The sequence below is a fragment of the Rhodococcus sp. NPDC059969 genome (assembly GCF_042738325.1).
Taxonomy (GTDB): domain Bacteria; phylum Actinomycetota; class Actinomycetes; order Mycobacteriales; family Mycobacteriaceae; genus Rhodococcus_F.
The window spans coordinates 990,230-1,103,910 of the sequence record NZ_JBHWUF010000001.1; the positions used below are offsets into that span (position 1 = coordinate 990,230).

At 61.9% G+C, this 113,681-nt stretch carries 103 protein-coding genes and 2 pseudogenes (2 of these 105 running past the window's edge); 50 read left to right on the forward strand and 55 right to left on the reverse strand.

The features are described 5' to 3' along the window. Positions 1-234, forward strand: the 3' end of a protein-coding gene (locus tag ACFWAD_RS04475) for a TetR/AcrR family transcriptional regulator (protein ID WP_378541686.1). The gene continues 423 nt to the left of window position 1, outside the view; the window shows 234 of its 657 coding nt (coding positions 424-657); its start codon lies beyond the left edge, outside the window; the stop codon is at positions 232-234. A gap of 3 nt (positions 235-237) precedes the next feature. Here ACFWAD_RS04475 and ACFWAD_RS04480 read toward each other — a convergent pair whose 3' ends face one another. Together ACFWAD_RS04480 and ACFWAD_RS04485 are read right to left on the reverse strand one after the other, a co-directional pair. Beyond that, complete coding sequence (locus ACFWAD_RS04480; protein WP_378541688.1) at positions 238-810, reverse strand: TetR/AcrR family transcriptional regulator; 573 nt, start codon at positions 808-810, stop codon at positions 238-240. A gap of 36 nt (positions 811-846) precedes the next feature. Then, positions 847-1,962 (reverse strand): agmatine/peptidylarginine deiminase, encoded by a 1,116-nt coding sequence (locus tag ACFWAD_RS04485; protein WP_378541690.1) that lies wholly within the window; start codon positions 1,960-1,962, stop codon positions 847-849. A 174-nt stretch (positions 1,963-2,136) separates the two neighbouring features. Here ACFWAD_RS04485 and ACFWAD_RS04490 point away from each other — a divergent pair, with 174 nt between their 5' ends. Further along, positions 2,137-2,451, forward strand: a complete 315-nt coding sequence (locus ACFWAD_RS04490) for a hypothetical protein (protein WP_378448288.1) — start codon at positions 2,137-2,139, stop codon at positions 2,449-2,451. 31 nt (positions 2,452-2,482) lie between these two features. On the opposite strand, the gene ACFWAD_RS04495 is transcribed toward ACFWAD_RS04490, so the two are convergent. Next, complete coding sequence (locus tag ACFWAD_RS04495; protein ID WP_378541692.1) at positions 2,483-4,069, reverse strand: helix-turn-helix domain-containing protein; 1,587 nt, start codon at positions 4,067-4,069, stop codon at positions 2,483-2,485. A gap of 257 nt (positions 4,070-4,326) precedes the next feature. Between ACFWAD_RS04495 and ACFWAD_RS04500 the strand changes: the two are divergent. The 4 genes and pseudogenes from ACFWAD_RS04500 to ACFWAD_RS04515 all read left to right on the forward strand — a co-directional run. Next, positions 4,327-4,785: pseudogene (locus ACFWAD_RS04500) on the forward strand (siderophore-interacting protein); the annotation flags it as partial. A 59-nt stretch (positions 4,786-4,844) separates the two neighbouring features. Continuing rightward, positions 4,845-5,069, forward strand: a complete 225-nt coding sequence (locus ACFWAD_RS04505) for a siderophore-interacting protein (RefSeq protein WP_378542908.1) — start codon at positions 4,845-4,847, stop codon at positions 5,067-5,069. Positions 5,070-5,143: 74 nt separating this feature from the next. Beyond that, positions 5,144-6,229 carry an ABC transporter substrate-binding protein gene (locus ACFWAD_RS04510; RefSeq protein ID WP_378541694.1) on the forward strand — a complete coding sequence of 362 codons (1,086 nt, stop codon included), beginning with the start codon at positions 5,144-5,146 and terminating at the stop codon, positions 6,227-6,229. A gap of 223 nt (positions 6,230-6,452) precedes the next feature. Next, positions 6,453-6,914, forward strand: a complete 462-nt coding sequence (locus ACFWAD_RS04515) for a hypothetical protein (RefSeq protein ID WP_378541696.1) — start codon at positions 6,453-6,455, stop codon at positions 6,912-6,914. Between the two features lie 88 nt (positions 6,915-7,002). Here the strand turns inward: ACFWAD_RS04515 and ACFWAD_RS04520 are convergent, their stop codons facing one another. The 10 genes from ACFWAD_RS04520 to ACFWAD_RS04565 all read right to left on the reverse strand — a co-directional run bounded on the left by ACFWAD_RS04520 (position 7,003) and on the right by ACFWAD_RS04565 (position 22,555). Further along, the gene (locus ACFWAD_RS04520; RefSeq protein WP_378541698.1) at positions 7,003-8,550 is read right to left on the reverse strand and encodes an ATP-binding cassette domain-containing protein; all 1,548 of its coding nucleotides are present in this window, start codon (positions 8,548-8,550) and stop codon (positions 7,003-7,005) included. After that, a complete protein-coding gene (locus ACFWAD_RS04525) occupies positions 8,550-10,181 on the reverse strand; it encodes an ATP-binding cassette domain-containing protein (RefSeq protein WP_378541700.1) in 1,632 nt (543 codons plus the stop codon). The genes ACFWAD_RS04520 and ACFWAD_RS04525 overlap by 1 nt, the downstream gene beginning before the upstream one ends. A gap of 129 nt (positions 10,182-10,310) precedes the next feature. Beyond that, positions 10,311-11,204, reverse strand: coding sequence for a hypothetical protein (locus ACFWAD_RS04530; RefSeq protein WP_378541702.1), 894 nt, complete (start codon positions 11,202-11,204; stop codon positions 10,311-10,313). Positions 11,205-11,250: 46 nt separating this feature from the next. Continuing rightward, complete coding sequence (locus tag ACFWAD_RS04535; RefSeq protein ID WP_378541704.1) at positions 11,251-13,023, reverse strand: sulfite reductase subunit alpha; 1,773 nt, start codon at positions 13,021-13,023, stop codon at positions 11,251-11,253. A gap of 34 nt (positions 13,024-13,057) precedes the next feature. Continuing rightward, the gene (locus tag ACFWAD_RS04540; RefSeq protein WP_378541706.1) at positions 13,058-18,526 is read right to left on the reverse strand and encodes a glutamate synthase-related protein; all 5,469 of its coding nucleotides are present in this window, start codon (positions 18,524-18,526) and stop codon (positions 13,058-13,060) included. A 182-nt stretch (positions 18,527-18,708) separates the two neighbouring features. After that, positions 18,709-19,752, reverse strand: a complete 1,044-nt coding sequence (locus ACFWAD_RS04545) for a ParB/Srx family N-terminal domain-containing protein (RefSeq protein ID WP_378541708.1) — start codon at positions 19,750-19,752, stop codon at positions 18,709-18,711. A gap of 168 nt (positions 19,753-19,920) precedes the next feature. Further along, positions 19,921-20,781, reverse strand: coding sequence for a 3-hydroxyacyl-CoA dehydrogenase (locus ACFWAD_RS04550; protein ID WP_378530552.1), 861 nt, complete (start codon positions 20,779-20,781; stop codon positions 19,921-19,923). A gap of 18 nt (positions 20,782-20,799) precedes the next feature. Beyond that, positions 20,800-21,411, reverse strand: a complete 612-nt coding sequence (locus ACFWAD_RS04555; RefSeq protein ID WP_378541712.1) for a TetR/AcrR family transcriptional regulator — start codon at positions 21,409-21,411, stop codon at positions 20,800-20,802. 84 nt (positions 21,412-21,495) lie between these two features. Then, positions 21,496-22,092 (reverse strand): hypothetical protein, encoded by a 597-nt coding sequence (locus tag ACFWAD_RS04560; protein WP_378530556.1) that lies wholly within the window; start codon positions 22,090-22,092, stop codon positions 21,496-21,498. 4 nt (positions 22,093-22,096) lie between these two features. Further along, on the reverse strand, positions 22,097-22,555 hold the full coding sequence (locus tag ACFWAD_RS04565; protein ID WP_058038394.1) for a hypothetical protein: 459 nt from the start codon (positions 22,553-22,555) through the stop codon (positions 22,097-22,099). Between the two features lie 101 nt (positions 22,556-22,656). Between ACFWAD_RS04565 and pip the strand changes: the two genes are divergently transcribed. After that, the gene (pip, locus tag ACFWAD_RS04570; RefSeq protein WP_378447586.1) at positions 22,657-23,616 is read left to right on the forward strand and encodes a prolyl aminopeptidase; all 960 of its coding nucleotides are present in this window, start codon (positions 22,657-22,659) and stop codon (positions 23,614-23,616) included. Here the strand turns inward: pip and ACFWAD_RS04575 are convergent. After that, entirely contained in the window at positions 23,604-24,206 is a 603-nt protein-coding gene (locus ACFWAD_RS04575; protein ID WP_378541714.1) for a TetR/AcrR family transcriptional regulator, read from the reverse strand. The genes pip and ACFWAD_RS04575 overlap by 13 nt on opposite strands. A gap of 106 nt (positions 24,207-24,312) precedes the next feature. Here ACFWAD_RS04575 and ACFWAD_RS04580 point away from each other — a divergent pair, with 106 nt between their 5' ends. Then, complete coding sequence (locus tag ACFWAD_RS04580; protein ID WP_378541716.1) at positions 24,313-25,392, forward strand: alpha/beta fold hydrolase; 1,080 nt, start codon at positions 24,313-24,315, stop codon at positions 25,390-25,392. Here ACFWAD_RS04580 and ACFWAD_RS04585 read toward each other — a convergent pair. After that, entirely contained in the window at positions 25,363-26,484 is a 1,122-nt protein-coding gene (locus ACFWAD_RS04585) for an endonuclease/exonuclease/phosphatase family protein (protein ID WP_378530564.1), read from the reverse strand. The genes ACFWAD_RS04580 and ACFWAD_RS04585 overlap by 30 nt on opposite strands. Before the next feature lie 132 nt (positions 26,485-26,616). On the opposite strand from ACFWAD_RS04585, the gene ACFWAD_RS04590 reads away from it, so the two are divergent. Further along, positions 26,617-27,909: an MFS transporter gene (locus ACFWAD_RS04590; protein ID WP_378541718.1), complete on the forward strand. Its 1,293-nt coding sequence runs from the start codon at positions 26,617-26,619 to the stop codon at positions 27,907-27,909. On the opposite strand, the gene ACFWAD_RS04595 is transcribed toward ACFWAD_RS04590, so the two are convergent. After that, on the reverse strand, positions 27,884-28,897 hold the full coding sequence (locus ACFWAD_RS04595; protein ID WP_378541720.1) for an ABC transporter substrate-binding protein: 1,014 nt from the start codon (positions 28,895-28,897) through the stop codon (positions 27,884-27,886). The two genes, ACFWAD_RS04590 and ACFWAD_RS04595, sit on opposite strands and share 26 nt — an antisense overlap. Before the next feature lie 88 nt (positions 28,898-28,985). Here ACFWAD_RS04595 and ACFWAD_RS04600 point away from each other — a divergent pair, with 88 nt between their 5' ends. Continuing rightward, entirely contained in the window at positions 28,986-29,813 is an 828-nt protein-coding gene (locus tag ACFWAD_RS04600) for a transglutaminase domain-containing protein (RefSeq protein ID WP_378541722.1), read from the forward strand. Between the two features lie 13 nt (positions 29,814-29,826). Continuing rightward, on the forward strand, positions 29,827-30,621 hold the full coding sequence (locus ACFWAD_RS04605) for a 2-phosphosulfolactate phosphatase (RefSeq protein ID WP_378541723.1): 795 nt from the start codon (positions 29,827-29,829) through the stop codon (positions 30,619-30,621). Here the strand turns inward: ACFWAD_RS04605 and ACFWAD_RS04610 are convergent. From ACFWAD_RS04610 to ACFWAD_RS04625, 4 genes are all read right to left on the reverse strand, one after another. Continuing rightward, positions 30,576-31,367, reverse strand: a complete 792-nt coding sequence (locus tag ACFWAD_RS04610; RefSeq protein ID WP_378541725.1) for an ABC transporter permease — start codon at positions 31,365-31,367, stop codon at positions 30,576-30,578. The two genes, ACFWAD_RS04605 and ACFWAD_RS04610, sit on opposite strands and share 46 nt — an antisense overlap. Next, positions 31,364-32,305, reverse strand: a complete 942-nt coding sequence (locus ACFWAD_RS04615) for an ATP-binding cassette domain-containing protein (RefSeq protein WP_378541727.1) — start codon at positions 32,303-32,305, stop codon at positions 31,364-31,366. Before ACFWAD_RS04615 ends, ACFWAD_RS04610 begins: the two co-directional genes overlap by 4 nt. A 14-nt stretch (positions 32,306-32,319) precedes the next feature. Continuing rightward, on the reverse strand, positions 32,320-33,195 hold the full coding sequence (locus tag ACFWAD_RS04620; RefSeq protein ID WP_378541729.1) for a DUF4097 domain-containing protein: 876 nt from the start codon (positions 33,193-33,195) through the stop codon (positions 32,320-32,322). Between the two features lie 65 nt (positions 33,196-33,260). Next, entirely contained in the window at positions 33,261-33,776 is a 516-nt protein-coding gene (locus ACFWAD_RS04625; RefSeq protein ID WP_378530576.1) for a toxin-antitoxin system HicB family antitoxin, read from the reverse strand. Positions 33,777-33,907: 131 nt separating this feature from the next. Here ACFWAD_RS04625 and ACFWAD_RS04630 point away from each other — a divergent pair, with 131 nt between their 5' ends. Beyond that, entirely contained in the window at positions 33,908-34,504 is a 597-nt protein-coding gene (locus ACFWAD_RS04630; RefSeq protein WP_378530578.1) for a CHAP domain-containing protein, read from the forward strand. On the opposite strand, the gene ACFWAD_RS04635 is transcribed toward ACFWAD_RS04630, so the two are convergent. Then, complete coding sequence (locus ACFWAD_RS04635; protein WP_378541731.1) at positions 34,495-35,343, reverse strand: acyl-[acyl-carrier-protein] thioesterase; 849 nt, start codon at positions 35,341-35,343, stop codon at positions 34,495-34,497. The two genes, ACFWAD_RS04630 and ACFWAD_RS04635, sit on opposite strands and share 10 nt — an antisense overlap. Before the next feature lie 48 nt (positions 35,344-35,391). Between ACFWAD_RS04635 and ACFWAD_RS04640 the strand changes: the two genes are divergently transcribed. The 3 genes from ACFWAD_RS04640 to ACFWAD_RS04650 all read left to right on the forward strand — a co-directional run bounded on the left by ACFWAD_RS04640 (position 35,392) and on the right by ACFWAD_RS04650 (position 37,197). Next, the gene (locus tag ACFWAD_RS04640; RefSeq protein ID WP_378541733.1) at positions 35,392-35,736 is read left to right on the forward strand and encodes an ArsR/SmtB family transcription factor; all 345 of its coding nucleotides are present in this window, start codon (positions 35,392-35,394) and stop codon (positions 35,734-35,736) included. Next, positions 35,736-36,407, forward strand: coding sequence for a cation transporter (locus ACFWAD_RS04645; protein ID WP_378541735.1), 672 nt, complete (start codon positions 35,736-35,738; stop codon positions 36,405-36,407). The genes ACFWAD_RS04640 and ACFWAD_RS04645 overlap by 1 nt, the downstream gene beginning before the upstream one ends. A 373-nt stretch (positions 36,408-36,780) precedes the next feature. Beyond that, complete coding sequence (locus ACFWAD_RS04650) at positions 36,781-37,197, forward strand: hypothetical protein (protein WP_378530586.1); 417 nt, start codon at positions 36,781-36,783, stop codon at positions 37,195-37,197. Positions 37,198-37,291: 94 nt separating this feature from the next. Here the strand turns inward: ACFWAD_RS04650 and ACFWAD_RS04655 are convergent, their stop codons facing one another. Beyond that, positions 37,292-37,504: a hypothetical protein gene (locus ACFWAD_RS04655; protein ID WP_003943015.1), complete on the reverse strand. Its 213-nt coding sequence runs from the start codon at positions 37,502-37,504 to the stop codon at positions 37,292-37,294. A 258-nt stretch (positions 37,505-37,762) separates the two neighbouring features. On the opposite strand from ACFWAD_RS04655, the gene ACFWAD_RS04660 reads away from it, so the two are divergent. The 3 genes from ACFWAD_RS04660 to ACFWAD_RS04670 are packed head-to-tail and all read left to right on the forward strand — an operon-like array spanning position 37,763 to position 40,848. Further along, on the forward strand, positions 37,763-38,422 hold the full coding sequence (locus ACFWAD_RS04660; RefSeq protein WP_378447568.1) for a GAP family protein: 660 nt from the start codon (positions 37,763-37,765) through the stop codon (positions 38,420-38,422). A gap of 15 nt (positions 38,423-38,437) precedes the next feature. Continuing rightward, the gene (locus ACFWAD_RS04665; protein ID WP_378541737.1) at positions 38,438-39,151 is read left to right on the forward strand and encodes a GAP family protein; all 714 of its coding nucleotides are present in this window, start codon (positions 38,438-38,440) and stop codon (positions 39,149-39,151) included. Further along, a complete protein-coding gene (locus ACFWAD_RS04670; protein WP_378541739.1) occupies positions 39,148-40,848 on the forward strand; it encodes a SulP family inorganic anion transporter in 1,701 nt (566 codons plus the stop codon). Before ACFWAD_RS04665 ends, ACFWAD_RS04670 begins: the two co-directional genes overlap by 4 nt. Here ACFWAD_RS04670 and ACFWAD_RS04675 read toward each other — a convergent pair. The 3 genes from ACFWAD_RS04675 to ACFWAD_RS04685 form a co-directional block, all read right to left on the reverse strand. After that, the gene (locus ACFWAD_RS04675) at positions 40,840-41,661 is read right to left on the reverse strand and encodes a hypothetical protein (protein WP_378541741.1); all 822 of its coding nucleotides are present in this window, start codon (positions 41,659-41,661) and stop codon (positions 40,840-40,842) included. The two genes, ACFWAD_RS04670 and ACFWAD_RS04675, sit on opposite strands and share 9 nt — an antisense overlap. 14 nt (positions 41,662-41,675) lie before the next feature. Continuing rightward, a complete protein-coding gene (locus ACFWAD_RS04680) occupies positions 41,676-44,390 on the reverse strand; it encodes a LuxR C-terminal-related transcriptional regulator (protein WP_378541743.1) in 2,715 nt (904 codons plus the stop codon). Between the two features lie 187 nt (positions 44,391-44,577). Beyond that, the gene (locus ACFWAD_RS04685) at positions 44,578-45,216 is read right to left on the reverse strand and encodes a TetR/AcrR family transcriptional regulator (RefSeq protein ID WP_378541745.1); all 639 of its coding nucleotides are present in this window, start codon (positions 45,214-45,216) and stop codon (positions 44,578-44,580) included. Between the two features lie 88 nt (positions 45,217-45,304). Here ACFWAD_RS04685 and ACFWAD_RS04690 point away from each other — a divergent pair, with 88 nt between their 5' ends. From ACFWAD_RS04690 to ACFWAD_RS04705, 4 genes are read left to right on the forward strand one after another with little or no spacing between them, the layout of a single operon-like run. Then, positions 45,305-46,087, forward strand: a complete 783-nt coding sequence (locus ACFWAD_RS04690) for an SDR family oxidoreductase (RefSeq protein WP_378541747.1) — start codon at positions 45,305-45,307, stop codon at positions 46,085-46,087. A gap of 49 nt (positions 46,088-46,136) precedes the next feature. After that, the gene (locus ACFWAD_RS04695) at positions 46,137-47,204 is read left to right on the forward strand and encodes a dihydrodipicolinate reductase (protein ID WP_378541749.1); all 1,068 of its coding nucleotides are present in this window, start codon (positions 46,137-46,139) and stop codon (positions 47,202-47,204) included. Continuing rightward, positions 47,201-48,136: an NAD-dependent epimerase/dehydratase family protein gene (locus ACFWAD_RS04700; RefSeq protein WP_378541751.1), complete on the forward strand. Its 936-nt coding sequence runs from the start codon at positions 47,201-47,203 to the stop codon at positions 48,134-48,136. Before ACFWAD_RS04695 ends, ACFWAD_RS04700 begins: the two co-directional genes overlap by 4 nt. A 38-nt stretch (positions 48,137-48,174) precedes the next feature. Beyond that, positions 48,175-48,924, forward strand: a complete 750-nt coding sequence (locus ACFWAD_RS04705) for an ankyrin repeat domain-containing protein (protein WP_378541754.1) — start codon at positions 48,175-48,177, stop codon at positions 48,922-48,924. On the opposite strand, the gene ACFWAD_RS04710 is transcribed toward ACFWAD_RS04705, so the two are convergent. Beyond that, on the reverse strand, positions 48,885-49,925 hold the full coding sequence (locus ACFWAD_RS04710; protein WP_378541756.1) for a helix-turn-helix domain-containing protein: 1,041 nt from the start codon (positions 49,923-49,925) through the stop codon (positions 48,885-48,887). The two genes, ACFWAD_RS04705 and ACFWAD_RS04710, sit on opposite strands and share 40 nt — an antisense overlap. 99 nt (positions 49,926-50,024) lie before the next feature. On the opposite strand from ACFWAD_RS04710, the gene ACFWAD_RS04715 reads away from it, so the two are divergent. Continuing rightward, positions 50,025-50,831: an alpha/beta fold hydrolase gene (locus ACFWAD_RS04715; RefSeq protein ID WP_378541758.1), complete on the forward strand. Its 807-nt coding sequence runs from the start codon at positions 50,025-50,027 to the stop codon at positions 50,829-50,831. A 30-nt stretch (positions 50,832-50,861) separates the two neighbouring features. Here the strand turns inward: ACFWAD_RS04715 and ACFWAD_RS04720 are convergent, their stop codons facing one another. The 4 genes from ACFWAD_RS04720 to ACFWAD_RS04735 form a co-directional block, all read right to left on the reverse strand. Further along, the gene (locus ACFWAD_RS04720) at positions 50,862-52,052 is read right to left on the reverse strand and encodes a lipid-transfer protein (RefSeq protein ID WP_378530612.1); all 1,191 of its coding nucleotides are present in this window, start codon (positions 52,050-52,052) and stop codon (positions 50,862-50,864) included. Next, entirely contained in the window at positions 52,049-52,522 is a 474-nt protein-coding gene (locus ACFWAD_RS04725) for a Zn-ribbon domain-containing OB-fold protein (protein WP_378447555.1), read from the reverse strand. The genes ACFWAD_RS04720 and ACFWAD_RS04725 overlap by 4 nt, the downstream gene beginning before the upstream one ends. A gap of 211 nt (positions 52,523-52,733) precedes the next feature. Continuing rightward, positions 52,734-54,461 carry an FAD-dependent oxidoreductase gene (locus tag ACFWAD_RS04730; protein ID WP_378541760.1) on the reverse strand — a complete coding sequence of 576 codons (1,728 nt, stop codon included), beginning with the start codon at positions 54,459-54,461 and terminating at the stop codon, positions 52,734-52,736. 33 nt (positions 54,462-54,494) lie between these two features. Continuing rightward, positions 54,495-55,502 (reverse strand): diiron oxygenase, encoded by a 1,008-nt coding sequence (locus ACFWAD_RS04735; protein WP_378541762.1) that lies wholly within the window; start codon positions 55,500-55,502, stop codon positions 54,495-54,497. Between the two features lie 277 nt (positions 55,503-55,779). Between ACFWAD_RS04735 and ACFWAD_RS04740 the strand changes: the two are divergent. Next, positions 55,780-56,621, forward strand: a pseudogene (locus ACFWAD_RS04740) (SDR family oxidoreductase). Between the two features lie 66 nt (positions 56,622-56,687). On the opposite strand, the gene ACFWAD_RS04745 reads toward ACFWAD_RS04740, so the two are convergent. The 3 genes from ACFWAD_RS04745 to lanKC all read right to left on the reverse strand — a co-directional run bounded on the left by ACFWAD_RS04745 (position 56,688) and on the right by lanKC (position 61,985). Further along, positions 56,688-57,926 (reverse strand): DUF222 domain-containing protein, encoded by a 1,239-nt coding sequence (locus ACFWAD_RS04745; RefSeq protein ID WP_378541764.1) that lies wholly within the window; start codon positions 57,924-57,926, stop codon positions 56,688-56,690. 62 nt (positions 57,927-57,988) lie between these two features. Then, positions 57,989-58,981 (reverse strand): hypothetical protein, encoded by a 993-nt coding sequence (locus ACFWAD_RS04750; RefSeq protein WP_378541766.1) that lies wholly within the window; start codon positions 58,979-58,981, stop codon positions 57,989-57,991. Positions 58,982-59,402: 421 nt separating this feature from the next. Beyond that, positions 59,403-61,985, reverse strand: coding sequence for a class III lanthionine synthetase LanKC (gene lanKC / locus ACFWAD_RS04755; RefSeq protein WP_378541768.1), 2,583 nt, complete (start codon positions 61,983-61,985; stop codon positions 59,403-59,405). Positions 61,986-62,356: 371 nt separating this feature from the next. Between lanKC and ACFWAD_RS04760 the strand changes: the two genes are divergently transcribed. From ACFWAD_RS04760 to ACFWAD_RS04770, 3 genes are read left to right on the forward strand one after another with little or no spacing between them, the layout of a single operon-like run. Continuing rightward, positions 62,357-63,550 (forward strand): thiolase family protein, encoded by a 1,194-nt coding sequence (locus ACFWAD_RS04760; protein WP_378541770.1) that lies wholly within the window; start codon positions 62,357-62,359, stop codon positions 63,548-63,550. A 28-nt stretch (positions 63,551-63,578) separates the two neighbouring features. After that, a complete protein-coding gene (locus ACFWAD_RS04765; protein ID WP_003942978.1) occupies positions 63,579-64,340 on the forward strand; it encodes a 3-hydroxyacyl-CoA dehydrogenase in 762 nt (253 codons plus the stop codon). Positions 64,341-64,353: 13 nt separating this feature from the next. Further along, positions 64,354-64,980 carry a TetR/AcrR family transcriptional regulator gene (locus tag ACFWAD_RS04770; protein ID WP_378541772.1) on the forward strand — a complete coding sequence of 209 codons (627 nt, stop codon included), beginning with the start codon at positions 64,354-64,356 and terminating at the stop codon, positions 64,978-64,980. Between the two features lie 72 nt (positions 64,981-65,052). Here ACFWAD_RS04770 and ACFWAD_RS04775 read toward each other — a convergent pair whose 3' ends face one another. Next, positions 65,053-66,675, reverse strand: a complete 1,623-nt coding sequence (locus tag ACFWAD_RS04775; RefSeq protein WP_230815985.1) for a long-chain fatty acid--CoA ligase — start codon at positions 66,673-66,675, stop codon at positions 65,053-65,055. A gap of 101 nt (positions 66,676-66,776) precedes the next feature. Continuing rightward, entirely contained in the window at positions 66,777-68,462 is a 1,686-nt protein-coding gene (gene dhaL, locus ACFWAD_RS04780) for a dihydroxyacetone kinase subunit DhaL (RefSeq protein ID WP_378541775.1), read from the reverse strand. Positions 68,463-68,516: 54 nt separating this feature from the next. Between dhaL and ACFWAD_RS04785 the strand changes: the two genes are divergently transcribed. Beyond that, on the forward strand, positions 68,517-69,380 hold the full coding sequence (locus tag ACFWAD_RS04785) for a patatin-like phospholipase family protein (RefSeq protein ID WP_378541777.1): 864 nt from the start codon (positions 68,517-68,519) through the stop codon (positions 69,378-69,380). Beyond that, positions 69,377-70,231, forward strand: coding sequence for an LLM class flavin-dependent oxidoreductase (locus ACFWAD_RS04790; RefSeq protein ID WP_378541779.1), 855 nt, complete (start codon positions 69,377-69,379; stop codon positions 70,229-70,231). Before ACFWAD_RS04785 ends, ACFWAD_RS04790 begins: the two co-directional genes overlap by 4 nt. Position 70,232: 1 nt before the next feature. Here the strand turns inward: ACFWAD_RS04790 and ACFWAD_RS04795 are convergent, their stop codons facing one another. Next, entirely contained in the window at positions 70,233-71,243 is a 1,011-nt protein-coding gene (locus ACFWAD_RS04795) for a threonine aldolase family protein (protein WP_378447542.1), read from the reverse strand. Positions 71,244-71,578: 335 nt separating this feature from the next. Between ACFWAD_RS04795 and ACFWAD_RS04800 the strand changes: the two genes are divergently transcribed. Beyond that, complete coding sequence (locus ACFWAD_RS04800) at positions 71,579-72,115, forward strand: HNH endonuclease (RefSeq protein ID WP_378541781.1); 537 nt, start codon at positions 71,579-71,581, stop codon at positions 72,113-72,115. 19 nt (positions 72,116-72,134) lie between these two features. After that, positions 72,135-72,392, forward strand: coding sequence for a WhiB family transcriptional regulator (locus ACFWAD_RS04805; RefSeq protein WP_378530640.1), 258 nt, complete (start codon positions 72,135-72,137; stop codon positions 72,390-72,392). Between the two features lie 4 nt (positions 72,393-72,396). Here the strand turns inward: ACFWAD_RS04805 and ACFWAD_RS04810 are convergent, their stop codons facing one another. The 7 genes from ACFWAD_RS04810 to ACFWAD_RS04840 form a co-directional block, all read right to left on the reverse strand. Beyond that, entirely contained in the window at positions 72,397-73,818 is a 1,422-nt protein-coding gene (locus tag ACFWAD_RS04810) for a DUF2252 domain-containing protein (RefSeq protein WP_378541783.1), read from the reverse strand. 80 nt (positions 73,819-73,898) lie between these two features. Then, positions 73,899-74,222, reverse strand: coding sequence for a DUF6292 family protein (locus tag ACFWAD_RS04815; protein WP_283306201.1), 324 nt, complete (start codon positions 74,220-74,222; stop codon positions 73,899-73,901). 69 nt (positions 74,223-74,291) lie between these two features. Next, on the reverse strand, positions 74,292-75,572 hold the full coding sequence (locus tag ACFWAD_RS04820; protein ID WP_378541785.1) for an NAD(P)/FAD-dependent oxidoreductase: 1,281 nt from the start codon (positions 75,570-75,572) through the stop codon (positions 74,292-74,294). Positions 75,573-75,619: 47 nt separating this feature from the next. Then, entirely contained in the window at positions 75,620-76,102 is a 483-nt protein-coding gene (locus ACFWAD_RS04825) for an acyl-CoA thioesterase (RefSeq protein WP_372472416.1), read from the reverse strand. Between the two features lie 125 nt (positions 76,103-76,227). Continuing rightward, positions 76,228-77,031: a class I SAM-dependent methyltransferase gene (locus tag ACFWAD_RS04830; RefSeq protein ID WP_378541787.1), complete on the reverse strand. Its 804-nt coding sequence runs from the start codon at positions 77,029-77,031 to the stop codon at positions 76,228-76,230. Beyond that, the gene (locus ACFWAD_RS04835) at positions 77,028-77,687 is read right to left on the reverse strand and encodes a FadR/GntR family transcriptional regulator (RefSeq protein WP_378541789.1); all 660 of its coding nucleotides are present in this window, start codon (positions 77,685-77,687) and stop codon (positions 77,028-77,030) included. The genes ACFWAD_RS04830 and ACFWAD_RS04835 overlap by 4 nt, the downstream gene beginning before the upstream one ends. Before the next feature lie 78 nt (positions 77,688-77,765). Further along, a complete protein-coding gene (locus tag ACFWAD_RS04840; protein WP_378541790.1) occupies positions 77,766-78,668 on the reverse strand; it encodes an Lrp/AsnC family transcriptional regulator in 903 nt (300 codons plus the stop codon). Positions 78,669-78,892: 224 nt separating this feature from the next. Here ACFWAD_RS04840 and ACFWAD_RS04845 point away from each other — a divergent pair, with 224 nt between their 5' ends. Together ACFWAD_RS04845 and ACFWAD_RS04850 are read left to right on the forward strand one after the other, a co-directional pair. Then, on the forward strand, positions 78,893-80,608 hold the full coding sequence (locus ACFWAD_RS04845; protein ID WP_378541792.1) for an amidohydrolase: 1,716 nt from the start codon (positions 78,893-78,895) through the stop codon (positions 80,606-80,608). Then, positions 80,608-81,942, forward strand: coding sequence for an MFS transporter (locus ACFWAD_RS04850; protein WP_378530652.1), 1,335 nt, complete (start codon positions 80,608-80,610; stop codon positions 81,940-81,942). Before ACFWAD_RS04845 ends, ACFWAD_RS04850 begins: the two co-directional genes overlap by 1 nt. 177 nt (positions 81,943-82,119) lie before the next feature. Here ACFWAD_RS04850 and ACFWAD_RS04855 read toward each other — a convergent pair whose 3' ends face one another. The 3 genes from ACFWAD_RS04855 to ACFWAD_RS04865 all read right to left on the reverse strand — a co-directional run bounded on the left by ACFWAD_RS04855 (position 82,120) and on the right by ACFWAD_RS04865 (position 84,825). Next, positions 82,120-82,485 carry an antar domain protein gene (locus tag ACFWAD_RS04855; protein WP_378541794.1) on the reverse strand — a complete coding sequence of 122 codons (366 nt, stop codon included), beginning with the start codon at positions 82,483-82,485 and terminating at the stop codon, positions 82,120-82,122. A gap of 336 nt (positions 82,486-82,821) precedes the next feature. After that, entirely contained in the window at positions 82,822-83,688 is an 867-nt protein-coding gene (locus ACFWAD_RS04860; protein ID WP_378541796.1) for an alpha/beta hydrolase family protein, read from the reverse strand. A 90-nt stretch (positions 83,689-83,778) separates the two neighbouring features. Beyond that, the gene (locus tag ACFWAD_RS04865) at positions 83,779-84,825 is read right to left on the reverse strand and encodes a LacI family DNA-binding transcriptional regulator (protein WP_378541797.1); all 1,047 of its coding nucleotides are present in this window, start codon (positions 84,823-84,825) and stop codon (positions 83,779-83,781) included. A 249-nt stretch (positions 84,826-85,074) separates the two neighbouring features. Here ACFWAD_RS04865 and ACFWAD_RS04870 point away from each other — a divergent pair, with 249 nt between their 5' ends. The 6 genes from ACFWAD_RS04870 to ACFWAD_RS04895 all read left to right on the forward strand — a co-directional run bounded on the left by ACFWAD_RS04870 (position 85,075) and on the right by ACFWAD_RS04895 (position 92,103). Then, positions 85,075-86,529: an APC family permease gene (locus ACFWAD_RS04870; RefSeq protein ID WP_378541799.1), complete on the forward strand. Its 1,455-nt coding sequence runs from the start codon at positions 85,075-85,077 to the stop codon at positions 86,527-86,529. Then, complete coding sequence (locus tag ACFWAD_RS04875) at positions 86,526-88,130, forward strand: N,N-dimethylformamidase beta subunit family domain-containing protein (RefSeq protein ID WP_378541801.1); 1,605 nt, start codon at positions 86,526-86,528, stop codon at positions 88,128-88,130. The genes ACFWAD_RS04870 and ACFWAD_RS04875 overlap by 4 nt, the downstream gene beginning before the upstream one ends. Position 88,131: 1 nt before the next feature. After that, positions 88,132-88,494: a cupin domain-containing protein gene (locus tag ACFWAD_RS04880; protein ID WP_378541803.1), complete on the forward strand. Its 363-nt coding sequence runs from the start codon at positions 88,132-88,134 to the stop codon at positions 88,492-88,494. Between the two features lie 14 nt (positions 88,495-88,508). Then, entirely contained in the window at positions 88,509-89,945 is a 1,437-nt protein-coding gene (locus ACFWAD_RS04885; RefSeq protein ID WP_378542910.1) for an aminobutyraldehyde dehydrogenase, read from the forward strand. Positions 89,946-90,247: 302 nt separating this feature from the next. Next, a complete protein-coding gene (locus tag ACFWAD_RS04890) occupies positions 90,248-90,505 on the forward strand; it encodes a hypothetical protein (RefSeq protein ID WP_378541805.1) in 258 nt (85 codons plus the stop codon). Continuing rightward, positions 90,502-92,103: a N,N-dimethylformamidase beta subunit family domain-containing protein gene (locus ACFWAD_RS04895; protein WP_378541807.1), complete on the forward strand. Its 1,602-nt coding sequence runs from the start codon at positions 90,502-90,504 to the stop codon at positions 92,101-92,103. The genes ACFWAD_RS04890 and ACFWAD_RS04895 overlap by 4 nt, the downstream gene beginning before the upstream one ends. A gap of 83 nt (positions 92,104-92,186) precedes the next feature. Here ACFWAD_RS04895 and ACFWAD_RS04900 read toward each other — a convergent pair whose 3' ends face one another. Then, positions 92,187-92,873 carry a nucleoside/nucleotide kinase family protein gene (locus ACFWAD_RS04900; RefSeq protein WP_378541809.1) on the reverse strand — a complete coding sequence of 229 codons (687 nt, stop codon included), beginning with the start codon at positions 92,871-92,873 and terminating at the stop codon, positions 92,187-92,189. 124 nt (positions 92,874-92,997) lie between these two features. Here ACFWAD_RS04900 and ACFWAD_RS04905 point away from each other — a divergent pair, with 124 nt between their 5' ends. From ACFWAD_RS04905 to ACFWAD_RS04925, 5 genes are all read left to right on the forward strand, one after another. Continuing rightward, entirely contained in the window at positions 92,998-93,591 is a 594-nt protein-coding gene (locus ACFWAD_RS04905) for a TetR/AcrR family transcriptional regulator (RefSeq protein WP_378541811.1), read from the forward strand. 45 nt (positions 93,592-93,636) lie between these two features. Beyond that, the gene (locus ACFWAD_RS04910; RefSeq protein ID WP_378541813.1) at positions 93,637-94,515 is read left to right on the forward strand and encodes a crotonase/enoyl-CoA hydratase family protein; all 879 of its coding nucleotides are present in this window, start codon (positions 93,637-93,639) and stop codon (positions 94,513-94,515) included. A gap of 14 nt (positions 94,516-94,529) precedes the next feature. Continuing rightward, positions 94,530-96,173, forward strand: coding sequence for an AMP-binding protein (locus ACFWAD_RS04915; protein WP_378541815.1), 1,644 nt, complete (start codon positions 94,530-94,532; stop codon positions 96,171-96,173). Positions 96,174-96,272: 99 nt separating this feature from the next. Further along, complete coding sequence (locus tag ACFWAD_RS04920) at positions 96,273-97,826, forward strand: acetyl-CoA hydrolase/transferase family protein (RefSeq protein WP_378541817.1); 1,554 nt, start codon at positions 96,273-96,275, stop codon at positions 97,824-97,826. Between the two features lie 37 nt (positions 97,827-97,863). Beyond that, positions 97,864-99,087, forward strand: a complete 1,224-nt coding sequence (locus tag ACFWAD_RS04925) for a PucR family transcriptional regulator (protein WP_378530679.1) — start codon at positions 97,864-97,866, stop codon at positions 99,085-99,087. On the opposite strand, the gene ACFWAD_RS04930 is transcribed toward ACFWAD_RS04925, so the two are convergent. Continuing rightward, the gene (locus tag ACFWAD_RS04930) at positions 99,088-99,915 is read right to left on the reverse strand and encodes an SDR family oxidoreductase (RefSeq protein ID WP_378541819.1); all 828 of its coding nucleotides are present in this window, start codon (positions 99,913-99,915) and stop codon (positions 99,088-99,090) included. Positions 99,916-100,098: 183 nt separating this feature from the next. Between ACFWAD_RS04930 and ACFWAD_RS04935 the strand changes: the two genes are divergently transcribed. Next, positions 100,099-101,331, forward strand: coding sequence for a PucR family transcriptional regulator (locus ACFWAD_RS04935; protein WP_378541821.1), 1,233 nt, complete (start codon positions 100,099-100,101; stop codon positions 101,329-101,331). A 4-nt stretch (positions 101,332-101,335) separates the two neighbouring features. On the opposite strand, the gene ACFWAD_RS04940 is transcribed toward ACFWAD_RS04935, so the two are convergent. Continuing rightward, positions 101,336-101,683: a hypothetical protein gene (locus ACFWAD_RS04940; protein WP_182261544.1), complete on the reverse strand. Its 348-nt coding sequence runs from the start codon at positions 101,681-101,683 to the stop codon at positions 101,336-101,338. A 225-nt stretch (positions 101,684-101,908) separates the two neighbouring features. On the opposite strand from ACFWAD_RS04940, the gene ACFWAD_RS04945 reads away from it, so the two are divergent. Beyond that, entirely contained in the window at positions 101,909-102,994 is a 1,086-nt protein-coding gene (locus ACFWAD_RS04945) for a TerC family protein (RefSeq protein ID WP_378541823.1), read from the forward strand. A gap of 175 nt (positions 102,995-103,169) precedes the next feature. Next, positions 103,170-104,099: an alpha/beta hydrolase gene (locus ACFWAD_RS04950; RefSeq protein WP_378541825.1), complete on the forward strand. Its 930-nt coding sequence runs from the start codon at positions 103,170-103,172 to the stop codon at positions 104,097-104,099. Here the strand turns inward: ACFWAD_RS04950 and ACFWAD_RS04955 are convergent. From ACFWAD_RS04955 to ACFWAD_RS04975, 5 genes are all read right to left on the reverse strand, one after another. After that, positions 104,082-104,735, reverse strand: a complete 654-nt coding sequence (locus tag ACFWAD_RS04955) for a Dabb family protein (RefSeq protein ID WP_378541827.1) — start codon at positions 104,733-104,735, stop codon at positions 104,082-104,084. The two genes, ACFWAD_RS04950 and ACFWAD_RS04955, sit on opposite strands and share 18 nt — an antisense overlap. Positions 104,736-104,745: 10 nt before the next feature. Then, the gene (locus ACFWAD_RS04960) at positions 104,746-105,093 is read right to left on the reverse strand and encodes a hypothetical protein (RefSeq protein WP_378541829.1); all 348 of its coding nucleotides are present in this window, start codon (positions 105,091-105,093) and stop codon (positions 104,746-104,748) included. 60 nt (positions 105,094-105,153) lie between these two features. Next, positions 105,154-106,632, reverse strand: coding sequence for an MFS transporter (locus ACFWAD_RS04965; RefSeq protein WP_378541831.1), 1,479 nt, complete (start codon positions 106,630-106,632; stop codon positions 105,154-105,156). A 166-nt stretch (positions 106,633-106,798) separates the two neighbouring features. Further along, a complete protein-coding gene (locus tag ACFWAD_RS04970; protein ID WP_378541833.1) occupies positions 106,799-108,262 on the reverse strand; it encodes a benzaldehyde dehydrogenase in 1,464 nt (487 codons plus the stop codon). Positions 108,263-108,353: 91 nt separating this feature from the next. Further along, positions 108,354-109,244, reverse strand: a complete 891-nt coding sequence (locus ACFWAD_RS04975; protein ID WP_230816016.1) for a LysR family transcriptional regulator — start codon at positions 109,242-109,244, stop codon at positions 108,354-108,356. A gap of 124 nt (positions 109,245-109,368) precedes the next feature. On the opposite strand from ACFWAD_RS04975, the gene ACFWAD_RS04980 reads away from it, so the two are divergent. The 3 genes from ACFWAD_RS04980 (at position 109,369) to ACFWAD_RS04990 (ending at position 112,873) form a co-directional block, all read left to right on the forward strand. Next, positions 109,369-110,736: an NAD(P)/FAD-dependent oxidoreductase gene (locus ACFWAD_RS04980; protein WP_317826081.1), complete on the forward strand. Its 1,368-nt coding sequence runs from the start codon at positions 109,369-109,371 to the stop codon at positions 110,734-110,736. A 100-nt stretch (positions 110,737-110,836) separates the two neighbouring features. Beyond that, positions 110,837-111,586: an IclR family transcriptional regulator gene (locus tag ACFWAD_RS04985; protein WP_378541836.1), complete on the forward strand. Its 750-nt coding sequence runs from the start codon at positions 110,837-110,839 to the stop codon at positions 111,584-111,586. A 99-nt stretch (positions 111,587-111,685) separates the two neighbouring features. Further along, positions 111,686-112,873: a 4-hydroxybenzoate 3-monooxygenase gene (locus ACFWAD_RS04990; protein ID WP_378541838.1), complete on the forward strand. Its 1,188-nt coding sequence runs from the start codon at positions 111,686-111,688 to the stop codon at positions 112,871-112,873. Positions 112,874-112,904: 31 nt separating this feature from the next. On the opposite strand, the gene ACFWAD_RS04995 is transcribed toward ACFWAD_RS04990, so the two are convergent. Next, on the reverse strand, positions 112,905-113,681 hold the 3' portion of the coding sequence (locus tag ACFWAD_RS04995; protein ID WP_378541840.1) for an SDR family NAD(P)-dependent oxidoreductase. It continues 48 nt past the right edge of the window; 777 of the gene's 825 nt are visible here — the last part of the coding sequence; its start codon lies beyond the right edge, outside the window; its stop codon occupies positions 112,905-112,907.

Consider the following 113,681-nt stretch of genomic DNA (forward strand, 5'->3'; position numbering starts at 1 on the left):
GGTATGACCCAACTACCGAATGCCATGCCCAAGTACCTGGGTCGGTGGCCGGCGGAACAGCACGACGAGGCGAGGTTGCGCGTCGAACTGCTCGTGAGTCAGTTGGAGCGATTCTTCACACGCTGGGCCGTGCAGGGGACGATCGACGTGACACGGGTTCAGGCCGCCGAGGTTCTGACCGACATTTGGTTCCCGGCTCTGTCGCCGGAATCTAAGGGCGTCGACGAGCGGTAGAGCCTAGTTCGGATCGATCTCCACGCCGATCGCACCGGTGAGCAGTTCTCGGGCTCGTTCGATGGGGATCGAGCCGCTCAGCCAGCGTTCGCTCAGACCCTCGACCAGGGCAGTGAGTCGCTCGGCGGCGTCGGCCGGGCTTGCCTTCGGATCGGCGAGCCCGGCGTCCTGCGCTTGGCGGATCAAAGATTCGACGTCGTCTGCCCACTCCTGCGTCGTGGTGCGTAGCGGTTCGCGCAGCTCGTCGGCGAAAACTGCGCTTGCTCGGAGTTCACCCCAGGCGATGCTGTTCTCTCGAATCTTCGGGGCATCCTGAAACTCCAGCAGAAGCATCTGCTCGAGCTGCGCACGAGGGTCTGTCTCCGTGAAGGCGCTTTCGGTGTACAGCTCGGCGCGATCGTTGATGTGATCGAGGGCCCGGCGCAGCACACCTGCGCGATTCTGGAAGTGGTAGTAGATGAGTGCCGTCGACACTCCGGCCTCGGCAGCGAGCGTCTCCACCCTCAGCCCGCGTACGCCGTGTTGGGCAATGACGCGGACTGCTGCTTCCAAGATTTGCGTTTGACGGTTCGACACGAGTCCGAATTCTACGAGGGTGGTCGGGACGGGTTTCTAGTCCGCGGGTTCCTGCTGGGTGGTGCAGTGAATGCCGCCACCACCGGCGGCGATGGCGTCGATGTTGATCTGCACGACGCGGCGGTCGGGGAAGAGGCGCTCCAATTCACTTCTGGCGGCCTGGTCGGCCTCGGGGTCACCGAACTCGGGTGCGATGACCGCCCCGTTGCACACGTAGAAGTTGATGTATCCGGCTGCGAAATCATCCGATTCGAAGTCGGGCCTGATCGCGACCGGCGCCTCGAGGACAACCACTTCGAGCTTCCGCCCCTGTGCGTCGGTCGCGTTCTGGAGAATCTCGAGGTGACGTGCGGTCACGTCGTGGTCGAACGACTCCGGGTCTGTGTCGAGGCCTGCGACCACGACACCTGGGCGTGCGAAACGGGCGTAGAAGTCCGTGTGGCCGTCCGTGATGTCCTTGCCGGCGATTCCCGGTAGCCAGATGATCTTGTCGAGACCGAGCAGGGGGCCGAGTTCGGCTTCGACGTCCGACTTCGACCATCCCGGGTTGCGGTTCTTGTTGAGTACACAGCTTTCGGTGATGATGGCTGTGCCTTCGCCGTCGACCTCGATGCCGCCGCCTTCGAGGATCAGGTCGGTAGGCAATGATTCGACTCCCGCACGGGCGGCAACGAAGGCTGCGACCTGGCCGTCCTGATCAAAATCCTGCTTTTCGCCCCAGCCGTTGAAGTTGAAATCGATACCCGCTTTGGTCCCGTTGCCTTTCACGAATACGGGGCCGGTATCGCGCATCCAGAGGTCGTCGAGAGGCGCGGTGATCAGTTCGACGGATGGGCCGACGAGGGTGCGAGCCAAGTCCAGTTCCTCGGAACGAACAAGCATCGAGACGGGCTCGAACTGCGCGATGGTCTGCGCGATCGTTGCGAGGTTGCGCTGGACCTCGGGCAGGAGAGCCGCTCCCCAGATCGCTTCACTGGCGCCGAATGCCATCCAGGTGCGCTTGTGTGGATCCCCCTCTTCCGGCATCACCCACTCGCGTGGATCGTCTTCGCCATTGCTCCCGCCCGAGGCGGAATCGGAATCGCTGCAACCTGCCAAGAAGAGGCCACTGAGCGCTGCTGCGCCTGCCTGAATGAACCGACGTCTTTGCATTGCGGTGACTCCTTCTGCTCTTCGCGTGCTCGCTTGGTCTTCGAGGAATCTGTTCATCGCGCGCGAGCGGGGCAACATCCAGCTACTGTTCGATCGCGCCAGATTTCTCCGGCGCCGACTTACTTGCACAGAGAATAGCTCCTGACTGAAAATTTAGTCAAGAAAGTAGTGATCATGAACGACGACATTCGGGATACCCGTCAGCCGATGGTGACTTCGCTCGGCATCATCTTGGGGTTCTTGCTGAACTTTCTGGCTCAGTGGGCAATTCGCGACGACGGCAAAGCGCCGGTGGAAACCACGACGGACTGGGTCATCGTGGTCACACTGTTCACAGCCGTCGCTCTGATGCTCGTAGTTCTCTTCCGGACTCTGAGTAGTTCGTACGAAGTGGAGCAGGCTCGCGAGAGGTATCGCGGCATTCTGCGTCTCTACTTGTTTGCCATCTCGCTCGTTTTTGCCGGAATGGCCGCCGCGTTGTTCGTGTAGTGGGGTCTGTCGGAACTACTCCGACGGAAGGTCACGAGTCGATGAGTCCTTCGGTCGCGCCTCGCCACCCACGGCGCTGGTAGTCCCGCGGCGACATACCGTGGGTAGCGACGAAGACCTTGGTGAAGCCGGAGGCGTGCGCGTAGCCGAGCCGGCGGGCAGTCTCTCCGGCCGAAAGGCCCTCCTCGAGATGGGCGCGGGCAAGGGTCATGCGCAACTGAGCACGCCAGTGCGGGTAGCTCTGGCCGGTGGCCGCTACGAAGCGTTTGTGGAGCATGTTCTTGTCGACGCCGAGTCGAGCGCTCCACTCCGACAGCGTGCGCGAATCTTTGGGGTCCGCTCGGAGCGCGGCCAGCATCCGCTCGACGGGATCGGTCTGACGGCCGGCGGGTGGACGCACCGCCGCGACACTTCGGACCTGCCTCGCGATCTGCGCCGGATCGTGGATCTCGGGGCGTAGGTGGGTGTAATTCGCGACCACCGTGTGCAACAGATACGCCTCCGCTTCGCGAGCGAAGTGCAGCACTCGTGGCGGCGGTGCGGTGACGGGAGAGGCGCCTGGCTGGGATCCGAGCGGAAGTAACAGTGAACCCTCCCCGATCTCGACGCTGTTGCGTACTCCCGCGGGAAGCCACATCGCGTCGCCCCGCCTCAGATTCCAGGTTCGGTCGCCGAAAGTGACCCGGGCGGAACCTCGGTAGATCCAGATGACGACGTGAAAGTCGTTGACCCTTGCCCACGTTCCGCTTGCGGCGATGGTCGGGGGTGCCGGTGCAGAGTCCGACTGGGCGCCTTCCTCCGACAACAGTGCGACGCCCTGTGCCAGAGTCTCGTTCTCCTGGATCGGCGTCGGGTGACGGTGGGCCCGCGCGTAGTCGCTGGGTGTCATGCCAGTGTGTTCACGGAACGCTCGGGTGAAGCCCGCGGGCGTCGCGAATCCCACCTGCATACCCGTCCAACCGATTTCGCGTCCGGCGTCCAGGTAAACGGTCGCCGCCGCGATCCGTGCCGTGGTGCGCCAGCGCACGAATGACAATCCCGTTTCCTCGGTGAACCTGCGCTGCAGAGTGCGGACACCGATCTTGAGTCGCGGGGCGAACTGGGCAAGGTCGGTGTCGTCGGCAGGCGTTCGTAGAAGCGTGCGAGCGATCTCGAGGGCCTCGGCCGAGCGTGGCAACTTCGGTGGGGCGTACGACACCGAAGCGTCGGCGTCGTGGGAATGGGCTCCCGCGACAAGCTCGAGTAGTCCGGCTCCCACAGCCGTCCCACCGCGCAGAAATCCCAAGTTGTGCGCGAATTGGTGGACGAGCCAGTCCTGCCAGGCTGCCGGGATCTCGAAGTCGATGATCCGGTTCAACGTGGGCGGCAGGTCGGCAGCGGGCATCGGAATGGGAAACGCGACCGCTCCCGGGTCGACCTTGATGCTGTATGCGATTCCCGCCGGTACCCACACTGCCGCCCCCACGGTCAGGCTGCGGACGCGGTCGCCGATCTGTAGTTCCGCGCGTCCGGTGCGGACCCAGAACAGCAGCGGTTCACGTTCATTCGCGATCGAGGCGAGTCGAGCAGCGGGGATCTCGGGTACTTCGCCCGCGGAGAACACCAACCGTGGTCCCACGATGCCCTCCTGATGTAGATGCCTTCTCGCGTAGGCGGCCGATGAGTGTAAGAAGTCGGCACGCACGGATAACCGTAGCCGATTAGGGCAGGCTAGCTTTATTTATGAGCCCTCCCGCCGTGATCGAACGTGGGCCGAACCCCCGTCTGTGCGCTTCCGAGGAGTCTTCCGTGCCCCGAAACACCCGTCCGACAACGGCGTATCCCGTCACCTTGCGCGAACTCGAGGTACGTCGCGTGACAGACGTGTCGCCGGGAATGCGAAGGGTGACGCTCACCGGAGCGCAGCTCGACGCCTTCACCAACGCGGACGGTCACGTCGAGCCTGCCTTCGCCAGCACAGGCTTCGACGACGACATCCGGTTGTTGTTCGCCTACCCTGGCGAAACCGATCCGGTCCTGCCGGTGATAGTCGATGGCAGTGTGACTTTTGCAGCGGGACGCCGTCCACTCGCCCGTGCGTACACCGTGCGACGCTACGACCCGCGAACAAGGGAACTCGACGTCGATTTTGTCGTTCACGGCGGTGGAGTGGCTACCACTTGGGCGCGCGACGCCAGCCCGGGCGGCCGGATACATATCGCGGGTCCCTCGGTATCACAGGGACTTCCGCATGATTACGAGCATCTGTTGGTCGTCGGTGACGAGACGGCGCTGCCTGCGATCGCACGTCTGCTCGAGGAATTGCCCGCCGACGCCAGGGGGCAGGTGTTCGTCGAAATTGCGGACTCGGTTCACATTCAATCGGTGCGCGAGTTGCCCGGGGTCAGCATCACGTGGTTGCCACGCGAGGAGGCCAACCCGGCACTACTTCTTTGTTGCTCGATGCGGTCCGTGCTGCCGAATGGTCTGACGGACGCGTATTCGCTTGGCTTGCCGGAGAACAGGCGACGGTTCGATCGCTCCGTCGATACCTCATCCGTGATCGGGGGATCGCGAAGACCGACATCGACTTCACCGGCTATTGGAAGCGCGGGGACACCGTGCGCGCAGATTCCTGACCTGGATCCATCACTCGGTAACACCCAAGGCGCTCAATAACACCGAAAGTGTTCGATAACACCGAAAGGCAGAAATGACAGTCCTGCGCACCAGACGATCACGGATCACCGGACTGATCGGGGCCGCGCTCGCCGCAGCGCTCCTCGTAACCGGGTGCTCGGCCTCGGCCGAAGACTCGAAAACGGCATCCTCTCCCGGTTCGGAAGGGAGTGCCCTTCCTGCGGCGGAAGGAACAACCACCTACCCGCTCACCTTGGAATCGCCCTACGGTACAAGCATTCTCGAGAAGCGGCCGGAGCGGATCGCCGCCATCGTGCCCAACGCCGTCGACACGGAAATGCTCCTCGCCCTCGGCGTCAAACCCGTCCTCTCTTCGTCGATGGTCAAGGAGTCGGCTTCCAAGTCGTACTTGGTGCCTTACGACGCAGAGGAACTCGACACCTTCGAGTTCGCGATGGGCGGCACACTTCCCGTCGAAGCGATCGCCGCGAGCGAACCTGACCTCATCGTCGCCGTCGGCTGGGCCGACGGCCTGGGTGGTTTGTCGATGGGCGATTACTACGAACGTTTGTCCTCCATCGCACCGGTGGTGACGAGCCCCGACACGAAGTCACGGATGCTGGTTCCGTGGAAGGAGTCGATCCGCGTACTAGGCGAGACACTCGACCTCTCGAAGGCTGCCGAAAAGATCGTGACCGACCACGATCAGTATTTTGCGAAGGTGCGTCAGGAGAACCCCAAACTCACGGGCCTCAACGCAACGTGGGCGATCTTCTACGGCACCGGCAATGGGCTGCAATATCTTTCAGCTCCTGGTTCAGCTCCGGCAGTCTTCTTGGGTGAGCTCGGTTTCGCCGAGAACCCGCGCGCACAAGGGTTCGTCACCCAAAGCACTGTCGGCGAGGAACTTCTCGAGAACATCGATGCGGACTTCCTGCTGATCGGCCGCAGTGCCGCCGGCAGCGAGGAAGATTTCGACAAGCTGACCGGCGGGAAGCTGTTCCAAGCACTTGGAGCGGTGTCCTCCGGTCATTGGGTTGGCCTGCCTCCTCGCACCGCCGACGGAGGGGATGTTCTGTGGGCAATCACGAGCGGAGGCCCGATCGGAACGATGTGGGCGGCTGAACATATCGTGCCGCTCATCAGCGCGAAGCTGTAGGTACACAACTGCAGATCGGAAAGCACTCACCCGTCGCCACATGATTATGTGGCGGCGGTTGTTCGTGTTGCGGCGATGACTGTGGGCATCCGCGCCGAGCCTCATTGTCGATGGCTTCGTTCACTGCGACGTGAAATACTTCACAATTCGGGCAGGCGTGAATGATCCGACCGGTCGTTCGCTTATGGTTCGCTGGTCGAGTTCGCGAGTAGTGGGAGAATCAGTGAAGGACAAGTTGGTCGGGGCACTGTTGTGCGCCACGGCATCTACAGGTTTGATTTTCGTGGGTGGCGGTGTCGCAAACGCAGGCACCTACATTCCCGCCGGTACCGATGGCACCTACCGAGTCGGCAGTGGCGAAGGCCAGATGCTGCCTGGTCTGTGGAGTACGTCTGGCGGCCGGTCTTGCTACTGGGAACGGACAGGTTACGGCCGGGACATCATCGCCAACAACTTCGGCGGTGGGCCGGAAACAGTGGAAATCATGTGGGGCGACACTAGTTTCACTTCCGACAGATGTGGTGCTTGGGAGCGCCACGCGCCCGTTCCCAACCCTATCCCCGGACTTCCGCCCATCGAAGCCGTTGATTACCGAAACATGATGTCGGCGCTGATTCCCCTGGGCGTTGGGTCGGCCGTCGTCGGCTCGTCAATGCTCCCAGCGTTGGTGCTCACGGGGAGCTGATTTACAGGTCCGTTCGCTGTGCGGGTCGAACGCTTTCATTGTGTTCGCCATGCCCGTCCATGCAGACCTCGCCTTAGGGCAAATGACATCAGAGAGTGATCCTGCGGGTGGGCTCCCAGATGGCAGGGTCGCGGTGGGTGACGACGAAGACGGTTGCCGCCAATTCCCGCACGGCGTAGGCGATGCGGCGTTCGGTGCCCTCGTCGAGAGCCGAGGTCGCCTCATCGAGCACCAGGACGGGAGCGTCTTTGAGGAAGGCGCGAGCGATCGCCACCCGCTGACGTTCGCCACCGGAGAGAGCGGCACCCTGGTGTCCGATATCCTGATGGATTCCTAGCGTCGAGCGATCGAGAACGGCACCGAGGGCAGCACGCCTGGCGGCGTCCTCGATCTCGGTTTCGGAAGCGCCCGGTCTTCCGAGTCCGATGTTCTCACCGAGAGTGCCCGAGAACACGAGTGGATCCTGGGGGACGTAGCCGATGTGCGCCGCCAGGTCGTCGTAGGGCAAGTCGCGCAATGAAACTCCGCCGAGAGTGACGCTGCCTTGGTCCGGGTCGTCGAAGCGCATGAGTAGCCCGAGAAGTGTGCTCTTGCCCGTACCGGAGCGCCCTGCGACGAGAACACGCTCACCAGCGGGGATCTCCGCGTTGATGCCATGCAGAACCGGAGCGTGGTCCACCACGACGACCTTGATGTCCGTTCCAACAGGGCGCGCGGCGTCCTGGGGTGCGGGCTCAGGCAGTGCGGGAGCCGAAGTCGCGGCGCGGTAGTCGCGAACCGTTGCGCGCAGTTCGTTGACTCCGATTCCGGCCAGGGCGAGTTCGTCGAGCGGCGCAGCGGCGCGAGCGGTGAGGATGACGAGGGCGAGAGCGGCTGCGGGATCGTCGAATCCGGTGGCGGCGAGGAAAATCACTGCGCCTGCCAGCGGCACAATGGTGGCGATCGCCGAGATGAATGTCGCTGGTGCCGCGGCGAGATTTGTCCGTGCGAGCGCAGCTTCCTGATCCCGCCAGCTTCGCTCGATGCGATCGACTGCACGCGTGGGACCGGCTGCCGTACGCAGTAATTCGAGATGGTCGGTGAGCTCGAGTGTCGACTGCGTTGCTGCGAGTTCGGCTTCGTGTCGGCGCTCGTCCGCTCGGCTGAGCGCGCGTTGGGCCAGCGTCTGAGCGGCGAGCGACACGGCGAGCAGTCCGCCGACGAGCAGCATGACGCCGGGTCCCGCAACGACCGCGATTCCAGGAAGCAGGAGCAGCGGGATCAGTGGTGCAACGAGGAAGGTCTGAAGTTGGTGCGCGGGAACGCTCATCAGTGACGGGATTCCGCGGCCGGCGACGGTGGCGAGCAGTGCCCGGTTGTCGTCGGTGAACCAGGACAGCTTCGCGCGGGCGAACGCGCCACCAAGAGTGTCGTAGAGATCGCCGACGAGTCGGGCGCCGGTGAAGTATCCGGCTCGCGAGACGAGCACGGTCACGAAGAGCGCGATCGCCGCCGTGGACAGGACGAGAACCGGCGACCGGTGATCGGCGATCGAGAGCGCGAGGGTGGTGTACGCGATCGCTTCGAGGACGGCAACGGACACCCAGCCGAATCCGATAGTGATCAAGCGTCGGCGGGCCGCATTGGCGCTGTTCATTATTCGGCTCCAGTCAGGGCTGCATTGTGCGAGGTGGCATCGTGCACATTTCGACCGCCGAGGTCGAGTCGATCGTCGGCATCATCTGCGAGAGCGGGGTCGTGGGTGACGATCACAATCGTTTTTCCTTCGTCATGTGCGAGGTGTCGCAATTCCTTCAGCAGTTCGGCGGCCGTGCGATCGTCAAGTGCACTGGTCGGCTCGTCGAGCAGCAGTACTGCTGCGGGCGAGAGGAATACACGAGCAAGCCCGACGCGCTGGCGTTCTCCTCCCGAGAGTGATGTGGCGTCGGCATCGAGGCTGACGTCGATCTGTGCCCGGCGTAGTGCAGCGGTGTATTCCGCGTCCGTTGCATCGGGTGCGGCCAATGCGATGTTCTCGCGCACCGTGGCAGGCAACACGTCTGCGCCCTGGGGTGTGAGCAGAATGGACTGTGGCCGCAGGTTCTCGTCGATCGCGGTGATGCAACGACCTGCGTAGCGGACGGTACCCAGTTCCGGGACTTCGAAGCCGGCCAATGCTTTCAGGAGCGTCGTCTTGCCCGCTCCACTCGGTCCCGTGATCGCAGTGATCGTGGCTGGGCGGAATGCATGCGTGACGTCGTCGATGACTCTGCGGTCCGCGATCGTGACAGTCAGGTTGACGATCTCCAGTCGATCGGAGGGACTCGAGGCCGGAACGGTTGGCGCTTCACCGGCAGGGAGGGTGGGTTCGTCCAGGGCTGCTGCGAGCCGGACTGCAGCAGAGCGTCCCGCCGTGACGTAGTCGAGGCCGTGCCCGAGCCGCAGGGCCGGTGTCACGATTGCGAGGCTGAAGAGGATGGTTGCGGCTAACGTCGGTGCATCCCAGCGAAATCCGACGGCATAGGCGATCGCGAACGTCGCCGTCGCCTGCATGAGGGAAACTGCGACGGCCGCGGGGGTAGCCACGAGTCGAACGCGCTCCTGCATTCCGCGAGTGAACCGTGCCGTCGATGCTGCATAGTCGGCGGCAGCGCCGGTCTGCGCGCCGTAGATCCGGCAGACGCGGATGCCGCGAGCATAGTCATCCACGGAGGTCACGATGTCGCCCATGACATCCGCGCTTTCAGCGCTGTGGCGCGCGGCCATTCGGGGGATCACGATCAGGTAGAACAGTGCGGCAACGATGCCGGGGACCAGAGCGAGAAGCGCCACGGGGCCGGCTGAGATGACCAGCACCGTGATCGTGACCGCGGGGACCACGATCAGCGTCGCGAATTCGGCCGGTAGGTGCGCAGTCATATGGTGCAGCGCCGAGATGTCGTCCGAGACGAGCCTTCTCAGTGCGTCGCCGCTGTAGCGGGACAGCGCACTTGCCGGCAGACGAACGAGGTGGGCTGCGAGCTGGCGTCGGAGCCTGGCCTCGAAGAGCGACTCGGCGTGGTGCGAGAGCCACGACGACGTGGCCGCGAGAGTTACGCCGACGAACCAGAGCGCACATGCCCATCCAGCCCAGCTCATCGACGGTTCACCGATGAGCTGCACGACGCACCAGAGCGCACCGAGCATCGCGATTCCCGACGCCGCCGCCGAGACCACCCCGGCTGCCAATGCAGGCAGCGCCGGGCGCAAGGCCGGGACCAGCGACGGTTCGACGAGAGGGCGGGGCATGGATAACTCCTTGAATCAGCGTCAGGATGCAGGCACGACAAGTGGCCGAAACCCAAGGCTAGGCTTCGGCCATCCTGTTTGGTTATCGCGGTACGCCGATTTCTTACACTCGATCAGCAGCTGTCGGTGTCAGGACGCGGCCGAAATCGAACTCATGACGTCTTCCCACACACCCATGACCGCGGATTCGGTTGGGCCAGTCTGAGTGAACACGGCTACGCACTTGCGGCGGAAGTCGTACACCTCGATCGAACTGGTCAGTCCGTGAACGCCGTGGGCACGGGTCAGCCAGCACTCCGAGACGCCGTTCAGATCGATCATCGTCCGGCAGGTGTCCGACGCCAAAGTCAACGTCCCCCCGAACATCGCTGCGGCGTCGAGATCGCCACGGTGGATCTGCAGGCAGCCGTTGCCTGCGACGACGGTCGTGACGGGCAGTTGGTGGTAGGACAGGTGCTCCATCCCGGCAGCCATGAGGTGTGGATCGATTCGCCGGTAACCGAGGGCGCCCAGAGCGACCAATCCGCTGCGGCGTTCGCTGCCGCCGTCCGCGAGGATGAAGTCGAGTTGTGTCAGTTGATCGGCTTCGGCCCAGAAAGCGGGTGTATTCGCTGACTGGACGGGAGGGCTTGTCTCCCTTGTAGTCTCCGGTGCGGCTCGCATCGCCTCGAAGGCGAGACGATCTGACGTCGGGGTCAAATAGGTGGTGTGTGAACTGGATCCGTGGGCATCGAACATCCGAAGTGTTGGCGGGAGGTACTGCTCTGCGTCAGTGGTCACCACCGAACCGAGGGCGGAAGGGTTCAAACGCAGAGAGACAAGTCCGGGCGTGCAGACCAGTGGATCACCGGGAAACGTGGGACCGGCGTACTTGCCCGAGTTGTTGACAGCCACCGGCCCCGCAACGGTGATGGCGACGACGTCGCCTAAGAGTGGCAGCAATTCGCCGACTATCGCGGGTGCAGTGTCGATCAGACCACCGCGGAATCCTGGACGCGCAAGCAGCACGTCCAGGTCCGACATGCGCGCCAAAGCTGCACAACGACATTCGCCACGGTGCGGGCACATCTCAGTAGACATCCCGTAGGTACCGCTTCGATCGTTTGAGGTTGTTGACGTAGTCCTCAGCGGCATTCGCATCCAATCCGCCGTGCTCGGCGACCACCTCGTGCAACGCGTCGTCGACGTCCTTCGCCATCCGCGTGGCGTCGCCGCACACGTACACGTGCGCGCCCTTTTCGAGCCAGGCGAACAACTCCCGGCCCTTCTCGCGCATGCGGGTCTGGACATAGATCTTCTCGGATTGATCACGCGAGAAGGCCAGATCGAGACGCGTCAGGACGCCGTCACGGGTCAGCCCGGTCAACTCGTCCTCGTAGATGAAGTCGCTCGACTGATGCTGATCACCGAAGAAGAGCCAATTCTGCCCCGACGCTTTGCGTGCGCGACGCTCGTGCAGGAAAGCACGGAAGGGAGCGATTCCGGTTCCCGGGCCGATCATCACGACGGGAGCAGTATCATCCGCGGGTAGGCGGAACGAATTATTCTTGGAGACAAAAACTCCGACCCGATCGCCCTCGGAGACACGATCTGCCAAATAGGTCGAGCAGACGCCACCGCGATCCCGCTCGCCGGAGCGGTAGCGCACACTCGCTACCGTCAGATGCACGGTGCCGTCGTGGGCCAGCGGACTGGACGAGATCGAGTAGACCCGATGCTGAAGCGGACGCAGGAGAGCAAGAAACTCTTCGGGATTCATCCGAACGCTGCTGTCCAACCGCAGGAGATCGAGAACGTCCTTGCCCCACAGCCACGCGTCGAGCGCTTCCCGATCTTCGGTGTCGAGAATGTGTTGCAGTTCGGCGTCTCCGCTGCGTCGGGCGATGTCGTCGATCAAATCGCGCGAGGGAATCGAGATCTCGTAATCGCTGGTCAACGCCTGGTCCAACGCTGCGGAAGAGCCGTCTTTCGCGGTGACGACGTAGTCACTGCTGACACCGAGCTGATGGATGATCGCCTCGACGAGAGCGGGGTCGTTGATCGGGCGGATGCCCAATCCATCTCCGGCCTCGTAATCCAGACCGTCCTCGCCGAGTGCAAAGGTGACGTGGCGGACTTCCTTGGCGGAGTCCTCGCCGGACAACAGTCGGTTGTCGAGGACTGTTGCAGGATACGGGTTCTTGCGTGTCCATTGGGACTTGGTCTTCGTCGGAGCAGGCGCAACCGGCGAGACAGCCGCCCCCGCATCACCGTCGACGCCGGCCACCGCAGCGACTGCACGAACGATCCACTCGGCAGCGGCATCCTCGTAGTCGACGTCGCAATCGGTGCGGTCGACAACCCTGGTCCCGCCGAGCGCTTCGAAGCGGGCGTCGATGTTCTTGCCCGACTGGCAGTAGCCGTCGTAGCTGGTGTCACCGAGCGCGAGCACGCCGAAGTAGAGACCGTCCAATCTGGGTGCACTCTCGGATTCGACTGCTTCCCAGAACAGTTGCGCGTTGTCAGGCATTTCGCCCTCGCCGTACGTTGAGGTGATCACCAGTACCCGGCGCATCGCCGAGAGGTCGCCTATGTCCACGGTATCGAGGCCGGCGACGAGCGGTTCCAAACCGTGGGCACGGGCAGAAGCGGCCACGTCCTCGGCGACGGACTCCGCATTACCGGTCTGGCTTCCGAAGAGGATGTGCACGGCTGCGCCGGCAGTTCTCTCCACTGTTGCTGTTGCAGTATCGGTTTGACCGGGCATGACGGTTCGTGAGTGTAGGCCGGCCAGGAATCCGGAAAGCCACGCGCGCTGGTCGCCGGTGAAGGGTGCGTATTCGGGGATGTACGGAATTTCCATGATATGAAGCTCACCTACGTTCGGGGGGATGAGGTCAGGAGACCAGGTCGGGGATCGCACGCGAGGCGAACAACTCGTCGAAGTTCGGCAGCGATCCGAGCTTGTCCCGGTTCTTGTTGTCTTGAAACAGAATCCACCCGTACGTCGCTGGGCTGTCCATCGCCAGCACGTTGCGCAGACTCAACGCCTGCTTGTAGTCGTCGACCCGCTTGGCTGCAATCAGCGCTGCCAATTGTTCGTCGTCGTAGCCGGCCAGAATCTCTTTCGAGTACTTGACCAGGTGCTGGACGAGTGCAAAGTCCTCGGTCAGCACCAGGTTGCGGGCAGCTTTCTGCAGCGTCGGATCGTCGGGTCCGGACGCGCCCGGCGTGCGGGCGGCGGCGAGTTGTTGCGCAAAGTGAAGCACGGTGTACTCACTGAGCAGCGCATACATCGTCGCAGTATCGGTCTCGCCGTAGCCGGGGACCGCACCGCCCAGTGCAGGGCGCCCGTCGCGCACAGCGAGTTTGAACGTGCGAACCTGACGTGCTGCGATGGCGGACGCCAATTCTTCGAGAAGTTCCTTGTGCGTTTTGGCAGCCAGGATGGCGTCGCTGTCCTGGTAGAGCATCAGCGCCTTGGGCATCGCGTAGACAAACGAGTGCTGTTCGACTTCCCAGTTCTCGAGCAGCCGGGTTCCGAGCGCGGATCCCGTTGCCTCCACATGCAGTTCGAGCAAGAGTTGCACTGCGTGGTTGTGGACGGCGGCAAGAGGGTCGGTCGCAGCGGTGATCGAACCCAGTAGTACGGAATCGGTACTTGCTCGCAGTGCCAGTTCGCCGCGAGGGTCGTACTGATAGAAGAACCCGCCACTCATGCCGTTGCCGACGCCTTTGCCGAACTCGCCGAGATTCACGACAGCACCGTTTGTCATGTATTCGCCGGCGAAGTCGCCGACACCTTCGACGACAGCACTGGCGCCAGAATTGCGGACCGCAAAGCGATCGCCTGCTTCACCTTCGACGAACACTCGTCCACCGGTGGCGCCGAAGAGCGCGAAGTTGCCGATCAACACGTTGCCGCCGGCGTCACTGGAGCCGCCGCCTGGGCTGCGCACGGCAATCACTCCGCCGCTCATGCTCTTTCCCACACCGTCGTTGCACGTCCCGGTGTGCTCCAGGTGCATGCCGTCATTGCAGAATGCGCCGAACGAGAGGCCCGCAGATCCAGTCGTCAGGACGCGCACGCTGCCTGGAGCCAGATACCGTCGCCCGCGCTCGTCGGTGAGTACTCCCGGAGCGAGAAGTCCGGCCGCTCCGTAGTTGAGTTCACGTTCGAGGTCGACCGCCAATTGCCCGCCGACACTCTTGTTCCGGTTACCCAGGTGCAGTGCACCTTCGGCGAATTCGGTTCCGGACACGGTGACCGAGGCCTCGCCGCGGTCGAAGAGCACCGCGCGAACCTCGCCCATGATCTTTTCGTCGAGCGCGTACTCACGCTCGAGGTACACGGGATTGGCGATAGTGATGTCCGGCGCCGACGCTAACATCGCGTCCAGGTTCAGATTTCCGACGATCGAGGGGTGATCGATCAGATGCAGGAGGTCGGTTCGGCCTCGCGCTTCCTGAAGGGATCGCATTCCCAGATTTGCCAACAGTTCCCGAGTTTCGTGGGCGATGTTGAGTAGGTACTGCGCCATGGCGCGGGGATCGCCGTCGAACAGTTCCGGGTTGGTGGTCAGTCCTGCCGGGCACTTGATGTTGCAGTTCTTGGCCATGACGCAGCCCATCATCATCAGCGCCGACGTACCGAACTCGAAGCTGTCCGCGCCGAGTAGTGCAGAGGTGATGATGTCGCTACCGGTCTGATGCGCGCCTGAGCATCGCAGAACAACCTTCTGGCGAAGGCCGTTGGCGCACAGAGCTTGATGGACCTCGGCGATACCGACCTCCGCCGCACGGCCCGCGTACTTGAGGCTCGTGACCGAGGCAGCACCGGTGCCACCGGTGTTTCCGGCGACATTGATGACGTCCGCGCCGGCCTTGGCAACGCCGACGGCGATGGTGCCGATTCCTTCCGAGGACACCAACTTCACGATCACTCGGATCCGCGCTGCTTTGCAGTCGTGGATGAGCTGAGCGAGGTCCTCGATGGAGTACGTGTCATGGTGGGGCGGTGGAGAAACCAGTTCTACGCCGGGCGTTCCGCCGCGGGCCGCTGCGATGTCGACGGTGACCTTGGCGGCGGGAAGCTGGCCGCCCTCACCGGGTTTTGCACCCTGGCCGAGTTTGATCTCGATCTCTTCGAGCATGGGGTCGGCGAGGTATCCCGCCCAGATTCCGAAGCGACCGGACGCAAACTGCTTGATACGCGAAGCTCGAATCGTGTTGTAACGAGACAGGTGTTCACCGCCCTCGCCGCTGTTGGACATCGCGCCGACCATGTTCGTGCCATGTGCGACGGCTTCGTGTGCCGGAGCATTGAGAGCGCCGTGACTCATGGCTCCCGACGCCAACTTCGGGGTGATGTCGCTGGCACTCTGTACTTCGGAGAGTGGCACGCCTGCCGGTGCGACCCTCAGCTTGGACAGGAACTCTGCCGCAACCCCGGTTGCCTTCAGCACCAGATCCGGCGCGGTGGCTTCGATGGTGACGTCGTCGGCAAAGGCGGCGGAGAGAGCATCGCCGAGTGCTACCACCCGAGCGGCGTCGTCGGCCAGGGGACCGTCCAGGCCAAGCGTGTACCGGTCGTCTGCGTCGGATTCGCACTGGATTCCGCGCATCACGATCGTCTTATTGCCGCGCACCGAGAATCGACTGATCTGGTCGGTGAACTCGGCTGTCGTCACCGCAAACGTGACATCACCGGGCACGGAGATGACATCGCGCAACGCGGCGGGACGACGCGATCGTTCCGCAGCCATCACAGTGGAAAAGTCCCGGTACCCGGCGGTGATGTCGAAGTCGTCGATCTGCTCGGTGGTCAGCCGGTCGAAGCTCGTCGCCCGGTATGCCCCGGCGTCGAGGCGGAAGGCGTCGTCGAGCCGTCCGAGGGGAAGGAGACGCAGAGCCTCGAATTGTTCTGTTCCCGAGGGGCTGTCGAACGCGATCTTCTCCTCGGTGAGCTCGACGTACTTGCGGACCGCGGTGGTACCGAACGAATGCCCTGCGCCGTCTGCACGCTCCTTGAACAGGCCGAGCAGTGGTAGGTCCTTCTCACCCCCGACTTCACTCGCACGCTCGTGCCACTGCTTCGAGGTCACCGCAACCGTCTCGAATCCGACGCCGCCCACCGGTGACTTCATGTTGGGGAACCACTGGCGCAGAACAGGGTCGGACGTATCGAGGAAGTTGGGTTCGAAGAATTCGCCGCCGATGTAGCTCTCGACGGTGCACAGGCCGACGCGTCCCATCGTCTTCATGAGGGATTTTTCGGCAGCTTTCGCGAAGCGCCGGAACGCGGCATCCGGGTCGGCCGCGAACTTCTCCTCAGCCCGTAACTGAACGGAGAGCGGGTAGACGGCGGAAGCGCCGAATCCGAGTGCAGCCGCAACGTGGTGCGAAGACTCGATCTGGCCGCTCTCTACGATGAGCGAGACACGCAATCGCAGGCCTGCGTCGATGAGGCGCTGGTTCAGTGCTCCGACGACCATGATCGCGGGAAGTGCTGCACGCTCGTGAGATACGTGGCGGTCGGTCAGGACTGCGATTCCGCCCTGCTCGGCCGCGAAAGCCGCAACTGCGTCGCCGAGTGCGGTCATCGCGTCGACCATCACCTGCGCGTCACCCTCGGCGGGGTAGAGCATTTCGAAACGGCGGTGCGGCGTGTGGTTCTGCTCGCGGATCTTGAGCATGTCCAGATGCCCGAGGATCGGTGACGAGATGACGATCTGCTTGCCTTGTCCGGCCGTCATCTTCGCTCCCAATGCGACCCGGAGAGTCATGCCGTCCGCCTCACGGATGCTGTCCAGCGGAGGGTTGGTGACCTGGGCGAATCGTTGCGAGAAGTACCGTGCCACACCGCCTTCACGGTCGCTGAACGCGTTGATGGCGTTGCCGTACCCCATGGCCGATACCTTCTCGGCTCCGTGCGTGAGCATCGGATCCATCAGGAATTTGAAACTCTCCTGATCCAGGGAGTACGCCATGTAACGCTGATGAACCTCGAAAGTGCCGTTGTAGCGCGTCGGAGAGCTCACCTTCTCCGCAGGTACGGCGGGAATGTCTTCGATCAGGATTCGCGAGTGCGCGAGCAGCGACTGGTAGTCACGCTGCGCGGCAATCTTCTCCAGAGCTTCACGAGCGGTGTAGGTATGGCGATCTCGATGATCGAAGTAGAGCATTCCGCCGGCTTCGACGCGGCCACGGTGGATCACCGTCTCGGGTGGGAATGCGATCTGACCGGCTTCGGAGAATGCGCATACGTAGTCGTGTGTCTCGATCGTGCGCAGTGGACGCAGACCGAGGCGATCCAGGCGCGCACCGATGATGGTGCCGTCGCCGAACACCAGCGCTGCCGGTCCGTCGTTCTTCTCCTCGTACAGCGAGAAGTACTCGAACATCGCCCGCACTGCGGGGGAGAGGGTGGTGTCGTTCTCCCAGGCCGGCGGCATCATCGAGACCACAGCCGTCACCAGGTCGACGCTGTCCTCGATGACGCGAGCTTCCAGAGTCTGATCGAGTCGGCAACTGTCGGACTGGCCGGGCGGACGAACGATCGCACGTCGTTTTGCGCTGGCGACTGCAGCTTCGGAGAGCCGATTCTTCTTGTCGGTGTTCAGTTCTCCGTTGTGAGCCATGAAGCGGAACGGCTGCGCCATCGTGGGATGCGGGTCCGTGTTGGTCGAAAATCGCGTGTGGAAGTACATCGTGTGCACCGCGTGATCGGGGTCGACCAGGTCGCGGAAGTACGGGATCACTTCGTCGGAGTTCAAGCGGCCCTTGAGAACCTGAGTTCTCGCGCTGAGCGAGAGTGGGTACAACCCGCGCAGCGCAGGCGTGTTGTACGCGATGGCTTCGATGGCGAGCAGAGCTTCGTGCACGAGGCGATCGACGACGGCAGGTTCGGGACGCGGAGTGGGGACCTCGAAGATCCACTGCCGGATCGGAAGCTGATGTGCGATCGCGGCCGGCCGAATCGCCGAGTTGTCGACCGGAACGTCGCGCACTGCGAGGGTGGTGAAGCCTCGGTCGAGTAGTTCGCGTTCCACCAGTGCGGCTGCGCGAGCATGCTGAGCGTCGTCGTCGGGAAGGAAGAAGTTGCCGACGCAGAAGCGTCCGGCACGTAGGTCGGAGCGCCCGGTGACCTTGCGGAAGAACCGGAGGGAGAGGTCCACCGAGACGCCGCCGCCGTCGCCGACGCCCTCGGAGGACATACCGCCGCGGTGCGGAACCGAGCAAAGAGCTTCGCTGCCCTTGATCAGGACATCGTGGGTCTGCACGCCGTCCTTGCGCGTGATGAACCCGACCCCGCAACTGCTCTTGTCATCTGCGGGGTCGTACAAACCGACGATGGACGCGCTCACTGCAGCAACCTTCTCCCTGTCCTGGTTGCCCGGAGATTGTTCGACCGGGCAGATACGACGGCATGTATTCCGTCAGGGCAGGGCGTCGCTGCTTCGATGAAGCGGCACCCGAATGGGATCAGACTACTGAGTAGAGGCTTACCTTAGTCAAGTCTGTTGGGTGTGACTTGGATCCGAGCAGGTCAGAGGGTTGCTTTGTAGGCAAGTGCGTAAGCGATCTTGCCCGGCTTGTCGTCGGTGTACGGCTTCGACAGCTTTGCGAACTCTCCCTTGGACTCGGCTTTGCCGTCGTTCCAGGCCGACAGGACGCCAAGATCGGTGGCCGTGAATCCGCTGTCGACGACGGCATCGCCCGTCAACGCAGTCTGTGCTTTGGTCACCGACTTCACGGTGCTCAGGTAGCTGGAGAGATCGTCGCGATTCCAGTTGGTGAGGTCGACGGGCGCGGTGTCGCGGACCCACGCACCCCAGTAGAACTCCTGGAAGGGGATCGAGCCTGCGGCAAATCCGATGTCGCGGGAGAAGTACATCAAGCTGCGGTACTTGTCGTCGGCGAAGTTCGCCAGGCCGACGCTCTTCGGCAGGGACTGGACCGGCACCTGGTTTCCGTCGACGTCACGCGACCAGACCCACTTGTTCTTCTCCATCTCGGTCCAGAAGGCACCTTCACTCAGGCCGCTGAGGTTGCCGAGAACTCGAAGTCGCACGTGAAGGTCGGGACCCCCGTCTGCCGTCTCGATGAAGGACGTGAGGGTGTGGTGGCCGTCGGTCAGGTAGAGATCGCCGCGGGGGCCGACGACCACGGTCTTCATGGGTGCGATGCTCTCGGCGGTTTCCTGACCGACCGGGAGCTGGCAGGTGAAGGACGACGGGTCCTTCAGCGTCGACGCCGCAGTGGCGGTCGCGGCCTGGATCTGGCCGTTCGCCTCACACCAGTCGTCGAACTTCTTGTTGATCGTGTCTTTTCCGAGCGTGTATCGCCCGAGCTTGTAGTACACCTCGTCGTAGCCGAGGGAAGGTTGCGTCGCGTGAACGTCGCCGATGCGCACGTCCAGGAGATCACCTTCCTTGGCGCACAGGTACTCCGAGCCACCGGCGGAACCTGAGAACGAACCGGTGGAGATGCCGCCACACGCGAGGGGAGCGGCGACGGCGGGTGTGCCGGCCAGTGTTCCGGCACCGAGCAGTGCCAGTGTTGTGAGTGCCGAGATGACGGAACGACGCATGTGGGGATCTCTCCTGAGAATGGGTTCGCACGTGAAGAAGCTTGCGTCACAATCGCTCAGGGTGGTTTCGGACTTACTGACAACAGACGTCCGCGCGGTGGCTACCACGTGAATTCACGTCGTAGCCACCGCGCGGTGAGCCGGTAAGTCGGTCAGCCCTGCAGTCGGTCAGCCCTTGTAGTTGTAGAAGCCCTCGCCGACAGCAACGCCGAGCTTGCCTTCGTCGATGTAGTTCTTCTTGATGTAGTCGGCGAATTCGCGCTGCTTCTCGCCGCCCTGGGAGGAGATGTTGTAGACGGTGGTCAACCCGACGACATCCATGATCTGGAAGGGGCCGAACGGGGCTCCGGTGCCGATGCGCCAGGTCTTGTCGACCATGTCGGGATCAGCGATGCCGTCGATCAGCAAGTCGGAGGCCGCGTTGAGGAGCGGGACCAGGAGCGAGTTGAGTACGTAGCCCGCCTTCTCCTTCTTGAGTTCGATCGGCACCATGCCGATGTTCTTCGCGAACTCGACGACCTCGCGGTACACGGCGGGGTCGGTGGACTCGGTGCCCATGACCTCGGCAGTGTTGTTGACCCACACGTGATTTGCGAAGTGCAGTGCGAGGAACTTCTCGGGGCGGCCGGTGAACTCCTTGAGGTCGCTCGGAAGAAGCGTCGAGGAGTTGGTTGCGAACACGGTGTGCTCAGGGGCTACTGTGGCGAGCTTCTCGTAGGTGTCGCGCTTGATGGCGATGTCCTCGGGAATTGCCTCGATGATCAGATCGGCCTTGGCGACGGCTTCGGCGAGATCGTACGAGTACGTAATCCGTTGCAGCGCTTCGTCGGCCTTGCCGTCCTTGGCGCCCTCGACGTTCTCGGCCTTGTAGGCCGCGGCCAACGAATCGAACCGAGTCTTGGCCTTCTCGATGACCTCCGCATTGATGTCGTACGCGACGACGTCGAAGCCGTGGTAGGCGGTCTGATAGGCGATCTGCGAGCCGAGAACTCCGGTACCCAGAACGGTGATCTGCTTCAGTTCAGTCATTTTCGATCCTCAATCCTTTTAGGTGGGTAGTCCGGCAAGGGTCAATCGGACCTGTGCGGCAACGATGTTCGTGAGCTCGTCTGCCGTGATCCGGTCCAATGCCGCGCGGGCTATTTCGAAGTGCAGCACGTTGGAAATCGTTCGCGCTGCAGTGGTGGTTCGGGTGGAGTGGTGGGGGTGACCCTCGTGCAGGATTTGTGCAATCCGCGTTTGCAGGCGTTGCGAGAGTTCGAGGCCTTCGGCCCGGAAACATTCGCTGGGCTCGCCGAACAGCACTTCGCGTTGGTAGATGCCGGTGTTCTCGTCGTTTCGGCGACTTGCGATCAGCAGGGGTGAAACAAGCTCGAGCACACGGTCTTCTGTGCCCGTCGACTTGGCCTCACGCTCTTCTCCCAGTTCGATCTGCTTGCGGTACTCCGCGTTGTACACCATGAGAAGTAACTCGGCTTTGCTTGCGGCGTAACGAAAGAGTGTTCCGCCGGCTACATCGGCGCGGTCGGCGATTTCTTGAGTTGTGACCGCGCTGTAGCCCTTTTCCGCGAACAGTTCGGCCGCGGCGTCGAAGATGCGTGTCTGCTTCTCGAGCTTGTTGCGTTCGCGACGGCCCAACTCCTGGTCCGGCTTCGTCATCCCGCTCACCTCGCTTCATTTTGGATCACGCTCATAAATGAGTCTACTCCGAAATGTGGGTGGGGTGGAGTCTCCTCCGTCACATCACCGCAGTCCGCTGACCCAACCGGCGAACACGTCGGAGAAGACGTCCGCTTCGCACGCATGCGCCGATTGGGGGTAGGCGCACTCCGGGTATCCGGCGACGACGGTGGCAAGTTCGACGTTGCAACACTGTGCCAAGAGGCCACGCAGGAGATCTGCAGCCGACCAACCGGCAACGGATACCGCAGGGATCCCCTCTTCCTCGTAGACCTTCACCAGATCGGCGTGTCTCCAGGACAATTCCTCGGCTACCAGTGCATCAGGGTTGAAAGACATGGCGCGGTCGAGTGATCCGCGCAAAAGTGAGTGTGGATCGTCCTCGCCGCGAAGCCTGGTCGCGAGATCGGCCGGCGCCTTCTGCATGACGAACATCCAGGGTTTGCCGTCGGGAAAGACTCCGCCGAAGCCTGCCACGTTGAACGGTAGGTGGCTACTGAGAAAATCGGTCTCCACGTCGACGTGCTGATCGTCGCCCAGATGAATGAAGTGACCGGACGCAATCTCCTCGCCCATTGCCGGCTCGGCCCATGTGTTGTTCCACAGATCGGTCATCCGACTGCCTTCAGGAAAATCGAGTACCTCGAAGAGAAAACCCATGTCTCTACAACTCCCCGTCGAAGTGGGTGGTTACTCCACCGGTCAATCGAGAAACCGTCTGCGCCGAGGTCGCGAGGACGACTCGGCTTGTCTCGAAAGTCATCTCGTCGCGTTCGGTGTCCTCCGATTCGGGATCCTCGGCCAGTGAGAAGTCGAGTTCCACCTCTCGATCAGTGCTGGAACAGACCGAGATCATCAGCCCGAGTCGTTCGTCGGTGAACGACGGGAGCGAATTCTCGGGATGGAAGTCTGCGGCCGCGTGAAAGAAGAACGCCGCCAGTCGTTCGACAAACCCCTCGTCCGTGTGCCGGCTGAGGTACTGATTGAACCGATCGGGGCTGAGCAGTCCGACGTCGAAAACAAGTGTGGGCACGTCGGATTCGAAGACAGTGGCGGGAACCGCATGACTGCGAAGGAAGACCGCGGCGCCGCCGTACCCCGGCAACCTGAACCCGTCACGCATCTGGTGTACTCCCGTCGCAGAGGTGTCCTGTCCACGCTAGGCCATTGCCCGGCTGCGTGCTGCCTACTCGAGTACGGGGCTTGATGGAAGAATCACCGCCTATGAGTGCTGTCCTGTACCCGCCTGTCGAACCGTACGAGTCCGGTCTGTTGGAAGTGGCGGATGGTCAGAGCCTCTACTGGGAGACCGTCGGGAATCCGACGGGTATTCCTGTTCTCTATCTCCACGGCGGTCCAGGTTCGGGATGCACCGTCGGTGCCAGGCGCTTCTTCGATCCCGAAGCCTTCCGCGCAGTTCTGTTCGATCAGCGGGGCTGTGGGCGCAGTCTTCCGCTTGCGAGCAGTCCGGACGTCGATCTGACCGTGAACACCACGGCGCACATCCTCGACGATATCGAGCGTCTTCGTGAGCATCTCGGTATCGAGCGATGGATCGTCACGGGACTTTCCTGGGGCGTCAGTTTGGGTCTGGTGTACGCCCAGGCGTTTCCCGAGCGGGTGATCGCGATGGCCTTGGGCGCGATCACTGGCGGGACGAGGGTCGAAATCGAGTGGATCACCCGAGCTATGGGCAGAGTATTTCCGCGCGAGTGGGAAGAGTTCGTCGCGCCGCTGCCGGTGGACGAGCGTGACGGAAACCTCCCCGCTGCATACGCGCGACTGCTCGCTGATCCGGATCCTGTTGTGCGGGAGAATGCTGCGTTGCAGTGGTGCCGTTGGGAAGACGTGCACGTGTCGCTGATGCCGGGGTGGACTCCGAGTGTTCGATACCAGAATCCGGACTTCCGCCGCGTGATGACCAGGCTGGTCACGCACTACTGGGGTAACGACTGCTTCCTGGCGCCGAATCAGATATTGGACGGAATGGACCGTCTCGCTGAGATTCCCGCGATTCTCGTGCACGGACGGTATGACATTTCCGGTCCACTGGATACTGCCTGGGCGATCCACCAGCGGTGGCCGGGTAGTCAGTTGGTGGTGCTAGATGACGCCGGGCATGGCGGTGGCGGATTCAACGAGGCAATCGTGGAAGCTCTGAATTCACTGGCTCATTCGGTCTGATCGAGTGCCCCGGCGCGGGCCGCGGCGAGCGCGCCGGCAGCAGCACGATCGGCAACCAACTGGTCGACGGGTAGATCGGCGACCAGCAGGCGATAGTAGATGGGGGCGGCGACGGCCGCCAGAAGATCAGCGGCTGAGACCTTCTCGGAGATCTCCCCGCGTTCGACCGCCCTGCGGACTACGATGTCTGCCAGTTCGTAACGTGCGGAATAGAACTCGCGCTTGAGTGTCGCCACCTCGGGCGTGCGGACGGCGTCCGAGAACAGTGCAGCCACCAATGCGCCGCCCGACTCGCTGGTCACCAGTGCGACTATCGATCTGGCCATCTCGCGTAGGTCGGATTCGATGGAACCGGTATCCGGGATGGGAACGGTGGTTGCCGACACCTCGACGGCAGTGTCGGCCACCAATTGGGCGAGCGTGCTCCACCGCCGGTAGATCGTGGTCTTGTGGACTCCGGAACGGGTGGCTATGTCCTCGATGGTCATCGCAGCGAATCCGCGTTCGGACAATTCGGCCGCGGTGGCTGCCAGGACGGCCTCGCGCACCCTGGCGCTACGCCCTCCGGGCCGCTGTGGTGTCGAGGTCATGGGCCAACCTTATCGCAACAAGGCGTTGTGTTAGTTCCAGTCACGTGGTTCACTGAGCTAATGCAACTGATCGTTGCATTAGAGATGAATTGAGGGGTGTTTTCCCATGTCATACGAATTTCCTGTCGATCACCGAGGCCTCTTCGAAGAGCGAACAGGTCAGTTCCTGAGCTTCGGGCTCCCCGTCTCGGATCTCGAGGAATTGCGCGCGTCCATCGACTCGACCTGGGCCGACGCTCCGGGTGGTTGGTCGTACGAGTGGTCTGTGCTGGCGGCAAAGTATTCCGCCGAGGGCAATCATTCACTCGCGGCGATGATCTACGGAATTGCCAAGTTCCCAGTGTTGGCCAACGATTCGCGGCGCCGGGCCCTGCAGAATCAGGTGGACGAATACGTCAAGGCAGCACCAGGATTCGGGCTCGAGTTCGAGCGTCGAATCCTGTCCCTGCCTTACCGATCCGGCGAGATCGAGCTACCGGTACACATTCTCTCTGCGGACGGAAGGTACGAAGACGCACCCGTCCTGTTGTTCAGCGGTGGCGTCGACGGCTGGAAGATGGACATGCATCCGTTGGTCAGTGCATTCGCGAAGAACGCCGGCGTGACTGTTGTTGCCTTCGATCAGCCTGGAACTGGTGAATCACCGGTTCCTCTCGATGCATTCGGTGACGAGGTGATCGACGGATTGGTGGCGACGGCTCGCACTCTCGGCAATGGCCAGGTGGCGCACCTGGGTGTCTCTTTCGGTGGCAACTTCGCCGTGCGGTCGGGGCTGACCGGCGCCGTCGATGCGGTGATCAACATCGGCGCCCCGGTCAAGGGTGCATTCGAGACCGCGAACGCGGAACGCCTGGTCTACGGCATGGGTGACATCGTCGGAAACGCACTGGGTTTCGATGCACCGGCAACCAAAGAGGCACTGGTACAGGGTCTTCGCGCCTTCGATCGCAGTGCCTTGATGACCACAGACGACGGCCGGACCCCGATGCTTGTGGTCAACGGGGCCGACGACGTTCACATTCCGCTCTCGGACACCACTCTCTTCGAGGAGCGTCCGAACACGCAGGTACACGTCATCCCGGATGCGGGGCACTGCGCAGTGACCAAGCTGCCCGAGTTGACGCCGATGATGATCGACTGGCTACGAGATGCCCTGTCAGGAACCGCTCCACGAACCGGTCGATGATCCGCCGCCGAAGCTGGCAAAACGATACGTCGCAAGAACGGCCTTGTGATCGGTCGGCCACGGCGTCGGCGAAGCGATGAAGTTGTCTTGGGAGTTCTCTTCCACTCTTTTGTTGTGCACGATCGTCTTTCGCGGACCGATGATTCCGACAGATCCCAGCTTCAGATCGGAAGCGCGGTCGGCGAAGATGTAGTCGATCCGATCGCGTTCGTCCGCCTCGGGTGCCCAGGTGAGCTGTGAGGTGTCGACGTCGGGATTGTCGGACGGCCAGGTGAAGCCCGGGTGTGTGGCCGGGTTCGGATACTTACTGCGGTAAGCGTCGACGAATCCGGCTTGGTCGAGCAGACGAGTGGATTCCCAAGGAATGACGACACCGTTGTGGTCGAACAGATTTCGCGTGCCGTCGGTCCAATCCAGGGCCGACGGTTCGTTGAAATCGCCTCCGAGGATGACGGATCTTCCCTGGGCCCGTTCTTTGGCCGCATCGTCGATGAACGTCGAAATTGCCTTGGGTCGTCCCGAATTGACGTTCACACGCTGAACCGTCTCGGGGTCCGTGACCGGACCGGACGGCATCTTGTTCCAGCCGAACTCGGAGAACTCTCCAGGCTTGGGAACGCCCGCGCCGTATCCGCGCGGTAGATACGTCGCGTAGGACGTGTAGGCCAGATGTGCCGAGTAAGCAGCGATTTGTTTGCCGTCGACCGTCACGACTGCCTTGATCATCGAGTTCAGGTCGGCTGTTTCCTCGATCGGAAACTTGGAGAGAATCCCCACGTCGGAGGACGCTGCTCCGTAGAAGGTGGTTCCTGATTTGGTCAGCATGTCGGCCAATACAGTTGTCGCAGTGCCGGCTTCCGACAGGAGAACTATCGACGCCTGTGTCGAGATGATCATGTCGGCGATCAGCTGCAGGCCACCGTTGATCTTGGTTCCGCCGTGCCAGGTATTGAGGGAGAGCACTTTGATCTCCTGTGCGGGGTTCGCCCCCGCGACGGAGGTATTGGCACCCAATGTAAATGCGCTCGCGGTGACTGTGCCCGCGGCTACCGCCATCGCCTTGACCATCTGGCGGCGCGTCAATCCATTCATCAAATCCCGGCTCTCGTTGTCGTGTGCTCGAACCCCCGGAAGATGATTACCATCGCTACCTAAACGGACAGTTAACCAATTGCAAAATGGCAAATTTCCGCAGAACGCCGTGCGGGCAATAGTCTTCTGATCGTGGTACTCAGTGAGCGTTTCCCCGGTAACAAGACCTTCGCGAAGGTTCGTGTCCTGCCGCCGGTGGTGAAGTTGCTCCTCCTCTCGATGGTGCTGTTCAACATCGGGTTCTATCTGGTTGTCCCCTTTCTGGCGGTGCACCTTTCGGAGGACCTCGGATTTGCGGCCTGGATTGTCGGCCTGGTCCTCGGGCTTCGGATGTTCAGTCAGCAGGGCATGTTCTTCATCGGTGGAAGCCTCGCCGACAGGTTCGGCAAGCGTCCGATCATCCTCCTGGGCATAGCCGTTCGTGTGGTCGGTTTCCTGATGCTCGGTCTGGCCGAAAGCATGACCGCCGTGATCGTCGGCGTGCTCCTGGTCGGCTTCGCTGCCGCGCTCTTCGCACCCGCAGTGGAGTCGGCCAACGCGGAATACGGACGCGAACTCGAGTCCGCCGGAGTTATGCGCCGTACCGATTTGTTTGCAGTGGAACAGATGTGCAGCCGCCTGGGAACCGTGATCGGTCCCGCGCTGGGAGCTGCTCTCCTGATGTTTCCGTTCTCGTGGACGGCGTCGAGCGCCGCGTTGCTCTTCGCGATCATGTGGGTCGGGTTCTTCATCTGGTTCCCCCGACCGGGCGATGCACACGACGGCCCGGTGTCGACCTATACGCTGCGCGACGTCTGGCGAAGCGTCCTGACCAACAACAACTTTCTGCTCTTCGCGACGCTCTGCAGTTTTCAGCTGGTTGCGTACAGCCAGCTGTACCTGATGCTTCCGGAACAGCTCGAGCGCGGAGTCGGTTCGCAGGCGGCGCTGGGATGGTTCTACGTGGGCGCGGCGGTGTTGGTGATCGTCGGGCAGGGACCGACGGTCGCGGTGGCCCACCGCATCGGGCATCGGCGCGCGATCACCTTCGGGCTTGTACTCATTTCGGTGTCGTTCCTGGTTCCGCTGGTCACCGGCGTCAGCGCCGCAGCTTCGGCGTCGACGCAGATAGTTGGTCTGGCGGTGTGGATCGGCCTGCTGCACCTGGGACAGATGTTGATGGTGCCGCCGATGCGAGACACCATCGCGATTCTCGGTCGTGAAAGCAACCTCGGAGCGCACTTCGGCATGCTCAACACGATCGGCGGTCTGCTCGCGCTCCTGGGAACGGTGGGAGTCGGATTCGTGTACGACCTCGTCGACAACGGCCACGCAGCGCCGGCGTCACCGTGGGTGATGGTTGCGCTCTGCGTGGCCGTGTCGGCTGTGGTGTTGTGGGTGTGGTCCGGCCGAACGAAGGTTATCGACCCGCGATCGTCTGATTGATCTTTGCTACGAAATCTTCCAGCACAAACGGAATGGTGAGCGGGTTCGGCATGGACACCGCGTCGCTGACGATGGGGTCCAAGCTGATCAGGCCGCCGGTCTTGACCACGTTCAGATTGGTGAACGCCGGCTGCGACTCCATCTCGGGACGAGCCTTCTCGTAGTTGTCGAAGAGCAGGTAGTCGCACTCGAGAAGGTCGTAGTTCTCCGCGGAGATCTCGTAGTTCAGCTTGCCCGCGAACCGATCCTTCAGTGCGGCAGGCGCCGTGAACCCCAGTTGCGTGAGCAGCTGAGCGCGGGCTGCCTCGGGGCTGAACGCTCGAAGATTTCCGTCACTCCAGCGAATGACGAGAGCTGCTGTCTTGCCCTCGAACTGGGGGTTTTCCGTGCGGGTACGGACGATGAGGTCCTCCACTTCCCGGACCTCCTGCTTCGCCTGCGCGGGTACGCCGACAGCGGTGCCGATGCGGGTCGTGACCTCTTGCCAGGGCAGAACCCAATCCGTCTGATCGGCGGCGTGCAGCACTGTCGGCGCGATGGCGCTGAGCTGCTTGTACAGATCCTCGTCGATCGCGTTGTTGACGGCGATGATCAGGTCAGGCGATGCGGCGACGATCGTTTCGATGTCGAAATCGGTGGTGGCGTTGGCCAATGGCGTCGGCTCGGCGCCCTGGGCGGCCGAGTCGGCCCAGACGCCGATTCCGTCGTCGGTCGATCCCTTCCACACCGGGACCAGGACGGGAGTCAGTCCGAGGGAGAGCAGTACGTCTGCGTCGCCGATGCCGACCGCTGCGATGCGGCTGGGAGCTTGCCCGATGGTGGTGGAGCCGAACTTGTGGTCGATGGTCACCGGGAAGGCATTCGCCTCGGCGTGACCACCTTCGGTGCCGGGAGTGGATTCGTCTTTTGCACTGTCGCCGCAGGCAGCAAGGGCGAAACCTGCTGCCGTGGCGAAGGTGACGGACAGCATGGCACGGCGACTCAACATAGGGTTCACGGCAACCTCGGGTTTCATGGTTATGGGACCCTAACCATAGTGGAGTGGCTGTGTCGGCAGTGTTTGTTAACCTCCGCCAATGACGGCGGTTCTCGACTACACATCAGCAGGACCGTTCACCCGCATCGACAAGGTGGACCTGCTCGCCCTCGAGTCGATCTCCACCGACCCCGTGAAAATATGCCGGGTAGTGCCGTACCTGGTGGTCCAACCCGCCGATGCTCAGTCGCTGAATCTGCCTGCCGACCGATTCGACGAAAACCAGATCCGGCCGGTAAGCGTTCTGCTCCAACGCCTGCTTGCGCTCGATCCGGCACCGGTGACCGCCGCCCGGGAACCCGACAAGCGGGTCGTCGGAACCTGTCGGCACTTTGCAGTTTTGAGTTGTGCGTTTCTGCGCTACCGCGGTTTTGCCGCCCGGGTCCGTTGTGGTTTTGCCACCTACTTTCAACCGGGACAGGGCGTGGACCACTGGATCACCGAGTACTGGGACGACGCGGGCAAGCGGTGGATCCGCATCGATTCCGAGATCCTCGGACAGAACGTCCTTCCTCACGCCCATGATCTGCAGCCGGGAGAATTCCTCAGTGGTGGCGAGGCGTGGCTGGCGTATCGACGCGGCGAGATCGACGCGTCCCAGTTCGGGGTGTACGGAACCCAGAACTGGGGAGCAGCCGAGATCCGCGGCAATGCTGTGAAAGATCTTGCCGCGGTGAACAAAGTCGAAACTCTGCCGTGGGACGAGTGGGGCCGCATGACCGATGCCTACGACGGAAAGACAGGAGAGGAGTACGACGCACTGCTCGACGACCTCGCCGCCGTGTGCGCCGCCGACGATTCCGCTGCCGTGCGAGCAATGTACGAGCACGAGGATTTACGCGTGCCGGAGAAGCTGCTTACTTTCTGAGAGACTTGCCCACATGAATCAGGAGCACCGCCAACTCGAGTACGGACTTCGATTCGACTGGGGCCTGCGCGGCGCCGAGGCGATCGCGGCGGGCGTCGATATAGCGGTCGTGGTCGACGTCCTCTCGTTCACGACCACGCTGAGCGTCGCCGCCGACGCGGGAATCGACGTGCTTCCCTATTCCTGGTACGACGAGAGTGCGTTCGACTACGCGCGTGATGCCGGTGCGGTTCTGGCAGTGCGGCGAAGTGTGGCCACTGCCGGGCAGATCAGCTTGTCTCCCAGGACGATTCGCGAGACCGAGGTGCCAAGTCGGCTGGTACTGCCGTCGCCGAACGGGTCGACTATCGCGTTTGCGTTGGCGTCCGAGGTTGCGGTGTGTGTCGGCGCTTCGTTGAGGAACGCGTCCGCCGTCGCGGATTGGATTGTGCACGAACATGGTCCGGGATCGCGAGTGGCGATCGTCGCATCCGGGGAGAAGTGGCCCGGTGGAGAGTTGCGCCCGGCGGTGGAGGATTTGTGGGGTGCCGGTGCGGTTGTGACGGCGCTGACCGCTGCTGGTTGGAAGGGCCACAGATCGCCCGAGGCGCGGATGGCGGCGGATGCGTGGGCGGCGGTGTCGGATTCATACGAGGACCGCCTGCGGGACTGTGCCTCCGGACGCGAGTTGATCGTCATGGGGTTTCCACACGACGTCGCCATCGCCTCGGAACTCGACGACAGCGACACCGTACCTGTTCTCGAAGATCGTGTGTTTCGAGGTCAGCGCACCGGGCGTCGGTTGAACAAACTGCGTGCCCAGAGGTAGGAGAGGAAGGTGATGGCGACGCACCATCCGATCGCGAGTAGTGCGTTGTTCCCGATGGCTTCGCCGAGAAGCAGTCCTCGAAGCGTCTCGATGATCGGAGTGAACGGTTGATACTCGGCGAACCATCGCAACACGGTCGGCATCGAGTCGGTGGGGACAAATCCACTTCCCAGGAAAGGTAAGAGAATCAACACCATCGGGAGATTGCTGGCCGTCTCGACGCTCTTGCTGACGAGGCCGAAGGCAACCGACAACCAGATCATGGCGATGGAGACCAGGATGAGGAGTGCAAACGCCGCGGCCCACTCCACGAAGCCTGCAGTAGGCCGGAAACCGACGGCGATCGCCACGGCGATGACAACAACCAGACTCACAATCGTCTGAAGGAGACTGCCGAGAACATGGCCGGTCAGGACGGACGTGCGCGTGATCGCCATCGTGCGGAATCGTGCAATGATCCCCGCGGTCATATCGGTTGCGACGGAGATGGCAGTACCTTGTGCCGCTGATGCCACGGTCATCAGAATGATCGCCGGTGCAACGTAATTGACGTACTCGGCTCGGCCGCCTCCGCCGGGGCCGAGGCCGTTACCGAGCGTCCCACCGAGCACGTAGACGAACAGCAGCAGGAAGACGACTGGCATCCCGACAAGCATCACCGTCATCGACGGATATCGAAGAATGTGTCGAATACTGCGACGCAGCATGGTTTTCGAGTCCTGATAGGCAAGCGTCATGGTGGTCATCGCGCGTCGGTCCTTTCGGTGGCGGTCAGAGTCAGGAACACGTCGTCCAGGTCCGGTGTGTGCACGGAGAGTTCCTTGACGTCGATCGAGTGGGCGTCGAGTTGGTCGAGAAGAGAACGCAGCGAGCGGACACCCCCGTCGCTGGGGACCTGGAGGACATAGGCGGCATCGTCACGCGATGATTCGTCAAAAACAGCTGCAGCAGAATCGAGCTGATCTCGGTCGAAGAAATGGAGTCGAATGTGGCCGCCGGGGATGTGCCGCTTGAGTTCCGCCGCCGTACCTTGGGCGACTATCCGTCCCTGGTCGAGGACGGCGATGTGGTCGGCCAGTTGATCAGCTTCTTCGAGGTACTGCGTCGTGAGGAAGATGGTGACACCGTCCTTGACCAACTCCCGGATGATCTGCCACATGGTGCGTCGACTCCGGGGGTCGAGACCGGTGGTGGGTTCGTCCAGGAAGATGATCTCCGGCCGTCCGATCAACGTCATTGCCAGGTCGAGCCGTCGGCGCATTCCGCCCGAGTAGCTCGAGGCCAGCTTGTCTGCGGAGTCGACCAGATCGAACTTCTTCAGGAGTTCGTCAGTGCGAGTTCGGCGTTCGTCTTTACCGAGATGATGTAGGTCGGCCATGAGGAGAAGGTTTTCCTCACCGGACAGATAGTCGTCGACCGCCGAGAACTGCCCGGTGACGCCGATGCGCGAACGCACCGCGTCGGGATCGTCGGAAGGGTTGTACCCGGCGATGCGGATGTCGCCGCCGTCTGCCGGAACGAGGGTCGAGAGAATTTCCACGATGGTGGTCTTGCCGGCGCCGTTGGGACCGAGGAGCGCAAAGACGGTTCCGCGGTCGACGGAGATGTCGATTCCGTCCAGTACCGTCTTGTCGTCGTAGGCCTTCTTCAGGCCCGTCGCGGTGATGGCTGGTTTACGGGACATCAGCGTTCCTTTCGCTAGATCTTCTTGTTGGATTCTTCTCGAGGCTCCGAACGTCGAATGACGATGTCGCCGTAGCTGGTGTGCGCCCGGACGTCTACTCGGCGTTCGGTCGAAGCCGGTCCGTGCGTGGCATTCATCTGGTTGTCGACGCGACCGAAGGACGTATGAGCGTCGAATCGCGCGGCGGTTCCGGATCGAACGCCGATATGGATTCGCCCGGCAGCCGTCTTTGCAGATACGACTCCGCTCTCGATGGTCTCGAAACGTATGTCGCCGTTGGCGGTTGCGGCCGTTGCGTCGGACTCGGCGTGCTCCACGGCGACACTGCCGTTGGCGGTCTTTGCCTTCAGCGCGCCTGTGATCGTGCCGATGTTGATGTCGCCGTTGGAATTCTTGACCTCCGCGTTGCCGTCGACGCGGCCGATGCGGATGCTTCCGGACCCGGTGCTCGTGTCGATGTCACCGGCTACATGCTCGACGGTGATCGCGCCGGCCCCGGTGCTGACGTTGAGCGATCCCGTGGTGTCCAGTGTGCAATCGCCGGCCGAGACCTTCACGCGTGATCGTCCGAGAGTGCCGTCGGCGCGGAGGCTGGCAACTGCGGCAGTGCCTTCGAGTTCCGAGGCGGACGGAAGTTGAACGGAGATGTCGACAGATCCTGTCTTCCCGAAAATGCCGAGGCCGCGCTGCTTCGGAGTCTTGATCTGCAGCCGGCCACCGGCGAATTCGACGCGCGTTTGTTCGGCGACTCGAACGTCGACCTCGCGAGACGAGTTGTTGGGCAGCACTTCCACGACAGTGTCGTTGCGGTCGCTCGCAGCGATCCGGATGTGCCCGACTGCCACGTCGAAGGTCAAGGTGATGGGGTCAGGTGTGCTGAATGTAGGCATGGTGATACTCCCGATGAGGTTGTCTCGGTTGGTGAAAGAGGGTGGTGCGAAAAAGTGCGCCGGTGTCAGTGCACCCAGCCGGTGAAGCTTTCGGAACCTTGGGACGTGCGCTGTCTCGGAATGCTTCTGTTCATGCCGCCTTCCAGAGCCGTTGCAGCCGAGCGAACCAGCCACGCGTTGACGGAGATCCCGGCTTCCCGGGCCGCCGCCTCGATCCGGTCTTTGAGGTCTTGCCCCAGACGCAGGTTGATTCGAGTCATCGAGGCGTCGTCGGACTCCGTGACAGGACGCGGTGCCGGAGTCGGTTCCTCTTCGATGGGGGCTGGAGCCGGTTCACTGATGGCCGGTGCCACCACGAATTCGGGTTCGCGTCCCCGCAGGCGCAGGTCCACCGAACCCGGGGCGAGGTCACGCGTGATCTCGGCAGCTGCCGCAGACAATGCGTCGAGAAGGGTGAGTCGCACTGCTGATTCCAGCGGTGCGGTCAAACGATCGGCGAGTGCCTTTGCGTCGTCTCCTCCTGCTTCGGCTGCCACCGCGAGTTCGTGGCGAAGGTTGTCGACGTACGGTGTCAAGTCCATGGCATCACTATGGCATCACTTTGGTGCCATAGCAATAGTTTGATGGCACATTCGTGTGGGTTTGGTGAGAAGTGCCAGGTCATGGAGATGGTTGGCGCTTTGATTCTCGGCTGACTGGCACACTCGTAAGGGTGAGTCCTGCCGAACCCAATCGTCGCCGCCGTATCTTGCTCTGGATTGCCGGAGTGCTCGGCGTCGTCATCGTGGTTGGTGCGGTGGCCGTCGTGGTCGCGCCATCGCGATATCTGCCCTGGGATACCGCCGAGTTCCCGACGGTCGACGCCAGTTCGGTGACTTCGGACCAGGCTCGTGTGCTCGAACTACTCCGATCCGAGCACGAGCAGGATCGTCCGGGCACCTTCTATTCCGACGGTATCGACGAAGAGTGGTGCGCCGATTTTGTCAGCTGGATCATGAGGGAAGCGGGTCGGCAGTTGTCGAACCCGAACTCCGGCAGCTGGCGCATCCCGGGGGTGTACACCTTGCAGGAGTACTACCAGGGGATCGGCGCATACGCCGAGAACGGCAGCGGATACACCCCGAACGTGGGTGATGTGGTGATCTACGACAGTTCGAGATGGGTCGGTCAGCACACCAACATCGTGGTGGCAGTGGACGGCGATACAGCGATCACGGTTGGCGGCAACGAGTTCGGCAAGGTGAGGGTGCACGATCTGGACTGGCAATCCGACTCTGCCGTTGTGGGATTCGGAAAACTTCACCCCTGATCGCTGCTCTTCGGAGTCAAGGCGAACCACCGCGCCGACGCACGCGCTTCACCGCCGGCGTCGATGTGCAGGGTGCTCGTGCCCCCTCGCGCAGTCACCTGCTCACCTCTTTTGATGGGCTGCGTGTACTCGAGGATCGCCCGAAAGGGTCCGCGCCTCAGGTCGTCGGTCAGCGCGTCTTCCACAGGCTGCCAGTAGATCGCATTGTTCACGTGATCGAAGGGGTCGAAATCGCTCGAGCGCAATGGGAATGGCGTATCCGTTGACGGCGTCGCGTCAGGGGCCGGGTCGATCCACCGACGCCAATGGAGATGCTGGTCGATTGCGGTCGACGCCAGCGCGGCAGTGAACTTTTCACTGATGGTTGCGGGCATTCCCGTCTTCGGGTCGATGTTGATCCAGAACGCCTCGGTTTCGATCAACCCACCTGCATCGGACCTGATGCGAACCCGCATCGAACACCACTTGCTCGACAGCCCGGAACACCAGCGCTGCAAGTGAACTCGATCCGGCCAGACGACGGGTTCGAGTACGTCGATCACCGTCCTCCGCACCATCCACAGTGGATGGGTCTCCATGGCGCCGCGGTCGACAAGATTGTCGAAGCCCGCGTCTTGGAGGTATCGCGCGATCGCGTCGAGGCGCAGGCTTTTGTCGGTGTGAATGTCCCCTGTTCGCACCGGCCAGGAGGCATGAAAGATGCTGCCGGTGGTCGGAAGTTCTGGCATCGCTATGTGATCGTCGATTTTTGTGCGGTTCATCTGATGCGGGCTCCCGCTGGTCGAAGTCTGGTCGAGCGTTCCAGGCTTGCGGTACCCGATGACTAAATCTTGAACCATTGAAGTTCACTGTTTTCTGAATACAGATTTCGATGTACTGTCGTTCGCATGGATGTCGAGGGCATGAATGTGGAGACCAACGTGGCGGTGCTTGCGAGGTTTGGGCATGCTCTGTCCGACGAGACTCGAACACGGATACTGCTCGAGCTGAAGACCTCGCCCCGGAATCCGTCCGACCTCGCCGAAACATTGGCTGTGACCAGGCAAAAGCTGTCCAACCATCTGGCCTGTCTGCGTGGCTGCGGCTTGGTCGTGGCTGTCCCCGAAGGACGCCGGACCAGATACGAACTCGCCGACGCACATATCGGTCAGGCTCTCGACGACCTGCTCGGGGTCGTTCTCGCGGTGGATCCGTCGTACTGCCCGGACAGCGAAGTAGAGGGGTGCTGCTGATGGTTGCGCCGCTCGATCACGTCGGTCAGTCGGCTGCCCGACGAGCGCTCTTGTCGAGAAGAATTCGCATCTTTGTGGCGATCACGATCAGCTACAACGTCGTCGAGGCGATCATTGCGTTGACGGAGGGGACGCGAGTGTCTTCCGCGGCCCTGTTCGGGTTCGGTCTTGATTCGGTGATCGAAGTGTCCTCGGCGGCAGCGGTCGCCTGGCAGTTTTCGGCTCCGGATCCGGCGAGTCGTGAGAAGACGGCACTGCGAGTGATTGCCTTCTCGTTCTTCGGGCTCGCTGCGTATGTGTCGTTCGACGCGATCCGGTCACTGTTCGGTCTGGGCGAAGCGCAGCACACAACTGTCGGAATAGTCTTGGCTGCAGTGAGTTTGGCGATCATGCCGGCCCTGTCCTATGCGCAGCGCCGAGCCGGTCGGGAGTTGGGTTCGCTCTCGGCGGTCGCGGACTCGAAGCAGACGCTGCTTTGCACTTACCTCTCGGCGGTGTTGCTTGTCGGTTTGCTGCTCAACTCGCTGCTCGGCTGGTCGTGGGCGGATCCGATTGCGGCACTGGTCATCGCCGTCATCGCGGTGAAAGAAGGCATCAACGCGTGGAAGGGCGATCCGTGCTGCCGGGTTGTGGCTGTGCCCGAGAGCGATGACCAGTGCGACTGCTGCTGAGTAGGCACTGGTTTTATCGAGTGAGCACTCTCTGCAGGGCGCCAGAGAGGGTGCTCACTCGATGAAAGGGGTGTCGGCTTCTGCACGGTTCTTAATGTGCGCGGCCCGTTGCTCGGCTGAATTTCGGAAACGTGTCGGAGAGCGATGACCAGTGCGACTGCTGCTGAGCGAGCACAGATTCAGTTGAGTGAACACCCTTACAAGTACGCCACAGCCTGTGTTCAGTCGAGGAAAAGGGTGTCAGGTCTGGTTTGCGACGCCCACAAGCGGGTACGGGGCGGTGACCTGCGGTTCATCCGCGACGGGTGATGTTTTCGCTTTCCAGCCCCTCGAGACTGAGTAGGGGAAGTGCATTCTGTCGAAAGGAACGCTGATGACTGCTCCACCGCGGGAACCCGCGAATCACCCTGTCCGGCAGGGTTTCGCGGTCGGTACGACGTTTGCAGCAGCAATTCTGCTGCTCACCGCAGGCATTGTCGCTCTGCTTCAGGGCATCGCGGCCGTCGCCGACAACAATCTGTTTGTCGTGGGTATCAACTACACGTACAAGTTCGACATCACGACGTGGGGTTGGATCCACATCATCTTGGGCATCATCGGAATCTTGGTGGCCCTCGGCCTCTTCACCGGTGCAGTGTGGGCCAGGGCGGCGGCAATCGTCATTGCGTCGCTCTCGATCATCGCCAACTTCTTGTGGATGCCGTATTACCCACTGTGGTCGATCCTGGTCATCGCGCTCGATGTCGTGGTGATCTGGGCCGTCGCGACCTGGGATGGAGACAGAGTCTAGGCGCGGAACAACTCGAGAGCAGTTGGTCCCGACCGAATCGACTCGGTCGGGACCATCGCTCGTGCGCGGGCAATCCGTCGGATGGCGGCTCGGATCAGTCTGGGAGCCGACGCATTTCGGCGACGGTCAAGCCGAGGGAATCGAGACGGGCCATGATGCTTCGCATAGCAGTGTGGTCCGCGACGGGTCCGTACAAACTGGTGAATCCACCGGCCGCACTGGCAACGCTGAGTTCGGGAAACGCAGCCTTGACACGGTCCGACACTTCGCCGTCGATGAGGAATTGATACCGAGTGGGAGCATTCATCAGTGTCCGCTCCATTTCGTAGGGCCATGAGGTCCGGGACGGCACCGCTCCGAGCCTCGAAATCACGTGTCGTCAAATGTAATCGGCGTCGCTGCCCGATCCAGGACTCCGCATCCGTGAGATCCAGTCTTACTCCCGCACGCTTCCGAGGCGTCATCCCCAACGGGTGAAAGTCGTCGCGGTTCCGTTCATCCCTTTTGTGTGAGGCTCCACAGAGCCGTCACCCCTAGTGTCGACCGGGAGAGAGAAGAGGTCGGCATGGGATCTGTCATCGGGGATCTGTTACCCCTCGCGGTCGGCGTTGCGGTATCGCCGATCCCGATCATCGCGGCAATCTTGATGTTGTTGTCCAAGCGTGCCGGCAGTACCAGCGTCGGATTCGCCTTGGGCTGGATACTCGGAATCATCGTCGCCACTGTGATCTTCGTGCTCCTGTCCAGCAAGCTCGGCGACTCCGAGGGCGATCCGTCAGCGACGGTGTCGTGGATCAAGCTGGCGTTGGGTGTGCTGCTACTTGCGTTCGGAGCCAAGCAATGGCGCGGCCGCGGAGGTGAGCACGAAACCCCGAAGTGGATGCAAGCCATCGACGACATGACTGCTGCCAAGGGCCTGGGCTTGGGCTTCGCTCTGGCCGCGATCAATCCGAAGAATCTCATGATGTGTATCGCGGCCGGAATCTCGATCGGATCCGCCTCGCTTGGATCCGGAGAAGTGATTGTCGCTGTTGTGGTCTTCACGATCATCGCCGCCTCCACGGTATGCGTACCCGTGATCGGCTATCTCGTTGCCGCGGAGCGGCTGCGCAGTCCGTTGGCGAAGCTGAAGGTGTGGTTGCAGGACAACAATGCCACCGTGATGAGCGTGCTGATCCTGGTCATCGGCGTCGTTCTCATCGGCAAGGGCATCGGCGGTCTCTGATAACTGGAGGTGGTTATGGGATCGCTGCTACTGCAACAGATCCCGCTGGCACTCGGGATCATCATGAGCCCGCTGGCGGTTGTCGCCGTTGTCGCCGTGCTCTTTTCCGAACGAGCGCGTGTCAACAGCATTGCGTACCTGATCGGGTGGTATCTCGGAATAGTTGTCGCGCTGGCCGGTTCGTACATCATCTTGACCGCACTGCAAGTTCACCAGCGCACACACCCGCCGCTGTGGGTCCCCATCCTCCATCTCGTTCTCGGGGCGACGCTGCTGGCGGGAGCTTGGTTCGTCTACTCGCGCAGCCGCCGCGGCGTCCAGGCGATGGCGGCTGCAGTTGCCCCTGGCGACGTTGTGGCTGCGGCCCCTCAGCTGCCGAAGATGCTGCAATCGGTTGAGCACTTCCAACCAATGCGATCCGGTGTGCTCGGTTTCGCGCTGTTCGTTCTCAACCCCATCGACATGTCGTGTGCCATCGCAGCAGCGATGAACCTTCGTCTCAGCACCGTGGCGCCCACGTCGCAGATCGTCTCGGCCGTGATCTTCTCGCTGGTGTCCGTGACCTCGGTTGCGGTGCCCGTCGCCCTCCTACTGATCAAGAAAGAGGAGGCAACCGAACCGTTGCAGAAGATCCGCAGCTGGATAGCCACCAACACGCACTTGCTGAACGTCGGGCTCCTCGTCCTGATCGCGGCGATGCAGATCAGTAAAGGGGTGCAAGGACTATGAGTGCTCCGCATACACGGACGTGGTGGGTTTTCGGATCGCTGTCCGACTACCAACGCGCTTGGCTTCGCCCCGACATCATTGCGGGCCTTACGGTGTGGGCTGTCCTTGTCCCGGAAGCGCTCGCCTACGCCACCATCGCCGGAGTTCCACCGGTGGTCGGACTTTATGCTGCGGTGCCGTCGCTGATTCTGTATGCAGCGGCCGGCAGTTCGCGCCATCTGATCGTCGGGCCGATGTCGGCGACCGCAGCGTTGTCCGCGGCGATGATCGCACCATTGGCTTCAGGAAACGACGGACGATTCATTGCGCTGTCTGCGGCTTTGGCGATAGTGACCGGGCTCGTCGGGCTTTTGGCGGGATTCATGCGTCTCGGATTCATCGCCTCCTTCATCTCCGAACCGGTTCTGAAGGGGTTCATCGTCGGTCTGGCGCTCACGATCATCATCGGTCAGGTGCCCAAACTTCTGGGCGTGGACAAAGGTGAGGGAAACTTCTTCGTCCAGGCGTGGACAGTGGTGAAGGAACTGGGCGAGGTCGACGGACCGACCGTGATCATCGGATTGCTCAGCCTGGCAATGGTCCTGGGCGTCAAGAGATGGCTTCCGCTCGTACCGGGTTCGCTCCTCGTCGTGCTGCTGGGCATTACCGCAGTAGCGTTGTTCGGCCTCGACGATCGTGGCATCGACATTGTCGGACACATAGACTCGGGCCTGCCGTCGATGGGTCTGCCGAGCGGTGTGGGAGCTGAGGACTACCTCGATCTGGTCGGACCGGCTGTGGGCGTTCTTCTCATCGGATTTGCGGAAGGTCTGGGCGCTGCAAAGACATACGCGGCCAAGGCCGGTTACACAATCGACGCCAATCGTGAACTGGCTGGACTGGGTGCGGCAAACCTGGGATCGGGCCTCTGCTCGGGAATGGTGGTCAACGGCAGCCTTTCGAAGACTGCTGTCAACGGGGGAGCGGGGGCCAAATCTCAGGTCAGTGGATTGGTGGTTGCAGCACTGACTCTGGTCACACTGCTGTTTCTCACCGGCTTGTTCGAGAAGTTGCCAGAGGCGACGCTCTCGGCGGTGGTCATCGCAGCGGTGATCGAACTGGTCGATTTCTCTTCTCTCGCAGCGCTGTACCGGGTGTGGACGAAGCGGTTGGGCAGCATCTACGGGCACGCCGCGCGGGCCGATTTCGCCGCGGCGATCGCGGCGATGTTCGGAGTCCTGCTGTTCGACACCTTGCCCGGATTGATCATCGGAATCGCCGTCTCGATGTTGCTGCTCCTGTATCGAGTCTCCAAACCGCATGTGGCCGCTCTGGCCAAGGACGGCACGCGGTGGGTCGACACCAGCAGTCATCCTGATCTGAAGACACTCGACGGCGTCGTAGTGGTCAGGGTTGAAGCGGGGATGTTCTTCGCCAATGCCGACCACGTGCGTGATCAGATCACCGGCTTGGTGACTGCCGGCACCACCATGGTCGTCCTCGACGCCGAGACGTCACCGTTCATCGATGTCAGCGCGGCCCAGATGCTGGCTCAGCTTCGAGATTCGTTGGCTCGCAAGAATGTGAGTTTCCGTGTGGCACGCGACATCGGACAATTCCGCGACGTTCTGTCCGGCGCCGACCAGGGCGCGCTGAAGGTCGACGTCTACCCGACTGTCTCGCAAGCGCTTGCAGGTCGGGACAACACCTCAGCGTGAGGTTCGCAGCCAGATTCCCAGCGGACCGGAATCTTTGGCCACTGATCCGACGATCGACGACGCGACAACCACGATGGCCGAGAAGATGAACAGCCAGCCGATGACGGTGAACATCACGCCCAGGAGACCGAACTCGTCCTGAGACGTCTTGGTCATCCGCGGCAGGAAAAGAGTGCCGGCCACGTGCAGGCCGGTCAGACCCGTCGCGGTGAGCAGTCCGGACCCGACGCACATGCGAGTGGTCATGCGATTTGCCGTCAGTAGCATGGGCACGGCGGTCCAGACGAGTGCCCACACCACATAGACCGCAAAAAATTCCAGGAGATTGCCCACTCCCGGAACGCTGTTCAGTTCTCGGCACAGGGCCGCGCCGACCACCGACCCGGCCACGACGAAGACGACAGCGATCCATCGCCACGCCTGACGAAGCGTCGCGGTCGGCACGCTCCAGATACGCCCGTACATGCGGCCGAGAGCGCGCGCGTAGGACGTGGAACTGATCAGCAGCATGAGCAAGCCGACGATCCCGAAAGCCGCAGCAGTGGAGGTGCTGGTGATTTCGGCGTTGGGGAGTTGGACGCCGAGGTCATCCTTGGCGGCATCGGCCAACGGCTTGAGCTGCTCCAGAGTGGACGCCGCGATCATGACCGGCAGCAAGGACGTGAAGGCCTGGGCCGCCAACGTCATGGCGCTGTCCACGAGTCCGACTTCGAAGACCCCGATGGTTGCATCGGTCGCCAACCGTCGACTCGGTGTGCCTCTAGCCCACACGGTCAGTCGATCGCGCGTATCGGAATACAGCTTCGGGGGCATGAAGGCAGTCTTGCTCAGATGAGTCCGCCGCGTCGCGCAGCCTTGAGTGCGTCGCGTCGGTTGCTCACTTCCAACTTGCGATAGATCCCACGAAGATGCGTCTTGATGGTGTTGACGGACAGGAACAGCGTGTCGGCAATCGACTCGGTGGTGTCTCCCGAAGCGAGTTCACGCAGCACGGTGTATTCGCCCGGGGTGAGGATCGGTGCACTCACCAATTCTTGTGGACGTATGCGGTTGCGTACCTGTTCGGCGAATGTTTCCTGATCACCGAAATGCCCACTGAACTCGTCGAACACCGGCCGCAGGGATGGGCCATAGTCGAGGAAGGGACGCAGCAAGTTACCGGCTTCCGCGGCGCGTAGAGCTTTGTGAAGGGAACGAAACGACTTGCGCTCGTGACCTGTTGCAGCGTGGATCCCGGCTTCGAGTGTCCAGACGTAGACGTGATGTGCGAGCAGCGGGATTTCGGAGGACCCGAGAGCTTCGGAAACTTCGGCGAGTGCTTCCGCGAACTTGTTGGACGAGAAGGCGACGGCACCCCGCGCGAGATGTATCTCCGCGGTCTCGCCGAACCGATCGGCCGCATCCCGTACGAGTCGGGCTGCCCATTCCACTTCGCCGACGGAAAGGCACGCGTTGACGACGGGCGGTAGAAGAGCCAAGGTCGCGAACGCGAAAGTACGTAATTCGATCGCGCTGAGCATCGCGTCGCGGACATCGGCGGCGGTCGAGCGTCGGTCGGTCGAGCGTCGGTCGGTCGAGCCGTCGAGACTGTGAAGGCCGAAGGTTACGACGGAGTGCCACCCGAATGCCGGCGCGCTGGCGCCGAGAACGTCTGTGCTCCGGTAGTTTCCGATCGTCGGGATGCGGTACGGAAGCTCACTCGAAGCGCAGAGATATGCAGCAAAGGCGGCCACCGACGCGGACAACTCGTACTCCGCAGTCGTCGTGATGCGATGTTCGACCGCGTAGTCCAGAGCGTAGATGGAGTGAGCCCTCATGGCCCCGATGTCGCCGCTGAGGGAAGCGACGTAGCCCAGTCCGGTCAGCGACTTCAAGACGAATCGCGCCCTGCCCCGCAGCGTCCCGAGTGCGACGGCTTGAGTGTATTCGACAGTCGCCCTTTCGAACTCACGTCGAAGTAAGTGCGCAGTCGCCAACTCCATGTGTGCGTAGGCTTCGACGTCGGAGTGCGTGCTGTTCTGACGCTGCTCCAGACGTGACGCCAGCGGCTCGCTGTCGGAAGTTACCGTAACGCAGGATATTTCCAGGCTCATTGCCTGAAACAGTGGGTCGTCTGCAATCGGTGGATGAGTGGCTTCGAGAAGATCGAGGCACGTCGTCGCCGAGGTGACGTCACCGGAATGGAGGGCGGCCGCCGCCAGCACCAGCCGGGTGATCGGGGCTTCAGAGACCTGCGTCGACACGGATTCGAGGACTCGCACGACGTCTCCACAGTGCCCGTCGAGTACGAGGCCCAGCCCGCAGCGTTCGAGAAACGCGATAATGCGGACTGGTTCGCCGATCGACACCTCGAGTTCGAGCGCTTCGAGTTCGAGGTGATTGCTTTCGAACCAGGACGCGGCTCGCAGGTGTGCGCGGTTTCTCTCGTCGTGATCGACGCGACGGAACTCTGCCCGAAGATGTTCGCGCAACAGCGGGTGATAACTGAACCACGTTGTGTGATCGGCCGAATCGGTGCGGGTCACAGGGAAGTTGAACTGAATCAGCGAGTCGATCTCGGATCGCGCGTTCGAGTCGGTCAGAGTTTCCGCCAGTTGGGCGGAGAAAGAATCGACTACCGATGTCCGCAACATGAACGAGGTGACATGTTCGGGCAAGGACGTCAGTACCTCGTCGACGAGGAAGTCTGCGATCGGGCGGGGTGTGTGCGTGAACTCGTCGAGCGCATCGCCGATGTCGCTGCGGCCCGCCAGAAACGCTGCGGTGAGGCGAACGACGGCGCCCCACCCCTTGGTGAAGTTCTCGACGATTGCAAGCTCGTCGTCGCCCAGCGTGATGTTGTACTCACCGAATATCGCGGTGATCTCGGAGCGATCGAAAGCAAGATCGGTGGATGCGAAGCGGGTGAGTCGGCCGTCGAGAGCCAGGCGATGCCACGTGAGCGGTGGTTCGTAGCGGGCGGCGACGACGATCGACAGGTTGCCAGGCGTCTGGATGAGTATTCGATCGAGCAGACTGATCGACATCGGATCGTGGAGGGTGTGAACGTCGTCGAGGATCAACGTTGTTCGGCGCTCATGCGTTTCGAGGGTTTCCGCGAAATGCGCGAGCCATTGATCGACAGGTGGCCTGGATCCCGTCTGCGCGGGAAGCCTCTGGCCTGACGTGTCGACGGATGTCGCGATCGCCTCGGCGAGGGATTCACACAGTATCGACACGTTGTTGTCGCGCTCGGCCAGTGTCAGCCAGGCCAGCGCAACATCAGGGGAGGCTCGCGAATATTCGCGAGCCCAATCGGCCAGCAGCAAGGTCTTCCCCGCCCCGGCCGGAGCCGAGAGCAGTCCGACGGGCCCGGGTCCTGAGCCTGTGGTGGCAGTGGAGGCGGTGAGTTTGCGATGCAGGCGCGGACGCGGGACCAGTCCTTTGACGGCAGATGGCGGGTGAAAACGACCGTTGAGTACGGCACCTGGCACGTGCGCTTGCCCGACGCGGTGAGACGCGTCGAGCGTTAGTGCAGCGGCATCACGAAATGGGCTGCTCATCCGACTCCTGTTCGACTGGCTGCACTGGACGTGACCGCTGGATCGACATTTTGAACGAGTTAGATGATGTGAAACTACCCAATTCGGACACTTGTTAAGCGTCCAAATCAAAAATTCGGACCAAAGTCCCTGATTTAGCGAGTCCCGATTTCGAACTCCACGAATCGTCCGTTCGGCTCTACCGCGCTCAGGTGATGTCCTGGTCCTTCGGCGTGACGCCATGGAGCAATATGTCCGGCATTCGTTCGACCAGGGGTGCGGATTCGTCCTCGGGCATCAGCATTCTCAGGACCATCGTGCCGCCGACGATGAACAGCATCGTTGCCTGAGCGTCCCGCATCGCGTCGGTATCACCGTCGCCGCGGTTCAGCATCTGCGCGAGCATGGCGATGCCGGGGCCGCCGAACTCCGACCACAATGTCGACGGCAGGTCGCCGCGCTCGGCGAATGCGGAGAGCAGGCCCGGCAATGCGGCCTTCACCTCCGGCTTTGCAAAGAGTTCCAGGGTGTAGTTGCACGAAGCCCGTACCCATTCTTCGGGGTCGGTGGCGTCGGCGACGGGCGGAGGCTCGTCGACCCAACCGAAGACTGCTTCGAAAACCAGGTGGGTCTTGGACGGCCACCGACGGTACAGGGCGGGCTTGCCGACGCCGGCGCGCTCGGAGATCGCCACCATCGTCGTTTTGTCCCAGCCGACCTCGGCCAGCAACTCGCGTGCTGCGGCCAGGGCTGAATCACCGATGGCGGGATCGCGGGGCCTCCCGCGTAGCCGTTCGGTGTCTTCGTCTGGGGTGACGATGTCCGGGGTGACTTCTTCGAAATCCATTGTGAATAGCGTAACGCAGTGTTACGTTTCTCCATATTCGTAACACGGCGTTACGTTATCCCTCGGGTGCCCTGTGGAGGTGCGCGTCATGACTCAATTGCTCGAAGATTCGACCGTGGTTGTTTCCGGTGTCGGAACCGGTTTGGGGCGTGAAATCGCTTTGGCTGCAGTCCGTGACGGGGCCAATGTGGTGCTCGGCGCAAGAACCGAAGAGAATTTGAAGTCCGTCTGCGAGGAGATCGATCCGACCGGCGCTCGCGTCGCCTATTCGGTGACGGACATCGCCGATCCGGAGTCGTGCTCGCGCTTGATCGATACTGCCACCGAACGTTTCGGCCGGGTGGATGCGCTGGTCAACGTCGCGGCCAAGGAAGACGTGTTCGGCGGACTCGAAGGCGCTGATCTGAGTGCCTGGAAGGCGATGCTGGACGTCAACGTCATCGGAACTCTCACTTTGACGCAGGCGGCGTTGCCCGAATTGAAGAAGCGCGGCGGCTCTGTCGTCATGATCGGCTCGCAGGCCATGTTTCATCCGCAGTTGCCCCAATCGGCATACGCGACGTCCAAGGGTGCGCTGTACGCAGCGATGTGGTCGCTGGCAAAAGAACTGGGACAGTATCGAATCCGTGTTAACACCGTAGTTCCCACGTGGATGTGGGGACCACCGGTACAGCTTTACGTCGGCCTCGCGGCGGCCGACCGTCGGGTCCCCGAAGAAGACATCATCGCCGAGATCAGCAAGAACATGCCGCTCGGTGAAATCCCGGCAGACGACGACGTAGCGGATGCCGTGGTCTTCTTCGCGTCCAATCGCGCGCGAATGTTGACCGGGCAGACGCTGTTCGTCAACGGCGGCGAGTTCTTCCGCTGATCGTCGATACACCATCTGTTGACTCTGCTCTGGAAAGGACTGTACTGCAATGAAACACAAGGTCATCGTCTGGGGAACGGGCGTCGTGGGGAAGTTGGTCATCCGCGAACTGCTCGATCATCCCGAATTCGAACTGGTCGGCGTGATCGTGCACAACCCGGAGAAGGACGGCGTCGACGTCGGCACACTCATCGGAGTCGAGCCGGTGGGGTTGGCCGCCACGATCGACAGCGAGGCAGCACTCGCCGTCGATGCTGACGCGGTTGCATACTTCGGTCCGACTGCTGAATTCGCCGTCGAGAACATCGCGAACATGTCTCGCTCTCTGCTGTCAGGTAAGCATGTGGTGTCGACGTCGATGACGCCGTTGGTCTACCCGCAGGTGTGCCCGAAAGAAATGCTGGAGGACCTCGAAAAGGCTTGTCGTGAAAGCGGAAAGTCGTGCTTCACCACGGGAATCGATCCGGGATTTGCCAACGATCTCTTCCCGTTGACGCTCATGGGCGTCTGTGGCCGGGTGGACAGCGTCCGCGTGCAGGAACTGTTGGACTACGCGAACTATGCAGGCGACTACAGCTCCACGATGGGAATCGGCGTGTCGGTCGATACTCCGGCGGTACTCGAGATTCCCGAGGTGTTGATCTTCGCCTGGGGTCACACCATTCCGATGATCGCCGACGCCGTCGGAGTCAAGTTGGACCGTATCGACACCGTGTACGAGAAGTGGGCCGCCACCGAGCCGATCACGTATCCGTTCGGTGTCATCGAACCCGGTCAATGTGCCGCAGTGCGATTCGAGATCCGCGGTTGGGTGGGTGACGAGGCGAAGATCGTGATCGAGCACGTCAACCGCATCACCAACGATGCCGCAACACACTGGCCCAGAGCAACTTCCGTGGAGAACGACGTCTACCGCGTGATCATCAAAGGCAGTCCGGACATCACGCAGGAGACCGCGTTCCGTGGGGCGCTCGACGGAGATCCGATCACCGGAGGTTGCCTGGCGACGGGAATGCGAGCGATCAACGCCATTCCGATGCTCGACGACATCGAAGCCGGGCTCGTTTCAGCGCTGGATCTTCCCCTCATCGCCGGGCGAGGCACCATCCGATCATGAAGGTGCTCTTGACGGGAGCCTTCGGGAACATCGGTTCGCACGTTCTGACGGAACTCGTGCGCAGAGGTCACGACGTTCGTTGTCTTGCGCTGGCAACTCCCGAGGATCGCAAGCGGGCGAACGCCTTTCACGGGATCGAGACGATCTGGGGCGACATTCGTGACTACCAGACCGTCGAGGCCGCGGTGGCAGGGGTAGATGTCGTAGTTCACTTGGCCGCAGTCATTCCGCCTTCCAGTGAACTCGACGTTGCTGGTGCGGCGAAGGTCAATGTCGAGGGAACTCGTAACGTCGTCACGGCAGCGCTGGCGCAGAGCGGTCCACCGAAAGTTCTCTTTGCGTCGACATTCGATGTTCACGGTCGAACGATGGATCGGAAACCGCCTCGTAGAGTGGATGATCCACTCGAGGCGACGGATGGTTACACAGCCCAGAAGATCGAAGCCGAACGCATAGTGCGAGAGTCCGGTCTGACGTGGTTCATCCCGCGGTTCGCCGACGTTCCGATCATCGCCGCACGTGGGGCCGATCCCATCATGTTCGAGATCGGCTTGGACAACAGGATCGAGGTGCTGCACCCAGATGATGCGGCCGTCGCTCTCGCCAACGCACTGGAGACGCCGCAGGTGTGGGGCCGGGTGCTGTTTGTCGGTGGTGGTGAGTCATGTCAGGTGACCTACCGTGACTATCTGGCGAGGATGCTTCGCGCCATGGGGTTGGAACCGTTGCCCGAGAGAGCTTTCAGCGGCAAGGAATATGTGACGGACTGGGTGGATACCGAGGAGAGTCAGCGGCTGTTGCGGTATCAGAGCCGTAGCTTCGACGACATCACCGCGGACATCGCAGCCACGCTCGGCTGGAAACGGTGGATCATTCCGGCGATCAAACCGGTGGTGAGACGATCGATGTTGAAGATGTCGCCCTATCTGTGATTCTCGGGCCATTCGGCCGGCTGTGGAAGACTGGTTCCATGAAGCGGATGTCGAGAGCTGTCCTCGCAGGCGGAATAATCGCAGCGTCGGTAACCGGAGCCTTGGTGGGTTGCAGTTCTTCCGACACCTCGGTGGCGCCGACCACCGCGTCGTCGTCAGCGACGGCACCGCCTGCAGATGCCAAGCCGCCGTCGTCGCCGGAATCCGAACGGGCACTCTTCGATGCGGTGGACCGCAATGATCCGGCAGCGATCACCGCTGCCCTGGCTTCCGGTGCGAACATCGAAGCCCGCGATCAGGACGATCGGACTCCGCTCGTCGAGGCCACCAAGAACAACGCCGTCGCTGCGGCGTCCACGTTGATTCTCGCTGGTGCAGACGTGAACGCGAAGGATTCCATGCAGGATTCGGCCTTCCTGTATTCCGGAGCCGAGGGATTGAACGAGATTCTGGCGCTCACGCTCGCCCACGGCGCGGACGTCGACAGCGTGAACCGTTACGGCGGTACGGCTCTGATTCCCGCGAGTGAACACGCTCATGTCGAGACCGTCCGGATGCTGATCGCTGCCGGGGTCCCGGTCAATCACGTCAATGATCCGGGGTGGACGGCGCTACTCGAAGCTGTTGTCTACGGCGACGGTTCCGCGCGCTATATCGATGTGATCACTCAGCTCCTCGACGCTGGGGCAGATCCCTCGATCCGGGATGCGTCAGGAAAGACCGCGTTGGACAATGCCGAAAGTCGTGGTCAGTCAGACGTTGTGGCGCTACTTGAATCGCGGAGCTGACGCCAACGAGTCGGGCTGATTCCGTAGGCCAGGCGAAAGCGTCGGCTGAAGTGGCCGGCGTCGACAAAGCCCGCCCGGTGCGCGATGGTCGCGATCGGCAGGTCGGCGGTGGCCGGTCCACGAAGTTCTTCGCGAGCCTTCTGCAGACGCTGGGTGATGATCCATTGCTCGATCCGAAATCCGTTGTCCGAGCAGATCTTGTACAGCTGTCGCAGTGAGATGTTGTGGGCGTGAGCAATTCGTGCGGGATGCAGTGCTGGATCGTGAAGGTGTTCGCGGATGTATCGACGGATCGAAGCCGCGGCGAGTGTCGATCTCGGGGCCGAAGCGTCGGGATTGGAATGCGCGATGGAGGTGACCAACGCGCGCGCGAGTTCGATCGAAGCCTCACCCAGTTGTTCGGCCGCGGGATCGGTGTCCAACAGGTCGGCGCAGCGGAACAATTCGCGAACGTGCGCGATCATCAAGGGGTACAGATTGCTGTGATGAGGCCGGGTCGCTGCGTCGCGGACGGTCTCGATCGGCAATCCCAGACGATCCATCGGAACGTAGAGGCACTGGGAAGCGCCCGCTCCCGACCAGGAGAAATCGTAGGTCGACGTCAGGTCCGTCATCAACAGTTCACCGGCGGGCACTCTGCGTTGTTCGTCGTGTTGGTCGAGATGGCCGATCCCGCTCTCCTGCAGGGCAATCGCAAGGACGGGCATCGATGCGGACCGGACGTGGCGTGGTGTTCGGGCCAACCGCATACCAGTCGACTCGGAGCGGAACAGTGATGCCGCACCGAGGTTCCACACGTTCATTCTTGCGCTCACCCGTTCCGGGGTCTCCAAGTGGATTGCGCACGGAACCGAGGCACGACCCATCGCGTCGACAAAGGCGTCCGTGCGTTGGTCAGGCTCCAGCACGGATGTATCCAGGAGCAAAGCCATGCAGCCCTGATACCCCGCGATGCGGACGCTCAACCAGAAGTTGTGCAGTGTGAGCCCAGAAGTCTGCACGGACAGTCACGTCCGTCGCACCAGGTATTTCTAGGATCGAAACGGGCATGTCCCGGCTTACCGCAGTTTCTCGCTTTTCGACGAGAGTGAAGGAAACGCATGAAGATCTCACGTGTATTCACATCAGTTCTGGCGTTGCTCATGACGGTTGCGGCCGGACTGATCTTCGGCTCTGGTGCCGCGGTGGCAAGCCCCATGCCAACTGTCGTTCTCGTTCACGGCGCCTTTGCCGACGCGACCAGTTGGGACGGCGTTGCCGCCGACCTCCGTTCGCGTGGCTATCGAGTCGTGGTGCCGGACAATCCTCTACGCGGGCCCGCTTACGACGCATCCGTGATCGAGAAGACGGTTGCGGATATCGACGGGCCTGTCGTGCTCGTCGGCCACTCGTACGGCGGCGCGGTGATCACCAATGTCCACGACCCGAAGGTTCAGTCGTTGGTGTACATCGCGGCGTTTGCTCCGGTTCAGGGTGAGCCGGTGCAGATCACGATCGATCCCATCAGGTTCCCGGGCAGTCAATTGCTGCCTCCGGCGTTGGGATTGAAGATCGTGGACGATCCTCACGCGATCGGCGGTAAGAACGTCGACGGCTACGTCACTGACGAGTATTTCCATTCCGTCTTCGCACAGGATGTTTCCGACGAGACAGCGGCAACGATGTTGGCACATCAGAAGTCCGCGGCTTTGTGGGCGAACCTCGAACTCGGCGGGCCGCCGTCCTGGGCGAACACACCGAGCTGGTATCTGGTCGCCGGTGAGGATCGCGTGATCCCGGCGACGGCGCAGCGCTTCATGGCAAATCGCTTGGGCGCGAGCACCAGCGAACTCCCGACGTCGCATGCCTCGCTGGTTTCACAGCCAGGGGCAGTGGCAGACGTGATCGTGGCGGCCGCTCACGGTTGAGTGAGCGACCGCCACGAAAGCAGAACAGGGTCAGGCGGAAACGATCACCGAGGAGCCGTGGCCGAACAGGCCCTGGTTGGCGGTGATGCCGATGCGAGCACCGTCGACCTGGCGGCCTTCGGCCTGCCCACGAAGCTGCCAGGTGAGCTCGCAGACCTGCGCAAGTGCCTGTGCGGGAACGGCTTCGCCGAAGCACGCGAGACCGCCGGACGGATTGACCGGGATGCGGCCCCCGATGCTGGTGTCACCCGCACGCAGTAGGTGCTCGGCCTCGCCGCGCTTGCAGAGGGCGAGGTCTTCGATCCAGTCCAGTTCCACCGAGGTGGCGAGGTCGTAGACCTCGGCGACGTCGACGTCCTCGGGAGAGATCCCGGCTTCTTCGTACGCGGCGTAGCCGATGGATTCCTTGAACGTGCGTTCCGGAGCGGGGACGGCGGAGCTGGAATCGGTGGAGAAGTTCGGCATGTCCATGATCGTCTGCGGGAACGTCGGCGTGACTGTCGAAATAGCCTTGATCCGAACAGGTTCCGCGATACCCATCTTGCGGGCGTATTCCATCGACGTCAGCAAGATTGCGGCGCCACCGTCCGACGTTGCGCAGATGTCGAGCAGGTGCAGGGGATTGGACACGACGGGGGAGGCCAACACGTTTTCGACGGTGACTTCCTTGCGGTAGCGCGCATTCGGATTGGCCAGCCCGTGCTTGGCGTTCTTGACCTTCACGTTGGCGAAGTCCTCAGCGGTCGCGCCGTAGAGGTCGATGCGACGACGCGCGTTGAGCGCGAAGTACGCCGGGTTGGTCATGCCCATGAGTCGGAAGCGCAGCCAGTCCGGGTCGTCCCAACGCTCACCGGCGACGGGTGCGAGGAAGCCCTTGGGCGTGGTGTCGGCGCCGACGACCAGCGCAACCTCACTGAGGCCGGCCAGGATTCGAGCGCGGGCGGTGTCGAGTGCCTGGGCTCCCGTCGCACACGCGGCGTACGACGTGGCGACGCGAGCGCCGTTCCAGCCGAGTGCCTGGGCGAAGGTGGCTCCGGCGACGTATCCGCCGTACCCGTTGCGGACGGTCTCGCCGCCGACGATGAAGTCGACGTCCTGCCAGTCGACACCCGAATCGGCGAGCGCGGCGCGAGCGGCGGCGACGCCGTACTTCACGAACGACTGGCCCCACTTGCCCCAGGGGTGCATGCCCACACCGAGTACTGCGACGTCCTTGCTCATGACTGCGACTCCTGATCGGCGGCGACAGGCTTCCAGCGCCACGTCGTACGAACTCCGGTTTCGTCCGTGTACAGCGGCTCGACAACCAATTCGACGGTATTGCCGACCTTGAGATCGTCGACGCCGTAACCGTCGGCCACCTGGCCGAGGATGACGATGCCCTCAGGCAGCTCGACTGCGGCCAGAGCGAAGGGCTCGTACGGATCCGAGCGCGGGATGTACGGCGGTGGCGGCTGGTACTGCGCGTCGGTGTACGACCAGACGGTGCCGCGGCGGGAAAGTTCCACGTCGTCGAACTCCTCGCTGAAGCAGCTCGGGTTCTTGCAGAACGTCGCCTCACGAGGGAAGGAAATGGTGCCGCAGGATTGGCACTTCGTGCCGATCAGAGCAGGTTCGTCGCCGGTGGTGAACCAACCCTCTACTGCAGGTGTCACACTCCCGTTCGGCGCCGGCGTTGCAGTCTCGCTCATGCAATCCTCATCTGGTTGGCGCGCCTGATCCTGAGATCGTGGCCCGCTGTGCCGCTTACTGGAACAGGTTGCAGTATTACACGATTTCCGCCGCTGACGGGCAAAAATTTTCGCTGAGTGGGACGCCCGGCTCAACGCAGACAGCCCCGCCGGGCAGACGAGTCTGCAGGCGGGGCTGTGTGCGTGAAAGTAGCTGTTTACCTGTGGTGGATCAGCGAGCGCGAACGGGTCGACCGAATCGACGGGCCGGCTTCACCCGAGCTGCGGCTTGGAGGATCGACGTGACCTCGCCTTGATCGAGAATCTTCTCGCGGACGCGATCGTGTGCAGCGCCGCGTTCCAACTCTGCCTTGTCGATGGAGTGCCAACCCTCGCGGTCGACGACATCGGACTGCCTAGCTCGAACCAGACGATCGACGGCGGAGTCGTCGGCGACAGGGTTGGTCAAGCGGCCGTCGTTGAAGTCGTCGACGAGCATCCTGATGGTTTCCTGCGCACAGGACTTGTTGGTGCCGATGAACCCACTCGGTCCACGCTTGATCCATCCGGTTGCGTAGACGCCGGTGGCGGGATCACCATTCGGAGCCTCGAGGACGCGGCCGTGGTCGTTCGGAATGACCGAACCACGCTCGTCGAACGGGACGCCGGCGATGGGCACTCCGCGGTAGCCGATCGAGGTGAGAACGAGCCCGGCGTCGATGGTCTCGGTGTCGCCGGTCGCCTCGATCTGCACGGTTCCGTTGACGTCGACCAGGGCGTTGCGAGCGAATTCGATTCCACTGACCTGGTCGTCGCCGGTGATAGACGTCGGCGTGAGCAGGTAGCGCAACGTGATGCGCTTGTTGCCGACGTCGACGTGATCGCGGTTTTTCAGGGCTTCGAGTAGACGCAACTTCTGCTCGACGGCGTGTGGAAGCTCGCCGCGTTTTGCCAGTTCTTCGGTTGCCGAGTCGAGAACCATGTCGTCGGGTCCGACGGACAGTTCGATGTCCGGCAGTGCCATCAGACCGGTGAACTCGGGAACTGTGAACGCTGACTGCGCGATTCCGCGGCGACCCACGATGACAACTTCTTCGACACGACTCTTCCGCAGAGCGGCGAGTGCGTGAGCGGAGATGTCGGTACCCGCCAACTTCTCGGGATCGGCCGTCAGGATGCGAGCGACGTCGAGGGCGACGTTTCCGTTTCCGATGATGACCGCGCGGCGATGCGAGAGGTCGAAGACGTCGTCGGCGTGATCGGGGTGGCCGTTGTACCAGGCCACGAAGTCGGTGGCCGAGGCCGTGCCAGGCAGATCAGCACCCGGAATGCCGAGACCACGGTCGGACGATGCGCCGACTGCGTAGAGCACCGCATGGTGATTTTCGAGCAGTTCGCTGTGCGAGATGTGCTTGCCGATCTCGACGTTGAGGTAGAACTCGAAGCCCTTTTGCGCGGCGATCTTGTCGAACAGGCGGGTGACCTGCTTGGTCTTCTGATGATCCGGAGCAACGCCGGCTCTGACCAAGCCGTACGGGACCGGAAGGCGATCGAAGACGTTGACCTGCACATCGGGCTGCGTCAGCAACTCGTCCGCGGCGTACATCGCGGACGGACCGGAACCGACGATCGCTACTCGCAACGGCGGGCGGCCCTTGTCGACATGGGCTGCCGGGATGACCTTGGCGAGAAGTGGCCGAGGCCGCTCTTCCTTGTAGAAGTCCGCGTTGATGGACAGAAACACTCGTTGCGGGTCGGTCAGCTTCGATTCGGGGACGATGGCGTCGACCGGGCAGGCCGAGACACATGCCCCGCAGTCGACGCAGGCCTGCGGATCGATGTGCAGCATCTCGGCGGTGAGGAAGTCCGGCTCGTCCGGCGTCGGATGGATGCAGTTGACCGGGCAGGCGTAGACGCACGAGGCGTCGCTGCAACAGGACTGCGTGACTACGTGTGGCATGGCGCTATGAGTCCGATCTCGACTGTCCGGGAGCTACGCGGCGGCGTTGTGCGAGCTGCGGTGAGGTTCGCTACGGAAGCGTGATGCGCGGCCGTCCATCTTGCAGGCCTTCCACACCACGCGCGAGGCACGGTTCATCAGTCCGGTGTCGGTGGCCAGCATGCGGACGTCACCGAAGTAGTTGCGCAGGGTCTGACGCGATTCGGGCAGATCCCAGAACAGGTCCTTCTTCACGGACTTCGGGATGTCGAACTGCTTCCAGAACGACTTCGGCGGGATGACGATGGCATCACAGAGAATGCGCATGACGATCGGGAACAGCAGCGAGAGGACAAACCGGTTCGGGCGTGACATCAGCGGGATGCGACGGCTCAGAAGCTTGTGCGCGAACGAGATGTGGCGCGCTTCCTCGGCCACGTGGATGGCCATGACCGACTGCATGATCGGGTGGATCTGGCCGCCGGCGCGCAGGATGCTCTTCTGGATGTGGTCGATCGGCTCTTCACCGGCGAGGACACCGACGAAGAACAGTTCGGGGAACGGACCCGCGGCGAGGGGGATGAAGGGTGCAAGCATCTTCATCGGACGGCTCATGCCCGGAGCGTCGGCACCGATGCGGTTGACCATCTCCTGGAACATCATCGTGTGGTTGCACTCTTCGACGGACTCGTGCGTGCAGTAACGCGCCTCGGCCGAATCGTTGGGCAGCGAGAAGACGTACTGCATCATGCCGCGGATCAGGATGTTCTCGAATTGGAGACCGACCTTCGCGACGTTGGCCTGGCGCCACATGCCGATTTCGATCTGCTTGGCCTCGGACTGCGCCTGGTACCAGGGGTGTGCGCCCAGCGGGTCCGTCTCGGCCGGGAGGATCCAGCGGCGATCGTTCGGGACGACGGCGAACTCGGGGGAATCCCAGTCGATGTCGAGGTACGGGTCGAAGTGCTTGTGCACCGAGCCCTCGGACAGGAGTCGAAGCGTCTCGTTGTACGAGTCGTCGGATGCTTCTGCGCGCTTGTCGAGCGGCGATGTGAGCGTCATGGCGTCTCCTCTTCGTTTCGGTCACCGCTGGTGTTTCTCGCGGTATTCGGTGGAATCGAGGGCCGGTTGTGTGATCGCTGGCACTCGGTCTGGGTTTAATGTAACCCGAGGTATCAGGAAAAGCTAGTGGCAGATACTCCTGGATCTCGACGAATTCTTGACACGGCCGAAACCGCGCCATAACTTACTTTTGAGTAATTTCCGCGGTGCGTCCGAAGTGGGCTGTTCAGGGACGGGTTCGCACCGAATCGCACGCGAAGATCGAACCGAGGCCGACGTGATCAGATCGATTCTCAGCAATCTTGCATTGAGTCCGCCGACGCGTCTGCGCTCACTTGTTCCGTCGCGTGGCGTCACGCTCTCCGACAAGACAATCGTTCTGACAGGAGCCTCCTCGGGGATCGGTGAGGCGACTGCCCACCTCTTGGCCCGCCGAGGAGCCGAGATGATCCTGGTCGCGCGTGGTGAGGAAAACCTGGAACACGTGCGGGACGATATCCACCGACAGGGAGGGTGGGCGCACATCGTGCTGCGGACCTCTCTCGAGGGGAAGCTGTGGACGAACTCGCGGAGACCATCGCCGATCGATTCGGGTCGGTCGACATCCTCGTCAACAATGCGGGTCGCTCGATCCGGCGCACCGCGTTGGATTCGGTCGACCGATTCCACGACTACGAGCGCACCATGGCACTGAACTATTTCGGACCTACACGACTGACGCTGCGTCTACTGCCTGCGATGCTCGAGGCGAAATCCGGACACATCATCAACGTCGGAACCTGGGGAGTTACTGCCGGGGTGATGCCCAGGTTCAGCGCCTATCACGCGTCGAAGTCTGCGCTCAGTGCCTTCGGCCGAAGCCTCGGAGCGGAGTGTCACGGCACCGGTGTCGATGTCACGACGGTGCAATTCCCGCTCATACGAACACCGATGATCGCGCCGACGGCGGATTACGTGAGCCAGCCGGCGCTGACGGCCGATCAAGCTGCATCGTGGATCTTGCGGGCGATCAATACGCGTCCCGTCGAGCTGTATCCACGGTACGCGGGGCTGTTGCGAGCGATCGACGTCGTATCTCCGTCGGCTACAGATGCGTTCGTGCGAAGGGCCGGGATCTGACCTGAACGCACGTCGAGCGCCGGGGCATGGTGATGCCCCGGTGCTCGCGTCTTCAGTTGTGGAGGTTCACGCCGCAGTCGGTGGGCTGTTCCCGCCGATCGGATGCTGGAACGGATCGATCGACATCGGTGGATAGAACACTGTTTTTCGGTCGGGGCCGATCTCGACCCGCCATTCGGTGTGGTGCATCGTCCGATGATGGTGACCGCACAACAAGATCAGATTGTCGAGATCCGTTGGGCCACCATCGTTCCAGTGAACAATATGATGGGCATCGCACCACCCCGACGGTGTCCCGCACCCCGGAAACGCGCACCCTCCATCACGCACCGCCAACGCCCGCCTTTGCGGAACCGTCGCGGTCCTCGCTTCTTTGCCACATTCGAGCGGAACACCCTTCTCATCCAACAAAATCCGGGTGACCGTGCAATCGCACGCCAACATCCGCGCAGTGTCGATGCTGATCGGGCCCACCCAATCCGTCCACGCGAACCCGAGTTCCTGAGTGGACGGCAGTAGATCCTTCAAGGCTTTGAGGTCGGTCATGTCTTTTGCGCTGGCCGTGACCGTGATGTGCGGTTTCACCCCGCCCTCGATCGGACCCAGTCCCGCCCGCTCGTACCGCCGCAGAAGTTCGCAGAACCCGTCCGCCCGTCGCAGCGCCGGAGTGCGAGTGTCCTTCACGCCGTCCTTCTCCGGCGTCGGCGCCGACAGGCTCGACAACAACGCGATCAGACGGGCACCGTTGACCGCATCCAAATCACCCTTCACTGACACGCGCCCGTACAGGCCTTTCGAGGCGTAGAACTCGTTGCGCTCCGAATCCTCCCCGACCGGGACGCCGTCTTCGCGTTTTCCGTACTGCTTCTCGATCCGCCGGATCGCCGCCCGCACCGCATCACAATCGGCGATGTTCTTCGAGGCCAGGTCGAGCAGGATCCTGCGGGCCTTGTCCACATCCGCCGGGGTCATGTTCTTGGGCGGATGCTGACAAAACGACGCTACCTGACGGGCCTTCAACGCATCCACATCGCCGCGGTGGAACGCATCCGCGACAACAGGTTCGAGCAACAGTAACCGCGCCAGACTGACCAGCAGACTGCACTCACCGATCTCCAAATTCGTCGAACCGTGCAACCACTGGGCGATCGCCCGAAAACCCTTCCCGACCAAAGTCTCCCGGGAAAACATCTCCACGATCAACAACACCAACCGCGACTGCAATTCGTGCCGGACACGCACCAGATCCAGAACCTCACTCTTGAGGTCCTCGCCATCCAGTTGCCACGCTTCCCGACTGTCCATGCCGAAAGTTTAATCGAACAAAGTTTCGAACACAAGGGAATGTGGATCGAAAATGGCTGCTATCAAATCGATTTCGACATTTCCGACAGTCGGTTATAGGTGGGTCGCCGACGTCGTCCACGTGCGCCGACGAGTGCGAGCGCCACCATCAACCCGGAGCACAACAGCATCACGGCAGTCTCGATGAACTGAAATTGCCAGTACCGGCTCTGCGGGTGATAGACCACGGCATAGTGATCGATTCCCTGTACTCGAAGGCAGTCGTCGATCTCGCGGTCTCGCTGCTTTTGATCGGAAGTATCCGAGCCCCTGCACACTGAGTAGTCGGCGTCGATCATGTTGCCGTCCACGTCGGCGAAGCCGGCACCGATGACCCACCTCGAGTCGAGATTTTGGTACGGAGACGGTGCGTATTCTGCGGCACGTGCCCGTCCGTCGATGGGTTGGACTTCGATGTCGGGAGCCGAGTAATGCTCGCGGACCATCGCGCTCAACGCGACGGGCACGATCAAGAACACGAGAAGAGTCGTGACCATTGCGACGACTGTGTTGCGTACGAGCAAAGCGGCCGCGCTGCCGGTGACCATGGCGACAAAGGTGTAGGCGCCGACGACGATTCCCGTCGTCTGAAAATTGGGGAATTCCATCAAGGAAAACGAGGTGGCTTCATTTGTTGCCGCCTGTCCCCGGCCCAGCGAATGGGTCCAGCCGAGCACCAGGCCCAGGACTGCCAGCCCCAGCGTGATGGGAACGAAGACCACCAGGACCCGCAAGAAATACCATCGAACAAGGCTGGTGGACTCGAGAAAATCGAGGTTTTCGGGGCCTTGCTCGAAGTCTCGGGCGAATGTGGTGACGCCGACCAGCATTCCTGAGGCGAAGGGAAGCAGGAGTGCGAGAAGCGTCGTCAAGGTGAGAGCGGTGTCGGCGCGGCAACCGCCACCTCCGTCGTACCAGCGTGAGCAGATTTCTCCGAAAACCCAACTCTCGCCTGAACGCTGAACGAACCACCCTGAAATTGCGACGGTCAGGATCAGGAGAAATATTACCGCCATTGACCATACGATCTGCCCTCGGCATTGCCGCCAGGTCGCGTAAATCATCGGCGTATGCGGCTCGGTGAAGTGTGGATCCGTCTCATGATCAAACAATACTGTTCGTTTGGTGATATGCACTGATTCCGAAAGCCGATACCCCGGACCTGCTCCGAGGTATCGGCCGGAGGTCAGAGGCAGAAGAAACTGAGCGAACTGATTGCCGCGTTCTGCTCGAGTTGGCCGGCATCTCCGACGTTGCCGGCGGCGACTGACAGATCCTGGAGGGAGAGAATAGCGTCCATTGTCATTTCCTTTGTTGATCGGCATGTTAACCGATGGATTTGATCGATCGAATATTCTTGCGGTGCTGATTTCATTTCAGGTTTTTGGCCTGATACTTCTGTGCTCCAATCTTCCGGGGGTGATTTCTTCCGAACAATTAGGAGATGTGGCAGTTCGACGCGCACATCAGTGGAAACGACTGTCGGGCAGTTGACGATCCGGCATGTCGGAGCAATGCCAGTATTCCTGCAGATCCGGTTGCCCAATCTGTCGACAGTCTCAGGTTTTGCTCGCCTGGAAAGTGCAGGCTTCCTTGGTGATTGACGGAGTGAAGGCCTAGAAGTCCCAACTGTTGGACCAATGCGCTTTCGCAATCGGAGTCGGCATAGGGGGTCTTGGAGAGCTCGACCAGAAAGAGAATCAATCCAGCTCGACCGTTGACCAGCCCCGCTTGGGCAGTGAATTCGACTGTGGCGGCGCGGGATATCGCACGCACCGCAGCTGCGTAGCGCGGTTCGTCGACATGGCGCAGAAGTTGTAGAAGTACTAGGCCTACACCGACCGATCCCGATCCGAGATACGGCATTGTCCGGCGCTCCTCTCGCAGCTGCATCGACCCGTCAGGGCACATCGACATCACCGACAGATCGATGTCGACGAGCTGGCGTGCGTGTTCCAGCGATCGAGGATCACCGCTCAGTTCGTAGTGGCGAGTCCAGAACAGCGCTTGTCCGCTCGGTCCCCGCATCAACCCACCTCGGCCGGCCACTGCCCAAGGCGGCCCGTCGGCGACGCGGACATGCGCGCGAGCAGCTGAAATTCGTTCGCTCAGAGTTTCAGTCACGACGGCGAGAGTGGGTGACACGATCGGTCGTGAAACCGATTCCTCGAGTAGGAGGCAACCGATTCCGGAAAGGCCGCTGAAGAGGCTGGAGTCGAGCTCGTCGAGTGGAGCTTTGCACAAAGTCTCGATCCACCTGTCGGCTGTCGAATGTCGCCCGTGATGCCGAAAGGTATGCACCGCACCTGCGAGTCCGTCGAAGAATCCGAACTGTGGTTGCATATCCGAATCAACCTGATGTTCAGTCCATTCCAGAACTGACTCCAAGGTGTCGGTGGGAAGATCATCAGCGAGCAGGTTTCCGCACGAGCCGTGCGCAATGCCGTAGCCGTTCACCTCGAACTGGGCGATGTCCCCGGGAAAGAGTCGATCAGAGCGGGAAAGATCGAGCGAGGCGAGGATGCCGCGGCGCAATCGAGCCTCCGTACGTTGCCGAGATTCCCTCGACGACGTGTCCCATCGCTGCGGGCGATTCTCCGGCTCCGGCGAGTGTACGTCGAGCATCGAATGGAGCGAGGCACCGAAGGCGCGAGGTAGACCGAATCGAGACACCGCGTAGTCGATGAGTTCGGGAATCTTGTTGCGATCGAGAGGGAACAATGTAGTAAGTGGGACAAAGAGTCCCAGCTCGATGCATCCCAAGGAGTATCGATCCGCCGCGATTCCTGTCAACTGTCGAGGTGCTGTGTATCCGGGGGCTCCGGTGGACCGGGGCGGATGATCGTCGATGTTGTGGGCCATCTCGAAGTCGATGATCCGAATACCGGACGGTGAGCACATGACGTTACCGGGATGAAGGTCGGCATGAACGATTCCAGCGTTGTGGAAGCTCTCGACTGCGGTAGTCAATTGTTGTGCAATGTCGAGTGCCCAGGTTCTGTATTCCGTTCGGGAACCGAGTGTCTGGTCCGCGCGTATCAGCGGGTAGCGGAGTGCAACTTCCTGATTCAGGGGAGCGCCGGGAGCGCGCTCGGTGACAAGGAAGTGATGTCCCTCGCGCTCGAACAAGCTGATCGCAGAAGGTGGGTACGGGTTGTCGGCAAGGTGAGTCAACTTGTCGTACTCGTTACGGATCCGGTCGATTGCGTACCGGCCGTTGGCGTCCGGGGCGGTAAAGGGACGGCCTTCTTTGATGACCAGATTGACGCCGTTGCTGTCGAACGCAGAGTAGATTCCTCCACTGTTGCTGAAGTGCAGGGCTTCTCGAATCGAGAAGGGGAACTCACCTGGTGATTTGAGTTTGTCTTGTTGCGCACGAACAAAGTCCGGGATTTGTACCCAGTCGGGAGTTCTGAAGGAAGTGCCGCGCAGATCTGGCTCGAGCGATCCGTCAGGACGCCGAATTGCCGGGACACGATGGCCGAACGAATCGTAGGTCTGCATGGGCAGGTACGCGCCGTATCGTAGGTAGAGCGGTCCACGGTTCCAGCGCACATCGCTGAGGATGTAGGGCCCGTCGGCACCCGCGACAAGCCCGTCCAGTTCGGTGATGACACGTTGTGTGGCAACACCATCCGACGGATAGATCGTGATGAATTTTCCGCTGGAAGTTCGATTGGCCTGCTTGCTGTTGGACAACATGAGGTCTGTCGCCGTCCGAAGAAATTTGAACGGCACCAGATTGTGGCCGCAATACGCGGAAACGGTATCGAGCAACTCCTGTGCGTTCGCCTGGGTAGCGGAGCAGTGGATCTTCCATCCCTGTTCGGGCAGCGGATTTCCAGGCGGTTGGAAGTAGTTCCACGGTCCGCTTTGGGGACCGCGCCGCCAGAGTGACCACTCCACCGATTTTGCGGGGACAAAGTGCTGGTCAGTCGGTGTGTCAGGTCGAATCACCGTTCTGATTCGGTCGTAGAAATGCGAGTCGGCACGTGTGAATGCAACGTATCGCAGGTCCACGCTCAACCTCCCGGTCAGTCCCCCTGCGGTTTGTCATCGATTGGTGCCACGTCCCGAATCCCCATGTGGCTTGGATTGCTTGTGGCGGAAGGTTATCCGATTCCGGACATTTCGGGCGAAGATTGAAAACCTATCATTCGAAAGTACTAACGGTTGGCTGAGGCCCGACGAGGTTACTGATCGTGTGAACCGTCGTTGGTGAGCATCTGCTTCGAAGCCCGGCAGCTCCTCTTGACGCGCGGGTCGCGTCGATGGTAATCCTTTAGCGAGCGCTAAGTCAGGGTGCTCCCTCGATCTCGGTCCGGCGCTCGGCGCCACGAAACTCGGGTGCCGGACCGCCCCAGCAGTACACGTCCTCGAAGGGAACGAAGATGACCAAGGCAGTGATCGTCGATGTAGTCCGGATCGCATCAGGCAAGGGCAAGCCGGGCGGAGCACTGTCCGGGACGCACCCTGTCGAACTGATGGCCTATGTTCTGCGTTCCATCGTCGATCGAAACGGCCTGGACCCCGCCCTGGTGGACGACGTTATCGGCGGTTGCGTCGGACAGGCCGGTGAGCAGGCTCTCAACATCACCCGCAGCGCGGTCCTCTCGGCCGGATTCCCCGAGTCGGTACCCGCCACCACGATCGATCGCCAGTGCGGATCAAGTCAGCAGGCTGCGCACTTTGCCGCGCAGGGCGTGATCGCCGGTGCATACGACATCGTGATCGCGGCAGGCGTCGAGTCGATGAGTCGTGTCCCGATGGGCACTACGACGATGGGGAAGGACGCTTCCGGTCCGGGCGTCGCGGCTCGCTACCCCGAAGGCCTGGTCAATCAGGGCATCTCCGCGGAGTTGATCGCCGCGAAGTGGAAGTTCGACCGCGAGGCTCTCGACGCATTCGCTGCGCAGTCCCACCAGCGGGCAGCGGAGGCAGCGGCGAAGGGGCTCTTCGACAAGGAGATCCTGCCGATCTCGGTGTTCGATGCCGCCGGTGAGACCGTCTCGCACACCGTCGACGAGACGGTTCGCGCGTCCACTACCGCCGAGGGCCTCGCCGGCTTGAAGCCGTCGTTCTACTCGGAGAAGTACGCGCAGCGTTTCCCTGAGGCACAGTGGTCGATCACTCCCGGTAACTCGTCGCCGCTCACCGACGGCGCATCCGCGGCACTGATCATGAGCGAAGAAATGGCGTCGAAGTTGGGGCTGACCCCGCGAGCACGCTTCCATTCCTTCTCCGTCGCGGGCGACGACCCGATCTTCATGCTCACCGCGCCCATCCCGGCGACCCACAAGGTGCTCGCTCGCGCCGGCCTGAGCATCGACGACATCGACACGTACGAGGTCAACGAGGCATTTGCTCCCGTGCCGCTCGCCTGGGCTCACGAGTTCGGCGCCGACCCGGCGAAGCTCAATCCGTGGGGCGGCGCCATTGCTCTCGGCCACGCCCTGGGGTCCTCGGGTACACGCCTGCTGACCACGATGGTCAACCACCTCGAGGCCACCGGCGGACGCTACGGTCTGCAGACCATGTGCGAGGGCGCAGGCATGGCCAACGCCACCATCATCGAACGCATCTGAAACACATATCCTTTCGAAAGGGACTCTCATGATCGTCAACGACAGCGTCGCCGTCGTCACCGGTGGAGCATCCGGCCTCGGCCTGGCCACCACCAAAGCCCTTCTTGCCGACGGCGCCAGCGTCGTCATCATCGACCTGCCGTCGTCGAACGGTGAAGCCATCGCCAAGGAACTCGGCGACCGGGTCCGCTTCGCGGCCGCAGATGTCACCGACGAGGCCGCGGTCACCGCTGCACTCGACGTGGCCGAGTCCCTCGGTCCACTGCGCGTGGCGGTCAACTGCGCCGGAATCGGCAACGCAGTCAAGACGGTCAGCAAGAAGGGTGCCTTCCCGCTCGACGCTTTCAAGAAGGTCATCGACGTCAACCTGATCGGCACCTTCAACGTCCTTCGTCTTGCTGCGGAGCGTATTTCGAAGACCGAACCCATCGACGGTGAACGTGGCGTCATCATCAACACCGCCTCGGTTGCAGCCTACGACGGCCAGATCGGGCAGGCTGCGTACTCCGCGTCGAAGGGCGGCGTCGTCGGTATGACGCTCCCGATCGCCCGCGACCTCGCGTCGCTGCTGATCCGCGTCAACACCATTGCACCCGGCCTGTTCAAGACCCCGTTGCTGGCCGGACTGCCCGAAGCGGCCCAGGCGTCGTTGGGTCAGCAGGTGCCTCACCCCTCACGCCTGGGTGATCCCAGCGAGTACGGCGCTCTTGCTGCGCACATCGTCTCCAACCCCATGCTCAACGGTGAGACGATCCGCCTCGACGGCGCAATCCGTATGGCACCGCGTTAATTTCGGGTATTTCATGGCTGGTGAGGTGGAGTCTGTGAATTCGGTGGCAGTGGACTGGAGGTCCTTCCCGCCGCTGGTGATGACCGACATCCTGACGGCTTCGCTCGAGCTGTTCGACGAGAACGGTTACCACGGTACGACGGTGCGACAGATTGCAAATCGCGTCGGGGTAACCGTTCCCGCGCTCTACTATCACCACGCGAACAAGGAGGCGGTTCTGGTCGCTTTGTTCGAGATCTCGATGAGCGAACTGAATACCAGAACCGAAGCGGCAGAAGCGGAGGCCGGTGAGAATCCGGTACGACGCTTTGCCTTGGTGGTGGAGGCGATTGTTCTCTACATGACCCACCGGTCGCGGCATGCAGCATTGGACACCGAGATCCGGCATGTCTCACCGGAAAGCCGAAGCCGATACGCCGCCAGCCGTAAACGGCTCGAGTTGCTGATGCGCAGGATCGTCGACGACGGTGTTGCGTCAGGTGATTTTTCGGTCACCGATACCGAGGAGACCGTCCGGGCAATACTCGGTATGGCACAGTCACTGCCGCGTTGGTTCCAGACCGGCGGTCCGATGTCACCGTCGCAATTGGCGCAGAAGTACGTCGACATCGCTTTTCATACGGTCGGGTATCGACCGTAGGGTGTCTCGTCCGTAAACGAAGGCGGGCAACAGGTCGAAAACCTGTTGCCCGCCTTCAGTATTTGATACGTGTCAGAGTCGCGTGACTTCGAGTCCGCCCTCGTGGTAGTCGGCCCGCAAGCGCTTCTTGTCGAACTTGCCGACGCTCGTCTTCGGGACTTCCTGGACCACAGCCCAGTTCTCGGGCAGCTGCCACTTGGCAACCTTGTCCGAAAGATACTGTTGCAGTTCGGACATGGTGGTTTCGGAACCAGCGCGAAGAACAACCGCAACCAACGGGCGCTCGTCCCACTTCTCGTCCGGCACGCCGATGACGGCAGCTTCGGTGACGTCGGGGTGGCCCATGACGGCGTTCTCGAGGTCGACCGAGGAGATCCATTCGCCGCCGGACTTGATGATGTCCTTGGAGCGGTCGGACAGGCTCAGGAAGCCGTCGGCCGTGATGGATCCGACGTCGCCGGTCTTGAGCCAGCCGTCGTTGAACTTGTCTTCCGCGTCGACGCCGTAGTACGACCCGGTGATCCAAGGGCCACGCACTTCGAGTTCTCCGACGGAAACTCCGTCGTGTGCAACAACTTTGCCGTCGTCGTCGATGAGACGTGCCTCGACAGATGCCGGGAATCGACCCTGCGAGTAGCGGTACTTCCACATCGCGTCGCCGGTGACACCGGCCGGCGGACGGGCAACGGATCCGAGCGGGGAAGTTTCGGTCATGCCCCAGGCGTGCAGGACGGAGACGTTGTGATCGGCTTCGAATGCGTGCATGAGGGCGGGCGGTACCGCGGAGCCGCCGATCAGAACCTCACGCATCGAGGAGATGTCCTGAGGGTTCTGCTCGAGGTAGAGGTGCAGGCCCTGCCAGATGGTGGGTACCGCCGCGGCGAACGTCGGCTGCTCGCTGGCGATGATCGCAGCCAACGGGGCAGGCTGGAGGAAGCGGTCGGGCATGATCAGCGAGGCGCCGATCATGAACGCGGCGTAGGGAAGTCCCCACGACATGGCGTGGAACTGAGGCACCACGGCGAGCGCACGATCGCCCTGGGCGAGGTTGGGGCCGTCGCTCATGCAGACCTGCATGGAGTGCAGGTAGATCGAACGGTGGGAGTAGACGACGCCCTTGGGGTCACCCGTGGTGCCGGATGTGTAACACATTGCGGCAGCGCTGAGTTCGTCGACCTCGGGCCAGTCGAATTCGGTGGGCTGATCGGCGATCAAGCCCTCGTAGGTGTGAACCTGCACGCCCTCGGGAGCTTCGAGTCCCGCAGTGGAGGAGCCGGTGACGATGATGTGCTTGACGGTCGTCAGCGACGGAAGCTGCGGAGAGAGAAGCGGAATCAGGGACGGGTCGACGATGATCACGCGGTCCTCGGCGTGATTGGCGACGTGGATCAACTGCTCGGGGAACAGACGAATGTTCAGCGTGTGGAGCACAGCGCCCATCGAGGGGATCGCCAGGTACGCCTCGAGGTGCTCGGAGTTGTTCCACATGAACGTGGCGACTCGCTCGTCGCCCTCGACGCCGAGCCCGCGCAGGGCGTGCGCGAGCTGTGCGCAGCGCTTGCCGACGTCAGCGTAGGACACACGGCGCGGGCCGGACTCGGTCCACGTGACAACCTCGGAGGCGCCGTGAACGGAGGCGCCGTGGCGGAGAAGTTGCGCAATGGAGAGGGGGGCGTCTTGCATGGTGCTCAGCATGGGCTGCTCCTGTGTGGTGTGTGAGACCGGTGCTTTTGCCCACGGGCCGTCACAAACGATGTGCTGTGGCTGCCAGATTAGTCACAGCCCCGAAGTGCTCGCTAGTGCCCCACTGCACTGGCGAAGAACCACGCTATGAGCAGCGCTCCCGGATCGACCACTCCGCGAGCGGCTTCGCCCACATAACTTGCACGTCCGCGGTTTGCGAGCATGGTTTCGGTCGACTCCGCCCCGGCCGCTGCGGCTTCCGCTGCGCTCGCCAGAGCAGCCTCCCGATCGGCTTCCGAGCTCACGGACTGCTCCAACGACTCGACCGCCGGAACTATCGCGTCGACCATCGTCTTGTCGCCGACGCGTGCGCCGCCGAGCGAGGTGATGTTGTCGAGCCCCGCCCGCGCCGCAGCCGCGATCGCCCCGAGGTCGAGTTCGGAGTCCGCCGAGTCTGCGGCAACGCGGAAGAAATGCCTGAACCAGATGCCGAACAAAGCGCCGGAGGTACCGCCGGCGTGGCCGAGGTAGGCCTGCGAGACCGCATCGAATATCGTTGCAGTGGAATAGGTGTCACGGATCGCCGAGATGTCGAGCTGATCCAGCGCGGCCACCATGTTGGTCCCGAAATCACCGTCACCCGCTCGTCTGTCGAGATCGGTGAGGGCCGGTTCCTGCTCCAGTACCTTCTCGGCCCAGTCCGCAATCCAGCCGCCGACGAAGCTGCTTTCGGCAGTGCGTGAGATGTCGGGTGTGAATGTGGGACCGAAAGATTCGCGCTTGCCCATGCCGGTGTACTCACGCGCCATAGCATTCGGCCAGGCGGGCGCTTTTGTTGGTGCATCCCATAATTCGAGGATTTCTTTGTCTGTGCGAACAAGAGTGATGGACGCGCCTGCCATGTTCAATGCAGTGACAAAAGTTCCGATCAATATCCGATCGATGTGAATTCCCTGTTCGTCCAGATAATCTCCGAGTTCGGCGAACAGTAGTTGCAACTCCAGCGGGTGGGTGGCGCCGAGACCGTTGACGACGGCGATGACGCGGTCACCTTCGGCGAGACTCAAGGACTTGATGATCGGGTCCGTCAGCCGCCGCACCAATTCCGGTGCGGGCAGGGCGTCCACGCGTTCTGTGCCGCGTTCGCCGTGGATGCCGATACCGAGTTCCATCTGACCCGCCGGCAAGTCGAACGACGGCTCGTCAGCCCCCGGCAAAGTGCACGGGCGAAGAGCGACGGCCATGCTCCGAGCGGAGTGCGCGACGTGTTGTCCGATCCGGGTCACCTCGGCCAGGTCGTCGCCGCGGGCGGCGGATGCGCCGCAGACCTTCTCCACCACGATGGTTGCCGCAGTACCACGTCGACCCGGGCCGCTGCCGTCTGCGCGTTCGGTCGCGACGTCGTCGTCGACCAGGACGACGTCCGTATCGATCTTGTCCTCGCGTAGCAACTCTCGGGCGATACCGAAGTTCATCACGTCGCCGGTGTAGTTCTTCACGATGTGAAGGACGCCGCCGCCGGCGTCGGCAGCCTTGGATCCCTCGTGGATCTGAAGTGCATTGGGTGAGCTGAAGACCAATCCCGGGCAGACGGCCGTGAGCATTCCTTCGCCGATGAATCCGGCGTGCATGGGTTCGTGACCGGAGCCGCCGCCGGAGACGAGTGCGACCCGTCCGCGAGGAAGCCGCCTCGCGCGTGTGAGATATCCAGGGTCGGGATTCCAGGCGATGTCGTCGGTGGATGCGATCAACCCGCGGAGTGCGTCGGGAACAAATGTCTTTGCGCTGCGCATGAACATCACTTCAGAGTAGGTCTAACGTCGACTTCGGGCACGGATCACGATCGACGAGAGGTGGACGGTGTGAAATTGGGGTTGGTACTTGCCGGCGGCGGCGTTGCGGGAATCGCCTGGGAAACCGGTTTTCTGTTGGGCGTTCAGGACAAATCGCCTGACACTGCAGCATCGCTGCTGACTGCGGACGTGTTGATCGGCACGTCCGCAGGTTCCACGGTGAGCGCTCAGATTGCGGGCGGTGCAACACTGCAAGAACTTTTCGACGTACAAACAGCGGACGCGACCGGCGAAATCGATCCGAAGGTCGATGTCGAGGTACTCGGTCAGATGTTCGTGGACGCGATCGCAGGATCGCAGGACCGGGCCGAGCAGCTCCGTTTGCTCGGCGAGGCAGCGATGGGAGCCGACACCGTCGAACCCGCCGTGCGTCGTGCGGTCATCGAGGCGCGGCTGCCGAATCGGTTGTGGCCCGACCGGGAGTTGCGCATCCCGGCGATCAACGCGGAGACCGGTGAGTTGAGGGTGTTCGGCAATGCCTTCGGCGTCGACCTGATCGACGCAGTCGGAGCGAGTTGCGCTGTCCCCGGGGTGTGGCCGGTAGTCACGATCGACGGTCACCGGTACATGGACGGCGGAATGGCCAGTGGCTCGAATGTTCTTCTGGCTGCGGACTGCGATGTAGTCGTGGTTCTTTCACCCGCGGCAGACCCTGCCCCGAATCTGCTGGGCGGCAGTCTACGAGAGGAAATCGATGTGTTGGCGCCCGCGCGCGTACTGCCGATCTTCGCCGACGACGCCGTCGTGGAAGCGATCGGAACGAACTCGCTCTCGCCGACAACCAGGCGCCCGGCAGCTGAACTCGGCCGTGAACAGGGCCGGCGAACAGCCGACGAGATCGCCGCTTTTCTGGTGACGGCATGAGTACCGCACGGATTGCTGTCGTCCTGCGCCCGGAACAGCCCCCGGAGGACCTTGTCAGCCATGCGAGGTATGCCGACGAGAGTGGTATCGGTGAGGTCTGGCTGTGGGAGGACTGCTTCTTCGGCGGAGGAATAGCCACTGCTGCAGCTGTATTGGCTGCAAGTGAGCGCCTGGGAGTGGCGATCGGCGTGCTGCCGACCCCGATGCGCAACACCGCGATCACGGCGATGGAGATTTCGGCGCTGGCCAGAGTTCATCCGGATCGACTGCGGGTTGGCTTCGGTCACGGCGTTCAGAGTTGGATGCGGCAGATCGGGGCCAAGGCCGAATCGCCGTTGACTCTCCTGCGGGAGCAGTTCGGAGCAGTCGAGCGGCTACTGCGCGGTGAGTCGGTGACGGTGTCCGGTCGATACGTGAATCTCACGGACGTCACGCTGGCGTGGCCACCGGAGAAGGTGCCGCAGTTGCTCGTCGGTGCGACGGGGCCAAAGACTTTGGCGCTCAGTGGCGAGTTGGCGCAGGGCACTGTGCTCTCGGGTGGGACGACCCCGGACGGCGTGCGTCGGGCGATCGCTCACATCGGGGCGTCGGATCACGAGGTTGTCGTTTATGTCATCTGTGCTTTCGGTTCAGGCGGTCGTGAGCGCGCCCTTGCCGAGGCCGCAGCGTCCGGTAGCGAGTCGCCGGAGGATGCGATTGCCGCGGGCACCGCGTCCGAAGTCGCGGCAGCAGCACGGCGATGGGCGGCAGCAGGTGCTACCACCGTGGTACTACAACCGACTGTTGACGAGCCGGATGTCCGCGAGTTCATTCGCTTTGTCGCGCAGGAGGTTCAACCCCTGGTGACGTAGCTCAGAAGGTTACTCTGGACAAAACCGCGTCGATGTCGGCAGTGCTCACGTCGCGATGTGTCACGAACCGAACCTTCCCGGCAACAGTGACCGCGCCGACGTCGACAGCGGCGAGCTGTGCAACGGTGGCCGACGGATCGGGTGTTGCGGCGAGAACAATGTTGGTGGCGGGTTCGTCGACAGCCCAACCGCGTTCACGAAGCCCGGATGCGAGGCGCTGCGCGTTGTCGTGATCGTCGGAGAGGCGAGCTTGTGAGCGCAGCGCGACGATGCCGGCTGCGGCCAGCACTCCGCCCTGGCGAACACCGCCGCCGAGCATCTTGCGGATCCTTCGGGCTTCTGTGATCAATTCGGGTGATGCGGCGAGTATCGAGCCGACCGGCGCACCGAGTCCCTTGCTCAGGCATACCTGAACGGTATCAGCGCCGGAAGTCAGTTCGGTGGGCGAAACATCTAGTGCAGCAGCGGCATTCCAGAGACGGGCGCCGTCGAGGTGAATCTTCAAGCCACGTGATCGCGCGGCGTCGACCAGTGTCGTCCACTCGGTCGGATTCATGACGGCACCGCCGGCGAAGTTGTGAGTGTTTTCGAGACAGAGCAGCGTGGTGTTCAACGTGAAATACGGGCCGGGGGAGCCTGCCGCCTTCACGACGGTCTCGGGGCTGGGACGCCCGGGTCCGCCGTCGTGCGGCAAGGCCATCGGCATTCCCTGGGCGAGCCAGGCGGCGGTGCCCAATTCGGAACCCAGGACGTGAGAGTGCTCCGGCGCCAGGAACTGATCGCCGCGGCGAAGGTGCAGCATCAGCGCAATCAGGTTGCCCATCGATCCGCTCGGCACCCACAGTGCGGCTGTGAACCCCAGAGTGTGCGCCACTTCTTCCTCGAGCGCCGCCATGGTCGGGTCGTGATCGAGGACGTCGTCACCGACCTCTGCGTCGGCCATTGCCTTGCGCATCTCCGCGTCAGGCTTGGTGACGGTGTCCGAGCGAAGGTCGATGTACGACGAAGTCATGGCTCATTCGATCAAGCCGCGTGTTCCGGCGTCAAACCGCGGTATTTCCAGGACGGCTCTTCCGGACTGATAAATCGATATCGCTGAGGATGCCTTCCGTGTGATGATGGGCGCCGGCAATCGCCGGTGAAGAGAACAGGAAGTGGAAGGGGACAGGCATGCGCGACTGGAAGCAAGCGTTGCACCTGCGCGGGCACTCACCCCGCGGCATTTCCCATCCCGCATTCGGGGAACAGAGTGGCGCTGAATACATGCCGTTCCCCAATTCTTGCACTTGCTCCTGACCCGCCTTCGTGTCCAGGAGTTTCACTCCTCGACACGAACTGAGAACTCTCATGCGGAACCCGAACCGCGCACCCGCCGCCTCTCACAGTTGGATGAACCGGTCCGTCCACGTACTCAACGCCACGTACGAGTACCTCGGTGAAGTGAGCGCCGATCGGGCGGTCGTCCTGATCGCCACCGGCTCCGCGCAGTCCATCGAAGACATGATCCCGGTATTTCCGGTGCGCTCCAAGCACATCGAGATCCCACTGCCTCGGACGATTCTGCTCGCCGAGTACGTGTACGTTGCTCACCGGGTGACGGTCACCGATTCCAGTCGGGCCACTTTTGCCGGTGTTTTCGACCGGGACGGTCGTCAATGTGCCTACTGCGCCGCCCGGGCGACAACCATCGACCACGTCCAGCCTCGAAGCCGTAACGGCCCGAACACGTGGGGAAATCTGGTGGCGTGCTGCAGTTCCTGTAATCAGCGCAAGGCGGATCGCACACCGGCTGAGGCCGGTATGCGGCTGCTGTGGGAACCAAAGGCACCTCGGCGCATCGAGAAAGTGCAGCAGAAGATCTGGCGTGAATTGAGTCGGACGTGACGGCCGAAGGGAGCAAGTGATGTACGCAGACGAGATCTCGAATCTGGCTGAGCTTCTGCCGATTTCGGACGACCGGGTTTGGTGGCAGGCGGAATGCAGAGGGGACCCCGAGCCGGACCGCTGGTTCCCTTTTCCGTCCGAGGGGTATTCCTACGCGACCGACGTGTGCAGCAGGTGCCCGATTGCGGATTCATGTCGTGAATTCGCCTCTGCCACTGGCCAGACCGGAATCTGGGGTGGAGTGAAATTCGAGCAGGGTAGGATCGTCGCGGCGTGAGGGATCAGATTCCCGGCTCCGCGGCGATCGTGCCCGCTGATACCGCCCGACACAGGGCGTCGTGGTCACGTTCGGTCTGATCGGCGTAAAGCCGAGCAAACCGGGTGAGGGCGGTATCGACCGCGTCCGAGGTTCCCAGGTAACCGGAAATCAGTGACGCGCCACTGGTTCGGGCGTGTCCCTTCGCCAGGAGGCGACCGCAGATCGCGACATAGTCGGTCAACGCTGCTGCGTCGATATTGTTCAGGTCCACAGAACCTTTCATGTTCCGGAACTGACGGACGTAGTACTGGCGGTCGTCGACGGTGCACCAACCGAGCAGTGGATCGCTGACCGTCTGGAGTGCTTGCTGGTATTCCGCGACGCGTCGTCCTTGGTGGTCGTGCCAGGCCGAGTCGCCGTGGACGAAGGGTGCAACTACGGATCTGCGAGCCTGTTTGAGCTGCAAGAAGATGACGTCGTCCGGGATGCTCCCTTCGCACAGAGCGACATAGGCTCGCAGGGCGACGCTTCCGACTCCGACGACTCGGTGCGCCACGTCGATGACGTTGTAACCCGAGACAACTCGACGCCAGTGTGGTGCAAGGGTTTCGAGATACTCGTCGAGACCCTCCAGGAGGAAGTCGGTGTCCTGTGGGGTGAGTCGTGTTGTGAGCGGCGGGTTCTCGAGTAGCTGGCGTCGGCCGTGGTCCTCGACGGTGAACCGGGGAACCGCGTGATCGCTCGTGCGCCGTCGTGCCCGCTCCGCGGCGCGGCGGATCTCGGCCAGCAATCCGGGATCGGTGACGTGATCGGTGAGTCCGTCGAGATCGACCCGGTCGAATGAACGATCGAACAGTGGACGCTCGGACAGCTTTGCCAGGTGGAGGCGATACGCGGACACACACGAGGTTGTTGCTGTCTCGCACTGAGCTTCGGTGAGGCCGTTCTGCCGACCGGCCACCCAGATGCTCGCGGCCAGCCTTCTCAAATCCCATTCCCAGGGGCCTGGATGTGCTTCGTCGAAATCGTTGAGGTCTATGACAAGTTCGCGTTCCGGGGATCCGTAGAACCCGAAGTTTCCGACGTGTGCATCTCCGCAGATGACGGGTGTGATGCCGGTGGACGGGAGCTGCGCCATGTCCTCGGCCATCAATCCGGCAGTACCACGCAGGAATCCGTAAGGCGAAGCGACCATGCGTCCCACACGGATCGGAACCAACCAGTCGAGTCGTCCCTCGTGTGCTGTGTTGACCTGATCGACCGGGTCACGTCGGTTGAGTGGTGGCGTCCAATCGCCGAGCGACGATCGTGCCACTCGCTTGCGCAGGCCTTTCCCGATCTTGCGACGCTCGCTGCGGGGTGTCTGACGCGCCCGCAAAGTCGCCCTGCCGTCCGGTTCGTTCTCGAGAGCCAACTGACCGGCAGGCCTGCTCAGCGGGTCCATGTCGGGCTCTCTTTCGTCGGGCGTGCGAAACTCGCGCTCGATCTTATGCCCGCTCGACTGAGCGCCGCGCGACGAGTTCCTTAACTACCCGCCTGTGCAATCAACTCGACGGCGCGGTCGGCGCACAGTTCCGGATCCGGCATTCTCCCGATACCGAGGCATTCGACAACGGCGAACGACGTATCCGGTGTGGTTTCCACACCGAGAGCCCACCCGAAGTAGTGATTCCAGGCGAGCACCGCTCGGTGGCCGCTGTGTTGCGGAATTTCGCTACCCAGCACGATCACCGCGTCGAACGCGGGACCGTCGCACCAGATCACCGATTCGGCGAAGGTGGAGCTGGCGACAGCGACTACGTACCTGTGACAAGTCGATTCACTCGGAATGGCGATGTGTGCACGCATGGTCGCTCCTCCGGCTCGGTTGCGATCGGAGGGTTCCCCATTGCCGGTGCCGAAAAAACGCTTGGCAGATTACGTCCCGGCCACAGATCCACGACGCAGACGGTGCCTGAGATGTTTTTGTGCTGCCCGAACGACCGAGCGAGCCGAGAGATACTGCTCGGCAGGTATCAACCGGGAACCGAACAAGTAGAACCTTTGGGCTTCGCCTTGGTCATGGGTGGCCGCGGAGATGAGCAGACGTTCGAATACGGTGAACTTTCGCCCACCGGCGTAACCACTCATATAGTCGATGTGACTCGTCATACTCGCTCTGGCACTGCGGTATTCGGTCAGTGCAGCATTCATGTTGCGATGTGAATCGAGTGTGTGTGCCGTCGTCTCCGCCAGTACTTGCGCGGTGGCGTCGACCAGCATCTGCGCGGTCTCGAGTGCCCACGAGCATCCGATGCCCCACAACGGGTCGTTTGTCGCCGCGGCGTCGCCGATGAGTGCGAACCCGTTACCTACCGGTTCGGTGAGGGTTGTGGAGAAGTGTTTGGTACCAACGATCTTCCCGACGATGTGCTCGCGGCGAATCGGCGGAGCGCCGGGTAAAGCGTTGGCGTATTCGAGGAAAGCGGTAGACAGGTCGTCAGTGAACGAATCGAGTTTGTCGAGGGCGGGGAAGACGACCAGCACGCTGATCCCGCCGTCGTTGGGGAGCAGATAGGCGACGTCGGGATCCATGAACCACGACAGTGAAGATTCTTCGTCGAGTCGTTCGAGTCCGGAGAGTTGGGCGAAGTAGCTGAAGCGACCGTTTGTCACGGTCTCCGAGTCGCATCGCGCGGATCGTGCGACTGTCGAATCCTTGCCGTCCGCTCCGACGGTCAATTTCGCTTCGAGAGTGAAGGCCGAGCCCTGTGCGGTTCCGTACACGCCGGCCGTGGTGCCGTTCTTGGTCAGCAGCCCGGAAACGCGATGTCCGAGAAGAAGGTCGACGTTCGGGTAGTCGTTCGCGAGTTGCCGCAGGAGCGGGTCGAGCGTCTCCCTTCGGACATTGAATCCCGGTGGCGACGAGGCGTCGGTGGCGTCAGGGGTGATCCATCCCCACGGAGTCCAGAACTTCGGAACGGTTTGCACCATTCCCAGGGCGAGCAGTTTTTCCGTGGCGCCGAGCCTTTGCAGGATCGGGGCGCCGCACGGTTGTAGATGGTGAGTGCACAGGACCTTGTGGGCTCGGGCGTCGGAGCGGGCGTCGAGAAGCGCTATTCGCAGACCTTGCTGGGCGTACATGATTGCGGCGGCGCATCCAGCAATGCTTGCGCCGACAATCACGACGTCATATTTGTCTTGCGCTTTCGAAGTCACACCGGTCAGTTTAATGCATAAGATTATAACTTAAATACTTGCAATATTCAGTCATCGTGTTCGGGCGTTAGGTCCCGAACTGCGGCCCGGATGGACTGTTCCCGCAGTTCGTTCTCCCTTCGCAGCTCACGGCGCCGACGCCCGGCCTCGAACCGTTGCCTCGCGATTGTTCCGGTCGGTCGGAGTTGGGGTACCTCAGCGGGTTTTCCGTCGCTGCCCATTGCCACCATCGTGAAGTAACAACTGTTGGTATGTCGAGATTTTCCGAGAAGAATGTCTTCGGTTTCGACGCGTATTCCGATTTCCATCGACGTGCGCCCGGTGTAATTGACGGAAGCGGTGAAGGTGACAAGTTCACCGACGTGCACCGGCTCGCGAAACACCACACGATCCACGGACAGGGTCACGACGTACGTCTGGGCGTATCGACTCGCGCACGCGTAGGCAACCTGGTCGAGGAACTTCAGAATCGTTCCGCCGTGAACGTTGCCCGAGAAATTGGACATGTCCGGCGTCATGAGGACGGTCATGGACAAGGTTTGTTTCGATGCTTGCTGCGACGCTTGCTTCAATTCGGGCAGGGAGTTCGATTCGGACATCGAGCGGGCCTCTTCGGGTCGGTGGACGGTGAAGAGACCGTATCCGGCCCCACGGGTTACCCGCGCGTTCGAAGGGGCGCGGTCCTAGGTTTCGGGACAGTCCCGACGTGCAGGACGTATTCACTGGTGGCGACGGGTCCGGTTGCGCTCGACCTGAGATAGGGCGCAAGCGTCGAGCGCAGGTGAGCGGACATCGAAGCCCAGCTTCCTGTTTCTCTGACTGCCTCGCGAAAATTCTTCAATGCCGGTGCCTGGTCGCACAGTTCCTCTATGGGATCCGACCCGGCTGGTAGTTGCCACTCGAGCACATGACAGGACGAGCTCACCGACTCCAATCCAGCTGCTGCCTTCTCGAATTCGCTCGAGCGCGCCCACGTCGTCGGTAGCGGTGTGATGCCTTTCCATGCTGAGGCTGCTTCTCTGCGGAGTGCTGCTGCCCACCCGTTCTCCGACCACGTTGCGACGCAGATCTTTCCGCCTGGCCTGGTCACCCGCATCATTTCTGCGAGAGCGATCGCGGGATCGGGACAGAAGATGATCCCGAAGATACTGACGCAGGCGTCGGCGCTCGAATCCGGCCACGGCAACGATTGTGCATCGCCGATCGTGAAGGTGGGTTCAGTGATGCCGGGGCGGGGAATCCAGCGTTCGCGCGCGGCCTCGAGCTGGCTGGCGGAGAGGTCGAGTGCGTGGACCGTCATGCCGCGCTGGGCCGCCGGGAGCGCAAAGTTCCCGGTTCCGGCGCAGACGTCGTACACCGTGCTCACGTGTCCGATCGAGCGCAGTGCTTCCAGTGATGCAGGTGAGAGTTGTTCGGCAAGAGTCGAATACGTTGCACCGTTCCAGTTTCCCCGAGTCACGACAAGCTCCTCTCGATTGCGTCGATGACCGTATCGAGCGCTGCGCCTGCCGCGCGTGCTGCTTCGTCGGGGTTGCGTTCCTCGATAGCTGCGATCAAGGGTCGATGCTCGCCGACGTGGAATCCCGGACCGATGCTCACGGCGGACAGTGAATCCGACACGGCGGCAAGAACTCCCCGATAGACGTCGATCAGGGCGGAATTGTGTGACGCCTCGACGATCGAAAGGTGCAGGGCCATCCCGGCTTCGGTCGTACCGGAGCTGCCGGCGTGATCGGGGTGTGCGTTCCATGCTGCGTGGATCCGTGCGAGGTCTTCGGGGGTGCGGCGCTGCGCTGCGAGCCGTGCGGCTTCGACCTCGAGTCCGCGTCGCAAACTCAGTACGTCGAGAACGTCGCCTCTGGCGAGTCTGCGCCCGAGTAGTCCTTCGACCGGCGACGCCGCCGTCACGTACACGCCGCCGCCGTGGCGAACGGACAGAACTCCGGCATGTGCAAGCGCCCGTACCGCCTCGCGCATGGTGTTTCGGGCGACTCCCAATTCATCGACCAGTGCGGTCTCCGGTGGGAGTTTTGATCCGACGGGCCATCGTCCGGAGGCGATGGCCTCCTCGATCGTCGCGGCGACAGTGTCTACCTTGCGTCCGGAATCGGACATGTATGCAACCTCGGGTAAGTGGGTCAATGACTTGTCCGAGGCTAGCGTGCTTCCATAAGTGGGTCAATGACTTGCGAACTATCCCCGTACGTCCAGGCTGCGGGCGTAGTGCTCTTTGAACACCTCGAGATGTGCCCAGGATTCCAAGCCGCTGACACCGTCGATCCCGCGGATTCGCTCGGACAGGGAATGAAGGTCGTTGGAGGAGTTGGCGGCAACGGTCGCGATCACGTCGTACCGCCCCAGGGTTCGGGCGAGGAACTCGATTCCGGGCAGCGACTCGATCTCCGACACCGCGTTGTCGTCCCGTGAGCCCAGGTTGACGCCGATGCCCATCGCCAATGTCCGGCCACCGCCTCGCCGCTTGACGACGGCTCCGACGCGAAGTGCCGTGCTCGAGACAAGGTGATTGACGCGGTTGCGTACGGCACTCGGCGACAGGCCAGTATGTTCGGCCAGCTCGAGAAATGGCATGCGCCCGTTGCGTTCGAGTAGTTCGATCAACGCGACGTCCGTCGAGTCGAGTCGGATGTCGGCTTGTAAAGCGCTCTCGGGCATGAAGATTCCCTTGATGACGTCGACGTAGACCAGCGTGCTCACGGATCGAACGCCCCGCTGTGAGCGGAGTTCGGCGATGGCGCGATACAGATCGTCGTGACCGGGCACCCGAAGTTCCGCAATCACGTTGTACTGCCCGCTGACTGCCGAGATGTAGACGGCGGCCTCGGACTCGATCAACGCGTTCAGCACGGGGGTCATCGGTCCGGACACGGCGATCGAGACGTGTGCGAGTGCCTTCAATCCGAGAAGTTCGGGATGCGCGACCGCAACCACGGACACAGTTCCCGAGTCGAGCAGTGCCTGCACTCTGGTGGACACCGCTGCGCGTGGTGCGTCGACCGCCGCGGACAGTTCGCGGTATGTCGCTCGCCCATTGCGCTGAAGTGCGGCAATGAGCTTGGAATCGAGATCGACGGTCATGGATGTCCCAACTTTTCCAGAGATTTTTCTGTACCCGCTTCCTATTAGAACAGTCGCATGTGGCCATGAATGATGCGGATAAGTGCAGAAATGCTCGAAAACCACTACAAAAAAGTTGTATACCACCTGGTCTGAAACTTTGATGCATTGCATAGCTCCAGGTCAGGGCGTAGTTTTCGCTCAACACGCAGTGACCTGCACCACCATCTCGACGAAGGACCGCCATGCGCAAGTTGCACACGCACGAAGCCTCGCCGCTCGACGCCACCGCCACGATCTTCACCGGCGCCAAGATTCACACCGTTGACGACAGCACGGCGGGAGCCGAAGCGTTCCTGGTGTTCGGAAACCGCTTTGCAGCGGTGGGAACACTCGAGGAATGCCGCACCGAGGCGCGTCGCCTGAGCACTCGCACAATCGCGGTGGTCGAACTCGACGGTGCCACCGTCGTCCCCGGCTTCGTCGATCCGCACGCACACCCGCTCATGTACGGGCAGATGCTCAGCTGGGTGGACTGCGGTCCGGAGAAGGCTCACTCGATCCCCGGAATCATTGCGCTGCTTCAGGAAGCGGCACTCACAGCACCTGCGGGTGTCCCGATTCGCGGATACGGCTACGAGCACCGCAACCTGATCGAAGGGCGTCATCCGCTCAAGGAAGAGCTCGATCAGGTCGCCACCGATCGCGAGGTCTACCTCATGAACGCGAGCGGTCACGGTGGCGTCGTCAACTCCTTCACCTTCGACAAGCACGGCATCGATGCGAGCACCGAGAACCCGGCCGGTGGCGAGTTCTTCCGAGATTCGGACGGCGAGCTCACGGGCGAGCTGTCCGACGCCGCGTGCAACATTCTCACCGGCGTCAACGGAGTGAAGGTCGGTCATCACGGACCCAACTTCCATCTCGAGGACGAGCCCGAAGAGCACCTTCGCCAGCTGTCCGTCGCGCAGGACAAGTTCCTGGCCGGCGGCGTCACCACCATCGGTGACTGCCAGGTGACCCGTCGTGAATTCGACATGTACCTGCGTCTGGCCGAGCAGGATCAGCTCAAGACCCGCGTCTCCATGTACATGCTCAGCCACCTCCTCGATCACGTCATCGACACGGGAATGCACGGCGCCTTCGGCAATTCCAAGCTCGCGTTCGGCGGCATCAAGTTCTATGCCGACGGCACTCTCGGTGGCTGGACCGCGTACTTCCCCGACGGATACGTGGGCGACCCGTGCCGCACCGGGCAGCTCTACCACGAGCCGGCGGACTACTCGGAGCTGATTGCCAAGGCACACTCGGTGGGTCTGCAGACCGCCACGCACGCTCAGTCGCCGACGGCCATCGACATGGTGCTCGATGCCATCGAAGCTGCGCAGAAGGCTCACCCTGACGCCGACGCGCGTCACCGCATCGAGCATTGCGGACTCCCGACGGCCGAGCAGATCGCCCGGATGAACCTGGCCGGTGTCTACCCGGTGAACCAGCCGCAGCATTACTACAACTGGGGCGAGGGCGTCACCGCTGCGATCGGGACTCCGGGTGAGCGGTTCAACCCGCTCGGCGAGTTCATCGCTGCCGAGGTTCCCGTGACCATCAGCTCCGACGCACCGGTCGCCGAGCCCAAGCCGCTCGAAGCGATTCAGGCTGCCGTCACCCGTGTGACGCGTCAGGGCCATCAGCTCGGCTCGGATGCACTCCGCATCACCGCCGACCAGGCACTGCAGGCTCACACGCTCAACGGTGCGCGTGCGCTGGGCCGTGAAGCAGAACTGGGCAGCATCTCGGTGGGCAAGCGGGCCGACTTCGTCATTCTGGGCGCGGATCCTCTCGAGGTTCCGGCCGACGCGATTGCGCAGATCGATGTCCGGGAGACCTGGATCGACGGCGAACTCGCACATTCAGGTCATAACCACCTATTGTCGAGCACTTCGACCACCGAGGAAAAGTAATGAACCGAGAGCAACAGATCGTGAAGGCCCGCAAGGCGGGATTTGCAGCCTTCGTCGGTACAACTATCGAGTGGTACGACTTCTACGTCTATGCCACGGCAGCCGCGCTGGTATTCGGTGACATCTTCTTCCCGCCCGGAACCGACCGCCTGACCGGTGTTGCTGCGGCGTTCGCGACGTACGCCGTCGGCTTCTTCGCTCGCCCGCTCGGCGGAATCGTGTTCGGCCATGTCGGTGACAAGATGGGCAGGCGCACCGCCCTTGTCGTGACTTTGACGCTGATGGGCGCAGGAACATTCCTCATCGGCATGTTGCCCACCTACGCGTCGATCGGGTTCTGGGCGCCGTTGCTTCTGGTTGTTCTTCGCTTCGTCCAGGGCTTTGCCGTCGGCGGCGAATGGGGCGGTGCCGTCCTGATGGCCGTCGAGCATGCTCCCGAGGACAAGAAGACCTTCTACGGCGGATTCGCCCAGCTGGGCAACCCCGCCGGCGCGCTTCTAGCCACCGGTTTCTTCAGCATTCTCTCCACCTTCGGCGACGACGCTCTGCGCGAGTGGGCTTGGCGTCTGCCGTTCCTCTGCTCGGCGCTCTTGATTCTCGTCGGCTTGGTCGTGCGCCTGAAGGTCGAAGAGTCCCCGGTTTTCGAGTCCGAGGTGAAGTCCGCGGATGTACCGGAAATGCTGCCGCTCAAGTACGCGCTGGTGACCAACTGGCGCCCGATCATCCTGGGTATCGGCATCCTGCCCGTCGCAGTCGGCGGCTACTACCTCGTGACGACCTTCATCACGGCGTACGCAACCGACCCCGATGTCGGGTTGTCCGAGACGTTGATTCTCAACGCGCTCAGTGTCGCGGCAGTGGTCGAGTTGATCGCGACTCTCGGAGTGGCGTGGCTCGGCGACAAGGTGGGACGCGTCCGCGTCGTCATCTGGGGTCTTGCCGCGGTCGCAATACTCGCAGCACCGCAGTTCCTGGTGCTGAAGTCCGGATCCGTGTTCCTGATCTTCCTGACCTTCGCCGTCATGCGACTGGTGCTGGCTGCCACGTACGGTCCGATCGCCGCTGTTCTGTCGCAGATGTTCAAGCCGCAGGCTCGCTACACGAGCATCTCGTTGGCGTACCAGGGCGCCGGCGCGATCTTCGGCGGATTGTCTCCGCTGGTCTCGACGCTGATGTACAAGGCAACCGGCAGCATCTGGCCGGTCATCGCACTGCTGATCGGCATGTGCATCCTGAGCATCGTCTGCCTGCTCTTCGCTCCGCAGCATGTGGACGAGGCGACCGATACCGACGGTGCACCGCAGGGCCTGAACAAGGAATCGGCTTCCGCCTGACTGCCGAGGGTCGGCTTCCGCCTGACTGCCGAGGGTCGGCTTCCGCCTGACTGCCGAGGGTCGGCTTCCGCCTGACTGCCGAGGGTCGGCTTCCTGTCAACTGAAAACACAAAGCTGGGGCAGTACACGATTTCCGTGTACTGCCCCAGCTGTCGTTCAGCTGTCCTTCAGGGCCGGTTACGCGCCGACGAGATGGCGATGAAAGTGATCGCTGCGTCGGTGTGCCTGGCTGAGATTCCTGATCTCACGCAGCCAGAAGTGAGACGCCAGTGCGTTATCGCTTCCATAGCCGGTGCCGGACGTGTCCTCGTCGATCAGGGCGACAAGCGCCTTGATCAGGCTGGTGACCTTGAGGTTGTTGGTCTGAGAATGTCGGACCAGCAGGTCGGCAGCTTCGTCGGAGCTGCAACGGTAGAGGGTGCAGACGATTTCGATCCCGCGCTCGCGGATCCGGCCCGAAGTTGTCGGGAGCCGTAGACCGTTTGTCGAGTTGCTGTTCGTCTGGTTGTTCGTGTTGTCGGGGTGAATCATGGTGTTGATCAAGGTATTCCTTTGAACTGCACGGGTTTTAGGCCCGTGCAGTGTGTAGCGCATGTTGATACTGGTGCAGTCGGTACGCGATTGGCGGCGGACTCCGTCGGAGCCTTCGGCCTGGTCAACAATCTGCGGGACTGATGAAAGTGCGTAGTGATCAAAGGCGCGGATTTGCACCGAACTGGAAGTCTGCCCCTGGAACGAATACTGGAACCTTAGTTCCGGGCGAAGCGACCGGCTGCCTGACTGACGGCTGCCCTCTGATAACCCCACCGTACGTCATCAATGCGGTTTCAGCTAATTCTTTATCGGGCGATCGTGATCACAGCGGGTGCTTTTACCTGCTCAAGAGGCGTTTACGTGGTCGATTATTGCTTGCTTGGTGATAGCCCAGGCGTCGGTTGTCGGGTTCCCGAAGTCGCCGTGGCCGACTCCGGGTAGTTCGATCAGATCGACCGCATCGCCTGCTGCTCGGGCGGCACGGGTATAGCGTCGGCTCTGTTCGATCGAGACGACCTTGTCGCCGAGTCCGTGGATCGCCGTGACAGGGAGGCCGGTGGGGAGGTGTTCGATCGGTGATGCGATGCGGTAACGGTCCGGATGGTCGACGGGCATGCCGCCCAGAAGATTTCGAACAAATCGATCTTTGCCAGCGGTTGCGGCGAGCGTCATGTCGAAGACGCCGGCCATGATCGTTGCCGAGCGAACCGGCACGGTGAGGTCCGGTTCCGGAGCGTCTGCACCCTGCTGTGATCGCGACGCGACCCAGGCGGCAAGCTGTCCGCCCGCGGAGTAGCCGGCGATGTGTACACGGCTCAAATCCAGTCGCCCGGAAGCTCTTTCCTGAACAATGCCGGCCAGGGCGTTGGTAGCCGCAACCGTATCGGAGAGCGTGGTCGGCCAACCGCCCTGACCACCTACACGCCTGTATTCGATGTTCCAGACCGCAATTCCGTACGGGGTCAAGGTTTTTGCCCACGCACCCGCGTACTCGAGGTTGCTTTTCTGAGCCCAGCCGCCGCCGTGGATGAGGACAACGACCGGCAGGTCGCCGTCGGATCCGGTTGGAAGATACAGATCGCCGAACGTGTCTGCGGCCGCGGCGTATGCGATGCGTACGGGAGCCACTTCACGATCGAGACCCGCTGCACTGCTGACAGACAGGAGGAGAGTGAGAACACAGACGAGCGCTACGGCGAGGTACCCGGCCAAGCGGTCGCGGGAGCGGTGCGCGATGACCTGATTCCTCTCGGCGTGTGACGGACGATAATTCGGAAATCAGTCTATCGGTGCCGAGTGAATTTATGGTGTGAGCGTAAGTGCCGTGCTTGCCCGCACACGTAGTTCGCTCCGAGTATGTATCTGAGCTGGGCGTCCGTCTCCGTCGATCAAGGCGAGTAGTGCATCCACTGCCAATCTCGCTTGTTCCTCGGGGAAGAAATCGATTGCAGTGATCGGGGGATCTGAAATCAACAGAGCAGGTTCGTCGCTGTCCTGTGCGATCAAGACGTCTTCTGGAATTGACAAGCCGAGATCGCGCGCTGCCCGAACGGCGGCGGGAGCGCAACCGAGGATCAACGACAGTATCGCGTCGGGAGGATTCTCGGACGTGAGCGCCTTGTGGGTCGATGTATAGGCTGCGGCAACGAGCAGGTCGACGGTATCAGCGCCAGAGGACGGCGCCAGATCGTCGCTGATTCGAGGCGTCATCCCGCGGGCGCGGCACCACTCGATGTAGGCCTTGGTCGTGGCGCGCGTCCACTCCGAATGCAGTCCGGGGGTGAGGATGAAGATGTCTGTCGCGCCCTGGTCGGCGAGGTGATTCAGGAGCGTTTCGGTAGTCGAGACGAGATCCGGCGAGATGAAGCTTCCGAATTGTTCGGCTCGTCCCGGACCCACTGCAGCAGAGGGGATTCCGATCCTCCGCAGGACGTCGACACGAGGGTCGTGGGCGGCGGGGTCGACAACGATAACTCCGTCCATCTCGATGCGACGTAGTCCGTTCGGATCTTTCATCGACGGAAGCAGTAGGAGTGAATGATCAGCCTGGAATGCGGCCTGGGTGGCGGCGGTTGCCACACGTCCGTACCAGTCGAAGTTGAGGTACTCGGCCGATGACAGCTCTTCCGGGGCCGGGAGCATCAGTCCGAGGGTGGCAGTTCTGCCTGTCCGAAGATTCTGTGCCGAGCGATTGGCCCGGTACCCCAAGCGGTCGGCGACTTCTTGGACGCGTGCGCGAGTTGCGGAGTCGACTCTGCCCTTGCCGTTGAGTGCGTAGGAAACGGTCGACACGGCGACACCGGCGGCAGTCGCGACGTCACGAAGCGTCGGGGCGTTCGGCGTGATCATCGGGTCGCTTCCTTTGCTGGTCGGTTTCTACTCAAGAGTAACGCCCGAGCATCGGGCGCTGCTGCAGTTGGTGGACGGTTGTCTAAAAGAGGGCTAGTGCCGAATCGTTTCATCGCAGCTATTGACAGTGCTGAAACGATTCGGCACGCTCATGGAACGCCAGTCGAACTCCGAATGAATTTCCTGGAGACACATGTCGTACTCGTTCCAGTCCAAGCGCATAATTGCGATAACGCACGGAGTCACTCCATGACCGACAACACCGACCCGCGAAGGGTGGGCACAGTTCCCGACCCGCATCCGCCCGGACCTACTCCGGGGCTTCGTAGGGGGACGATCAACAGCAGACATCTGGTCTTCTTTGTCATCGCCGCCGCGGCACCGCTGACCATTCTGGTGGGATTTGCGCCCCTCGGACTGATGAGCGCGGGCGCTGCACTTCCGGTCGGTTACATCGTTCCGGGAATCGTCTATCTACTGTTCGCGGTCGGATTCACGGCGATGAGCAGGCATATCCGAGGTGCGGGCGCCTTCTACGCCTACATCACGGAAGGACTCGGCACCATCGTCGGCGCCGGATCTTCGGTGGTGGCCTACGTCGGCTATCTCGGCGGTCAGATCGGATTTGTCGTCGCGTGCGGCATTTTCACGTCGTCCACCCTCGACAGTCTTTTCGGTATTTCGGTTCCGATCTATGCATGCGCGCTGACAATTGCCGTTCTGGTTACGGTCGTGGGATACAACCGGGTGGACATCGGTGCCAAGGTGCTCGCGGTGTTGATGGCTCTCGAACTCGGCGTGCTCGCAGTTTTCTGTGTTGCGGTCCTGGTCAAAGGCGGGCATGAAGGACTGTCGCTGGGCAGTTTTTCGCCCTCGACCTTCCTGACGACCGGCTTGGCCAGCGTCTTCGTGTTGACCTTCACGTCCTTTGTCGGCTTCGAGCAAACGGCGATTTACAGCGAAGAGGTGGTTGACCCCCGGCGCACCGTTTCTCGGGCGACGTACACGGCAGTCACCGTCCTGGCAGTCGTCTATTCCTTCTGCGCCTGGGTGATCGTGCAAGCCGTCGGACCGAGTCGCATGGTCGACTTCCTCGGCGGCGATCCGTCCGAGCTCATCTTCGACCTCAACAGTGAATTTGCGGGCGAGATGATGACCGACGTCATGCACCTGCTCATCGTCACGAGCTTCTTCGCGGGGTGTCTGGCTCTGCACAACGCGTGTAGTCGCTATCTATTCGCGATGGGGCGGGGCAGGATCCTGCCGACGGCGTTGGCGAAGGTGTCGGCGTCGACCGGTACCCCCAGCGTCGCCGGAATTATGCAGGGCGCGTTGACCTTTCTCGCGATCGCAGGATTTGCGTTGACCCCAGCAGATCCGTACACGCAGGTTGTCTTGTGGACGAACACCCCGACCATCATTGCGGTGCTTGCTCTGCAGATTCTGACCTCGCTTGCAGTGCTCCGATTCTTTTCGCAAGGAGCTAGAGGAGAAGGATTGTGGCAGAGGCTGATTGCACCGTCGCTCGCGACTGTTGCACTCGTCGTGGCACTTGGTTTCCTGCAAGTCAACATGGGTGCCATGACGGGCCTGACCACTGCTCAAAATCTGTTGTTCGTGGTACCGCTGGTCATTGCATTCGTAGTGGGGGTCCTTCGGAGCCTGTGGCTTCGAAGCCACTCGATCGAGGTGCTTTCGGCATGAGTGAATACGCATGGTCGGTTCCCGGCGGATTGGTCGAACGGCCGGGATTGAATCCGGGAGAGCCGGAGATCTGGGTGTACGCAGACAAGTTCTCGTATTTCGCCGGCGACACCGTCTCTCTTCGAGTACACACCACCGCAGACGAATACGACCTCGAGATCGTGCGAGACGGAGCCCGCCCACAGAGCATCGTCAAGTACCTCGGTCTCCCGGGAAAGCAACAGCCGACGCCCGACGACGCCTACGCGGTCGGGTGTGGATGGTCGGAGTCCCTGGCACTCACGGTTGCCTCGAATTGGTCCTCGGGGATGTATTTGATTCTCGTACGGATGCGCCACGAAGGCGTCGTCGTCGAGCGTGAAGGCTTTTTCATAGTGCGATCGCGTACCGCTGCGCCGGCCGACATGGTTCTCATTCACACGACGAGCACGATGCTCGCCTACAACGACTGGGGCGGAGCCAACCACTATCGTGGAGTCCCGGACGGTTCCGGCGACGTGCCGACACCGTTTTCCTCGACGCAGCGGCCCATCGCGCGAGGAATGTTGCGCAAACCTACAGGCGCCGCCCGCAACATTCACACTGATACACCCGGAATCGGATGGATTCCGCGTCATCCGCCGTACGAATGGGCGTGGGAGAACGGCTACTCGCGCCACCATGCGGATGCGTTCTGGGCCACGTACGAACGCCCCTTCACGGTGTGGGCGGAAGACCGAGGGTTTCGCGTCCACCACATCACTCAGCATGACCTACATGAGGATCCCTCAGCACTGCAAGGGTATTCGTGTGCGGTCATCGTCGGTCACGACGAATACTGGTCATGGGAAATGCGCGACCGTATCGACGAGTTCGTCGAAGGCGGGGGCTGTTTGGCGCGCTTCGGCGGAAACTTCCTCTGGCAGGTGCGCATCGAAGGTGATGCGCAAATCTGCTACAAGAATCCGTTCGAAGATCCGATGCGTGACGTTGATCCGACACGGGTGACCACGGCGTGGGATTCGCCCGAGGTTGGACGGCCGGGTGCGTGGACGATGGGTTTGACTGGCATGGCGGGAGTCTACAATCGTTACGGTGCAACAACTCCCAGGTCTTCGGGCGGTTTCACGGTATACCGGCCGGATCATTGGGCGTTGAACGGAACCGACCTGTACTACGGCGACAACTTCGGGATCGCCCCGATCTGTGTTGCAGGATTCGAGGTGGACGGAGTGGATTACACGTTCAGAAAAGGCCAGCCATATGCCACTGGAGAAGACGGCGCGCCCGAGGATCTGGAAATCATTGCTATGGCACCGGCAGTCAGCGGCTCGCGTGACCGCTGGAACGGCACGGTCCCGATCGGCGCGCCTCTTGCCGAAGTGAAGGGCATTCTTGAATGTTTCTACGGGAGTGAGCCACCCGAGCACCTTCGCGATCTCGAGTACGGATCGGGAATGGTGGCATGCCACAAGCGAGGTCTCGGGACGGTGTTCAACGCTGGTTCCGCCGAATGGGTGAACGGACTGATCCATCACGATCCCTTCACCGAACAGATAACTGTCAACGTACTGAATCTATTTGCCGCCCAATTGACAAGCTTGAACACGGAGGAAAACTGACGTGAGTGTCGTTGACATTCGAACCTTCGGACCCGGCCAGGGGACGCAGTTCGTGCCGGAATGGGGTGATGATGCGAGCGCGAATTGGTCCGAATCGGAATGGCGATCGTTCGGTGATCCGGAAGGTGAGTACTTCGGCGGTGGTTGGGAAGGGGAGCCGGGCACTCTGCTGTGTGACCCTTACCCGTACGACGAGGTCTGTGTCATGATCAGCGGCCGGGTGGCGCTGATCGACCTCGATGGAAACCGTCGCGAATTCACCTCCGGTGATGCATTTTTCGTTCCGAAATCATTTCGTGGGATCTGGGAAACCGTGGAACCATCCAAGAAGTACTTCATCGCATTGCCGGGATCATGCTCGTGAGTGTTGCCTCGACCATGGGCGTCGAAGTCTTCGGCCACGTCATCGACGGTGTCTGTGAGACATCACTTGGAAATCTGTCCCAACTGGTCAATCCTGCGAACGGCGAAGTCTATGCGCGTGCGGCCGTTGGTTCTGCGGAAGACGTTGATCGAGCATGTCTGTCTTCGGAGATCGCTTCCAGGAAGTGGCGTCGATCAACGCCTGCGCGGCGTCAAGAGTTGCTACTGGCACTGGCGGACGCTCTGGAATCGAATGCGAAGTACTTCCTCGAGGTTGAATGCCGCAGTACCGGAAAGCCTCTCAGGCAGGTGCGAGACGACGAGATCCCGCAGTGTGTCGATTTTCTGCGGTACTTCGCTGGTATCGCTCGCTCATTGCCGGGTACTGCCGCAATGGAATACACCGAGGGCGCCACCTCGTATGTCAGGCGAGAGCCGATCGGTGTAATCGGTGCAATCGCACCGTGGAATTATCCGCTGATGATGGCGGTCTGGAAGATCGCACCGGCACTCGCGACGGGAAACACCCTCGTGCTCAAACCGGCTGAAGAGACTCCGGAAACTGCAGTAATGCTGGGAGTTCTTGCTGCGCAGATCTATCCACCTGGAGTGCTCAATGTGGTGTGTGGCGATCGCGATACCGGAGCCGCGCTTGTCGCTCATCCGGCGCCTCGCATGATCGCGCTGACGGGGTCGACGAGAGCGGGTATTTCGGTCGCCAAGGCGGCATCCGAAGACGTCAAGCTTTTGCACCTCGAGCTCGGAGGTAAGGCTCCAGCTGTCGTGTTTGCCGATGCGGACCTGGACGGAGCAGTCGCGGGGATCGTTGCCGGCGCCTTTTACAACAGCGGTCAAGATTGCACCGCTGCAACGAGGATTCTCGTACAACAAGAGGTAGCGGAAGAGTTCACCGAAAAGTTGACGGCTGCGGCCGCGGACTTGAGGTTGGGAGGCCCGGACTCGGGCGATTGTCTCGGCCCTCTGGTCAGCCGCGCTCATCGTGATCGGGTGGCAGAGTTGGTAGAAAGACGTTCCACAAATGCGAACGTACGTGTTGGTGGAGGGCAGCCTGCCGGATCTGGTTTTTTCTATCTGCCGACTGTCATTTCCGGGGTGCGGCAGGACGACGAGTTGGTTCAGGAAGAGATATTCGGGCCCGTTGTCACGGTGCAGTCGTTCTCCACTGAAGTCGAGGCGATCGAACTTGCGAATGGGACCAAGTACGCTCTCGCGTCGAGTGTGTGGACGTCCGATCACGGCACTGCGATGAGGATGACTGCCGAACTGGACTTCGGCTGCGTCTGGGTCGGCGTGCACGGGGCTCTCACCGCGGAAATGCCGCACGGCGGCTTCGGTGGTTCGGGTTACGGGAAGGACCTGTCGGAGTTCGCGCTCGCGGAGTACACGCGGGTCAAGCACGTCATGCACGTCATGCACGTCACGAAGCCATAGTTCACTCGAATTCGATTGCGATGACGGCTACAGCCTGGGGGTCGATCGTCCCCAAGCGTCACACGACATGACGGCACTTCATGAGGTCCAATCGTCACTGGAAGACAAACCTGACGGACGGTTGTTGCGCGAAAGTAAATTGCCGAATCGTTTCACTGCAATATATTGACAGCGCTGAAACGATTCGGCACTCTCGTAGTTCGTTGGGCAACATCGGATGAACCTCGAATGAATCTCGGATGAACCTGGCACCCTCGTTTCAGTCCAAAGCGCATGCTTGCGAGAACTCACGGAGTCACTTCATGATCGACGGAACCGTCCCGCGGCAGGTGGGCAAAGATCCCACCTTGTATTCGCCCGAATCCATCCAGGGGCATCGGACGGGAACGGTCGACAGCGGGCATGCGGTCTTCCATGTCGTCACTGTCACCGTCACTGTCGCGCCGCCGGCCGTCCCGGTCCGGTTTGCGGCCCGCGGACCTATGCCTGCAGGTACGGCGCGCTACGGCTGCTTCACGCCCTCGGGCTTGGACCCGTCGATCGAGCGGCCTGTGGCGTGAGCGAATACGCATGGTCGGTCCCCGGTGGTTTGGTCGAACGGCCGGGGATCAGTCCGGGAGGGCCGGAGATCTGGGTGTACGCAGACAAGTTCTCGTATTTCGCCGGCGACACCGTCTCCATTCGGGTGCACACCACCGCTGACGAATACGACCTCGAGGTGGTGCGAGACGGCGCGCGTCCGCAGAGCATCGTCAAGTACCTCGGTCTCCCGGGAAAACAACAGTCGACGCCCGACGACGCCTATGCGGTTGGTTGCGATTGGTCGGAATCCGTTGCCTTCACCGTCGCCCCGAACTGGGCGTCGGGGATGTATTTGATTCTGGTCCGAATGCGACACGAAGGTGTGGTCGTAGAACGGGAGGGTTTCTTCGTAGTCAAGGCGCGTGAAACCGACCACGCCGACCTTGTTCTCATTCACACCACGAGCACGATGTTGGCCTACAACGACTGGGGTGGGGCAAACCATTACCGAGGCGTCCCGGACGGTTCCGGCGACGTGCCGACACCGTTTTCCTCGACGCAGCGGCCCATCGCGCGAGGCATGTTGCGCAAACCTGCAGGCGCAGCACGTAATACACACTCCGATACGCCGGAAATTGGATGGATTCCGCGTCATCCGCCGTACGAATGGGCGTGGGTGAACGGCTACTCGCGTCACCACGCTGACGCGTTCTGGGCCACGTACGAACGCCCCTTCACGGTGTGGGCGGAAGAGCAAGCCTTTCTTGTGCACCACGTCACCCAGCACGACCTGCATGAGGATCCTTCAGCACTGCAGGGGTATTCGTGTGCGGTCATCGTCGGTCACGACGAGTGCTGGTCATGGGAGATGCGTGACCGTATCGACGGATTCGTCGAAGGCGGGGGTTGTTTGGCGCGCTTCGGCGGGAACTTCCTGTGGCAAGTTCGTATCGAGGGCGATACGCAGGTCTGCTACAGGGACCCTTTCGAAGATCCGATCCGTGAGGTCGACCCGACGAGGGTGACGACTGCGTGGGATTCGCCCGAAATCAGCCGGCCAGGTGCGTGGACTATGGGTTCGACCGCTACGGCCGGCGTCTACAGCCGTTACGGCGCAACAACTCCCAGGTCTTCCGGCGGTTTCACGGTGTATCGCCCTGACCATTGGGCGTTGAACGGAACCGATCTGTATTACGGCGACAACTTCGGAAACTCTCTCTGTATTGCCGGTTTTGCCATGGACGGCGTGGACTACACGTTCCGAAAGGGCCTGCCGTACGCCACCGGAGTCGACGGCGCGCCCGAAGACTTGGAGATCATCGCGATGGCACCGGCGGTGTCGGGTTCACGGGACAAGTGGAACGGAACGAGCCCCATCGGTGCGCCCTTGGCGGACGCGCGGGGAATCGTCGAATGGTTTTACGGGAGTGAGCCACCCGAGCATCTTCGTGATCTCGAGTACGGATCGGGAATGGTCACTTGTCACAGGCGAGGTCGCGGGACGGTGTTCAACGCTGGTTCTACCGAGTGGGTGAACGGACTGATCAATCACGATCCGTTTACCGAGCGGATCACCGCAAACGTGCTGAATCTATTTGCTGCGCAACTCTCGAACTTCAACGTGAAAAACAATTGACGAAATCCTCATGGCAATAAATACGAACGTATGTATTGCCAGCGAAAAGCATGTGTGAACTGTGCCTTCGTCCCTGCAGTCGGTCATTTTCGTGGTGATGCAGGATGGTGAAATGGTTGACGAGAAGGTGCAGGCACGATCTCGACGATCAGATCCGCGCGCGACCTGACTTCCCTGATCAGGTCGGCGTTCGGCTGATCTACCCGTTTCACCCACTCGGCAGCCGCTTCGGAACTCTTTCCGAAGCGGCTGTGGCGTGTCACCAAGCGTTCCGTGCGAGTCGCCTCCGGAACGTCCAGATACCAGACCTCGTCGAGTGTCGCACGCACTTCAGGCCACCCACCGGTCGGTAGGAGAAGATAGTTCCCTTCGGTGACGATCAACGGTGTATATGGATCGACGGAGGTTGCACTGCCGATTGATTCGTCGATCTCGCGATCGAAGACGGGGACGTAAACGGTGGCATCCGAGGTTTGGAGCCGGCGCAGTAGAGCCGCGTATCCGCCGGCGTCGAAGGTGTCCGGAGCGCCTTTGCGTGCACGCCTGCCCAGCTTGTCGAGTTCCTGATTGGCAAGATGAAAACCGTCCATCTCGACGACGGCGCAACGAGAACCAAGTTTCCGTGCAATAGCCTGTGACGCCGTCGATTTTCCGGCTCCCGGCGCTCCCGTGATGCCGAGGATGTGCCGGCGGTTGTCGGTGATCAGGGAATTGGCGCGTGAGGCAAGTTCATCGAGCGTCAGTGAGACGGTCGGCGGAGTGGTCTCCACGCGAAGCTCCATCCTGTATGCGGGTCGGGTTCCTCGAGCGTACGCGCGGAGCCGAGACCTATTGACAGTCTAAATGGACTGTGAAACTGTGAGCCATGCCACTCGAGAAGCTGGAGGTGTGAGCGTGACTCTGCGTGATGTGCAGCGCGAAGCGACACGCCATCGGATTCTCGACGCGGCAACGGATTTACTGATCGCGGACGGGTATTCGTCGTTGACGACGCAGTCGGTGCAAACCGCTGCCGGAGTCAGTCGTGGCGCTCTGCTTCACCATTTTCCGAACATGCAGGAGTTGACTGCGGCGTTGGTGTCGAACATCGTCGTGCGGAACGAGGCGGCAGTAAGAGCGGCGATGTCTCGGCAGGATCCGTCGGTGGACACGATCGAGAACTCGATCTCCGCTTTGTATTCGGCGTTGACTCGGCCGCCGTTTCAAGCGGAACTCGAACTGTGGTCCGCAGCTCGGACGGATCCGGGGCTGGCCGAGGTGCTTCGAGAATCGGAGCGTGCCGCCGGGCGGGATCTGCGGCGAGTTGTCCACGACGCTTTCGGCCCCGAAATTGTTGCTTCCGAGAACTATTCGCAGATTGCAGATCTGACGGTGCTGATGCTCCGTGGTTTGGCGCTGTCCCGGGCAGTGCAGAAGAGCGACGCCTCCGCGCGTCGTTCGATCAGTCAATGGGCAGGCGTCGTTCGCCTGCTCCTCACCCAGAACTAGCGCAACTCGTTCCGATCGAGGTGTGCTCTGTCGACAGGACCGATGATGACGGATTTTGCGACCCTGAAGTACGAGACCTCGGACGGTAAGGCGTATATCACGCTCAACCGACCCGATCGGCTCAACGCGATCGATGACGTGATGCCGTCGGACATTCGAAATGCGGTGGCAGCAGCCAACGACGACGACGATGTTCGCGTGATCATCTTGCAAGGTGCGGGCAAGGCGTTTTGCGCCGGGTACGACCTCAAGAAGTTCGCTGAAGGAGACCTCGACGGAAAGTGGAACCAGGGACCGGTATGGGACCCCATCAAGGACTTTCGGGGGATGAAGCAGAATACCGATGACTTCTTCACGCTCTGGCGATCGCTCAAGCCGACGATCTGCAAGGTTCAGGGTTACGCAATCGCCGGCGGGAGCGACATCGCGCTGTCCTGCGACATGCTGATCATGGCCCACGACGCCCACATCGGGTACCCGCCTGCGCGCGTCTGGGGTTGCCCGACGACGGCGATGTGGGTGTATCGACTGGGAGCCCAGCGGGCCAAGCGAATGTTGTTGACTGGCGACACTATTGACGGTGTCACGGCGGCAGATTGGGGATTGGCACTCGAAGCGGTGCCGGCCGATGAATTGGACTCGGCAGTGGAAGCGTTGGCGGATCGCATTGCCGGTGTCCCGCTCAATCAGTTGGCTATGCAGAAGATGATGATCAATCAGGCGTACGACAATATGGGGCTGCAGGGCACTCAGGTGCTGGCAACCCTGTTCGACGGAATCACGCGTCACTCTCCGGAAGGGCGCTGGTTCAAGGATTTTGCCGAGCGCGACGGATTTCGTGCCGCGGTGCAATACCGCGATTCCGGGCGCAAGATTCCAGACGGAGGCGGGCCGCTCCCCGCGTCCGACACCCCTCCTCGATAGAAAGTGGATGTGAGATGAGCAGTGTTCTCGAAACGTCGTACTTCCCCGCTGACGTGTCGGACCCGATTGCGGAACAAACGGTGGGCGGGTTGCTGCGAGAGTGCGCCGCGGACTCGCCGAATCTGGTTGCAATCAGAGAAGTAGTTCCGGCGCAATCGCATTCGTTGTCCGGGGCCGCCCAAACCGATCGTACGTGGACCTTCGCGCAACTGCTGGACGAAGCGGAGGGGTGTGCGCACTACCTCTTGTCCCAGTTCGATCGCGGAGACCGGATCACCGTCTGGGCTCCGAACGTTCCGGAGTGGATGATCCTGCAATACGGCGCCGCGCTCGCCGGAATGGTTCTGGTGACTGCCAATCCGGCGTTGGGTGCGGAGGAACTGGCGTACGTCTTGTCGCAGTCCCAGTCTCGCGGGCTCTTCCACACCGGAAAGTTCCGCGGCGGTGACATGGCAGCGGTGGCGTCCGAGGCAATTTCGATTGCGGGAGAGGAGGTTCTGGCAGTCAACTTCGAAGACTGGGATCGTCAGGTTCGAGGTTGGACCGGCGAGCGGGGTGCTCTGCCGGAAGTCTCTCCCGATGACAATGCGCAGATTCAGTACACGTCGGGAACCACCGGTGTGCCCAAGGGTGCATTGCTGCATCACCGAGGTTTGGTCAATAACGCCGATTTCGTCAGCCGGAGAGGTCAATTCCCCGAGCGGGGTTCGGTCGTCTCGGCCATGCCACTGTTCCACACGGCCGGATGCGGCATCCTGGTTCTCGGTGCCGCACAGCGAAGAATGTCCATAGGCCTGATCCAGTACTTCGATCCGGTTGCGGTTCTCGATGCGGCAGAACGCTTTCACGCCGACGTCGTCAGTGGAGTACCGACGATGCTGATCGCCATGATCAACGACGCGACCTTCGCCAGCCGCGATTTCTCGGCGTGCTCAGTGGTCGTATCCGGTGGATCGTCGGTACCGCCCGAACTCGTCAGCACGGTGGAGTCGGCATTCGGTGCGGGATTCAGCATCGTCTACGGACAAACCGAAGCCAGTCCCGTGATCACGCAGACCAGTCCGGCCGACACCCCCGAAGACAAGTCGGAGACGGTCGGCCTCGCGTTGCCACAGGTCGAGGTGAAGATCTCCGACGTCGTGACCGGGGACAGCGTTCCGCTCGGCGAACAAGGTGAGATCTGCGCTCGCGGGTACCTCGTCATGACCGAGTACTTCCGCAATCCTGAGGCCTCGTCCGCGACCGTGGACAAGGACGGGTGGTTGCATACCGGCGACTTGGGGACGATGGATCAACGTGGATACGTCCGGGTCACCGGGCGCCTCAAGGACATGATCATCCGCGGCGGGGAGAACATCTATCCGCGTGAGGTCGAGTCCGTGATCTTCGCGCATCCGAAGATCCTCGATGTGGCGGTCGTCGGTGTTCCCGACGAGGTGTGGGGTGAGCGGGTGGTTGCCGTCATCCGCTGGAAGGACGAATCCGACCAGCCGACCGCCGCCGAACTGGTCGAGTTCTGCAACGAACGACTGGCGCGCCACAAGGCACCCAAGGAATGGTTCAGCGCGGAAGCATTCCCACTGACAGGCTCGGGCAAGATCCAGAAGTATCGGATCGCGAGCTTGGTCAGCGAAGGCGTGTACGGCATCGTCAGCTGATCGGAGCACATAGCACGTCGGGGCATATAGCACGTCGGAGCGATTCTGTCTGGGTTATCCCCGTAAATCGCTTCGACGTGCCGTGTTTATCCTGATGGCGTGAGTTCAACCCTCGGTGAGACCGGACACAAAGCTATCTCCAACCGCATCCGCGCCACAGCCTTTGCGTCGAAGGTGATGTCCGCATCCGACGCCGTGAAGTTCATCAATCCGGATGACACTGTCGCGATCAGCGGTTTCGCAAGCGCCGGTACGCCCAAGGTCGTCATCCCGGCCCTGGCCGAGCGTATTCACCAGACCCGCGGCAACGGATCGAACTTCACGATCAATCTCCTGACCGGTGCTTCGGTGTCCACCGAGACCGAAAGGCTGCTTGCCGAAGTCGACGGAATCGCACTGCGCATGCCGTATCAGTCCGAGGCCACCGCACGTCGCCGGATCAACGACGGTCGTATGGACTACGTCGACATCCACCTCTCCCACGTGGCTCAGCAGGTGTGGGAGGGCTACTACGGCAATGTCGACGTCGCGGTGGTCGAGGTCGCCGGTATCACCGAATCGGGTGAACTGATTCCCTCCGCGTCGATCGGCAACAACAAGACGTGGCTCGACGTCGCCGACAAGGTCATCCTCGAGGTCAACTCCTGGGTGCCCGAGGCGATGGAGGGTATTCACGACGTCTATTACGGCACGGCGTTGCCGCCGCATCGCAAGCCGCTCCAGATCATCCGCGTCGAGGACCGGATCGGTCAGACCACGTTCCGGGTGGACCCGGCCAAGGTGGTGGCCGTTGTCGAGACCAACTGCCGAGACAGCGCGAGTCCGCTCTCTGCGCCCGACGCCGTCAGCGAGGCGATCGCCGGGCACGTACTGAAGTTCTTCGACTTCGAGGTGCGCGCCGGACGGATGCCGGCTGATACGTTGCTTCCGCTGCAGGCGGGCATCGGCAATGTCGCCAACGCGGTGCTCGGAGGTCTCGATCGCGGGCCGTATCGCGGGTTGACCTGCTACTCCGAGGTCATCCAGGACGGGATGCTGAAGCTGATCAAGGACGGCACCGTCGCGCATGCGTCGTCGACGGCTTTGGCGCTCACCGACGAAGGCATCGAGGAACTGACTGCGAACATCGACTTCTACCGCAACCACATCACGCTCCGTCCGCAGGAGATCAGCAACCACCCCGAGGTGGTGCGCAGACTTGGAATCATCGCCATGAACGGGATGCTCGAGGCCGACATCTACGGCAACGTGAACTCGACGCACGTCATGGGGACGAAGATCATGAACGGAATCGGCGGTTCGGGGGACTTCGCCCGCAACGGCTACGTGTCCATGTTCTTGAGTCCGTCGACGGCCCGCGGCGGTGAGATCTCGGCGATCGTGCCGATGGTTCCGCACGTCGACCACACCGAGCACGACACTCAGGTCTTGGTCACCGAGCAGGGGTTGGCTGATCTGCGCGGTTTGTCGCCGCGGCGCCGCGCACGCCTGATCGTCGACAAGTGTGCTCACCCGGAGTTCCGGCCACTCCTTCACGATTACATCGCTCGCGCCGACGCTCAACCGGGTGCCGGGCAGACTCCGCACCTCCTGGGCGAGACATTCTCGTTCCATCAGCGCTACATCGACACGGGCTCGATGCGGCTTTCCTGACGCCAAGCAAGGCCGCGCACAGTGAGAGAATGCGAGGGTGAGCCGAACCGGGGTACCTGACGACGCCATACGCCGGGTCGCGGCGGCAGGGGCGGACGACGCCGGTGGCCTACCCGTCGATCTGCTGGGCGACTTCCTCGACGTGCTCAGCGACGCTGTCTGTGACGGGAAACCGCTGCAGCGTCGTCAGTTGCACCGTTTCCGTGCCCGCGGTGAAGAAGCAGCGCAGCAGGGTGTGGCCCTCAGAGCGCTGCTCGATCTGTACCTCTCGTCGGCCTGGCGTCTGTGGCGTGAGCTTCCCGCTGTTGTTGCGGCGCAATCGGATCCGAATGCCGTCGTGGCGGCCGGCGAAGTCATGCTCCGCGCCGTCGACGATGCCGTGGCCGAACTGGCCGAAGGATTTCAGCTGGCCAGGCGATCTCTGGTCCGCTCGCAGGTATCGGCACGCCGTGAGTTCGTCGACGACTTGTTGACCGGCGGCGCCGACGTCGTCGGATTGTTGGGTCGCGCTTCAGGATTCGGTCTCCACCTCAGTGGTCCGCATGCCGTGGCAGTAGTGACCGCAGCCCGCGAGTTCACCGACGACAACCCTTTGGTGCGAGCTGTCGAACGTGCCGTTCTGGGCAGCAAAGGTGACGCCGACGCGCTGGTTGCCAGCAAGAGCGGCAAACTGGTCGTCGTTTTCGCCGCGCCGGATCGCGATGCCGTCGACCACGTGCTGGCCGGGATTCGGTCGGCTCTCGGACCGGGGACAGGCGCCGTAACCGATAACGACGGGCGAGTGCAGTTGCAGCGACGCGTATTGGACGGCACTTGGCAGATCGCGGTCGGGCGCCCGCGCGCCACCGCTTCGGGCGTGGTGGCGTCGTACCGGGAAGCGCTCGACGCACTCGACCTGGCGCAGCGACTGTCGTTGAACGCACCGATCATCGACGCTCGCGATCTGCTGGTCTACCGGGTTCTGGTCAACGACAGACCAGCGGTCACCGACCTGATCCAGACGCTTCTCACGCCGCTGCTCGAGGCACGCGGCGGCGCTGGGCCGATGATCGACACCCTGCTTGCGTACTTCTCCGCCGGCGGCAACACGGCGAAGACCGCCCGAGACCTGCATCTGTCTGTCCGCGCGGTGACGTACCGCTTGGACCGCATCCGCGAACTCACCGGCCAGAACGTCAACGACCCCAACGACAGCTTCGCGCTGCACGCAGCTGTGCTGGGCGCGAAGTTGCTCGATTGGCCTGCCACCGAGCTGACCTGATCAGCTTGCGCGGGCGCGTTCTTCGTAGGCGGCACGTGCTGCGGTGTCGACGTCGCCGAGAAACTGCGTCTCGACGCCGAACAGGCGGCTCAATGCCTCGTACGGTCGCCGGGGGAAGAACCCTTGCGCCTGGACGAGTAGTCCGGACGCTCGCGTAATGCGCACGCGTGGTCGAGGTTTGGTGATCAGTCCGACGATGGCTTCGGCGATTTCTTCCGGCTGAACCTCGCGGAATCCCTTCATTCCCGAAGTGCCCGAGGTGAGTTGGGTGTTGGTGAGCGTCGGCAATACGGACGAGACGTGCACTCCGGTGCCACGAACTTCCTTGCGGACCGAATCGGTGAATCCCAAGACTGCATGCTTGGCGCCGCAGTAGGTCGACAAACCCGGGCAGGGGAGTTCGCCGGCAAGCGAAGCGATGTTGATGACGTGTCCGCGCCCCCGCGGCAGCATCCGCCGCAATGCGAGCTTGGTTCCCGTGATCACGCCGAGGACGTCGATCTCGATGATGCGCCGGGTCACGGTGTCGTCCTCGTCGACGATCCGGCCGACCGGCATGATGCCCGCATTGTTGACCAGTACGTCGATCGGGCCGAGTTCACCTTCGACGGTGTCGAGGAAGTCGAAGAACGAGGCGGGATCGGTGACGTCGAGACGTCCGAACGTACGGATGCCCAAATCCTTGCTTGCCTGCGCGAGAGTGGCTTCGTCGATGTCGCCGATCGCGACCGTCGCACCGAGGCTGATGAGGCGCTTCGCGGTGGCGTATCCGATGCCTCGGGCGCCGCCGGTGATGACCACTACCTGACCGTCGAAAGGCTTGTCCATTTGCTCCAGCGTCTCCAAAGATAGGGGATGGGGTTGCAGTGAGGTAAATCTGCAGCGCCGTGAAACTGCGGTGAGATGTGATTGTGGACCAGCCGAAGCCGGGTTACTAGGGCTTGATGCCCGAACTCGAACGCTAGGTTTGTGACAAAGTCACAAATGGGGCCACGAATCGGGGAGACGGATATGGACACATCGGAGTTGGACGGCTGGATTGCAAATCTCGCACCCATCTATCTCCAGCCGGAGGTGATCGACGGTTTTGTCCTACGCATCGACGACGCCATTGCCCTGGCCAACCCGGAAGTCGCAGCGGACAGGGAGCTGCGACGCGATGTGGATGCAAGCACCGCGGCGCAGCTCCGCGTCATCGTGGCCGCGATCGCGGGTGGTTCCCAGGAGGTCACGCCGCCGGCGGAGTCGATTGCGCTTGCGCTCACCGTTGCCAGGCGCGGAATGGATCTTCGAGTCCTGCTCAAGATCTACGGCGCCGGACGCCTCGCGATGCTGGGTTTCGTCGACGAGTCGATCGAGGCACTCCCGATCGGTCCGGAACTCAAACGCGCACTTCTCGTTCGGGTGTGGGGTTCGGCGATGCGATGGCTGGAGGTGACCACCGAATTGTTGGTGGCCACATATGCGCAGGAACGGGAGAGCTTGGCGCGCGGCGCTTTTGCGCGTCGATCCGAGACCGTTCAAGCGATCGTCGCCGGCGAAGCTCTTCACTCCGAAGAGGTTTCGCAGATTCTCGATTACCCGATGCGGCGCCACCATACTGCATTTGTTCTCTGGACGGACGACACCGACCCGGCTGCAGACGTATTGGCGCGATTGGACTCGTATGCACGTTCCTTGGTGGGCGAGTCGAACGGCGAGCGTGTGCTGACGCTACCTTCGGGTGCGCGCGAGGTGTGGTCGTGGGTCGCGCATTTCGGCCACCTGGAGTGGGCGTCGCTCGATCATGCTCGGAATGGGGATCTTCGTGTCGCAGTGGGGGCCAGCGGTTACGGAATGGAGGGATTCGCTCGCAGTCATCGCGAGGCGCTCGCCGCGCAGCGCGTCGCAGTCCGGTCGACGGGTTCTTCGCCCGTCACCGTCTACGAGGACGTTCAGGTTCCCTGTCTGCTTACCGAAGATCTGGGCGAACTGCGTGCGTTGGTGGCTCGGGAACTGAAAGGCCTGGGCGGCACGGACAGCGTCACGACGCGTATCCGTGACACCGTCCGGGTCTATTACGAGACCAATTGCACTGCAGCGGCTACGGCCGCGGCGCTCGGCCTACACAAGAACACTGTGCGGTACCGACTCGATCAGGCCGAAACGCTACTAGGTCGCAGCGTCGACGATCGGCGCCTGCCGACGGAGTTGGCTCTCATCGCTCTGGAGAGCTACGGGGTCAGCGTCTTGCCCGCCGGGTGATTCGCTACTGCATGTCGTCGAGGCCGGGGAGCGAGTAGCCGGAGTTGTCATCCCAATCGGCAGGGGTGTCGTCGAGTGAAACGTCCCAGTCTGCGTCCGGCACTGCTCTGCGAAGCTCGGTCAGAGCGTTGAACCAGTAGACGAGCGAAGGAATTACCTCGGTCGGATCGCTCGAGATCTTGGTCGAACCGTTGAGCAGAGTGTTGGGGATATCCGACGGGTAGAGGTCCAGGACCTCGTAGTCGAACGGAAATTCGTCGTTGTGGACGGCGATGAGTCGGTCGACTTCGGCCTTCTCGTCGTCGGTCAGCGGTGTAGTGCGGACGGCGGAGTAGTACAACGAGGTGCTCATGCTTGCCAGGCTAGAACAAGATGCCTTCCAACGGCGGTTTCGGCCGCAACACCCTCAGATTGCAGGGTATCGGCAACTTCAGGTCTAAAAGTCGTCGATATTTCGACAGGGATGGATAGAAGTCGGCAAGGAACACTGGAGAAGACGGCGAGACGGCCGTCCGAACCCAGTGAAGGAGCTCCCCGTGACCGCAGTCATCAGTGCCATTCGGGTAGGTGGTCAGCGATGAACGTTCCCATGTGGGCGTGGGCCGCGTTCGCCGCAGTCATCGTCGTCATGTTGCTCATCGACCTGCTCGCCCACCGCGGCGCGCACGTCATCGGCTTCAAGGAAGCGGCCTGGTGGAGTGCACTCTGGGTCGGTTTGTCTCTCGTGTTCGCGGTGGTTGTCACCCTGACCTTGGGGGTGAACTCGGGCGTCGAATTCACCACGGCCTGGCTGTTGGAGAAGAGCCTCTCCGTCGACAACCTCTTTGTGTTCGCCCTGATCTTCGGTTACTTCAAGGTGCCCCGTGAGTACCAGCACCGTGTGCTGTTCTTCGGTGTCATCGGCGCCCTGATCTTCCGCGGTATTTTCCTCGCCGCCGGCGTTGCCGTGGTCAGCAAGTTCACGGCCGTGCTGTTCGTCTTCGCCGCCATCCTGCTCTACAGCGCGTACAAGCTGCTCAAGGATGACGACGAGAGCTTCGATCCGGGAACCTCGCTGGCAGTTCGCCTGTTGCGCAAGATCATGCCGGTCCGTGAGGAATACGCCGGAACCAAGTTCTTCGTCAAGGAAGCCGGAAAGCGCGTCGCAACACCGCTGTTCGCCGTCGTCGTCGCCATCGAAGCCGCCGACCTCGTGTTCGCAGTCGACAGCGTCCCGGCAGTGCTGGCAGTGAGTGACGATCCGTTCATCGTGTACTCCAGCAACGCGTTTGCGATCTTGGGACTGCGTGCCCTGTACTTCCTGCTCTCGGGTCTGCTCGAGAAGTTCCACTACCTGTCCAAGGGTCTGTCGATCATCCTCGCCTTCATCGGCGTGAAGCTGATCATGCAGGCCAGCCACAAGGTGATCAGCACGTCGATCCCCGAGATTCCCTCACTGGTCAGCCTCGCGGTGATCATCGTGGTGTTGGCAGGCTCGATCATCCTGAGCCTCAAGAAACCGCTACCGCAAGAGCCTGACGCCGACGAGGTTGCGCCCGGTGACACTCCGGTCGAGCTCGGGAAGGCAGGCAGTGAAGCCGAGACAGAGGCTTCGGGCATCGAGCTCGCGGCCGGCGATCGTGATGACGACGACGACAAGGTGGATGCTCGCAGTAGGAGCTGACACCTGATCGGCTGAACCGAATCGATAAGGGAGACCACACAACGAGGTGTGGTCTCCCTTCTCGTTTCTCACGACTCTCGCTACAAAACAGACCACTGATCGGGAGGGTGTGTTCTCACTCAGCCGTGGGCGATTTACCTTGGCGAATGCCCGACGTCCGAGATCAGGAGTGCCCATGACAATTCACGCGGAAGTCGTCACAATGCTGGCCACGCTCAACGCAGCATTCCCGGACGTCACCAGCTTCGACCCGTCGGAGTTACGCGCTTTGCTTCGGAATCGGCGAGCTCCGCTGGAGCGGCTTCCCGACATGCGTGCAGTCGACGATCTCGCAATCGACGGCCCTGGGGGGGATCTGTCGATCCGCGTCTACCGCCCGCACGCTTCCTCCGATGCCATTCCGCTGGTCGTCTTCGCTCACGGCGGAGGCTTCGTGTTCTGCGACCTGGACAGCCATGATGAATTCTGCCGGTCCATGGCGGAAGGTGTCGGCGCCGTTGTGGTCTCCGTCGATTATCGTCTGGCCCCTGAACATCCCGCCCCGGCAGCACACGACGACGTCTATGCAGCAGTGGAGTGGGCAGCGAAGCACGCGGCAGAGTACGGCGCTGACCCGAGCAGGATCGTGCTGGCCGGTGACAGCGCGGGTGGCAATCTTGCTGCGACAGTTGCCATTGCCGCCCGCGATCGTGGAGGTCCGGAGGTTGCGGCGCAAGTTCTCATCTATCCCGTGATCGACGACGATTTCGACACCGAGTCCTACCGTCTCTACGGCACCGACCACTACAACACGACCACGGCCATGAAGTGGTACTGGGACCAATATGCGCCCGAACGCCGAGATGACGTGCGGGTGATACCTACTCGGGCAGAGTCGTTCGCCGATCTTCCAGCGGCCGTCATCGTGACAGCTGAGCTGGATCCGCCGTGCTCGGCCGGCGACGAGTACGCGAAACTGCTTGCCTCGGCCGGCGTCCCGGTGCAGCATCATCGCTTCGACGGGCTATTTCACGGGTTCCTCACTATTCCGTCGTTGTCGCTCACGGAACCTGCACGACAGAAAGTTTGGGCGATGATTCGCGAGGCGTCAGCCGTCACTCGATAGGAGTTCTTCGCTCAATTCGCCGAAGGTATGACAGATTCTGTCCCGAACAATGACTTCGGTGCATTCGGGGTCGAACCATCGATCAACGACGCCCCAATGGATCGGATGGTCGAGGTATTGGGTCTGCAGTGACGCGAGATCGGTGAACTCCTGCTCCCACACATGGGTCCACGGTGCTTCGTCACATGCAGATGGTGCGCCGGTCGCTGCGCTCACTCGACTGAGCCGCCAGGCAGCGATCGAGGAGATATGCGCGGGCATCTTCAGCAAGTCGCTTTCGAAGCGTTCGATTGCGTCCTCGGGGGTATGGGGTGCAACGCGAATCAGCAGCGCTCGGTACACCCCGTTCGGGCCGGTGGCGCGCGAGCGACCCTCGGTTCCGGAAGCGTACTCGGCGCCGTGAAAGCGCTCGACGGCGTCGTGGTGAAGTCCGGCGTCAACGGCACCGCGAGCGGCCTGCCACGACGCTTCGTCCTCGAACTGGAGATGCATGATCAGATCTCCGCCGTTGATGACGCCGGGCAGTGTGGCGGTGACGAGATGGCGAACTGATCCAGACGATTCTGCCACTGCTGCAATGGTGTTCATCGCATCGACCCAGCTGGCCGAGTCCTCGGTGTCGGCTGCAAAAACCACCCTTGTGACGTTATACATCGGCCAGTCCCTCGACGTCGTCGGCAGCGGCAGCCATGGTGCGGCTTCGTTCGGCAATGAGCGGAGCCGTTGCGTCCCACCATTGCCGGAGAGTGGCGTCACCGCGGCTCGAACGAGTCATCTCCCACCAACCGGCGGTCCCCTCGACGGTCCACGTGATCGTGACGATGTTGGACTCGTCCTCGGCCCACAGCGGCGGACTGACAAGTATGTTGTCGAGAGTCAGGTTGCGGCGACTGGCATTCGGCAGGTAGCCGGCGCGAAATTCGTCGACGAACTTCTGCCCACATCCGGGATTCGTGACTATCCGGTCGATCACGTAGAGCGTCTCACCTGGCATCTGCGCAGGCTACGGTGCGCTTAACCCCCTGCGGTACTTCCGATCTCACGCAGCGGGAGGTTACTCCGTGGAGGCTGGGGAACGCGCCGGGCGCAGACCCAGCCACCCGACCACACCGACGAGGGCGAAGGCCACGGCGGCGGTCACGAACGTGACGGTGAAGGCGGATTCGCTGGGCAGAGCGGCTACGCCCTCGGCCAGGTTCGCGATGGTCATCGAGGCGAGAATCGTGGTTACCACTGCACTGCCCATGGCGCTGCCGGTGGAACGGGAGATCGAGTTGATGCCGTTGGCTATTCCACTCTGGCGATGCGGAACACTCGACATGATGATCGCGGGCAAAGCCGCGTAACCCAGGCTGACGGCGGTGCCGATCACGATGCCGGCACCGATGACCGATGCGGTGTGCGTGTGGTCGTATGCGAGCCAGGCGAACGGCACCGCACCACAGATCGCGGTGAGTCCCAGGACGAAACGTGGCCCGCGCACTCTGATGAGGCGCCCACCGATCGGTGCCGCGATCAGCGAGGCGATCGCTCCCGGCAGTAGGAATTCCACCGATGCACGCAGAATGCTGGCGTCGAATCCGTATCCCGTGAGGGCGTGGGGAAGTTGCACGAGATAGGAGATGCCCAGGAAGTTGGCGAACATTCCGAAGCCCAGCATGACCCCCGCCAGGTTCGCCATCATCACGGGCCGGTGCACGAACATTCGCATGTCGACCAGTGGTTCGTCGACGATCTTCTCGATCCAGACCCAGACGGCGAACATCACGATCGAGCCCAGGAATACACCGATGGTCAAGGGCGAGAACCAACCCCATTGGTGGCCTTGCGAAATCGACAACAGGAGCAGAAGGAGTGCAGCGCCCAGGCTCAGCGCACCGATGACGTCGACGCGCCCGCCGCTCTTGTGTTTGGTTGCCGGAACCAGCGTGATGACGGCGACGAGAGCAAGCAACGCGAACCCGGTGGCCATCCAGAAGGCGTTGCGGTAATCGGCATCCGGGGCCGATGTGAGAAGTCCGGTGGCCACGAGGGCGAGTCCACTGCCGAATGCAAGAGTTCCGCTGACCAATGCCATCGCGCCGGGGAGCTTGTGCGGGCGAACCTCTTCGCGCAGAACCGAAAGAGCCAGCGGGAAGATGGCGGTGGCAGTTCCCTGGAGGACGCGTCCGAGGATGAGAAGTGGCAGATTGTGTGCCAGTGCGGCGACGATCGAACCGATGACCATCACGATCAGAACGCCGACCAGCGTGCGCTTCTTGCCGTGCTGGTCGCCGTAGCGGCCCAACAGGGGAGTGAAAACGGCGGCCGAGAGCAATGTCGCCGTCGTCACCCAACTGATGCCGGCCGCGGATGCGCCCAGATCGGACTGAATACGCCCCAAAATCGGGACGGGCAGCGTCTGCATCATCGAGACGATCATCGCGGCCAGGCTGAGCGCCCCGATGATGACGGCCTCGCGGCGCGGCGATGTTACGACGGATATATCCGGGGTGTCGCAGACCGTTGGTTGCGCAGCACTGTCGGTCGTCACTGAATTCGTCAAGTGGGTCCTTCTCGGGAATTACAAGAGAAAATGCTTAATGTGGCGAAGTAATTTTCTCTGGATGGTAAGTCCGCGAGATCGATCCCGTCAATGCTGGTCAGTGAGCCACCGGGACACGCCTGGTATTTGTCGGACCAGCTCGGTGTTTGTCGAACTAGAAGGGGTAGACCGGGAGTGTGCTCTGGGCCGTCACCCACTGCGTTTCGGTGAAGGCGTCGAGGTTTGCGCCGATACCGCCGACGCGGCCGCCGTTACCCGAAGATGCCATGCCGCCGAACGGGATGACGGCTTCGTCGCCGACCGTCTGATCGTTGATGTGTACGAGGCCGGTGGGGATCTGTTGAGCGAGTTCGAGTCCGCGCATGGCGTCGGAGGTCAGAATGCCCAGCGACAATCCGTATTCGGAATCGTTGGCTATGGCGACGGCTTGTTCGACGGTGGCAAAGGAGGTCACCGGTGCGACCGGCCCGAAGACCTCGTCGGCGAAGGCCGGGGCGGTCAGTGGGGTGTCGGCCAGCACGGTGGGCCGGTAGAAGAGATCCTCGTAGGTGCCACCGGCAGCCAGTTTTGCTCCGGCCGCGATGCTTCCGGTGACCAGGGAGTGGATGTGGTCGCGTTGTTTGGCGTCGATGATGGGGCCGAGTGCGACCTGACCGGTGAACGGGTCGCCTACCGGAAGCTTGTCGGCGCGTTCGGCAAGGAGTGCGGTGTAGTCGGCAGCGATACTTTCGTGGACCAGTTGACGACCAGTGGTCATGCAGATCTGCCCCTGGTGCATGAACGAGCCGAAAGCGCCGACAGATGCTGCCTTTTCGAGGTCGACGTCGTCCATGACGATCAGCGCGTTGTTGCCGCCGAGTTCGAGATGCGCTCGTTTGAGGTGGCGGCCTGCCAGTTCGCCGACAGCCCGTCCGGCGCGGGTCGACCCGGTGAATGCGATGACGCGAACGCTCGGATGAACCACGATTGCCTCACCGGCGTCAGCGCCGCCCGGCAACATGCTGAACACTCCCGCGGGCAAGCCGGCCTCCTCGAAGATGCGAGCGAGAACCACACCGCCACAGATCGCCGTGCGCGGGTCAGGCTTGAGGATCACTGAATTACCCAGTGCCAGTGCGGGAGCGACTGCACGGATCGACAGGATGATCGGAAAGTTGAAAGGTGCGATGACGCCGACGGTTCCGACCGGTACGCGACGAGAGAAGCTCAGGCGAGGTTGCTCCGAGCGCAGCACTTCACCTACGGGGTGCGCGGCCAGGGCTGCGGCATTGTAGCACTCCTCGGCAGCGGTATGGGTTTCCAGTCCGGCCTTGGCCGGGATGCTGCCGGCCTCCCGGATCACCCATTCGCCGATTTCGTCGGCGTACTGCTCGAGCAATTGACCGGCGCGGCGCAGAACAGCGGCGCGTTCGGTGTAGGGGCGTGCTGCCCAATCCTTCTGAGCTGCAGTAGCTTTTGTTGCAGCGGCTGCCACGTCGTCGGGTGTTGCCATGCCCACCGTCGTCAACTGCTTGCCCGTGGCCGGTTCGACGACGATGCGATCTTCGGCGTTACCGCGAACCCATTCGCCGTCGAAGATCTTCGATTCCCACACAGGTTCGCTCAACAAACTCGACATGGCCGCTCCTCGAGAAGGGATACGACTGCGCGCCGCATCACATGGTTACCCACTACGTTGCTCTGTGAGGAGGCCGATCGCCATCACACTTTCATTCAGTGAAAGAGGGGTTCATCGCGTCCTTGAGTGCTTGGATCAGATCGGCGAACTCGGTGGAGTAGGTGATGCCGCTGCGGGTCACCCCGGACACCGGAATTCGTAAGCGGCCGTGCGATTCTCGCATGAAGCTGATTCCGGCACGTGGAGATTCGCCTGCGGTGATCGAATACAGCAGGGTCCAGGCGCGAGGGTTGGTGATCACGTCCAGCGTGGCGGTGTGATCGCTGGGAATTGCGGGGCCCAGTTGTACGCGTCGATCTATTTCGCGGAACGCGTCCTCGACCACCTTGTGGATGAGGACCTGGCTTTGGCGTGGCGGCAAGAGCAGGGGATATGCGGCCAGATCGTTGAGGTCGACGCTTTGCTGACCGGCCAGGGGGTGCCGGCTCGACATGACGACCAAGAGGTCCTCGACGCCGAGGTCCAGGGGCTCGAGCCCGGGGCGGTCGACGCCGCCTCGAATCAGCGCGATGTCCGCGTCACCGGAGGCCACGGCGTCCATGCGGTGGGCAAAACTCTTGATGACGAACTCGACGTCCAGGTCGGGGTGAAGTTCGCGCACGTGTGCGATGGCGTCCAGCGTCTGAGCGGCAAAGCTCATGTTTCCGGTGATCCGGATCCGAGCTCTCGGGTCGCGTGCGACGGAGTACGCCATCGTTTCGAGGCTGAGGACTTGCTGCGCGATGGGCACCAGTCGCGATCCTGCCGGGGCCAGCCGAACAGCTCGGGTCGAGCGTTCGAAGAGCGTCGCGCCCAGTTCCTTCTCCAGTCGCGCGACCTGATGGCTGATCGCCGACTGTGAGATGAAGCAGCGCTCGGCAGCTCGACTGAAGCTCAGTTCCTCGCTCACGACGAGGAAGTACTTGAGTTGGCGGAAGTCCATGAAGACAGCTTACTTATGAGCAATCGAGATAACAGTCTTGCGAATACTCCAGCTAGCTGGACCGGACCCATGATCAGTCCATACCGTAATAGTCATACTTTCAATTTGGTTGAGGAGATTTGTTGTGGATAGAACAGCTGCGGGTCGCGCAGACATCGACGCGACCGGACACGAGCAGACTCAGGTAGTGATCGTCGGTTCGGGATTCGGAGCCCTCGCCGCGGCCAAGACCCTCGCGAAGTCCAAGACGCCGTTCGTCCTCATCTCCGCCACCACCGAGCACCTCTTCCAGCCGCTGCTCTACCAGGTGGCGACGGGTGTTCTGTCGGCCGGCGAAGTTGCTCCGCCCATCCGCACGATCCTGCAGAAGTACCCCAACGCGGACGTGCGCCTCGGACGCGTCGTCGAGGTCAACGCCGAAGAGAACACCGTCGTCTACGAAGCCTCGGGCACCCGCCATACGCTCGGATACCGCTCGCTCATCGCGGCCACCGGTGCCACGCAGGCGTACTTCGGTCATGACGAGTTCGAGAAGGTCACCTACAAGCTCAAGACCGTCGAGGACGCCGAGGTACTGCGCAAGCAGATCCTGCGCTGTTTCGAAGAAGCCCACACCACCAACGACGCGCTGGTTCGCCGCAACCTGCTCAGCTTCGTTGTCGTGGGTGCAGGCGCGACCGGCGTCGAGCTCGCCGGACAGATCAAGGAACTGGCGCGTCGCTACTTTGCGAAGGCCATCAACAACATCAGTGCCGACGAGGTCACGGTCACCATGGTCGAAGGCGCCGGCGTTGCGCTTCCGGCCTTCGGCGGCAAGCTCAGTGAGTACACGCAGGCCTCGCTCGAGAAGTCGGGTGTCGAGGTAGTCCTCAACACCATGGTCACCGCCATCGACGAGCACGGTGTCACCGTCTCTTCGGCAAAGACCAAGGAAGAGAAGCGCATCGACGCCGAGACCGTCATCTGGTCGGCCGGTGTACGCGCCAACGACTTCGCCGCAGTGCTCGGAGAGGCAACCGGTTGTGAGAGCGACCGCGCAGGTCGTCTGCTCATCAATCCGGACTTGACCGTCGGCGGATTTGCCAACGTCTTTGCCATCGGCGACATGACTTCGCTGAACGGTCTGCCGGGTCAGTCGCCCGTTGCAATGCAGGGTGGCCGTCACGCCGCGAAGACTGTGAACGGAAAGGTCAAGGCCGGAACGCCTTTCAAGTACTTCGACAAGGGCAGCATGTCGATCATCAGCCGATTCAGCGCTGTGTGTCGCGTCCGCAAGGTCGAGTTCAAGGGCACGATCGCCTGGTTCATGTGGTTGGCCGTGCACGTGATGTACCTGGTGGGCTTCCGAAACCGGTACGTCGCTGTGATGTCGTGGTTCGGATCGTTCATCGGTCACCGTCGTCCGCACTTCCATTACGCGCAGGAGCCGATGAAGATCGAGGCCGCGCCGCCGGTGACCGAACGCGAACCGGAATTGGCGCACTCCGCGTAGCTCTGCACCGCTCGAACACGTTTCGCCTGATGTCAGTCACACGGCTTTGTCAGTCACACGGCTTTGTAAGTCACACGGCTTTGTGAGTCACACTGTGTGAATGGCATCAGGCGACCGTTCGTTGATCGGCCGGGCATTTATCGTGCTCGGTGCCTTCGATGCGACGTCTCCTCGGTTGACTCAATCGGAGATCAGTCGCCGCACCGATCTACCTCTGCCCACCGTCCATCGACTGTGTGGGCAGTTGGTGGCTGCCGGCGCCCTCGAGCGTCGGAGCGACGGCAAATACCAGGTCGGAGTCCGGTTGTGGGAGATCGGCGCTCTCGCTCCCGGGGCGCACGGTCTCAGACAGGTGGCGTTGCCGTTCCTCGAGGACCTGTACGAGGTCACCCGGGAGAACGTGCAGTTGGTTGTCCGTGAGGGCACCGAGGCGCTGTACCTCGAGCGCTTGTCCTCGCGTAGCGCCGTCACAGTGGTCGGCCGCGCGGGCGGAAGGTTGCCGTTGCACGCGTCCAGCGGTGGATTGATTCTCCTGGCGCACGGCGGAACCGAGCTTCTCGACGACGTCCTCCGAGCCGGCCTCGAGGCGTTCACACCCAAAACCATTACGTCCGAGCGGATCTTGAGAGCAACTCTCGACGAGATCAGACGCACCGGATTCGTGGTGTGTCGTGAGTATCTGAATGTCGGAACTCTTGCTGTTGCCGCTCCGGTCCGCGAAGCCGGCGGCGACGTTGTCGCAGCGGTGTCGACAGTTGTTCCGGTGGAGCAGGATCCGGCTCCCTTACTGCCGGCCTTGGCCGCGGCTGCTCGCGGAATATCACGCGGGCTTGGCGGCGGGCTTCGATAGCTCAGTTTCGGTCTTTCACTGAGTGAAATTGCAGCTGTTCAGGAGAGAGGTCGTGGTTGAGGGTGGTCTCAATCGCCACTCACCTCAGGAGTTCTCTGTATGTCTTCGTTGCGCACCCAGGTCGGAATCGTCGGTGGTGGTCCCGCCGGGTTGATGCTCTCGCATCTCTTGCATCTGAAGGGGATCGATTCGATCGTCCTGGAATGCCGCACCCGTGAAGAGGTGGAAGGCACCATTCGTGCGGGTGTGCTCGAACAGAACACCGTTGATCTCATGGTCGAGACCGGACTCGGTGACCGACTGAAGCGAGAAGGCCTCGAACATCACGGAATCGAGTTGCGATTCGGTGGGCGAGGGCACCGCATCGCATTCGACGAACTGACCGACGGGCGCGCCGTCACGGTGTACCCGCAGCACGAGGTGCTCGTAGACCTGATTGCGCGACGCCTCGCCGACGGTGGGGACATTCGATTCGGAGTGACCGACGCGCGAGTGCACGATCACGAATCAAGTCGCCCGAGTATTACTTTCGTCGACTCGGACGGAAGCGACCAGAAGCTCGAGTGCGTCCTGGTGGCCGGTTGCGACGGGTCACGAACCGAAACGCGAAAGCTGATTCCCGAACCGTCGATCCGCACGGATCATTTCCGGCAGTATCCCTTCGCGTGGTTCGGCATCCTGGCAGAGGCGCCGCCGTCATCGGAAGAATTGATCTACGCCAACCACGAGCGTGGGTTTGCGCTGATCAGCACACGGACGCCCGAGGTGCAGCGTCATTATCTTCAGGTCGATCCGGACGACTCCGTGGACAACTGGTCCGACGATCGAATCTGGGACGAGCTGCACATGCGGGTCGACGGTGAGGGTGCGGAGATCAAGGACGGCAGAATCTTTCAGAAGTCGATCCTTCAGTTCCGCAGTTTCGTGTGCGAGCCGATGCAGCACGGCAACCTCTTCCTTGCTGGGGATGCGGCGCACACTGTGCCGCCGACCGGCGCGAAGGGAATGAATCTCGCGATTGCGGACGTCTACGCCTTGGCAAAGGCAATGGACAGTTTCTTCACCTCGTCCGACCGAAAGATGTTGGACGGGTATACCGAAACGGTGCTGCCGCGTGTGTGGCGGACGCAGCACTTTTCGTGGTGGATGTCGTCGATGCTTCATCGCTTGCCAGACGACAGCGGTTTCGGCCATCGTCGTCAGTTGGCTGAGTTGGACATGGTCACGCGCTCGGTGGCCGGACGAACGTTGATCGCCGAGAACTACGTCGGAACGCCCTTGATCTAGAGGGCTGCGAAAAAACTCGATCCGAGGAAGGCTATCGGCGCGCGGATGTAAGTGTCGGAATGATGCGTTGATAGCCCGAACTCGCGACACGGGTCAGCACATCGATGACCCGCGCGTCGTTCCCGACAAAAATGCGAGGGAGACCCTTTTCGGTGCCTCGCAGGATTGTTCTTGCCGCCTCAGCAGGCTCAGTTCGAGCGATGGACTTCTCGAATGAGTCGACTACTGCCGAGTGATCGAGTGTCGACGCTACCCGTGCCGACCTCGCAATCGATGTCTTGACTCCGCCGGGGTAAACGCACGACACCCGCACCTGAGGATGAGTAGCCAACATTTCCTGACGGAGCGATTCGGTGAACCCACGAACCGCGAATTTGGCTGAGTTGTATGCAGAATAGCCAGGAGCTGACATCAGGCCGAAGGCCGAAGACACGTTGACGATGTTTGCTCGATCGGATTGAACAATATCGGGCAAGAAGACCTTCGAACCGTTTATTGTGCCCCAGAAGTTTGTATTCATGACATGTTCGATGTCGGGAAAGTTGCAGTCGAGGACGTCGCCCGAATACAGGATGCCAGCGTTGTTGAAGATCGCATCCACGCGCCCGAAATGATGTGACGTCTCGTCCGCGCAATGTTGCATTGCCGTCCGATCTGCCACGTCGACAACATTCGACAGAATTAAATCAGGGCGAACGCCGGTGAGCTCGACTGTTTCGCGGAGTGCTGATTCGTCACGATCGACAAGTGACAGCAGCCCTCCCTGGGACGCAACTTGGATTGCCAGTTGGCGGCCGATACCGGCACC

Excerpts from the sequence above, each read along its gene's own strand:
- ACFWAD_RS04485 (WP_378541690.1), bottom strand. The coding sequence starts at position 1,962 with ATGCAAAGACGTCGGTTCATTCAGGCAGGCGCAGCAGCGCTCAGTGGC.
- ACFWAD_RS04490 (WP_378448288.1), top strand. The coding sequence starts at position 2,137 with ATGAACGACGACATTCGGGATACCCGTCAGCCGATGGTGACTTCGCTC.
- ACFWAD_RS04510 (WP_378541694.1), top strand. The coding sequence starts at position 5,144 with ATGACAGTCCTGCGCACCAGACGATCACGGATCACCGGACTGATCGGG.
- ACFWAD_RS04520 (WP_378541698.1), bottom strand. The coding sequence starts at position 8,550 with ATGAACAGCGCCAATGCGGCCCGCCGACGCTTGATCACTATCGGATTC.
- ACFWAD_RS04525 (WP_378541700.1), bottom strand. The coding sequence starts at position 10,181 with ATGCCCCGCCCTCTCGTCGAACCGTCGCTGGTCCCGGCCTTGCGCCCG.
- ACFWAD_RS04530 (WP_378541702.1), bottom strand. The coding sequence starts at position 11,204 with ATGTCGGACCTGGACGTGCTGCTTGCGCGTCCAGGATTCCGCGGTGGT.
- ACFWAD_RS04535 (WP_378541704.1), bottom strand. The coding sequence starts at position 13,023 with ATGGAAATTCCGTACATCCCCGAATACGCACCCTTCACCGGCGACCAG.
- ACFWAD_RS04545 (WP_378541708.1), bottom strand. The coding sequence starts at position 19,752 with ATGCGTCGTTCCGTCATCTCGGCACTCACAACACTGGCACTGCTCGGT.
- ACFWAD_RS04550 (WP_378530552.1), bottom strand. The coding sequence starts at position 20,781 with ATGACTGAACTGAAGCAGATCACCGTTCTGGGTACCGGAGTTCTCGGC.
- ACFWAD_RS04555 (WP_378541712.1), bottom strand. The coding sequence starts at position 21,411 with ATGACGAAGCCGGACCAGGAGTTGGGCCGTCGCGAACGCAACAAGCTC.
- ACFWAD_RS04560 (WP_378530556.1), bottom strand. The coding sequence starts at position 22,092 with ATGGGTTTTCTCTTCGAGGTACTCGATTTTCCTGAAGGCAGTCGGATG.
- ACFWAD_RS04565 (WP_058038394.1), bottom strand. The coding sequence starts at position 22,555 with ATGCGTGACGGGTTCAGGTTGCCGGGGTACGGCGGCGCCGCGGTCTTC.
- pip (WP_378447586.1), top strand. The coding sequence starts at position 22,657 with ATGAGTGCTGTCCTGTACCCGCCTGTCGAACCGTACGAGTCCGGTCTG.
- ACFWAD_RS04575 (WP_378541714.1), bottom strand. The coding sequence starts at position 24,206 with ATGACCTCGACACCACAGCGGCCCGGAGGGCGTAGCGCCAGGGTGCGC.
- ACFWAD_RS04580 (WP_378541716.1), top strand. The coding sequence starts at position 24,313 with ATGTCATACGAATTTCCTGTCGATCACCGAGGCCTCTTCGAAGAGCGA.
- ACFWAD_RS04585 (WP_378530564.1), bottom strand. The coding sequence starts at position 26,484 with ATGAATGGATTGACGCGCCGCCAGATGGTCAAGGCGATGGCGGTAGCC.
- ACFWAD_RS04595 (WP_378541720.1), bottom strand. The coding sequence starts at position 28,897 with ATGTTGAGTCGCCGTGCCATGCTGTCCGTCACCTTCGCCACGGCAGCA.
- ACFWAD_RS04600 (WP_378541722.1), top strand. The coding sequence starts at position 28,986 with ATGACGGCGGTTCTCGACTACACATCAGCAGGACCGTTCACCCGCATC.
- ACFWAD_RS04605 (WP_378541723.1), top strand. The coding sequence starts at position 29,827 with ATGAATCAGGAGCACCGCCAACTCGAGTACGGACTTCGATTCGACTGG.
- ACFWAD_RS04610 (WP_378541725.1), bottom strand. The coding sequence starts at position 31,367 with ATGACCACCATGACGCTTGCCTATCAGGACTCGAAAACCATGCTGCGT.
- ACFWAD_RS04615 (WP_378541727.1), bottom strand. The coding sequence starts at position 32,305 with ATGTCCCGTAAACCAGCCATCACCGCGACGGGCCTGAAGAAGGCCTAC.
- ACFWAD_RS04620 (WP_378541729.1), bottom strand. The coding sequence starts at position 33,195 with ATGCCTACATTCAGCACACCTGACCCCATCACCTTGACCTTCGACGTG.
- ACFWAD_RS04625 (WP_378530576.1), bottom strand. The coding sequence starts at position 33,776 with ATGGACTTGACACCGTACGTCGACAACCTTCGCCACGAACTCGCGGTG.
- ACFWAD_RS04635 (WP_378541731.1), bottom strand. The coding sequence starts at position 35,343 with ATGGTTCAAGATTTAGTCATCGGGTACCGCAAGCCTGGAACGCTCGAC.
- ACFWAD_RS04640 (WP_378541733.1), top strand. The coding sequence starts at position 35,392 with ATGGATGTCGAGGGCATGAATGTGGAGACCAACGTGGCGGTGCTTGCG.
- ACFWAD_RS04645 (WP_378541735.1), top strand. The coding sequence starts at position 35,736 with ATGGTTGCGCCGCTCGATCACGTCGGTCAGTCGGCTGCCCGACGAGCG.
- ACFWAD_RS04650 (WP_378530586.1), top strand. The coding sequence starts at position 36,781 with ATGACTGCTCCACCGCGGGAACCCGCGAATCACCCTGTCCGGCAGGGT.
- ACFWAD_RS04655 (WP_003943015.1), bottom strand. The coding sequence starts at position 37,504 with ATGAATGCTCCCACTCGGTATCAATTCCTCATCGACGGCGAAGTGTCG.
- ACFWAD_RS04660 (WP_378447568.1), top strand. The coding sequence starts at position 37,763 with ATGGGATCTGTCATCGGGGATCTGTTACCCCTCGCGGTCGGCGTTGCG.
- ACFWAD_RS04665 (WP_378541737.1), top strand. The coding sequence starts at position 38,438 with ATGGGATCGCTGCTACTGCAACAGATCCCGCTGGCACTCGGGATCATC.
- ACFWAD_RS04670 (WP_378541739.1), top strand. The coding sequence starts at position 39,148 with ATGAGTGCTCCGCATACACGGACGTGGTGGGTTTTCGGATCGCTGTCC.
- ACFWAD_RS04675 (WP_378541741.1), bottom strand. The coding sequence starts at position 41,661 with ATGCCCCCGAAGCTGTATTCCGATACGCGCGATCGACTGACCGTGTGG.
- ACFWAD_RS04680 (WP_378541743.1), bottom strand. The coding sequence starts at position 44,390 with ATGAGCAGCCCATTTCGTGATGCCGCTGCACTAACGCTCGACGCGTCT.
- ACFWAD_RS04685 (WP_378541745.1), bottom strand. The coding sequence starts at position 45,216 with ATGGATTTCGAAGAAGTCACCCCGGACATCGTCACCCCAGACGAAGAC.
- ACFWAD_RS04690 (WP_378541747.1), top strand. The coding sequence starts at position 45,305 with ATGACTCAATTGCTCGAAGATTCGACCGTGGTTGTTTCCGGTGTCGGA.
- ACFWAD_RS04695 (WP_378541749.1), top strand. The coding sequence starts at position 46,137 with ATGAAACACAAGGTCATCGTCTGGGGAACGGGCGTCGTGGGGAAGTTG.
- ACFWAD_RS04700 (WP_378541751.1), top strand. The coding sequence starts at position 47,201 with ATGAAGGTGCTCTTGACGGGAGCCTTCGGGAACATCGGTTCGCACGTT.
- ACFWAD_RS04705 (WP_378541754.1), top strand. The coding sequence starts at position 48,175 with ATGAAGCGGATGTCGAGAGCTGTCCTCGCAGGCGGAATAATCGCAGCG.
- ACFWAD_RS04715 (WP_378541758.1), top strand. The coding sequence starts at position 50,025 with ATGAAGATCTCACGTGTATTCACATCAGTTCTGGCGTTGCTCATGACG.
- ACFWAD_RS04720 (WP_378530612.1), bottom strand. The coding sequence starts at position 52,052 with ATGAGCAAGGACGTCGCAGTACTCGGTGTGGGCATGCACCCCTGGGGC.
- ACFWAD_RS04725 (WP_378447555.1), bottom strand. The coding sequence starts at position 52,522 with ATGAGCGAGACTGCAACGCCGGCGCCGAACGGGAGTGTGACACCTGCA.
- ACFWAD_RS04730 (WP_378541760.1), bottom strand. The coding sequence starts at position 54,461 with ATGCCACACGTAGTCACGCAGTCCTGTTGCAGCGACGCCTCGTGCGTC.
- ACFWAD_RS04735 (WP_378541762.1), bottom strand. The coding sequence starts at position 55,502 with ATGACGCTCACATCGCCGCTCGACAAGCGCGCAGAAGCATCCGACGAC.
- ACFWAD_RS04745 (WP_378541764.1), bottom strand. The coding sequence starts at position 57,926 with ATGGACAGTCGGGAAGCGTGGCAACTGGATGGCGAGGACCTCAAGAGT.
- ACFWAD_RS04750 (WP_378541766.1), bottom strand. The coding sequence starts at position 58,981 with ATGGCGGTAATATTTCTCCTGATCCTGACCGTCGCAATTTCAGGGTGG.
- ACFWAD_RS04760 (WP_378541770.1), top strand. The coding sequence starts at position 62,357 with ATGACCAAGGCAGTGATCGTCGATGTAGTCCGGATCGCATCAGGCAAG.
- ACFWAD_RS04765 (WP_003942978.1), top strand. The coding sequence starts at position 63,579 with ATGATCGTCAACGACAGCGTCGCCGTCGTCACCGGTGGAGCATCCGGC.
- ACFWAD_RS04770 (WP_378541772.1), top strand. The coding sequence starts at position 64,354 with ATGGCTGGTGAGGTGGAGTCTGTGAATTCGGTGGCAGTGGACTGGAGG.
- ACFWAD_RS04775 (WP_230815985.1), bottom strand. The coding sequence starts at position 66,675 with ATGCTGAGCACCATGCAAGACGCCCCCCTCTCCATTGCGCAACTTCTC.
- dhaL (WP_378541775.1), bottom strand. The coding sequence starts at position 68,462 with ATGTTCATGCGCAGCGCAAAGACATTTGTTCCCGACGCACTCCGCGGG.
- ACFWAD_RS04790 (WP_378541779.1), top strand. The coding sequence starts at position 69,377 with ATGAGTACCGCACGGATTGCTGTCGTCCTGCGCCCGGAACAGCCCCCG.
- ACFWAD_RS04795 (WP_378447542.1), bottom strand. The coding sequence starts at position 71,243 with ATGACTTCGTCGTACATCGACCTTCGCTCGGACACCGTCACCAAGCCT.
- ACFWAD_RS04800 (WP_378541781.1), top strand. The coding sequence starts at position 71,579 with ATGCGGAACCCGAACCGCGCACCCGCCGCCTCTCACAGTTGGATGAAC.
- ACFWAD_RS04805 (WP_378530640.1), top strand. The coding sequence starts at position 72,135 with ATGTACGCAGACGAGATCTCGAATCTGGCTGAGCTTCTGCCGATTTCG.
- ACFWAD_RS04810 (WP_378541783.1), bottom strand. The coding sequence starts at position 73,818 with ATGGACCCGCTGAGCAGGCCTGCCGGTCAGTTGGCTCTCGAGAACGAA.
- ACFWAD_RS04815 (WP_283306201.1), bottom strand. The coding sequence starts at position 74,222 with ATGCGTGCACACATCGCCATTCCGAGTGAATCGACTTGTCACAGGTAC.
- ACFWAD_RS04825 (WP_372472416.1), bottom strand. The coding sequence starts at position 76,102 with ATGACCGTCCTCATGACGCCGGACATGTCCAATTTCTCGGGCAACGTT.
- ACFWAD_RS04835 (WP_378541789.1), bottom strand. The coding sequence starts at position 77,687 with ATGTCCGATTCCGGACGCAAGGTAGACACTGTCGCCGCGACGATCGAG.
- ACFWAD_RS04840 (WP_378541790.1), bottom strand. The coding sequence starts at position 78,668 with ATGACCGTCGATCTCGATTCCAAGCTCATTGCCGCACTTCAGCGCAAT.
- ACFWAD_RS04845 (WP_378541792.1), top strand. The coding sequence starts at position 78,893 with ATGCGCAAGTTGCACACGCACGAAGCCTCGCCGCTCGACGCCACCGCC.
- ACFWAD_RS04850 (WP_378530652.1), top strand. The coding sequence starts at position 80,608 with ATGAACCGAGAGCAACAGATCGTGAAGGCCCGCAAGGCGGGATTTGCA.
- ACFWAD_RS04865 (WP_378541797.1), bottom strand. The coding sequence starts at position 84,825 with ATGATCACGCCGAACGCCCCGACGCTTCGTGACGTCGCGACTGCCGCC.
- ACFWAD_RS04870 (WP_378541799.1), top strand. The coding sequence starts at position 85,075 with ATGACCGACAACACCGACCCGCGAAGGGTGGGCACAGTTCCCGACCCG.
- ACFWAD_RS04875 (WP_378541801.1), top strand. The coding sequence starts at position 86,526 with ATGAGTGAATACGCATGGTCGGTTCCCGGCGGATTGGTCGAACGGCCG.
- ACFWAD_RS04885 (WP_378542910.1), top strand. The coding sequence starts at position 88,509 with ATGGGCGTCGAAGTCTTCGGCCACGTCATCGACGGTGTCTGTGAGACA.
- ACFWAD_RS04890 (WP_378541805.1), top strand. The coding sequence starts at position 90,248 with ATGATCGACGGAACCGTCCCGCGGCAGGTGGGCAAAGATCCCACCTTG.
- ACFWAD_RS04910 (WP_378541813.1), top strand. The coding sequence starts at position 93,637 with ATGACGGATTTTGCGACCCTGAAGTACGAGACCTCGGACGGTAAGGCG.
- ACFWAD_RS04915 (WP_378541815.1), top strand. The coding sequence starts at position 94,530 with ATGAGCAGTGTTCTCGAAACGTCGTACTTCCCCGCTGACGTGTCGGAC.
- ACFWAD_RS04930 (WP_378541819.1), bottom strand. The coding sequence starts at position 99,915 with ATGGACAAGCCTTTCGACGGTCAGGTAGTGGTCATCACCGGCGGCGCC.
- ACFWAD_RS04935 (WP_378541821.1), top strand. The coding sequence starts at position 100,099 with ATGGACACATCGGAGTTGGACGGCTGGATTGCAAATCTCGCACCCATC.
- ACFWAD_RS04940 (WP_182261544.1), bottom strand. The coding sequence starts at position 101,683 with ATGAGCACCTCGTTGTACTACTCCGCCGTCCGCACTACACCGCTGACC.
- ACFWAD_RS04945 (WP_378541823.1), top strand. The coding sequence starts at position 101,909 with ATGAACGTTCCCATGTGGGCGTGGGCCGCGTTCGCCGCAGTCATCGTC.
- ACFWAD_RS04950 (WP_378541825.1), top strand. The coding sequence starts at position 103,170 with ATGACAATTCACGCGGAAGTCGTCACAATGCTGGCCACGCTCAACGCA.
- ACFWAD_RS04960 (WP_378541829.1), bottom strand. The coding sequence starts at position 105,093 with ATGCCAGGTGAGACGCTCTACGTGATCGACCGGATAGTCACGAATCCC.
- ACFWAD_RS04970 (WP_378541833.1), bottom strand. The coding sequence starts at position 108,262 with ATGTCGAGTTTGTTGAGCGAACCTGTGTGGGAATCGAAGATCTTCGAC.
- ACFWAD_RS04975 (WP_230816016.1), bottom strand. The coding sequence starts at position 109,244 with ATGGACTTCCGCCAACTCAAGTACTTCCTCGTCGTGAGCGAGGAACTG.
- ACFWAD_RS04985 (WP_378541836.1), top strand. The coding sequence starts at position 110,837 with ATGGCATCAGGCGACCGTTCGTTGATCGGCCGGGCATTTATCGTGCTC.
- ACFWAD_RS04990 (WP_378541838.1), top strand. The coding sequence starts at position 111,686 with ATGTCTTCGTTGCGCACCCAGGTCGGAATCGTCGGTGGTGGTCCCGCC.